At 38.5% G+C, this 115343-nt stretch carries 130 protein-coding genes (2 of these 130 running past the window's edge); 20 read left to right on the plus strand and 110 right to left on the minus strand.

The genetic code is table 11. The features are described 5' to 3' along the window. From M3610_RS05160 to M3610_RS05235, 16 genes are all read right to left on the minus strand, one after another. On the minus strand, positions 1 to 811 hold the 5' portion of the coding sequence (locus M3610_RS05160) for a hypothetical protein (protein WP_251457008.1). Its footprint begins 365 nt before the window's first position; the window shows 811 of its 1176 coding nt (coding positions 1-811); it begins with the start codon at positions 809 to 811; its stop codon lies off the left edge, out of view. Continuing rightward, positions 786 to 1337, minus strand: a complete 552-nt coding sequence (sigX, locus tag M3610_RS05165) for an RNA polymerase sigma factor SigX (RefSeq protein ID WP_098574840.1) — start codon at positions 1335 to 1337, stop codon at positions 786 to 788. Before sigX ends, M3610_RS05160 begins: the two co-directional genes overlap by 26 nt. Before the next feature lie 232 nt (positions 1338 to 1569). Next, a complete protein-coding gene (locus M3610_RS05170; protein WP_251457011.1) occupies positions 1570 to 3357 on the minus strand; it encodes an ATP-binding protein in 1788 nt (595 codons plus the stop codon). Further along, on the minus strand, positions 3354 to 4070 hold the full coding sequence (locus tag M3610_RS05175) for a response regulator transcription factor (protein ID WP_098574842.1): 717 nt from the start codon (positions 4068 to 4070) through the stop codon (positions 3354 to 3356). The genes M3610_RS05170 and M3610_RS05175 overlap by 4 nt, the downstream gene beginning before the upstream one ends. 174 nt (positions 4071 to 4244) lie before the next feature. Next, a complete protein-coding gene (gene ccsB, locus M3610_RS05180; protein ID WP_251457014.1) occupies positions 4245 to 5429 on the minus strand; it encodes a c-type cytochrome biogenesis protein CcsB in 1185 nt (394 codons plus the stop codon). Continuing rightward, positions 5430 to 7052, minus strand: a complete 1623-nt coding sequence (gene resB, locus M3610_RS05185; RefSeq protein ID WP_251457017.1) for a cytochrome c biogenesis protein ResB — start codon at positions 7050 to 7052, stop codon at positions 5430 to 5432. Between the two features lie 21 nt (positions 7053 to 7073). Further along, positions 7074 to 7598 carry a thiol-disulfide oxidoreductase ResA gene (gene resA, locus M3610_RS05190; RefSeq protein WP_251457021.1) on the minus strand — a complete coding sequence of 175 codons (525 nt, stop codon included), beginning with the start codon at positions 7596 to 7598 and terminating at the stop codon, positions 7074 to 7076. Positions 7599 to 7695: 97 nt separating this feature from the next. Next, a complete protein-coding gene (rluB, locus tag M3610_RS05195) occupies positions 7696 to 8433 on the minus strand; it encodes a 23S rRNA pseudouridine(2605) synthase RluB (RefSeq protein ID WP_251457024.1) in 738 nt (245 codons plus the stop codon). A 160-nt stretch (positions 8434 to 8593) separates the two neighbouring features. Beyond that, positions 8594 to 9130 (minus strand): spore maturation protein, encoded by a 537-nt coding sequence (locus M3610_RS05200; RefSeq protein WP_098574847.1) that lies wholly within the window; start codon positions 9128 to 9130, stop codon positions 8594 to 8596. A gap of 6 nt (positions 9131 to 9136) precedes the next feature. Continuing rightward, the gene (locus M3610_RS05205; RefSeq protein WP_026563973.1) at positions 9137 to 9724 is read right to left on the minus strand and encodes a nucleoside recognition domain-containing protein; all 588 of its coding nucleotides are present in this window, start codon (positions 9722 to 9724) and stop codon (positions 9137 to 9139) included. Then, positions 9717 to 10862: a D-alanyl-D-alanine carboxypeptidase family protein gene (locus M3610_RS05210; protein WP_251457027.1), complete on the minus strand. Its 1146-nt coding sequence runs from the start codon at positions 10860 to 10862 to the stop codon at positions 9717 to 9719. The genes M3610_RS05205 and M3610_RS05210 overlap by 8 nt, the downstream gene beginning before the upstream one ends. A 169-nt stretch (positions 10863 to 11031) precedes the next feature. Beyond that, the gene (locus M3610_RS05215) at positions 11032 to 11922 is read right to left on the minus strand and encodes a superoxide dismutase (protein ID WP_251457030.1); all 891 of its coding nucleotides are present in this window, start codon (positions 11920 to 11922) and stop codon (positions 11032 to 11034) included. Between the two features lie 174 nt (positions 11923 to 12096). Further along, complete coding sequence (locus tag M3610_RS05220) at positions 12097 to 12585, minus strand: YpuI family protein (protein WP_251457033.1); 489 nt, start codon at positions 12583 to 12585, stop codon at positions 12097 to 12099. A 37-nt stretch (positions 12586 to 12622) separates the two neighbouring features. Then, positions 12623 to 13042: a hypothetical protein gene (locus tag M3610_RS05225; RefSeq protein ID WP_098574850.1), complete on the minus strand. Its 420-nt coding sequence runs from the start codon at positions 13040 to 13042 to the stop codon at positions 12623 to 12625. Positions 13043 to 13162: 120 nt separating this feature from the next. Next, the gene (gene scpB / locus M3610_RS05230; RefSeq protein ID WP_098574851.1) at positions 13163 to 13750 is read right to left on the minus strand and encodes an SMC-Scp complex subunit ScpB; all 588 of its coding nucleotides are present in this window, start codon (positions 13748 to 13750) and stop codon (positions 13163 to 13165) included. After that, positions 13737 to 14507: a segregation/condensation protein A gene (locus M3610_RS05235; RefSeq protein ID WP_251457036.1), complete on the minus strand. Its 771-nt coding sequence runs from the start codon at positions 14505 to 14507 to the stop codon at positions 13737 to 13739. The genes scpB and M3610_RS05235 overlap by 14 nt, the downstream gene beginning before the upstream one ends. Positions 14508 to 14717: 210 nt before the next feature. Between M3610_RS05235 and M3610_RS05240 the strand changes: the two genes are divergently transcribed. Next, positions 14718 to 14807, plus strand: a complete 90-nt coding sequence (locus M3610_RS05240; RefSeq protein ID WP_066363308.1) for a YjcZ family sporulation protein — start codon at positions 14718 to 14720, stop codon at positions 14805 to 14807. 155 nt (positions 14808 to 14962) lie between these two features. After that, positions 14963 to 15493 (plus strand): DUF309 domain-containing protein, encoded by a 531-nt coding sequence (locus M3610_RS05245; RefSeq protein WP_251457039.1) that lies wholly within the window; start codon positions 14963 to 14965, stop codon positions 15491 to 15493. A 31-nt stretch (positions 15494 to 15524) separates the two neighbouring features. Here the strand turns inward: M3610_RS05245 and M3610_RS05250 are convergent, their stop codons facing one another. Continuing rightward, entirely contained in the window at positions 15525 to 15875 is a 351-nt protein-coding gene (locus M3610_RS05250) for a GNAT family N-acetyltransferase (protein ID WP_098574854.1), read from the minus strand. Between the two features lie 500 nt (positions 15876 to 16375). Between M3610_RS05250 and M3610_RS05255 the strand changes: the two genes are divergently transcribed. Then, complete coding sequence (locus tag M3610_RS05255) at positions 16376 to 17239, plus strand: DUF1002 domain-containing protein (protein WP_251457042.1); 864 nt, start codon at positions 16376 to 16378, stop codon at positions 17237 to 17239. Positions 17240 to 17343: 104 nt separating this feature from the next. Here the strand turns inward: M3610_RS05255 and lysA are convergent, their stop codons facing one another. The 18 genes from lysA to M3610_RS05345 form a co-directional block, all read right to left on the minus strand. After that, a complete protein-coding gene (gene lysA / locus M3610_RS05260) occupies positions 17344 to 18648 on the minus strand; it encodes a diaminopimelate decarboxylase (RefSeq protein ID WP_251457045.1) in 1305 nt (434 codons plus the stop codon). A 158-nt stretch (positions 18649 to 18806) separates the two neighbouring features. Then, positions 18807 to 20297: a spore germination protein gene (locus tag M3610_RS05265; RefSeq protein ID WP_251457048.1), complete on the minus strand. Its 1491-nt coding sequence runs from the start codon at positions 20295 to 20297 to the stop codon at positions 18807 to 18809. After that, entirely contained in the window at positions 20284 to 20853 is a 570-nt protein-coding gene (gene spoVAEA, locus M3610_RS05270) for a stage V sporulation protein SpoVABEA (RefSeq protein WP_142333014.1), read from the minus strand. Before spoVAEA ends, M3610_RS05265 begins: the two co-directional genes overlap by 14 nt. 54 nt (positions 20854 to 20907) lie before the next feature. Continuing rightward, the gene (locus M3610_RS05275) at positions 20908 to 21330 is read right to left on the minus strand and encodes a stage V sporulation protein AB (RefSeq protein WP_098574860.1); all 423 of its coding nucleotides are present in this window, start codon (positions 21328 to 21330) and stop codon (positions 20908 to 20910) included. Beyond that, on the minus strand, positions 21320 to 21940 hold the full coding sequence (locus M3610_RS05280) for a stage V sporulation protein AA (RefSeq protein ID WP_251457051.1): 621 nt from the start codon (positions 21938 to 21940) through the stop codon (positions 21320 to 21322). Before M3610_RS05280 ends, M3610_RS05275 begins: the two co-directional genes overlap by 11 nt. 113 nt (positions 21941 to 22053) lie before the next feature. After that, entirely contained in the window at positions 22054 to 22812 is a 759-nt protein-coding gene (gene sigF / locus M3610_RS05285) for an RNA polymerase sporulation sigma factor SigF (protein WP_098574862.1), read from the minus strand. A gap of 12 nt (positions 22813 to 22824) precedes the next feature. After that, on the minus strand, positions 22825 to 23265 hold the full coding sequence (gene spoIIAB, locus M3610_RS05290; protein ID WP_098574863.1) for an anti-sigma F factor: 441 nt from the start codon (positions 23263 to 23265) through the stop codon (positions 22825 to 22827). Then, complete coding sequence (gene spoIIAA / locus M3610_RS05295; protein WP_026563990.1) at positions 23266 to 23616, minus strand: anti-sigma F factor antagonist; 351 nt, start codon at positions 23614 to 23616, stop codon at positions 23266 to 23268. It lies immediately after the preceding gene. A gap of 145 nt (positions 23617 to 23761) precedes the next feature. Continuing rightward, entirely contained in the window at positions 23762 to 24934 is a 1173-nt protein-coding gene (locus M3610_RS05300) for a D-alanyl-D-alanine carboxypeptidase family protein (protein ID WP_251457054.1), read from the minus strand. 145 nt (positions 24935 to 25079) lie between these two features. Beyond that, complete coding sequence (locus M3610_RS05305; RefSeq protein ID WP_251457059.1) at positions 25080 to 26384, minus strand: pyrimidine-nucleoside phosphorylase; 1305 nt, start codon at positions 26382 to 26384, stop codon at positions 25080 to 25082. Between the two features lie 27 nt (positions 26385 to 26411). After that, positions 26412 to 27233 (minus strand): purine-nucleoside phosphorylase, encoded by an 822-nt coding sequence (locus M3610_RS05310; RefSeq protein ID WP_251457062.1) that lies wholly within the window; start codon positions 27231 to 27233, stop codon positions 26412 to 26414. Between the two features lie 15 nt (positions 27234 to 27248). Continuing rightward, a complete protein-coding gene (gene deoB / locus M3610_RS05315) occupies positions 27249 to 28433 on the minus strand; it encodes a phosphopentomutase (RefSeq protein WP_251457065.1) in 1185 nt (394 codons plus the stop codon). A 220-nt stretch (positions 28434 to 28653) separates the two neighbouring features. Continuing rightward, positions 28654 to 29541, minus strand: a complete 888-nt coding sequence (gene xerD, locus M3610_RS05320; RefSeq protein ID WP_251457068.1) for a site-specific tyrosine recombinase XerD — start codon at positions 29539 to 29541, stop codon at positions 28654 to 28656. Between the two features lie 5 nt (positions 29542 to 29546). Continuing rightward, positions 29547 to 29774 (minus strand): YqzK family protein, encoded by a 228-nt coding sequence (locus M3610_RS05325; protein WP_098574869.1) that lies wholly within the window; start codon positions 29772 to 29774, stop codon positions 29547 to 29549. A 120-nt stretch (positions 29775 to 29894) separates the two neighbouring features. Beyond that, on the minus strand, positions 29895 to 30359 hold the full coding sequence (fur, locus tag M3610_RS05330) for a ferric iron uptake transcriptional regulator (RefSeq protein ID WP_098574870.1): 465 nt from the start codon (positions 30357 to 30359) through the stop codon (positions 29895 to 29897). Positions 30360 to 30477: 118 nt separating this feature from the next. Next, a complete protein-coding gene (gene spoIIM / locus M3610_RS05335; protein WP_251457071.1) occupies positions 30478 to 31125 on the minus strand; it encodes a stage II sporulation protein M in 648 nt (215 codons plus the stop codon). 126 nt (positions 31126 to 31251) lie between these two features. Next, complete coding sequence (locus M3610_RS05340; protein ID WP_251457074.1) at positions 31252 to 32415, minus strand: endonuclease Q family protein; 1164 nt, start codon at positions 32413 to 32415, stop codon at positions 31252 to 31254. Then, complete coding sequence (locus M3610_RS05345; RefSeq protein WP_251457076.1) at positions 32412 to 32966, minus strand: NUDIX hydrolase; 555 nt, start codon at positions 32964 to 32966, stop codon at positions 32412 to 32414. The genes M3610_RS05340 and M3610_RS05345 overlap by 4 nt, the downstream gene beginning before the upstream one ends. 70 nt (positions 32967 to 33036) lie before the next feature. Between M3610_RS05345 and mciZ the strand changes: the two genes are divergently transcribed. Together mciZ and M3610_RS05355 are read left to right on the plus strand one after the other, a co-directional pair. Beyond that, on the plus strand, positions 33037 to 33168 hold the full coding sequence (mciZ, locus tag M3610_RS05350; protein WP_251457078.1) for a Z-ring formation inhibitor MciZ: 132 nt from the start codon (positions 33037 to 33039) through the stop codon (positions 33166 to 33168). Positions 33169 to 33231: 63 nt separating this feature from the next. Then, positions 33232 to 34143, plus strand: a complete 912-nt coding sequence (locus tag M3610_RS05355; RefSeq protein WP_251457081.1) for an aldo/keto reductase — start codon at positions 33232 to 33234, stop codon at positions 34141 to 34143. Between the two features lie 131 nt (positions 34144 to 34274). Here the strand turns inward: M3610_RS05355 and M3610_RS05360 are convergent, their stop codons facing one another. The 3 genes from M3610_RS05360 to M3610_RS05370 form a co-directional block, all read right to left on the minus strand. Next, a complete protein-coding gene (locus M3610_RS05360; RefSeq protein WP_251457084.1) occupies positions 34275 to 34529 on the minus strand; it encodes a YqkE family protein in 255 nt (84 codons plus the stop codon). A 174-nt stretch (positions 34530 to 34703) separates the two neighbouring features. Continuing rightward, on the minus strand, positions 34704 to 35372 hold the full coding sequence (locus M3610_RS05365) for a 3-oxoacid CoA-transferase subunit B (RefSeq protein ID WP_098574876.1): 669 nt from the start codon (positions 35370 to 35372) through the stop codon (positions 34704 to 34706). A 23-nt stretch (positions 35373 to 35395) separates the two neighbouring features. Further along, complete coding sequence (locus M3610_RS05370; protein WP_098574877.1) at positions 35396 to 36085, minus strand: CoA transferase subunit A; 690 nt, start codon at positions 36083 to 36085, stop codon at positions 35396 to 35398. A gap of 153 nt (positions 36086 to 36238) precedes the next feature. On the opposite strand from M3610_RS05370, the gene M3610_RS05375 reads away from it, so the two are divergent. The 3 genes from M3610_RS05375 to M3610_RS05385 all read left to right on the plus strand — a co-directional run bounded on the left by M3610_RS05375 (position 36239) and on the right by M3610_RS05385 (position 38418). After that, positions 36239 to 37141, plus strand: coding sequence for a hydroxymethylglutaryl-CoA lyase (locus M3610_RS05375; RefSeq protein WP_098574878.1), 903 nt, complete (start codon positions 36239 to 36241; stop codon positions 37139 to 37141). Positions 37142 to 37219: 78 nt separating this feature from the next. After that, positions 37220 to 37360: a hypothetical protein gene (locus M3610_RS05380; protein ID WP_251457087.1), complete on the plus strand. Its 141-nt coding sequence runs from the start codon at positions 37220 to 37222 to the stop codon at positions 37358 to 37360. A 137-nt stretch (positions 37361 to 37497) separates the two neighbouring features. After that, positions 37498 to 38418 carry an alpha/beta hydrolase gene (locus tag M3610_RS05385; protein WP_251457090.1) on the plus strand — a complete coding sequence of 307 codons (921 nt, stop codon included), beginning with the start codon at positions 37498 to 37500 and terminating at the stop codon, positions 38416 to 38418. Positions 38419 to 38439: 21 nt separating this feature from the next. Here M3610_RS05385 and M3610_RS05390 read toward each other — a convergent pair whose 3' ends face one another. From M3610_RS05390 to M3610_RS05400, 3 genes are all read right to left on the minus strand, one after another. Next, entirely contained in the window at positions 38440 to 38772 is a 333-nt protein-coding gene (locus tag M3610_RS05390; RefSeq protein ID WP_098574880.1) for an iron-sulfur cluster biosynthesis family protein, read from the minus strand. A gap of 75 nt (positions 38773 to 38847) precedes the next feature. Next, entirely contained in the window at positions 38848 to 39183 is a 336-nt protein-coding gene (locus M3610_RS05395; RefSeq protein ID WP_098574881.1) for a YolD-like family protein, read from the minus strand. 17 nt (positions 39184 to 39200) lie between these two features. Beyond that, positions 39201 to 40460, minus strand: coding sequence for a Y-family DNA polymerase (locus tag M3610_RS05400; RefSeq protein WP_251457093.1), 1260 nt, complete (start codon positions 40458 to 40460; stop codon positions 39201 to 39203). A 159-nt stretch (positions 40461 to 40619) separates the two neighbouring features. Between M3610_RS05400 and M3610_RS05405 the strand changes: the two genes are divergently transcribed. Continuing rightward, positions 40620 to 40811, plus strand: coding sequence for a YqzH family protein (locus M3610_RS05405; RefSeq protein WP_098574883.1), 192 nt, complete (start codon positions 40620 to 40622; stop codon positions 40809 to 40811). Positions 40812 to 40864: 53 nt separating this feature from the next. On the opposite strand, the gene M3610_RS05410 is transcribed toward M3610_RS05405, so the two are convergent. Both M3610_RS05410 and M3610_RS05415 read right to left on the minus strand, forming a co-directional pair. Beyond that, positions 40865 to 41662: an SDR family NAD(P)-dependent oxidoreductase gene (locus tag M3610_RS05410; RefSeq protein WP_251457096.1), complete on the minus strand. Its 798-nt coding sequence runs from the start codon at positions 41660 to 41662 to the stop codon at positions 40865 to 40867. 28 nt (positions 41663 to 41690) lie between these two features. Further along, positions 41691 to 42653 (minus strand): MBL fold metallo-hydrolase, encoded by a 963-nt coding sequence (locus tag M3610_RS05415; RefSeq protein WP_251457099.1) that lies wholly within the window; start codon positions 42651 to 42653, stop codon positions 41691 to 41693. 483 nt (positions 42654 to 43136) lie between these two features. On the opposite strand from M3610_RS05415, the gene proC reads away from it, so the two are divergent. The 3 genes from proC (at position 43137) to namA (ending at position 46369) form a co-directional block, all read left to right on the plus strand. Then, a complete protein-coding gene (gene proC / locus M3610_RS05420) occupies positions 43137 to 43982 on the plus strand; it encodes a pyrroline-5-carboxylate reductase (protein ID WP_098574886.1) in 846 nt (281 codons plus the stop codon). A 146-nt stretch (positions 43983 to 44128) separates the two neighbouring features. Beyond that, a complete protein-coding gene (locus M3610_RS05425) occupies positions 44129 to 45268 on the plus strand; it encodes a glycosyltransferase family 2 protein (RefSeq protein ID WP_251457102.1) in 1140 nt (379 codons plus the stop codon). Between the two features lie 81 nt (positions 45269 to 45349). Next, complete coding sequence (gene namA / locus M3610_RS05430; RefSeq protein WP_251457105.1) at positions 45350 to 46369, plus strand: NADPH dehydrogenase NamA; 1020 nt, start codon at positions 45350 to 45352, stop codon at positions 46367 to 46369. A 52-nt stretch (positions 46370 to 46421) separates the two neighbouring features. Here the strand turns inward: namA and rnz are convergent, their stop codons facing one another. Continuing rightward, entirely contained in the window at positions 46422 to 47345 is a 924-nt protein-coding gene (rnz, locus tag M3610_RS05435) for a ribonuclease Z (RefSeq protein WP_251457110.1), read from the minus strand. A 283-nt stretch (positions 47346 to 47628) separates the two neighbouring features. Here rnz and zwf point away from each other — a divergent pair, with 283 nt between their 5' ends. Continuing rightward, positions 47629 to 49098, plus strand: a complete 1470-nt coding sequence (gene zwf, locus M3610_RS05440; RefSeq protein WP_251457626.1) for a glucose-6-phosphate dehydrogenase — start codon at positions 47629 to 47631, stop codon at positions 49096 to 49098. Between the two features lie 48 nt (positions 49099 to 49146). On the opposite strand, the gene M3610_RS05445 is transcribed toward zwf, so the two are convergent. The 4 genes from M3610_RS05445 to mce all read right to left on the minus strand — a co-directional run bounded on the left by M3610_RS05445 (position 49147) and on the right by mce (position 53733). Next, the gene (locus M3610_RS05445; RefSeq protein WP_251457113.1) at positions 49147 to 50424 is read right to left on the minus strand and encodes a DNA polymerase IV; all 1278 of its coding nucleotides are present in this window, start codon (positions 50422 to 50424) and stop codon (positions 49147 to 49149) included. Positions 50425 to 50503: 79 nt separating this feature from the next. Beyond that, a complete protein-coding gene (locus M3610_RS05450; RefSeq protein WP_098574890.1) occupies positions 50504 to 51625 on the minus strand; it encodes a tripeptidase T in 1122 nt (373 codons plus the stop codon). A gap of 142 nt (positions 51626 to 51767) precedes the next feature. Next, complete coding sequence (locus M3610_RS05455) at positions 51768 to 53318, minus strand: acyl-CoA carboxylase subunit beta (protein WP_098574891.1); 1551 nt, start codon at positions 53316 to 53318, stop codon at positions 51768 to 51770. A 1-nt stretch (position 53319) separates the two neighbouring features. After that, complete coding sequence (gene mce, locus M3610_RS05460) at positions 53320 to 53733, minus strand: methylmalonyl-CoA epimerase (RefSeq protein WP_251457116.1); 414 nt, start codon at positions 53731 to 53733, stop codon at positions 53320 to 53322. 141 nt (positions 53734 to 53874) lie between these two features. On the opposite strand from mce, the gene prli42 reads away from it, so the two are divergent. Continuing rightward, on the plus strand, positions 53875 to 53991 hold the full coding sequence (prli42, locus tag M3610_RS27955; RefSeq protein ID WP_186328571.1) for a stressosome-associated protein Prli42: 117 nt from the start codon (positions 53875 to 53877) through the stop codon (positions 53989 to 53991). Positions 53992 to 54031: 40 nt separating this feature from the next. Here prli42 and M3610_RS05470 read toward each other — a convergent pair whose 3' ends face one another. Together M3610_RS05470 and M3610_RS05475 are read right to left on the minus strand one after the other, a co-directional pair. Continuing rightward, a complete protein-coding gene (locus M3610_RS05470) occupies positions 54032 to 54544 on the minus strand; it encodes a L,D-transpeptidase (RefSeq protein WP_251457119.1) in 513 nt (170 codons plus the stop codon). 23 nt (positions 54545 to 54567) lie between these two features. Beyond that, positions 54568 to 55563 carry an aromatic acid exporter family protein gene (locus M3610_RS05475; protein ID WP_251457122.1) on the minus strand — a complete coding sequence of 332 codons (996 nt, stop codon included), beginning with the start codon at positions 55561 to 55563 and terminating at the stop codon, positions 54568 to 54570. 32 nt (positions 55564 to 55595) lie between these two features. Between M3610_RS05475 and M3610_RS05480 the strand changes: the two genes are divergently transcribed. Further along, positions 55596 to 55859 carry a hypothetical protein gene (locus M3610_RS05480; protein WP_251457124.1) on the plus strand — a complete coding sequence of 88 codons (264 nt, stop codon included), beginning with the start codon at positions 55596 to 55598 and terminating at the stop codon, positions 55857 to 55859. A 12-nt stretch (positions 55860 to 55871) separates the two neighbouring features. Here the strand turns inward: M3610_RS05480 and M3610_RS05485 are convergent, their stop codons facing one another. The 16 genes from M3610_RS05485 to M3610_RS05560 all read right to left on the minus strand — a co-directional run bounded on the left by M3610_RS05485 (position 55872) and on the right by M3610_RS05560 (position 75752). Then, a complete protein-coding gene (locus M3610_RS05485) occupies positions 55872 to 56594 on the minus strand; it encodes an amino acid ABC transporter ATP-binding protein (protein ID WP_251457127.1) in 723 nt (240 codons plus the stop codon). Further along, positions 56587 to 57246 carry an amino acid ABC transporter permease gene (locus M3610_RS05490; RefSeq protein WP_098574896.1) on the minus strand — a complete coding sequence of 220 codons (660 nt, stop codon included), beginning with the start codon at positions 57244 to 57246 and terminating at the stop codon, positions 56587 to 56589. Before M3610_RS05490 ends, M3610_RS05485 begins: the two co-directional genes overlap by 8 nt. A gap of 62 nt (positions 57247 to 57308) precedes the next feature. After that, positions 57309 to 58085 carry a transporter substrate-binding domain-containing protein gene (locus tag M3610_RS05495; RefSeq protein ID WP_098574897.1) on the minus strand — a complete coding sequence of 259 codons (777 nt, stop codon included), beginning with the start codon at positions 58083 to 58085 and terminating at the stop codon, positions 57309 to 57311. A gap of 210 nt (positions 58086 to 58295) precedes the next feature. Further along, positions 58296 to 59462, minus strand: coding sequence for a M20 family metallopeptidase (locus tag M3610_RS05500; RefSeq protein WP_098574898.1), 1167 nt, complete (start codon positions 59460 to 59462; stop codon positions 58296 to 58298). Positions 59463 to 59585: 123 nt separating this feature from the next. Next, positions 59586 to 60023 (minus strand): BrxA/BrxB family bacilliredoxin, encoded by a 438-nt coding sequence (locus tag M3610_RS05505; RefSeq protein WP_098574899.1) that lies wholly within the window; start codon positions 60021 to 60023, stop codon positions 59586 to 59588. Between the two features lie 110 nt (positions 60024 to 60133). Continuing rightward, positions 60134 to 61249, minus strand: a complete 1116-nt coding sequence (gene meaB / locus M3610_RS05510) for a methylmalonyl Co-A mutase-associated GTPase MeaB (protein WP_098574900.1) — start codon at positions 61247 to 61249, stop codon at positions 60134 to 60136. After that, positions 61249 to 63447: a methylmalonyl-CoA mutase gene (gene scpA, locus M3610_RS05515; protein WP_251457131.1), complete on the minus strand. Its 2199-nt coding sequence runs from the start codon at positions 63445 to 63447 to the stop codon at positions 61249 to 61251. Before scpA ends, meaB begins: the two co-directional genes overlap by 1 nt. Then, positions 63428 to 65326: a methylmalonyl-CoA mutase family protein gene (locus tag M3610_RS05520; RefSeq protein WP_251457134.1), complete on the minus strand. Its 1899-nt coding sequence runs from the start codon at positions 65324 to 65326 to the stop codon at positions 63428 to 63430. Before M3610_RS05520 ends, scpA begins: the two co-directional genes overlap by 20 nt. 126 nt (positions 65327 to 65452) lie before the next feature. Next, on the minus strand, positions 65453 to 66760 hold the full coding sequence (locus tag M3610_RS05525) for a dihydrolipoamide acetyltransferase family protein (RefSeq protein WP_251457138.1): 1308 nt from the start codon (positions 66758 to 66760) through the stop codon (positions 65453 to 65455). A gap of 64 nt (positions 66761 to 66824) precedes the next feature. Continuing rightward, positions 66825 to 67808, minus strand: a complete 984-nt coding sequence (locus tag M3610_RS05530) for an alpha-ketoacid dehydrogenase subunit beta (RefSeq protein ID WP_251457141.1) — start codon at positions 67806 to 67808, stop codon at positions 66825 to 66827. A 12-nt stretch (positions 67809 to 67820) separates the two neighbouring features. After that, positions 67821 to 68816 carry a thiamine pyrophosphate-dependent dehydrogenase E1 component subunit alpha gene (locus M3610_RS05535; RefSeq protein ID WP_251457144.1) on the minus strand — a complete coding sequence of 332 codons (996 nt, stop codon included), beginning with the start codon at positions 68814 to 68816 and terminating at the stop codon, positions 67821 to 67823. Between the two features lie 39 nt (positions 68817 to 68855). Continuing rightward, positions 68856 to 70277, minus strand: coding sequence for a dihydrolipoyl dehydrogenase (lpdA, locus tag M3610_RS05540; RefSeq protein WP_251457147.1), 1422 nt, complete (start codon positions 70275 to 70277; stop codon positions 68856 to 68858). A gap of 21 nt (positions 70278 to 70298) precedes the next feature. Next, on the minus strand, positions 70299 to 71402 hold the full coding sequence (gene buk / locus M3610_RS05545) for a butyrate kinase (protein WP_251457150.1): 1104 nt from the start codon (positions 71400 to 71402) through the stop codon (positions 70299 to 70301). 106 nt (positions 71403 to 71508) lie between these two features. Further along, the gene (gene bcd / locus M3610_RS05550) at positions 71509 to 72612 is read right to left on the minus strand and encodes a branched-chain amino acid dehydrogenase (RefSeq protein ID WP_098574908.1); all 1104 of its coding nucleotides are present in this window, start codon (positions 72610 to 72612) and stop codon (positions 71509 to 71511) included. A gap of 29 nt (positions 72613 to 72641) precedes the next feature. After that, entirely contained in the window at positions 72642 to 73547 is a 906-nt protein-coding gene (gene yqiS / locus M3610_RS05555) for a phosphate butyryltransferase (protein WP_251457152.1), read from the minus strand. Positions 73548 to 73676: 129 nt separating this feature from the next. Further along, the gene (locus tag M3610_RS05560; protein ID WP_251457154.1) at positions 73677 to 75752 is read right to left on the minus strand and encodes a sigma 54-interacting transcriptional regulator; all 2076 of its coding nucleotides are present in this window, start codon (positions 75750 to 75752) and stop codon (positions 73677 to 73679) included. A gap of 183 nt (positions 75753 to 75935) precedes the next feature. Here M3610_RS05560 and M3610_RS05565 point away from each other — a divergent pair, with 183 nt between their 5' ends. Continuing rightward, entirely contained in the window at positions 75936 to 76169 is a 234-nt protein-coding gene (locus M3610_RS05565; RefSeq protein ID WP_098574911.1) for a DUF2627 domain-containing protein, read from the plus strand. A 196-nt stretch (positions 76170 to 76365) separates the two neighbouring features. On the opposite strand, the gene M3610_RS05570 is transcribed toward M3610_RS05565, so the two are convergent. After that, on the minus strand, positions 76366 to 77094 hold the full coding sequence (locus M3610_RS05570) for a glycerophosphodiester phosphodiesterase (RefSeq protein WP_251457156.1): 729 nt from the start codon (positions 77092 to 77094) through the stop codon (positions 76366 to 76368). Between the two features lie 37 nt (positions 77095 to 77131). Here M3610_RS05570 and M3610_RS05575 point away from each other — a divergent pair, with 37 nt between their 5' ends. Further along, positions 77132 to 77269 (plus strand): YycC family protein, encoded by a 138-nt coding sequence (locus M3610_RS05575; protein WP_144547617.1) that lies wholly within the window; start codon positions 77132 to 77134, stop codon positions 77267 to 77269. An 83-nt stretch (positions 77270 to 77352) separates the two neighbouring features. On the opposite strand, the gene spo0A is transcribed toward M3610_RS05575, so the two are convergent. The 23 genes from spo0A to spoIIIAA form a co-directional block, all read right to left on the minus strand. Beyond that, complete coding sequence (spo0A, locus tag M3610_RS05580) at positions 77353 to 78144, minus strand: sporulation transcription factor Spo0A (protein ID WP_098574914.1); 792 nt, start codon at positions 78142 to 78144, stop codon at positions 77353 to 77355. A gap of 380 nt (positions 78145 to 78524) precedes the next feature. Further along, a complete protein-coding gene (gene spoIVB, locus M3610_RS05585; protein ID WP_098574915.1) occupies positions 78525 to 79814 on the minus strand; it encodes a SpoIVB peptidase in 1290 nt (429 codons plus the stop codon). A 180-nt stretch (positions 79815 to 79994) separates the two neighbouring features. Further along, complete coding sequence (gene recN / locus M3610_RS05590; protein ID WP_251457158.1) at positions 79995 to 81713, minus strand: DNA repair protein RecN; 1719 nt, start codon at positions 81711 to 81713, stop codon at positions 79995 to 79997. Positions 81714 to 81728: 15 nt separating this feature from the next. Next, complete coding sequence (ahrC, locus tag M3610_RS05595; RefSeq protein WP_098574917.1) at positions 81729 to 82178, minus strand: transcriptional regulator AhrC/ArgR; 450 nt, start codon at positions 82176 to 82178, stop codon at positions 81729 to 81731. Between the two features lie 147 nt (positions 82179 to 82325). After that, positions 82326 to 83165: a TlyA family RNA methyltransferase gene (locus M3610_RS05600; RefSeq protein WP_251457161.1), complete on the minus strand. Its 840-nt coding sequence runs from the start codon at positions 83163 to 83165 to the stop codon at positions 82326 to 82328. Between the two features lie 3 nt (positions 83166 to 83168). Beyond that, positions 83169 to 85064, minus strand: a complete 1896-nt coding sequence (gene dxs, locus M3610_RS05605; protein WP_251457164.1) for a 1-deoxy-D-xylulose-5-phosphate synthase — start codon at positions 85062 to 85064, stop codon at positions 83169 to 83171. Positions 85065 to 85252: 188 nt separating this feature from the next. Further along, entirely contained in the window at positions 85253 to 86146 is an 894-nt protein-coding gene (locus M3610_RS05610; RefSeq protein WP_251457167.1) for a polyprenyl synthetase family protein, read from the minus strand. A 3-nt stretch (positions 86147 to 86149) separates the two neighbouring features. Further along, positions 86150 to 86383, minus strand: coding sequence for an exodeoxyribonuclease VII small subunit (locus tag M3610_RS05615; RefSeq protein WP_311315808.1), 234 nt, complete (start codon positions 86381 to 86383; stop codon positions 86150 to 86152). Beyond that, on the minus strand, positions 86373 to 87731 hold the full coding sequence (xseA, locus tag M3610_RS05620) for an exodeoxyribonuclease VII large subunit (RefSeq protein WP_251457170.1): 1359 nt from the start codon (positions 87729 to 87731) through the stop codon (positions 86373 to 86375). Before xseA ends, M3610_RS05615 begins: the two co-directional genes overlap by 11 nt. Before the next feature lie 92 nt (positions 87732 to 87823). After that, positions 87824 to 88681 carry a bifunctional methylenetetrahydrofolate dehydrogenase/methenyltetrahydrofolate cyclohydrolase FolD gene (gene folD, locus M3610_RS05625; protein ID WP_251457173.1) on the minus strand — a complete coding sequence of 286 codons (858 nt, stop codon included), beginning with the start codon at positions 88679 to 88681 and terminating at the stop codon, positions 87824 to 87826. Between the two features lie 33 nt (positions 88682 to 88714). Then, positions 88715 to 89113: a transcription antitermination factor NusB gene (gene nusB, locus M3610_RS05630; protein ID WP_098574924.1), complete on the minus strand. Its 399-nt coding sequence runs from the start codon at positions 89111 to 89113 to the stop codon at positions 88715 to 88717. Positions 89114 to 89336: 223 nt separating this feature from the next. After that, entirely contained in the window at positions 89337 to 89747 is a 411-nt protein-coding gene (locus M3610_RS05635; protein WP_251457176.1) for an Asp23/Gls24 family envelope stress response protein, read from the minus strand. An 18-nt stretch (positions 89748 to 89765) separates the two neighbouring features. Then, complete coding sequence (gene accC, locus M3610_RS05640) at positions 89766 to 91121, minus strand: acetyl-CoA carboxylase biotin carboxylase subunit (protein WP_098574926.1); 1356 nt, start codon at positions 91119 to 91121, stop codon at positions 89766 to 89768. 18 nt (positions 91122 to 91139) lie between these two features. Then, complete coding sequence (gene accB / locus M3610_RS05645; RefSeq protein ID WP_098574927.1) at positions 91140 to 91652, minus strand: acetyl-CoA carboxylase biotin carboxyl carrier protein; 513 nt, start codon at positions 91650 to 91652, stop codon at positions 91140 to 91142. 251 nt (positions 91653 to 91903) lie between these two features. After that, positions 91904 to 92473 carry a SpoIIIAH-like family protein gene (locus tag M3610_RS05650; RefSeq protein WP_098576554.1) on the minus strand — a complete coding sequence of 190 codons (570 nt, stop codon included), beginning with the start codon at positions 92471 to 92473 and terminating at the stop codon, positions 91904 to 91906. Positions 92474 to 92488: 15 nt separating this feature from the next. Beyond that, a complete protein-coding gene (locus M3610_RS05655; protein WP_251457179.1) occupies positions 92489 to 92635 on the minus strand; it encodes a hypothetical protein in 147 nt (48 codons plus the stop codon). A gap of 3 nt (positions 92636 to 92638) precedes the next feature. Then, positions 92639 to 93292: a stage III sporulation protein AG gene (gene spoIIIAG / locus M3610_RS05660; RefSeq protein ID WP_098571172.1), complete on the minus strand. Its 654-nt coding sequence runs from the start codon at positions 93290 to 93292 to the stop codon at positions 92639 to 92641. Continuing rightward, a complete protein-coding gene (gene spoIIIAF, locus M3610_RS05665) occupies positions 93285 to 93914 on the minus strand; it encodes a stage III sporulation protein AF (protein ID WP_251457182.1) in 630 nt (209 codons plus the stop codon). Before spoIIIAF ends, spoIIIAG begins: the two co-directional genes overlap by 8 nt. Positions 93915 to 93925: 11 nt before the next feature. After that, the gene (spoIIIAE, locus tag M3610_RS05670) at positions 93926 to 95125 is read right to left on the minus strand and encodes a stage III sporulation protein AE (RefSeq protein WP_251457185.1); all 1200 of its coding nucleotides are present in this window, start codon (positions 95123 to 95125) and stop codon (positions 93926 to 93928) included. Between the two features lie 31 nt (positions 95126 to 95156). Beyond that, on the minus strand, positions 95157 to 95546 hold the full coding sequence (spoIIIAD, locus tag M3610_RS05675; RefSeq protein ID WP_373561647.1) for a stage III sporulation protein AD: 390 nt from the start codon (positions 95544 to 95546) through the stop codon (positions 95157 to 95159). 15 nt (positions 95547 to 95561) lie between these two features. Further along, positions 95562 to 95765 carry a stage III sporulation protein AC gene (spoIIIAC, locus tag M3610_RS05680; RefSeq protein WP_007084610.1) on the minus strand — a complete coding sequence of 68 codons (204 nt, stop codon included), beginning with the start codon at positions 95763 to 95765 and terminating at the stop codon, positions 95562 to 95564. 11 nt (positions 95766 to 95776) lie between these two features. Further along, entirely contained in the window at positions 95777 to 96292 is a 516-nt protein-coding gene (gene spoIIIAB, locus M3610_RS05685) for a stage III sporulation protein SpoIIIAB (protein ID WP_098571168.1), read from the minus strand. Next, positions 96293 to 97216, minus strand: coding sequence for a stage III sporulation protein AA (gene spoIIIAA / locus M3610_RS05690; RefSeq protein WP_251457188.1), 924 nt, complete (start codon positions 97214 to 97216; stop codon positions 96293 to 96295). A gap of 216 nt (positions 97217 to 97432) precedes the next feature. Here spoIIIAA and M3610_RS05695 point away from each other — a divergent pair, with 216 nt between their 5' ends. Next, positions 97433 to 98110, plus strand: coding sequence for an SIMPL domain-containing protein (locus tag M3610_RS05695; protein WP_251457191.1), 678 nt, complete (start codon positions 97433 to 97435; stop codon positions 98108 to 98110). 44 nt (positions 98111 to 98154) lie between these two features. Here M3610_RS05695 and M3610_RS05700 read toward each other — a convergent pair whose 3' ends face one another. The 17 genes from M3610_RS05700 to M3610_RS05780 all read right to left on the minus strand — a co-directional run bounded on the left by M3610_RS05700 (position 98155) and on the right by M3610_RS05780 (position 110816). Further along, a complete protein-coding gene (locus M3610_RS05700; RefSeq protein ID WP_251457194.1) occupies positions 98155 to 98664 on the minus strand; it encodes a TlpA family protein disulfide reductase in 510 nt (169 codons plus the stop codon). 77 nt (positions 98665 to 98741) lie between these two features. Then, complete coding sequence (locus tag M3610_RS05705) at positions 98742 to 98873, minus strand: CcmD family protein (RefSeq protein ID WP_081825327.1); 132 nt, start codon at positions 98871 to 98873, stop codon at positions 98742 to 98744. Between the two features lie 12 nt (positions 98874 to 98885). Beyond that, a complete protein-coding gene (locus M3610_RS05710) occupies positions 98886 to 99647 on the minus strand; it encodes a cytochrome c biogenesis protein (protein WP_251457197.1) in 762 nt (253 codons plus the stop codon). A 3-nt stretch (positions 99648 to 99650) separates the two neighbouring features. Then, a complete protein-coding gene (locus tag M3610_RS05715; protein ID WP_251457200.1) occupies positions 99651 to 100331 on the minus strand; it encodes a heme exporter protein CcmB in 681 nt (226 codons plus the stop codon). Further along, positions 100328 to 101032, minus strand: coding sequence for an ABC transporter ATP-binding protein (locus tag M3610_RS05720; RefSeq protein WP_251457203.1), 705 nt, complete (start codon positions 101030 to 101032; stop codon positions 100328 to 100330). The genes M3610_RS05715 and M3610_RS05720 overlap by 4 nt, the downstream gene beginning before the upstream one ends. A 24-nt stretch (positions 101033 to 101056) precedes the next feature. Further along, a complete protein-coding gene (locus M3610_RS05725; RefSeq protein WP_251457206.1) occupies positions 101057 to 102052 on the minus strand; it encodes a hypothetical protein in 996 nt (331 codons plus the stop codon). Beyond that, entirely contained in the window at positions 102049 to 102420 is a 372-nt protein-coding gene (locus M3610_RS05730) for a hypothetical protein (RefSeq protein WP_251457209.1), read from the minus strand. The genes M3610_RS05725 and M3610_RS05730 overlap by 4 nt, the downstream gene beginning before the upstream one ends. 12 nt (positions 102421 to 102432) lie before the next feature. Then, a complete protein-coding gene (locus tag M3610_RS05735) occupies positions 102433 to 102939 on the minus strand; it encodes a cytochrome c-type biogenesis protein CcmH (protein ID WP_251457212.1) in 507 nt (168 codons plus the stop codon). Position 102940: 1 nt separating this feature from the next. Further along, complete coding sequence (locus M3610_RS05740; RefSeq protein ID WP_251457215.1) at positions 102941 to 104923, minus strand: heme lyase CcmF/NrfE family subunit; 1983 nt, start codon at positions 104921 to 104923, stop codon at positions 102941 to 102943. Between the two features lie 25 nt (positions 104924 to 104948). Continuing rightward, a complete protein-coding gene (locus tag M3610_RS05745) occupies positions 104949 to 105401 on the minus strand; it encodes a cytochrome c maturation protein CcmE (RefSeq protein WP_098571157.1) in 453 nt (150 codons plus the stop codon). Between the two features lie 13 nt (positions 105402 to 105414). Next, complete coding sequence (locus M3610_RS05750) at positions 105415 to 106467, minus strand: hypothetical protein (protein WP_251457218.1); 1053 nt, start codon at positions 106465 to 106467, stop codon at positions 105415 to 105417. A 233-nt stretch (positions 106468 to 106700) separates the two neighbouring features. Further along, positions 106701 to 107351, minus strand: coding sequence for a c-type cytochrome (locus M3610_RS05755; RefSeq protein ID WP_251457221.1), 651 nt, complete (start codon positions 107349 to 107351; stop codon positions 106701 to 106703). A gap of 10 nt (positions 107352 to 107361) precedes the next feature. Then, positions 107362 to 107811: a PCYCGC domain-containing protein gene (locus M3610_RS05760; RefSeq protein WP_251457223.1), complete on the minus strand. Its 450-nt coding sequence runs from the start codon at positions 107809 to 107811 to the stop codon at positions 107362 to 107364. A 150-nt stretch (positions 107812 to 107961) separates the two neighbouring features. After that, a complete protein-coding gene (locus tag M3610_RS05765; protein WP_311315809.1) occupies positions 107962 to 108465 on the minus strand; it encodes a DUF6803 family protein in 504 nt (167 codons plus the stop codon). A gap of 133 nt (positions 108466 to 108598) precedes the next feature. Then, complete coding sequence (gene efp, locus M3610_RS05770) at positions 108599 to 109156, minus strand: elongation factor P (protein ID WP_098571152.1); 558 nt, start codon at positions 109154 to 109156, stop codon at positions 108599 to 108601. 21 nt (positions 109157 to 109177) lie between these two features. Next, positions 109178 to 110239, minus strand: coding sequence for a M24 family metallopeptidase (locus M3610_RS05775; RefSeq protein WP_251457225.1), 1062 nt, complete (start codon positions 110237 to 110239; stop codon positions 109178 to 109180). Between the two features lie 79 nt (positions 110240 to 110318). Continuing rightward, the gene (locus M3610_RS05780) at positions 110319 to 110816 is read right to left on the minus strand and encodes a YqhR family membrane protein (RefSeq protein WP_251457227.1); all 498 of its coding nucleotides are present in this window, start codon (positions 110814 to 110816) and stop codon (positions 110319 to 110321) included. A 289-nt stretch (positions 110817 to 111105) separates the two neighbouring features. Here M3610_RS05780 and M3610_RS05785 point away from each other — a divergent pair, with 289 nt between their 5' ends. Both M3610_RS05785 and M3610_RS05790 read left to right on the plus strand, forming a co-directional pair. Then, complete coding sequence (locus M3610_RS05785) at positions 111106 to 112050, plus strand: DUF1385 domain-containing protein (protein ID WP_251457229.1); 945 nt, start codon at positions 111106 to 111108, stop codon at positions 112048 to 112050. Between the two features lie 57 nt (positions 112051 to 112107). Beyond that, positions 112108 to 112503: an SA1362 family protein gene (locus tag M3610_RS05790; RefSeq protein ID WP_306460572.1), complete on the plus strand. Its 396-nt coding sequence runs from the start codon at positions 112108 to 112110 to the stop codon at positions 112501 to 112503. A 49-nt stretch (positions 112504 to 112552) separates the two neighbouring features. Here the strand turns inward: M3610_RS05790 and M3610_RS05795 are convergent, their stop codons facing one another. From M3610_RS05795 to M3610_RS05805, 3 genes are all read right to left on the minus strand, one after another. Then, positions 112553 to 113437 carry a patatin-like phospholipase family protein gene (locus M3610_RS05795; protein ID WP_251457231.1) on the minus strand — a complete coding sequence of 295 codons (885 nt, stop codon included), beginning with the start codon at positions 113435 to 113437 and terminating at the stop codon, positions 112553 to 112555. Between the two features lie 160 nt (positions 113438 to 113597). Further along, the gene (locus tag M3610_RS05800; RefSeq protein ID WP_251457233.1) at positions 113598 to 114050 is read right to left on the minus strand and encodes a C40 family peptidase; all 453 of its coding nucleotides are present in this window, start codon (positions 114048 to 114050) and stop codon (positions 113598 to 113600) included. A gap of 225 nt (positions 114051 to 114275) precedes the next feature. Further along, positions 114276 to 115343, minus strand: partial view of a vitamin B12-dependent ribonucleotide reductase gene (locus M3610_RS05805; protein ID WP_251457235.1) — the 3' end only. It continues 1491 nt past the right edge of the window; only the last 1068 of its 2559 coding nucleotides appear in the window; its start codon lies beyond the right edge, outside the window — the gene reads right to left on this strand; it ends in the stop codon at positions 114276 to 114278.

Here is a 115343-nt window from a genome sequence, read left to right on the forward strand (position 1 = left end):
AATAATAAAAGAAGTAGGCATGATTCTTTTGTTGCTGTACACTCACTTCGTCTTGATGACCATAATTCCCCAATTCAATACCAGGTTCTCCATTGGTTGAAAATCTTATCTTTTTAACATCACTATTGGAGGAGATATCTTTTTTCAGAACATTAATGAAATTTGTTTCTGTCGCTGATCCTTGTCCATACTGATGGTTTGATGGAACATCGACTAAGATAGCATTATTTTTTTCATCAAGTTTCAATGAAGCACTAAGAGGATAGAATTCACTTAATCCCCATTCCTGCTCCTTTAAATTCACCATATTTTCATTAAATAACTCCAGCCATGTTTTCTCATTTGAATCATTAATTATTGTTGAAACGGGTACAAGGATTTGTATTTGCGGGTCAGGAATCCAGTAGGTTAATACTTTTCCATCACCCACTTCTTCATCATAAATAGCCGTTTTCGAAGTTTGAGTTTTATCCGCTCCTGAAAATGTCCTTGCTTTTGGACTTGCATCCTCCTTTTTCAATGCAATGGTTGAATTTTCATCTGCCTTTTGTATGTCTCGCTCTACAGATGATTTTTCTTGACCAGCGTGATCCTCTGAATATTGTGGCCCGACCATTAATTTAGGAATTAAGATAAAAAAGATGAGCAAGGCAGCAACAGTAGCAAGACCAGGTACCAGCCATTGTTTTGGTTTCTTTTTTCTTATCGGAAGATTTTCGTAAATGTCACGAGGATTGCGATCATCTTGTATTTTAGGCATCTGCCTTAATAATTCTTCGAGCTGCTTATCGCTCCACTCTGACTTTTTCACTAGTTAATCCCTCCTTTTCATAAGAAAGTTCCATATGCTTCTTCAATACCTTTAACGAACGGTGTTGTGTAGTTTTCACCTTACTTTCAGTCCATCCTAGTGCCTGGGCTGTTTCAGAAATAGATAAATCTTGTATATACCGTAGAATTATTACAGCTCTTTGATCCAGTGTGCAATATTCGAGGCAATTATATACCCATCTGATTTCTTCCCTTTGTACTGCAATTTCTTCTGGAATCGGATATCCGTCTTTCAGTTGATCAGTTGACCAATCGAATTTTTCCAGTAATCTTCCTTTCCATCCTTTTTGTTTTCGGAAAAAGTCTATAGCTACATTTCTCGCAATCGAAAAAAGCCATGTTTTCTCACTGCTTTTCCCTTCAAAACGTCGATAGGATTTAAATACCCTTATATAAACCTCTTGGACAAGATCCTCTGCTTGTTCTTTGTTTCTAACCATATAAAATAGAAATTGAAAAACGTCGTGATGGTATTTTTGATAAAGTTCATCGAAAACGGAGTCCATCCATTCCCCTCCCCGTTCATAATATTAGTCGATTTATATGTATAAAAAGTTTCACCTTATAAATATAGACTTTTTTGTGACAAAATGAAAGGTATTATTTGGAATAGATTTCCTAAAGATATGACAAAAAAACTCATCCTATTTTTATGGATGAGTTTTTGATTGAACAATATTTTTTTCTTAAATGTTCCCCGTGAATCAAGAACAGTCGGCAAAAAACTTGTTCATTTTACTATTTTCGAGGTACTAAAAAGGAAAATGTCGTCCCTTGTCCGAGTTTACTTTGAACCGAGATATGACCATGATGTGCATCAATAATATTTTTTGCTATGGCTAGTCCAAGGCCTGTTCCTGCTCTTCCTCTAGTTCGTGCCTTATCAGCTTTATAAAAGCGCTCAAAAACGAACGGCAAGTCTTCTTCAGGAATACCAGAGCCAGAATCCTTTACTCCAATCATGATTCCCTTTTCTTCAGATCCGACACTTAATTTAACTGATCCACCTTTAGGTGTATGTCTGATTGCATTATCAATTAAATTTGTGAGTACCTGTTCGATTCGATCAGGATCAAAAGAAATAGAGGTGATTCCATTTTCAATCTCCACATACAATCGAATTTCATTATCTTTAGCTAAACCCTGAAACTTATGGATTATACGATTAATAAATGAAGAAATATCAATTTCTTCCATTGTTAGTTGAAGATGACCCGCTTCCATTCGCGCCAGATCCAGCAACTCATTTACAAGCCGGCCCATCCGCAATGATTCATCGTAGATAACCTTTGCCATTTCCTTTTTCTCTTCCTGGGATTCAGCAATATCATCTACAATCGCCTCACTATACCCTTGTAACATCGATATAGGTGTTCTAAGTTCATGTGAAACATTTGCAATAAAATCTTGTCTCATCTTATCTAGCTGCCGTTCCTCTGTCATATCCCTTAAAACAGCAACAGCACCGCGGATAAAACGGTTACTATATAAGGGGCTTACTAAGATGACCCAATGCCTGCCTTGAAACGAAATCTCACCAATTTGTTCAGACTCAGTATCTACTGCTTGTTGAAATAGATCCATTACCTCCGTTGGGATAGCCTCAGAATCAGCACTAAATACACCCATTTCATAATACCAATATTGTAGAAAACGGTCAGCCGGGGGATTAGTAATTAAGATTGTACCATCCCGATTAAAAGTAATAACTCCATCTGCCATACTACTTAAGATACTTGATAGCTGTTCTTTTTCTTGGCTGAGTGCACTCATATTGAATTTCAATTGTCTGCCCATTTGATTAAACGCAGTTGCTAATTCACCAATTTCATCGTGAGTGAGGATTGGAACTTTGGTATCAAACTTCCCTCTAGCCACTTCAAATGCTGCTTCCCTCATCTTTCTTAACGGAGCAGCAATTCTTGTAGATAAAAAGAATGCAAAAATCGTTGTAAGAATAATTGCAACGCCAGCCACAAGTAGAATAAATTTTGTTGTTTCATGAGTTGTTTCCTGCATGACTTCCATTGATTGATAAATAAATACAGCACTATGCTTTTCGCCAGGAAGATGCAAAGGTACACCGATAATCGTAAACTTTGTTCCCTTTCCATCATCATCATTTTCATTGAACGTAAGTGTGGAAACCTTTTCTACATTAATGTCTCTTTGAAAGACCTGTGATAAATTTGGGTCATTCTTAATATCTGTCAATGATAATCTTTTCGTCTTTTCTGTGTTTGGAGAGTAGTAGATTTCATTATCATTTTTGATGATGACAACATTATTTACTTTATCGATAATTTCCCAGGATATCTCTAATCCAAGTGATAATTCCCCATTAGTATGGCCTTCTAAAACGTTAGCAATCTTCTCGGCTGTATTGGTTAAATCCTCTTTCATCCCAAGAGTATTGTAGTTTTGGAAAAATTCGAGAAGCATGATTGTTAAGATGAAAAGCACAACTGAAACTAATAAAAGAATCGTTAACCATAGCTTTCCTACAACACTTCTTAAAAAGGTCATTCATTAATAACCTCAAATTTATAGCCTACACCCCAAACTGTAACGATCATTCTAGCAGCCGGCTCGGAAACTTTATTTAATTTTTCACGGAGACGCTTTACATGTGTATCTACTGTTCGCAGATCTCCGAAAAACTCGTAATGCCAGACTTCTTTAAGTAATTGTTCCCGGTCAAAAACCTTATCAGGCGCTTTCGATAAGAAATAAAGTAATTCATATTCTTTTGGAGTTAAACTAACATCTTTACCATTAGCTGATACTCTGTGTGCATCATTATCAATTGTTAAGTGCGGAAATACAATGACGTCTTTAGTTGTTGTTTCCGTTTGCAGGTAACTAGTTTGTGATGATCTTCTTAACAACGCTTTAACCCTTAAGACAACTTCCCGGGGACTGAATGGTTTAACAATATAATCGTCTGTTCCCACTTCGAATCCTTGAACTCGATTGATTTCTTCCCCTTTTGCTGTCAGCATGATTACTGGCGTTGCCTTTTTTTCTCTTAATTCACGACAAACTTCAATTCCATCCTTACCAGGCATCATTAGGTCGAGGAGAATGGCATCATAATCATTAGCAAATGCTTTCTCTAATGCCTCATTCCCGTCTTCCGCTTCATCAATTATATAATCTTCTCGCTCTAAGTACATTTTTAATAAGCGACGAATTCTTTCTTCATCATCTACCACTAAAATTTTCACGTCTTTATCCATTAATAATCCCCCCATGGAGTTTATTTTACAAAACACTATTGTTTTATGCTATAATTTCCTGCTAATTCACCTGAAAAGTTGTGTCAATATTTTGACAAACTATAAACATTTGAGTTTTAAAAAGGCCCTCACTTTAATAAAAGTGAAGGCTATAAAATTTAGCTTTAAAGCAATTTAACCTGCATAGGAATGGAGTCCAGCAATAACAAGATTTACTGCAACCAGGTTAAACATAATTATGACAAAACCAATAACAGCTAGCCATGCGGATTTTTCTCCATGCCAGCCTTTTGAAAGACGTAGATGTAAAAATGCTGCGTAAAACAACCAAGTAATTAATGCCCATACTTCTTTTGGATCCCAGCCCCAAAACCGCGACCAAGCCATTTGGGCCCAAATCATTGCAAAAATCAGGGCACCTAGCGTAAAAACAGGAAAACCGATTAACACAGATCGATAGCTGATTTCATCCACAAAGTCTAGTTTAATATTTTTTACAATCGGCTTAAGTGCCGCTGCAATTCGCTTTCTTAAAATTAATCTAATGACGCCATAAATAACAATCCCCGCCATCAATGACCAAATGACTGTATTTAATTTTTTTGCATTAATAAAAGCTGGAACCTCGAACAAAGGTTTAAATCCATCTTTAGTTACTAATTCTCCTTCATGTGGACCAGAAAGCGCAGGCATTGTATATTCAAGCACAGACGCGTTATCGTGTTTATCAATCCAATTAAATTTTTCATGATAACCCAAACCAGAAAAAATGGAGGAAACAGCAACAAATCCAATGACTGCAACAAGTGCAAACATCACCAAATCAAGCCAAAAGGTTTGTTTGCTTGATTTGGTTTGATCAATTGCCTTAACAAGATAAATAAGCCCAGCAGCAAAACTAATCGCTAAAATAGCTTCCCCAATTGCCGCAGTCGTAACATGAATATGTAGCCAATAACTTTGCAGCGCAGGAATTAGTGGCGAAATATCCTTCGGAAACATACTTGCATAAGCGATAACCAAAATAGCCACAGGCATGGTAAATAATCCAAGTAATGTAGTTCGATAAATAAAATATATAACAATAAATGCACCGACTAGAGCCATTCCAAAGAATGTTGTAAACTCAAACATATTACTTACTGGAGCGTGTCCTGCCGCAATCCATCTCGTAATAAAATAACCTAATTGGGAGATAAAACCAATAATCGTTAAAAAGACTGCTATTTTCCCCCACTTATTGGTTCCTTGCTTTTCTTCCCCTTGCTTTTTGGATTTAATCGACCCGCCAAAAAATAGGGTTGCAACTAAATATATAATAAAAGAAATAAATAATAAATTACTACTTATTGATACCAACTAGACTCCCCCCTTATCCGATTCTTCTAATTGAGTTTGATCAATTGGCATTTTAAGATTCGTATCTGCCAATACACCTTCAATTTCTCGTTTTAATCCATACCAATTTTTATTTGTGTGCGCAGCAATCCAGACTTCGCCGTTTTTATTTTGAAGCCAAATGCGGCGATGATTCCAATAGGCACCTTGAATGACACCAATCATAAAGATGATTCCACCTATAATAATCACCCAAAGGGTTGAATCTTTACGAACAATAAAGCCTGAAACATTTGTTGTTTCGATTCCTTTGAAGGACATCTTATATTGGTTATCACCAAATGGTTCAATTGTTTGCTTGATGGCTACAAAACTTGTTTCTCCTTTTGGCTTATCAGGAGTCACCATCCGAAAGACAAAAGCAGGGTTGTTGGGTACCCGTGATTTAGTGGTTGGCTCGCCATTGTCTGCAAATTCAAAGTCAGGAAAATAGTTTAGTATTTCAACTGAGTAGCCCTTTCCGAGGTCATATTTCATCTTCGGATCTCTTAGGTCAACTGTAAGTTCGCCCATGGATTGGTTTGTCTTTTTATTTGTCAAACCAAATGACATTTTATTTAATTCATTCCTGAATGAAGCCTGGAAAACCGAATAGCCTTCATATGTGAGTGGTAAATTTACACGTACCTTATAATCTTCAACCTTTTTAAGGGTTGGTTTCTCTCCAGGGAGATTTTCTCCAACTCGTTTATATAGAACAACGTTAGATTGATAATTTTTTACAACTTCCCCGGCCTTATCAATCGCCTTTTCAAAGGTTTTATCTTTATTTTTATCGTAATGCTCCAGAATGAACTTGTTATTTTGAAGATAGAACTTTCCATCCGTCTCTGGAACAACAGCTGTTTCACCTTCACGCACCCAAAGGTCCTCGTTAACATACATTCCTGGAATAAAGCGCAGCATACCGCCGAATAAGAAAATAATTAAACCGACATGGTTTACGTATGGACCCCAGCGAGAAAATCGACCCTTTTCCGCTAGAATATCTCCATTTTCTTCTCGAATATTGTAGCGCCGTTCTTGTAAATGTTTCTTAACGATTGAAAAATCACTTTCACTTGCTGATTCGTTCACCCCGAAAACACGCTGACGTTTTAAAAAACCTTCATGTCGAGTTACTCTTTGGGCTTTAAGAGCCTTATATAATGGCACAACACGATCAAGACTACAAATGACTAGCGATATTCCAATCATTGCAATCAAAACTAAGTACCACCAAGAACCATATAGGTTATTAAATCCCAATTGGTAATATAATTTACCAAACCAGCCATATTCTTGTTCGTAGTATACATCTGGAGGTAAATCGATATACATTTCTTGAGGCAATATGGTACCAAGTGATGAGGCAATTAAGGTGATTATAATCAGCCAAACGCCAACTTTTACTGATGAAAAAAAGTTCCATATTTTATCAATAATCGTTTTATTATATGTTTGTGAACGGCGTGCACTCCCTTCATAACGCATATCAATAAGCTGTTCTGAAGTAGATTGAACGATCAGCTCTTTTCCACATGCTTCACATAAAACGGTTCCATGGGGATTCACATGCCCACATTCACATTTAACATCCTTCATTCGAAAAAACTCCCTACAACCTTATGGTTTAATTTTCTCCATAAACTCCCTTACTTTTTCTTCCGTGAGTTCACCAGTATAATAATTTACAACTTTGCCATTCTTATCAATTAAAAATGTAGCTGGAAGCGGATCAATACCATAAGTATTCATGACTTCTTTATCAGTATCAATCATAATTGGAAAATCCAGTTTTAAACGCTCTGCAAATTGATTAACTGCGAGTTCAGATTCTTGAATATCTACTGTCAAGACTTGAACACCTTTGTCTTTATACTGATGATATTGATTATTAATATAAGGCATTTCCTTTTTACATGGCGGGCACCACGTTCCCCAGAAATTCAGGAATACCCCTTGTCCACGGTAATCTGAAAGCTGATGCTTTTTTCCTTGCATATCGACTAATGCAAAATCAGGAGCCTGTGCACCTACCGCAACTTTTTGTTTCGTATCGTTTGTAAAATTTTGATACAACGTATAAACAACGGCAGCACCTAGTAATAGTAAGATGATGGATCTTATAACTAATCGCCGTTTTTTCATAAGAAAACCCTCCCATAACCACTTGACACAGTTTGTCTAATTATAGCATTTCTCAATATATTCACAGTGTTAACGCAGAACGTAATTTGTGACGGTTTTATGAATTTTTTTTGGCAGACCCCATCCCGAGTGCTCTAAGTTGCTTTACTTCATGTGGTGTCAGTTCTCTTGCGTCACCTGTTCTTAAACCACTTAATGTTAAGAAACCGTAGCGTTCACGCTTTAATTTCACCACTTCATGGCCAATCGCTTCGAACATCCTTCTAACCTGACGATTTCTACCTTCATGGATGGTTATTTCAACGATTGCAGTTTGTTTTTTATTATCTGCCGAGAGTAATTTTACTCTTGCAGGGGCCGTTTTACCATCTTCTAGACGGATACCCCTTTCTAGTTTCCTTAAATTTTCCTTTAAGGGAATTCCTTTCACTTTTGCTACATAAACCTTATCAATTTCATTTTTAGGATGCATCAGTATATTAGCAAATTCCCCGTCATTGGTTAGCACTAATAAACCTGATGTATCATAATCAAGACGTCCAACGGGATAAATTCTTTCTTTTAGATGCGGAAAGAAATCTGTGACTACTTTTCTGCCCTTATCATCATTAACACTTGAGATAACTCCTCGTGGTTTATATAAAAGGAAATAAACAGGTTCTTCTTTCTCAATCTGAATTTCATCTACTTCTACCCTATCAGATGCAGAAACTTTCAGTCCAAGTTCCGTAACAACCTTTCCATTAACCTTTACGCGCCTTTCTTTTATTAGGTCCTCTGCTTTTCTTCTAGAAGTAATGCCCGCCCGAGCAATTACTTTTTGTAATCTTTCCATTGTTCCACCTCAAATTTATCTATATAAAACGATTTGACAGCAGCAAACTGCATCCTATCCTTATGAATTATGACACAATTCCTTCACTTTTCAAAGTAACGGATATTATTACAGAAAAATAAAAATAGCATGTCCAAAGAACATGCTACAATCGTGTTAATTATTTTGTACCAAAGATTAAACCAACAACGGCAATCGCCGCAATAATACCAACGACATCCGCGAGGAGTCCTACTTTAAGGGCATCCCCCATTTTTTTAATACCAACAGCTCCAAAATAAACGGTTAACACATAAAACGTCGTGTCAGTACTCCCTTGCAAAACAGATGCTAAACGGCCAATAAATGAATCAGGACCATATACAGCAATTAAATCACTTGTCATCCCAAGTGCTGCATTCCCAGAAATTGGCCTTATGATTAGTAATGGCACAATTTCAGCAGGTACGCCCATTGTTTTCATGAGTGGGCGAATCCAATTCATTAAAGCATCAAGTGCACCAGATGCCCGGAAGACGGAAATAGCCACAAGCATACCAACTAGAAAGGGAATAATGGATACAGCAATTTTAATGCCTTCCTTTCCTCCCTCAACAAAACTTTCATAGGTAGAGACGCGTTTCATTGTCCCATATAATAAAATAAACCCAATGAGTAATGGAATAAAAGTTAATGAAATTACCGAAATGAGTTCCATGCATCCTCATCCTTTTCTGTTTCTGCGATAATAGAAATAACGGTCAATTAGGATTGCTCCTAGTGCTGAAATAATAGTTGCAATGATTGTTGGAATGACAATCTCCGTAGGAGATGCTGAATGATAGTTCATTCTAATCGCAATGACAGTAGTAGGAATAATTGTAATACTTGCTGTATTAATTGCTAAAAAGGTGACCATGGATCTGCTGGCAGAATCCTTTCCCCCATTTAACTTTTTTAATTCTTCCATTGCCTTAATCCCTAAGGGAGTGGCAGCGTTCCCTAATCCAAACATATTAGAAATCATATTGGATAATATATAACCCATCGCTGGATGGTTAACTGGTACCTCCGGGAAAAGTCGTTTAACCAGCGGTCGAAAAAATCTAGAAAGACGCTCTAGAAGGCCCGACTCCTCCGCAATCCGCATCATTCCAAGCCAAAAGACCAGAACACTAATAAGCCCGATACACAGTGTCACCGCTTCTTTCGCCCCATCAAAGATTGCTTTGTTCACTTCAGCCATGGTTCCATTGATTAATGCGAAAATAAAACCAACAATAAACATAAACACCCAGATATAATTAACCATTGTCCTTCACACCACAAAAGATAAGAAAAATTTTCTTTACGAATTCAAACAATCCTTCTTTCTTTACAGGCACGCTTTGATAGTAAATAGGCGTTTCTTGGACAACACGCCCATCTAAGTAAACTGCAGCCTTACCTACGACTACATCATTCTTCTTATCATCATCAAATTTTTGTGTCGGTTTATTTAGTTTGTATTTTATGGAGAATAAATCCATTTCCTCGCTTGTAACCGGATAAACAATTGTTTTCTTTATATATAGGTGATTCTTATAAGCCTTATTCTTAATACCATCAATCTTACCCTCAGCTAACACTTCAGCCATATCAAACCCTTTAAAACCACTTTCATACATAGAAATATGGTCATTCCAATCATCTGGATCGTTTAAGGTGACTGCAATTAAGCTCATATCTCCCTTTGTTGCCGTTGTTACCAAGGTTCGTTTCGCCCGTTTTGTGTACCCTGTTTTTCCACCGGTGGTATATTTATATTTTGTTAGCAAGCGGTTTTTATTTTTCCAAACACGGTCCCAATCTTCCGTAGGATTTGGTGCTCGATAAACCTTTGTTCCAGAGATTTTTTTAAAGGTTTTATCCTGCATGGCATAACGCATTAACACAGCCATGTCATAGGCTGTGGAGTAATGATTTTCATGATCATCAAGGCCATGAGGATTAGAAAAATGGGTATTTAACATCCCGATTTGCTTTGCTTTTTGATTCATTAGATAGGCAAAACCCTCAACACTTCCACCCACATATTCGGCTATTGCTACCGCAGTGTCATTTCCAGACCTGAGCATCAATCCATAGACTAAATCTTTAAGTTTAATTTTTTCTCCTGGCTTTAAATAAACAGATGATCCTTCCGCACGAGTTGCTTGTTCACTTACTTTTACATATTCATTCATTTTCCCCGATTCAATCGCTAGCTTCGCAGTCATTATTTTCGTAATACTCGCGATTCTTCTTTTTGTGTGGGCATCTTTCTCAAAAAGGATGCGCCCTGATTTCTGCTCTATTAAAACAGCACTTGCTGCACTTACGGAAACAGAAGCTTCCACCTTTTGAGGAATGTTAGCAATGAATAGTGAGACCATGAGGGAATACATAACTAGCTTCCAAATCATTCTCATTAGATTTACCCCGTCTCCTTGTAAAGTTATCTTCTCTTTTAGTCAAAGCAGTTTTTGCTTTTCATTTTTCTTGTACAAGTTTATGCAGGACAAGGCTTGTTATGACAACTTGCTGAAGAAAAACGAAAGCAGACGACAACATGCCGTCTGCTCAATTTCATTTCCCTTATTACATTGCTGTCCATTTCATGTCTGCTGATTTTTCAAAACGCATTTCTACATCATGCCAATTGACTATGTTCCACCAATTGTCTACATATTCAGGTCTTTTATTCTTGTACTGAAGATAATAAGCATGCTCCCAAACATCTAATACCAAGAGTGGAATGGTATCCCATTGGGTCAAAAGCATATGTCGTTCAGATTGTAAAATCTCCAAATGTCTTGCTTGAGGTGACCAAACTAATATTGCCCAGCCTACTCCTTCAACTTGTTTGGCCGCTTCAGTAAATTGCTTCTTAAATGCCGTAAAACTGCCAAAGTATTTTTCTATTTCACTCTTCAACGGTCCATGTGGACTCCCGCCTCCATGCGGGCTCATGTTTTTCCAAAAAATCGAATGAAGATAATGCCCTGACCCGTGAAAAGCAAGCTCTCTTGACCAGTGTTTAATTAATGCGAAATCATTTATTTCCCTTGCTTCTTTAAGTTTAAGTTCTGCTTTATTTAATCCATCAACATATGCCTGGTGATGCTTATCATGATGAAGTCTCATGATTTCTTCTGATATATATGGTTCCAAAGCATTATAGGGATAGGGGAGGTTAGGCAGTGTATGCCCGCCTAGAGGAACTCTTTTCTCTCCCACCCTAATGTCACCTCTCGCTTGTTTTCTATTAAAGTAATGTTCCATTTGCTCATGGATATATTCAGCCTTAGCTTGTAATGTTAGTAGTTCTTCATTCGATAACTGCGTTCTTGTGCTTTCGATTAACTCAGTAAAACTATCCAGTTGTTCCCATAACTCTGAGCTGCTGCCCTCTTTTTCCGATTGAAGAAACTGCTTCATTTGCTCATTCCACTTAAACATTTCGTTTACATATTGACTAAATTTATCCATACCATCCCTCATTCCTGACCTGTTAAGATGTAATCTACCTAAATGGTATGAGAGATACGGTTTAATAAGAACAAAAACAAAGCTGCCCTAGTAGGGCAGCCGTAAAAAAATAAAAATATTAAGTTTTTCGACTATGGTAACAGTCCAGCTTCAGCGCTATGGCGCTGCCGCTTTTTATTTTGATTGGATCATTTTAGTTCTGTAGTCTGTTTCATAATACTCAAGTTCTTCCCTGATTCGTTGAAAGTCACCTTCTAAACTTTTAACCAACTGAGCGATATTGTCTGATACAGTGCGGTAAAACTTAATAGAATTCCTTCCAGTGTAAGCTGACCTGCTGTCCTCATACCATGCATCATTTTTCGGAGAGAAAAACTCTTCAATACATTGATGGTAAATTTTGTAAAGCGTCTTTTCCGCTGCAGCTTTTTGAAAAGGGCTGCCCTGCAAAATAACGGAACATGCATCTAACCCTTCCTCGCTATAAACAACTATTTTTCGTAAATTTGCGAAGATCAATTTATTATAGTTTGTATCTTCTTCATTTTCTAAGTTTAATTGTGAAATAGTTGCCTCATTTAAAAAATTCTCTAATGTTGAGATAGATCTTCCTAGAAAACTCTTTACATCATTTAATTGTGTTTTTACCAATGTATTCCCCATTGTGTACCCCCTAGGTTTTTTACTTCGTTTATTATACTTATTTTGGCTGCATGATGAATTCAAGCGGAGAACGAAGCTCATATTCTTTCTTTTGATTTAAAGAAAGAAAAATTTCAGGTAATTTATTATAATTGATATCTTTAAAATACGATGCAAATTCCTGCTTAGAATTAATATAAAGTCGTTTCCGGCTGCGCAGGCCTGGGTTTTTCAAGAGACAGACCAAAGCTACAATGTCTTTAAAGGCAATTTCATCATCTTGCTGAACAAAAATTGGGTCTTGCTGGTATGGTGTAAATTCATGCCGAATTTCATCAAAATACCTTACGTATAGAACATGAAGTGTTTTTTCCTCTCCATCTTCATAAAAGGTAACGATGCTCCTGTTAAAAAAATCCTCAGAAGTATTTGATTTTTCTTTTTCTAATTCAAACCCTTTACACTCTTTAATTAACAAATAAATTCCACTCCTTGGCCAATGAAAATATGGCAAATAAATCTGATCAACTCACCTGAGAATGAATTACATAATTTACTTAGCTTCATTTTATCATAAATTCAATTAAGTATTTGAAAATTAAGAATTAATCGTGTCCTGAAATCTCTCAAAAAAAAGATCTGCCTCCTCTTGAATGAATTCCTCTTCTCCCTTTTCGGGAAGCTTAGGAAGTTCTTCAATACTCTTTAGACCAAAGTAATCAAGAAACTCTTTTGTCGTCCCATATAAATAGGCTCTTCCAGTCCCTTCCGCACGACCAACTTCTTTGATCAATGCTTTGGCCATCAGGGTATGCAGCGGTCTCTCTGTTTTGACACCACGGATTTCCTCTATTTCCGCTCGAGTTATAGGCTGTTTATAGGCAATAATCGCTAATGTTTCTAATGCTGCCTGTGACAGTGTCGTCGTATGCGGGGAATCAACCAGCTTTTTTAAATAAGCTGCATTTTCTTTTTTCGTGGCAAGCTGGTATGTTCCCGCTAGCTGTACAATCATAATTCCCCTATTAGTATCACGCTCATATTGTTTTTTTAAATCTTCAATGATTTCATTCGCTTTTAATTCACTTACTTCAAGGACCTCTACTAGTTGTTTTAATGAAAGACCTTCATCTCCAGCAGCAAACAAAAGGCTCTCTAAAATGCTATTCCAATTAATGATGTCCAATCATTTCTGCCCCTTCCTTTACCGCTTCAACATAAATATCTCCAAAGTTCTCTCGTTGCTGTGCATCGATTTCTTTTCTTTTTATTAGCTCTAAAATCGCCAAAAAAGTGACTACTATGTGGTCTTTCGTTCGATAAGGAAATAAATCATTAAAGTTTTTCCGGCCCTTTACCTGCTTTAATTCAGCCATTATTTCTGTCATTCTGGTATCAATTGATATTTCTTGGCGAGCAATCTTCGTAGCCATTGGGCGCTGAAGCTTCTTCCGTCGCATTAATTTTTGAAAAGCCGCCAGCATATCATATAGTGACACATTTAACTCTGCTTTTTCAGGCTGGCTCTCTTTTGCGTACTCTGAGAGATCACTTGGCGGCTTTGTATACATAAGCCCTCGCTCTACTTCCATCGACTTTAGGTCATGAGCTGCTTCTTTAAACTTGCGGTATTCGATTAGACGCTCAACCAGTTCATCTCGTGGGTCTTCTTCATATAAGATGTCAGGATCCTCATAACCAGGAACCTCCTCATGTTTGGGTAAGAGCATCTTACTCTTAATGACAAGTAATGTTGCAGCCATTACCAAAAACTCGCTTGCAACATCTAACTTAAGTTCATTCATTGTCTTAATATACAATAAGTACTGCTCAGTTATTTGGGCAACTGGAATATCATATATGTCAATTTCAAGCCCATTAATTAAATGGAGCAACAAATCTAACGGTCCTTCAAATGCATCAATTTTCACCTGGTATGGCATTGTACTTCACCAAAATTCTTTAAAAATAAGTTGTTGATTATCCACTTCGACTAATAATAGTATAGAGGATTAAATGAGGTTATCCAATAGAAAAATCAACTCCCCGAGGGAATATTATCAAATCATGATGTTTGCCCATAACATTGGACTAGTATCCTACATATGATGACAAGGAAAAGAACAAAACATCATTTTTAGGAGGTAGTGAATATGTCTGAACATGGATTTGGATCCGGATTTGCTTTAATTGTAGTTCTATTTATCTTGTTAATTATCGTTGGTGCTTCCTGGGTATATTAATTAGACAGGAAGGCTGAAGAACTACTAAAAAACCAGTTCAATAAAGCAGCCATTACCGTTAGACAAACTGGACCCGTCTTTCATGACGGGTTTTTTTTATTTATTCGAGACAGCATATAACTGTGATACACTATACATAATTATTGTGTAAGGGGGTGAATTGCTTGTACCCTAGCGAGTATATCCATTTTTTAGCCCATTTTCATGGAGACCGTGATTATTTCGAATGCCATGAACTTCTTGAAGACTATTGGAAAAAAACAGATTCGAGAAACAAAGATTCCATCTGGGTTGGTTTCATATTATTATCCGTTTCTCTATATCATCATCGCCGAAAAAATTTTAGCGGTGCAAAGCGGACGTTAGCTAAAGCCATTAAAATTTTCGAATTACAACCAGATTCTATCACTAAACTTGGAGTAACCCCCGTCGGGCTTATCCATTTATTACATGAACAATTATCGTCTCTTCAGAAAGGTGAATCGTATCGAAGCATCTCAATCCCGATTTGTGACACTTCCTTAACTGAATTAGCGAAAAAAACATGTGAACAAAAAGGGTTTATTTGGGGTAATCAAAGTGATATGACAAATAAATTCATTATTGATCGTCATAAATTACGCGACAGAACCAGCATAGTCCAAGAAAGATTGAAGTCATTAAAGACGCGAAAAGGCAGCGAATAAATTATTATTCACTGCCTTTTTGAAGATAAGATTAGCAAAACTCACATTTTTCGATAAAAGCGGCTGTATTTTCATTAGCAGTAATTTCTTTTTCAGCATACATTTCTTTTAGAGCTTTAACCATCTTTTTACCGATTCCCTGATACCGATGTGAGGGATTAACGGAGATGTGTAAGATTTCTAAAGAATTGGTATCATTATGAAATAAGACACCTAACAGACCGATGATATCTTCCTCTTTCCAAAGAAATAGCTGTAATTGATCTTCGGTTTCATATTCCTTCATAGTTTGCTGAAGCTTTTTTAAGTCCTTTTCGGCGGGCATAAAAGACAATAACCCCATGGCTATTTTCTCGAAAGCTTTCTTATAACGAATTAACATTTAGATCCCTCATTATATTAAATAAACCGATAAACTTGATGGTTTAACAATAGTATATTTTTACCAAGTAGCTGAATATTAAACACTATTCATTATATGTATTGGAAGTTATTATGTTTCATCAATCACCATGATACATAATAAACGGTCAATCATCAATGGAAAAAATTAATATTAGTGTTTCGGTCCGATAAAAATCCAATAGATAACTCCCCATAAAATCGACACACCAATAAGAATACAAAATATAATCCAGTTGCTTCTCTTCATTAAAATGTTTCCTCCAAAAGAATATTGAAGATTTGGTACTGTCCTACATTCTACACTATTTTGCAAAAATAAGCTATTCTACTTACATATTTTACATTTTTTCGAGCAAGTTCTACTTTCTATGAAACTTAAAGCTTGTTATTTACGTTATTATTATTGAATTCGGTTATATTATAATAAACAGAGTCACTACATTTTCATGATTACCTGTAAATTCCGAGGAGGAAACTATGAAAAAAACTATCATTTACTTCATGTTGGCTTTTTTAATTTTCAATCCAATTCGCACCTTTGCTGATGTAGCAGAAGGTGACATGATTGTTACATTAGGTCAAAATTTAACTGAAGCTCAGAAGAAGGCACTTTTATTAGAAATGGGTGCTCCTGATGATGTTCAGATTGTCACCGTCACAAACGAGGAAGAACACCAGTATTTAGGGAAATATGTGTCAAAATCACTTATCGGGACAAAAGCCATTTCATCATCGGCGATAACCATCCAACCGAAAGGTGCGGGTGTCACGGTTGAAACGAAGAATATTAATTGGGTTACGGACGAAATGTACATCAATGCCCTAATAACTGCCGGTGTAAAGGATGCAAAAGTTTATATAACGGCCCCGATTACTGTTTCTGGAACCGCAGCATTAACAGGGATTATAAAAGCCTACGAGATATCTGCTGATAAGACCATTCCTGAAGAAGTGAAACAGGCAGCAAATCAAGAAATGGTTGAAACTGCGAAACTAGGTGACTCCATAGGTGAAGAGAATGCTGCCGCGTTAATTGCAAAAATAAAAGAAGAAATTGCAAAGAATAAACCAAAAAATGATCAAGAATTACAAAATATTATCGAACAAGCTGCAAAGGACTTAAATGTAAAGCTTACAGATGAAGAAATGCAGCGGTTAATAGACTTTTTTAACAAGCTAAAGGATTTAAACATTGACTGGAATCAAGTTAGCGATCAATTAAATAAAGCGAAGGATCAAATTTCTAATTTTCTTAAGTCAGAAGAAGGGCAAGGTTTTTTAGATAAGTTAAAACAATTTTTCAATTGGCTGATTGATACGATTAAGTCGATATTCTCTTAATATTGGGGATGTTGATTTCCGCTCCAATCAACATCGTGCCAATACTATTAATGAGCATTAAAATATAAAAAAACTGCCGCAAAAAAAATTTCTGCGGCAGTTTTTTATTTAAGCGGTAAATCATGTTTTATTAAATCCTCATATGTCTCTCTCTTTACCACAAGGGTTGCGATTCCGTTTTCTACGAATACCACTGCTGGACGCGGGATGCGATTATAGTTATTTGACATTGAATAGCCGTAAGCACCTGTACAAAAAACAGCAAGAATATCTTCTTCCTCTACATCTGGTAACGGTAAATCCCAAATCAACATGTCTCCTGATTCACAGCATTTCCCAGCTATTGATACCGTTTCTTTCGCTTTCGTTAATGGTTTATTCGCAAGAACAGCCTCATATTTCGCCTGATAAAGGGCTGGTCGAATATTGTCACTCATTCCACCATCCACTGCTAAATACTTTCGAACACCAGGAACTTCTTTGGATGAACCCACTTTATAAAGAGTAATTCCAGCATCCCCAACAAGCGAACGCCCTGGCTCAATCCAAATTTCCGGCATTTTTAAAGAATAGCTATCAGTTAATAATTTAACTTCCCGAATAATTTCACTCACGTATTGAGAAGGTTGAATGGGTTCATCTTCTTTTGTATAGCGGATTCCAAAGCCACCGCCCAAATTCAATACTTTTGCTTCGAAAGAAAGCTCTCTTTTCCATGCTTCCATTTTTCCGACAATCTTTTTAGCTGCTAATAAAAAGCCAGTTGTTTCAAAAATTTGTGATCCAATATGGCAATGGAGGCCAAGGACTTCAAAGTTATCATTTTTTAGTGCCATTTTTAATGCATCTTCCGCTTGTCCATTTTGAAGATCAAACCCAAATTTAGAATCTTCCTGCCCAGTTAAAATGTAATCATGCGTATGGGCTTCGATACCAGGGGTTACTCGGAGCAGGATGCTAACATGAGCATTTTTCTCTTTAGCAATGGTTTTCAAAAGCTCCAATTCTGAAAAATTATCCACAACGATGCAGCCAATTTCATGATCCAATGCCATTTCTAATTCTTCTCTGCTCTTGTTGTTCCCGTGAAAATGAATTCTCTCGACAGGGAACCCTGCAGCAATAGCAGTATACAATTCGCCGCCAGATACTACATCTAGTGACAATCCCTCTTCCTCAGCGAGCTGAATCATTGCAATGGTTGAAAAGGCTTTACTAGCATAGGCAACCTGCGCCTTGATCTCTTGTTCCTCAAATGCCCGTTTAAAAGATTGGGCCCTTTCACGCATTAATGCTACATCATATACATAAAGAGGAGTTCCATATTCTTTCGCCAACTCAATAGAATCGACCCCGCCAATTTCTAAATTTCCGTTTTTGTTTACGCCTGTTGTCCCGTAAAAATACATACCCTTCCCTCTCTCCCAATCACTCACTATAGTTTATGCGGACAATCACATAAGATAATAATAAATAGACAGAATCTACAAAAGATACTGCCTATTTTTCATTCTTTATCCCTTTATTTAATTAAAAATACTTTAGCATACCTGTTAGAAAAGTGCAATTATTTCTCGTTTGCTTTAGGCGGCTGCCGGTAACGGTTTCTAGGGTGAACAATACTTGGTCTCAAGATAGAACCTGGTATTGCTCTGCGCACAATGATTTGCAAAAATCCTTTCGGCTCAAAAGGAAGGAATGGCCACAGATATGGTGTATTAAGTGCACGTATTTTTACAAGGAAAAGGAAGAATACTGTCGCCCCAATAACAAATCCCGGCAGATGAAATAACGACACAAGAATTAACAGAGTTAATCGTCCAATTTTGTTTGCTACGCTTAATTCATAACTTGGAGTTGTAAAGGAACCAATCCCTGCAACCGCTACATACAAGATTACCTCTGGAACAAACAGTCCCACGCTAATCGCAATCTGTCCAATTAATACCGCTGCAATTAATCCCATTGCAGTCGAGAGTGGAGTAGGTGTATGTATGGCGGCCAATCGTAAAAACTCAATCCCAAAATCAGCCAAGAAAATCTGAACGATAATCGGGATATTTGTTGTTTCATTTGGTCCAATAAAAGAGAATCTTTCAGGTAATAAGGATGGTTCTAATACAAATAACATCCATAATGGGAGTAGTAAAATAGACGTAAGTACGCCTAAAAAACGCGTCCAACGCAAAAATGTTCCCATTGCAGGAGATTCACGAAATTCTTCTGCATGCTGTACATGATGGAAATATGTCGTAGGAGTGATTATGACACTTGGGGAGGTGTCAACATAAATTATAACATGCCCTTCCAGAAGATGTGTTGCAGCGATATCTGCACGCTCCGTATATCTTACGAGCGGAAAGGGATTCCAACCCTGCTTTAGAATGAATTCTTCTATGGTTTTATCAGCCATTGGAATTCCATCTGTATTAATTGCCTGAATTTCTTTCCTAATCACATTGACCATATCTGGATCTGCAACATCCTCTAAATACCCTAAAGCCACATCCGCCTTTGACCGTTCACCCACCTTTAGCATTTCAAAGCGAAGACGTTCATCTCGAATTCGCCGTCTCGTTAAGGCTGTATTCAAAATAATATTTTCAACAAACCCATCACGAGACCCTCTAACCACCTTTTCTGTATCAGGTTCTTGAGGCTGCCTTCCTGGATAGCTTCTGACATCAACGACAAAAGCTGTATTTTCCCCCTCCAATACTACAGCAACTAATCCGGACAAAACCTTATCAACAATGTAATCAAGTGTGGTAGCTTGTTCAACTGATTGATTGATTAGCCTATTTTCAATTACCTTAAAGAAATCTGATGATAATTTTTCATGGTCATTGATTTCAACTAATTCTTCAATTAATTCAATTACGAAGCGAGAATCACATAAGCCATTTACATAGTAGATATGTACGTCCTTCTTGAGGATTTTTAATTTCCTCACACCAAAATCAAAGCTTTTCCCAAGACCAACCCGTTGTTTCATATAGTTTTCAACTTCATTTACTGATTTAGGGATTGGCCATTTCTGTTCGTTACTTCTTGACATGGAAGCCACTCCTTTCAAGTATAAGCTCCACTGCTTTTTTTGTTATCGGGGAACCTTTTTTGTAGGAGTCATGTCTAGCCATCTTGCCAATATCACCAATTCCTACGATGACAGGAACCTCCAATTCATCAAGGCAGTAAACTGTATCACCATTTATTCTCCCGATTTCAAGCTCAGGTATACCAAATTTATCTACTCCATATGGAGTTAAATTTCCATCACGATCGATACTTACGTCCACCCTTGACCATTCTTCATGTCTTGATTTAGCTGCAACTGCAATAATTCCTAGAACTTCAATGTCTTCATGTCCTGCTACATATTTCAAAGCATTCTCACCAGCACCTTCTCCAACTATGCCACTATCATCAAACATCACTAATACGGGATCGTGAGGGGTCTTTTTTATCAACTGGACTATTTTCTCGCCGGTTAAAGTTGAAGGATTCCCTTGGGAACTAGAAATACATCGGCCACCTATTTCTTTGGCAACATGCTCGACTGCTTTCTTAGCATATTCATCACCGTCAGTAATTAAAATAACACGCCTCCGAATGCTCATAGTGTGCTGTCCTTTCTTGGCCCAAGTTGAAAATTCTTCCCAAAAGGGTTAATGATGTACAAAATAAACCCATTGAAAAATTGACCCCGCAATTTTTCCTAATACGATTGCCATGATTAATATAACAATCTCACCATCTAATCGGATTCTTTTAGCAAGAATTGGCAGAACGTTTAATACCTCAGTGAGGGCTGCAGCTAACATCCCATAAAAAATTCCACCTGTAATTCCGAGAAAAATTAATGAAAAAGAAGGAATATGTAAAATAGGATCCCTCAGACTTGCACCTACCCCAGCGAGTGCTCCTAACACAACTGCCCATTCATAGTGCTGAATCATTTTCATTGTCTTACTTAGTTGTGTAAGTCTCGGGATAATTCCTAATACCGTTAGAAATGCGACAAAACCAGAACCTACTGCCAGTCCACTCGCTACACCTAAAAAGAGGATGGCTATTATCTTAATCGTCACTGATTTTTTTTATACTTTCTTTATTTTCGTGGATAATTACGTAATTATCTAAATCCATTTGATAATTAAACATTTCTACCTCGAGGGGACTGGGCTCTTCATTTATACGTTTCTTAAAGACATGATTAAAAAAAAGAATCATTCCCATGCCTAATCCAATTGAATAGGGAATTTGAAACAGTAATGGTTTTGCATCTTTTTTTCCTGTAATGATCGTATATATTTTTTCGTGGACACTTTTCATACTTACATCATCATGAAAATTCATTATTGCCAAGGCTGAGCCGAAAAATAAGAGAAACCAAATTAAAAGGAAAAAAGGCAGGCGGACTCCCTTTTTTTTATTCATGACTTCAATGATGGTTTGGGCGGGTCCAATTGTTTGGACTTCCATTCTTTCAAATTCATTTTTAATTAAGTGGATAACTTTCATGACATCAATAATGACGATATTCTGATCTGTAACTGTTAATTGATGAATGGTCAAAGTTTGTAGTTGTGAAAGAACTTCGTCAGGTGCAATAACTTGCGCAATATCATTTAACAATACTTTTTCTTGGGGCGGAGCCTGAACTCGATTCCGCATACGGATATATATTGTTTCTTCCAAAACTATCACTTCCCAAACAATGATTTCCTGTATAAATAGTATGAGTAATAAGCACTTTTTTCATTAAATCCAAAAAATACCAGCAGCTTATTTACACAAAAAAACCGTATGAATCAGAGATCCATACGGCCTTTCATTTGCTGCAATATTTTTTTTTCAAGTCGTGATACTTGCACTTGGGATATTCCAAGCCTAAGAGCAACCTCAGATTGTGTTTGGTCCTTGTAATACCTTAAATAGACAATGAGTCTTTCGCGCTCATCTAATTCTCGGATAGCTTCCTTTAATGCAATTTTATCAAACCATTTTCCATCATTTCCATCATCAATCTGGTCCAGTAGAGTAATTGGATCTCCATCATTTTCATACACTGTTTCATGAATGGAAGAAGGTGTTCTGCTGGCTTCTTGAGCGAGAATGACATCTTCTGGTGAGAGGTCAAGATGGGCTGAGATCTCGTTAACCGTTGGTATTCTGCCAAGCACTTTTGATAATTCGTCTTTTGCTTTTCGGATTTTGTTTCCCATTTCCTTCAAAGATCGGCTAACCTTAACCGTTCCATCATCACGGATAAATCGCTGGATCTCACCAATAATCATCGGGACTGCATAAGTCGAAAACTTTACATCATAGGAAAGGTCAAATTTATCCACTGATTTTAATAATCCAATACACCCAATCTGAAACAGGTCATCGGGGTCATACCCCCGGTTTAGGAACCTTTGGACAACAGACCAAACAAGACGCATATTTTTTTCAACAATTAGATCCCTTGATTCTTGATCTCCATCTTGGCTCTTTTTAATGAGTTCTTTTACTTCATGATCCTTTAAATATGTTTGACCTTTATCATTCTTAACCTCCACATCCATTGGCAAGTCTCCTTAATTGCAAAGCATTTTGCGGTTTTGTAAATGCTTTCGTAATCTAACTTCGGTTCCTCGACCTGGCTGTGAATGAACCTCTACCTCATCCATGAAATTTTCCATGATAGTAAAACCCATTCCGGATCGCTCTAAATCCGGCTTTGTTGTAAATAATGGCTGACGAGCTTCTTCCACATCTACAATTCCCAATCCTGCATCTTTAATTGTTAGATCAATTAAACTATCTTCGATGATTACTTGAATATAGACAATTCCATTAGGATCATTCTCATATCCGTGAATAATCGCATTGGTCACTGCTTCGGATACAACTGTTTTAATTTCAGTCAATTCATCCATATTAGGGTCTAACTGGGCGATAAATGCCGCCACGGTTACTCGAGCAAATGACTCATTTTGACTTAGTGCACTGAATTGAAGATTCATTTCGTTCTTCATTCAGGCCACCCCCAATCTTTGCAATGCAAATTCTTCTGTCGGTTCCATTTTGATGATTTTAAATAAACCTGACATATCGAATAGCCTTTGTATCGCTGGGGAAATCGCACATACCACCATTTCACCGTGGACCTGTTTAATTTGTTTGTATCTGCCTAAGATTACGCCTAATCCAGAGCTGTCCATAAAAGCGAGATGTTCCAGATTTAAGACAATATGACGAATTTCATTTTTTTCAATCACAGTTATCGCTTTTTCGCGAAGTTCATCCGCGGTGTGATGGTCCAATTCACCGCTTAAACGAATGCATAGAACGTCATGTTTTGTTTCCATATCAATATTAAGACTCACTATCCCGTCCTCCTTAATCTGGTATAGTGAGACAATTCTCTTTCGGGCTGTTAATATCCTTCTGTAAATACAAAACTAGTCGCATTTCGCTAAAAGAAGTGATTTATTTGGAAGATTCGACACAGCCGAGGTTCTTTCGCTTTTCTTATTTACCAGCCTTTGTGAACATTCCAAATGATCGTTTATATAGCGTCCACCAACCAGCTTCTTTTACGGTTCCCTTTGCTAATAAAGGACTTTCTACAAAGACTTTTCCGTCTTTTATTAATTGAATGGTTCCAATCTTATCGCCTTTATTGATGGGAGCTTGGAGATTTTTATTTATTGTTATTTTTTGTTTGACATCCTCGGTTTTTTCACCTTTTTTTGTAAGCAGTGAAATCGGCTCGCTTGTTACAGCCTCGATCGACTTCTCCTGTCCTTTACTCAATCTAGCTTTGGCTATTATCTGGTTACGTTTGTACATTGGATGTGTTTGATATTGGTTAAAAGCATAATTAAGCATTTTTGTTACTTGGGCATTTCTTTCCTTTGATGTAGGTGCTCCGAACACAACCGCAATGACACGCATCCCATTCTTTTGAGCTGTGGCTGTTAAGCAGTATTTTGCTTCCGCAGTAAAGCCTGTTTTAAGTCCGTCTACACCTGGGTAAAATCGTACCAATTTATTCGTATTAACAAGCCAGAATTTTTTGTCTGTATTTTCACGAAGATATGCTTCATACATACCAGTAAATTTCGTAATGTCTTCATATTTTAATAGTTCTTTCGCCATTATAGCCATATCATTCGCCGTGCTGAAATGACCACTAACTGGAAGTCCCGTTGTATTTTTAAAGAAAGTATGCTTTAAACCAAGTTCTTTCACTTTGTTATTCATCATGTCAACAAATGCTTCTTCTGACCCAGCAATTCTTTCAGCCATTGCCACAGATGCATCATTTCCAGAACCAATTGCAATACCTCTTAGCATTTCCTTGGTGGTCATTTCTTCGCCAGGTTCAAGAAAAATTTGTGAACCACCCATCGATGCTGCATACTCACTAGCACGGATTTTTTCATTCCAAGATAGTTTCCCTTTATCAACAGCTTCCATGATTAACAGCATAGTCATAATTTTGGTCATACTCGCCGGCGGTAACTCTTCATTCCCGTTTTTCTCATAAAGCACTTTTCCTGTATCACGTTCAATTAAAATAGCGGATTTTACATTGTTGACGATATCAGCATTCTTTTTTTCCTCAGCAGCAAATGCTGATGTACTCCATAAACTTGTAAGTAAAAAAATTGTCACTATCAAAGAGACAAATCGTTTCATTCGCATAACCCTCCATTCTTTATAGCATCCATTTTTTCCAAAATTAATAACTTTATACAGTTATTTCCTTGTAAACAAAATAAAAATAGGGTGTCAGGCACCATGTGAATTTTTCACATGGTGCCTGACACCCTTTAGAGTTGATTTATTCGGTTATTTCCCCATGTATGAGGATTGGTGAGTCTATTTTTGTCGCGGAAATTTTTATGTTGTTGTAAAGTTTGTTTTTTACTTCCTCAACATTTTCGAAATTGCTGTAAATGGTTACTAAGGATTCACCTTTCTTCACTTGGTCACCGATTTTCTTTCTTAGGACGAGGCCCACAGCTAAATCAATGACAGATTCCTTAGTTGCTCTTCCTGCGCCAAGAATCATCGCAGCTGTTCCGACTTCATCTGCCACGATTTCAGATACATAGCCATCCTCTTTGGCTTCCAATTCAATCATATACTTTGCTTGCGGCATTTTTGAAGGGTCATCCACAACGGACGCATCCCCGCCTTGTGAACTTAAAAATACTTTTAATTTTTCAAGCGCTGAACCGTCTTTGATTACACCTTCAAGCTTGGTCCGGGCATCTGCTAATGAATCCGCCTTTTCTGCTAAGTAAACCATATGGCTGCCAAGAGTTAAACATAATTCTGTTAAATCCTCAGGGCCTTCACCTTTTAATGTATCAATCGCTTCCTTTACTTCAAGGGCATTCCCAATCGCAAAACCCAGCGGTTGGCTCATGTCAGAAATAACAGCCATTGTTCTTCTGCCGACATTATTTCCAATTCGCACCATTGCTTTTGCAAGTTCGCGAGAATCATCAAGTGTTTTCATAAATGCACCTGCACCGGTTTTAACATCAAGAACGATAGCATCAGCACCAGCAGCAATCTTTTTACTCATGATTGAACTTGCGATTAGTGGAATACTATCGACAGTGGCTGTCACATCTCTCAATGCATAAAGTTTCTTGTCTGCAGGCGTTAAATTTCCACTTTGTCCAATTACAGCAATCTTGTTTTTATTAACAAGCTCGATAAATTCTTCATTTTTAATTTCAACATGGAAGCCTTCTACCGCTTCTAATTTATCGATTGTTCCCCCAGTATGTCCTAAGCCGCGCCCTGACATCTTTGCAACAGGTACATCAAGTGCAGCAACAAGCGGACCAAGAACTAGCGTTGTTGTATCACCCACACCGCCGGTAGAGTGTTTGTCAACTTTAATTCCAGCAATTTGTGATAAATCAATTTGGTCACCTGATTCAACCATCGCCATAGTCAAATCGGCTCTTTCCTGTTCAGTCATCCCTTTAAAAAAGATAGCCATAGTTAAGGCGCTGACTTGGTAATCTGGTATTGATCCGTCGGTATATCCATTAATTATAAATTTAATTTCATCTGATGATAATTCTTGTCCATCTCTTTTTTTCTCTATTAAGTCAACCATTCTCATCTAAATCACCACTTTTTCGAAAAATATTTACCTAGCAATTGTTTTCACAATCTCTTTTATATACTGAAGGAAGTCAGCTTTTACTCTTTCTGTTGTTTCAATCACTTCATCATGGGTAAGCGGCTGGTCAAGAATACCTGCTGCCATGTTTGAAATACATGAAATACCAAGTACCTTCATGCCACTGTGACGCGCTACAATTACCTCTGGGACAGTAGACATTCCGACTGCATCTCCGCCCATGGTCCGTACCATTCTAATTTCAGCAGGAGTTTCATACACAGGTCCAGGATTACCAAAGTAAACTCCTTCTTTAACATTAATGTTTAGACGGCTAGCAATCTCTCTTGCAGCAACTCGTAATTCTTTCGTATATGCCTCTGACATATCAGGGAATCGTACCCCAAGTTTCGAATCATTTGGTCCAATTAACGGATTTGTGCCCATATTATTAATATGATCTGAAATAATCATTAAATCACCTGCAGAAAAGCTTTCATTAACTCCGCCTGCAGCATTGGTCACGATTAACATGTCCACGCCTAACTCTTTCATAACGCGAACAGGGAAGGTTACTTTTTCCATACTATATCCTTCATAGAAATGGAAACGACCTTGCATGGCACAAACTTCAACACCGCTTAATAGTCCAAACACTAGTTGACCAGCATGGCCCTCCACAGTTGAAATAGGGAAGTCAGGGATTTCATTGTAAGGAATTTTTACTGGGTTCTCAATTTCGTCCGCTAAAACACCAAGTCCTGAACCTAGAATTAATCCTACCTTAGGTGTATTTGCATATTTCTGTTTTAAAAAGCTTGAAGCATTTTGAATTTTTTCAGTGTTCATACTTAATTCCCCTTTTTATTTCAATTCATTTAAAAAGCTTTTTCCGTAGTTAGGTAATTTGACTTTAAAGTTGTCTGCAACAGTTGCACCGAGGTCAGCAAACGTCTCTCTTAATGGAAGTTCCTTACCTTCCGTCATACCCTTGGAGTAAACTAATAAAGGTACATATTCACGTGTATGGTCTGTACCTGGTGCTACTGGGTCATTACCGTGATCGGCTGTAATCATTAATAAATCGTCTTCTTTCAACTTGGCAAACACTTCCGGGAGACGTGCATCATATTCTTCCAAAGCTTTTCCATAGCCCTCAGGGTCCCGGCGATGGCCATATAAAGCATCAAAATCAACTAGATTTAAAAAACTGATTCCAGTAAAATCCATTTCCAAGGTTTCAACAAGCTTATCCATACCATCCATATTAGAAACCGTTCTTAGGGATTGAGTCACGCCTTCGCCATCATAGATATCGGATATTTTTCCAATGGCAATAACATCGAAGCCGCTATCTTTTAATTCACTCATCACCGTCCGATCAAATGGTTTTAGCGCGTAATCGTGCCGGTTCGAGGTACGTTTAAAGTTTCCTGGCTCACCTAAGAAAGGGCGTGCGATAACGCGTCCAACCATATACCTTTCATCAAGCGTTAATTCACGAGCAATTTTACAAATTTTGTATTGCTCTTCAATTGGAATAATTTCTTCATGTGCAGCAATCTGAAGAACTGAATCAGCGGATGTATAGACAATTAATGCCCCTGTCTTCATATGTTCTTCGCCCAACTCATCGAGTATTTCTGTTCCGCTTGCCGGCTTATTCCCAATAATTTTCCTTCCGGTACGCTTTTCTAATTCCGAGAGAAGCTCATCTGGAAAACCCTCTGGGAACACTTGGAAAGGTGTTTGAATATTTAAACCCATAATTTCCCAGTGTCCTGTCATGGTATCTTTACCATTGGATGCTTCCATCATTTTTGTATAAAACGCCAAGGGTTTATCTGCTTTTTCAATACCTTTTATTTCTCGAATATTGCTTAATCCTAACTTGCCCATATTTGGCATATTAAGACCGTTCATTCTTTCGGCAATATGACCAAAAGTATCAGCGCCTTTGTCACCAAACTTTTCTGCATCTGGCGCTTCTCCAATCCCCACCGAGTCCATCACGATAATAAAAATACGTTTATATGTATTTGCAGCCATTAATTCTTCCTCCTTCATCCGTCGAAAACGTTTGCAAATATTAAAATCCTACAAATAGGTTGCCCTCATTATATAGGTTTATGAAAAACTAATATAAATCTATTTGTCAGAAGTCTGACATCTATATTGTACTAAATGTTTCAGAAATTACAAGAAAAAAGCCACCAAAAATTAGGCAGCTTTTTGACAATTTTACGTTTTTTTAGATTCTCCTACTCTATTAAGCTCGTGGATGAAATTTACTATATACGTCTTTTATCTTTGTTTTCGTAACCTGTGTATATATTTGAGTGGTTGAGATATCTGCATGACCTAACATTTCCTGAACAGCTCGCAAATCAGCCCCATTTTCTAACAAATGTGTGGCAAATGAATGACGAAGGGTATGTGGGGTAAGTTCCTTATTGATACCTGCTTCTTTTGTAAGCTTTTTCAAAATTTTCCAAAACCCTTGGCGTGTCAACCTTTTCCCCTGATGGTTTAAAAACAAAGCATGATCCTGATACTTTGTGGATACAAAACGCGGTCTTCCTTCTTCTAGATAATGTTTTATTGCCTCAGAAGCTGTTCGTCCAATCGGAATGATTCTTTCTTTATTCCCATTACAGCGAACAAATCCCATCATTAACTGAACATTATCAATCTCAAGACCTATTAGTTCACTAACCCGGATCCCTGTTGCATATAACAGTTCAAGCATCGCCTTGTCCCTTATTCCAAAATGATCATGTGATTGTGGTGTTTCTAGCAGGGCTTCTACTTCCTTCAAACTCAATATAGTTGGAAGAGACCTTTCAAGCTTTGGTGTTTCAATTTGAACGGAAGGGTCTTGGTCTGTTTCCTTTGCCCTTAACAAAAATTGATGAAATGCTCTTACGGAAGCGATGTGTCTTGCCAGGGTTTTCTGTGATTTTCCTTGTTCCTTTAAAAATCTTAAAAAGTGAATGATATGGACTCGTTGTACATCATTTAAAGTCATTACCAATTCCACATTTTTTAAATAATGAAGATAACTTTTTAAATCTCGCTCATATGCCATAATTGTATTATTGGATAAACCTTTTTCAACGATTAAGTAATGCATAAAATCCTTTAATTGCTCGTCCATCGCATTTACTCCCCATTTAAATAAAACAACATCAGCCGATCGAACAAAGAAGAATTATCCTCATTTACTGCGTTCGAAACCTTGAGAGAGGCTCCTTCCGGTTCATCATAGCGATGATAATTTTGATATTCTTCATTTACCAACATGATACCATAATAGAAAAGAATCGTGCATCCTGTGAATATAATAAAAACTTTTAAGGTTTTCAGTACAGCTTTAATAAATTGGCCCATTCTACTTCCCCCAATTTTAAGGTTGTCTAGTAAAATGTATGCCAAAACGGACAATTTTTATACCTAGTCATTGGTATTAAAGGAGAAAAGAAAAAAGCCCTTTTCAAAGAGCTTCATTGGTTAATCCGTTTTTTCTTCATCTTTCACTTTATCCTGGCATCGGTAACAAATTCCATGAAAAGTTAGACGATGGTCTTTTATTTTAAAATTCCATTTTCGTTCCACGACTGCTTCGACATCTTCAAGTAAATCCTCTTGAATTTCATCAACCGCACCGCACTCAATACAAACTAGATGGTGATGAAAATGGGCTGCACCTTCCTGCCTGAGGTCATAACGAGAAACCCCATCCCCAAAATTTATTTTATCAACAATTTTTAATTCCGTTAATAATTCCAACGTTCGATAAACAGTTGCTAAACCAATTTCAGGCGACTTTTCTTTTACGAGGAGGTATACATCTTCCGCACTTAAATGATCCTCTTCATTTTCTAATAAAACACGAACGGTTGCCTCACGCTGAGGTGTTAGTTTATAACTTGCGGAATGCAACTGTTTTTTTATTCTCTCAATTCTAGTTTCCATCCTGAAGTCCCTCCCTCGCCACTGTTAATTCTCATTATAACAGATGGCAATTGAGAATCAAAATAAAATTATTATAAATAACAATAAACAATTATTAGTAATAATTATTACAAAGTAATTACTTTAAACTAGTAGTAGTTACAATGGTTTTCATTAACCATGGCGAAAGATAAGCCTCAATTCCGGATGCAGCAGATATAAATATCACGGCTATAATCAAGGCAAAAATATATCTCTTAAAAAAAGGAAGGATTGGCTGGGCATATTTTTTCATAAATTGTTTTTTTATCATTCGGAGTGAGAAAATTACTGATAATGCGGCCATAAGGATAAAGACGGGAATAATAATCAAGTTCTGCGGCAATATGGAAACAAAAGCTAGCATAAATCCCTGCCAGCCCATTTGACTGACTAGGAAACCAACAGTAAATCCCACTACCATACCTTTAATAAATAATAGAATGAGAATAACCGGCAGGCCAATGATTGAAATACCTAGAATCCACATGAGCCCAATAAATTTACTATTATGGAATAAACTCTGTAAGAATAAATCACTGTCTTCGGCATCTTTTCCACTTGAGACTTGGCCAAAAAATTGGGATAAATAGTAGAATAAATCTTCCTTCTGGGTAATGCTCATACTATTTACGACAATGGCCCCAAAGATGACTCCCATCAAAAATAAAACGACAATAAACAAAAATATTGAGGAATGCTCACGGAAATAACTAGCGGCATCGGACTGGTACAATCGTTTCTTCATTTGCGTTTCCTCCCACTATTCTCGATTCAGTTAATACATTGTATGCCAGTCTAGTATTTCTATGCTCAAAAATTAATAGATTTCAGAAATTAACCCCGATGGCTTTTGCTACCGGGGTTGCTTTACTTAATCTGAAATTTTTCCGTATTTCCCGCCGCCGCCAGCTGCTAGATTTACTTTCCCCTCTCTAGCCTTCAGGATCAGTTCAGCAATTCTTTCAGGGACGACCTCTTTCAAACCATCATATGGAACATCATGTAAAATCGCCATTTCACTCCCAAAATGATCGACCAGCTTCTCCAATAAGCGAGGTCCTAAGCCAGGGATGAATTCAAGCGGGACCTGATGAATATAGGGCGGACGATCTTCTGGCCCTTGTTCAGCTGTTTTCAGTTCAAGGATTCTGTCAGCTACACCTTTAATAATTTTGGTATTTCCACATTGGCTGCATATTTGATCGTCATCTGCTGCAGGATTGAGGCACTCTGCACAAACTGTCTTATGATATTTACCAAGCAATGGATCAAGACCATAGTTTGCGATAATTTTCCGTCCATCTTCCTTCATTAATGCTTTCTGCAATTCTAAAAATGTCGGTTCCTTCATCTCGATAACTTGATATTCTCGAGCTATTTTTGCAAGGGAATGGGCATCAGAATTCGTTACAAAAGTATAATCATGCAACTCTTTGATTTGATCTGCCATATTCGTGTCGGAACTTAATCCAAGTTCAATGGCATCAATCAAATCCGGGTCCAATACCTCAGTTAATGATTGATTGACACCTTTCCCATATAAGCTCTTAAAAGGCGTAAATACATGAGCAGGAATAAAGATTCCACCTAACTCTTTCACCTTCTTTTGCAAAGTGAGGCCAGAGGCATAGATCCTTTGAGAGCTTAGTTGAATATTTTTCAAGTGACCTGAAAGCCATGTGGAGAATTCCCTCATGACGGAAAGATTAGGAAAGTAGCACAATAGATGGATTGGACCATTGCATTGCTCATCGTAAATTTCTAATTCCGAACCAGGGATTACCGTTAGATCACCAAATACTAAGCCCCCGTCTGGATGCTCGACTACATCTCCACTTTCAATAAGACTCTCCATTTCGAGAATGACTTCAGGTGAATGACTATCGATGATTCCCACCATATTAAGCCCTTTCTCATGTCGTGCGTGTTCAATGATATTCGTAAACGTTAATGACTTGGCCCCAGTAATTTTTACCGGCTTTCCGGTCCAGGTCCGGCCAATATGAATATGTAAATCTACATAGTAGCGATTCATTTACTCTTCAAAGCCTCTTGTAACTGTAAATACTGTACAGCGAAAATCGTTTTGGCATCATAGATCTTTTTCTCATTCACATATTGAACGGCTTCTTCAAGGGTTAATTCCTCAAGATTCACAAACTCGTCTTCGTCGAGTGCGGCTGCATTTTCTTTCTTAGTCAGACCTGTTGCTACATAGACATGTACGATTTCATCGGCGAATCCTGGGGAGGTGTAAAAAGAGGTGAGCCACTCTAAACTCTTACACTCATAACCTGTCTCTTCTTCCAGTTCACGGCGCGCACAAAGGGCTGGTTCTTCGCCCTTTTCCAGCTTTCCAGCAGGAATTTCGACAATGGTCCGTTCCAGTGCTTTTCTGTATTGTTCCACCATAAGGACTTTTTTGTCATCAGTCAGCGCTAAAATAGCGACAGCACCGGGATGTTTAACAATCTCCCGCTTGGATTGTTTCCCGTTCGGAAGTTCGACATCCTGTAAGTGAACACTGATTATTTTTCCAGAGTAAATCTCTTCGCTCTGGAGCGTTTTTTCTTCAAGATTGTTCATATGGGTCACTCCTGTTCTATTCCTATTATCTGCTCATACATTTTACCATACTTTAATTGGAGGGTATGAGATGAAGGTGTACGTTCACGAAAAGGGAATCATTCTTGTTGGAAAAGGGTGGGAAATAGTTCAGAAACTAAAAGAATATAACAAAGATCATCTCTCCGTTTCCGAATGGGTTGAAAAGGTCAATCAAAAATAATGCCTTTCGATTGTAGTCTGTCCTTTTCTTTATTAAAATTGTAAAAAAAGGACAGGTGATTTTTTGAAAAAGAGAAAACTTGGAAATTCAGATTTGTATGTAACAGAATTAGGGCTTGGCTGTATGTCAATTGGTACCGAAGAGAAAACGGCACGAAATATTATTGAGACCGCACTTGAGGAAGGTGTTAATTATTTTGATACGGCTGATTTATATGATTTTGGGGAAAACGAAAGAATTGTCGGAGCAGCATTAAAGGATGTACGTGAAAATGTGATTATTGCCACCAAGGTTGGAAACCGCTGGAGTCAGGATAAGAAAGGATGGTCATGGGATCCATCGAAGTCATATATAAAGGAAGAAGTCAAACAAAGTCTTAAACGACTAGGCACGGACTATATCGATCTCTATCAGCTGCATGGTGGTACAATTGATGATCCTATTGAGGAAACGATTGAAGCATTCGAAGAATTAAAAGCAGAAGGCTTTATCCGTTATTACGGGATTTCATCGATCCGCCCCAATGTCATTAGGGAATATGTGAAAAAGTCGAGTCTCGTTTCCGTGATGATGCAATATAGTATCCTAGACCGCCGTCCTGAAGAAGAAGCACTTCCATTACTGCAAGAGTTTGGTGTAAGCGTTGTAACCCGCGGCCCGCTTGCCAAAGGCCTTTTAAGTAATAAAATGCTGGAGAAAGCAGCCGATAAGGGGTATCAAGACTATAGCTTAACCGAGCTGAATGAAGTTTTGCCAATGCTAAAGGAAAGACTAGCGGACTCACGCTCCTTTACAGAGATCGCCCTTCAGTATAATCTCGCAAATCCTGTTATTGCTTCTGTTATTGCCGGGGCAAGCAGTCCAGAGCAAATTAGATGTAATGCGAAAGCAGTTAGAAGTCAGCCACTTTCTGCTGAAGAAATTTCTCTCATTAAAGAATTAACGAAAGTAAGTATCTATAAAGAACATCGTTAAAGGAGAGCGTACAACCGCTCTCCTTTTTATCAGTTCTTATTTGGCTGTGTTAAAACTAGTCTGTTGATTTCCGTTCCAGGCACTTCAATCAACAGAGTGCCAAAATCAAAATTAACCTTTAACACAGCCTTTTATTTAAACTCTTTCCAATTCATGCCGCTTTCATTTAATAGTTCTTCAAATGATTTGTTTTTTTCTTTTAATCTTCTTTCTTCCCGTTTTCTTTGCTCTTCTTCTTCTTTTCTTTTTTCTTCTGCTGCTTTCAGCTGTTCCTGTTGATCTTTTAATTGTTTAAATAAATTTGGATTGATCATATCGCCAAGCGTGACCGCTGAATCATCCTTTTTGGGTTTCGATTGATTTTTTTGTCTGTTTTGCTTTTTCATCAAAACGCCTCCGTTGTCAAAATTCATTTATATTATATCATGTCATCAAAAATGCCCACAGAAAAAAGCAGGCTTTATTTTCTTGCAGCCTGCTATTCTATATTATTGGCTCTTTTAATTAGTCTGTTGATTTCCACTCCAGGCGGCTTCGCTCCAATCAACAGAGTGGCTATCTCAATAAGCTTCAATTTTCACATTTTCGTCCACTGATAATGCGGCTTCTGTAGAATTGACGACTTCCTCAATTGTAAATCCTTTTGCTACTTCCACCAACTTAAGACCCGCGTCCGTCACATCCATGACTGCGCGCTCGGTGATAATCCGATTGACTACCCCTTTACCTGTAAGAGGCAGCGTGCACTCTTTCAATATTTTTGATTCACCTTTTTTATTAACATGCTCCATGATTACAATTATTTTTTGAGCTCCATGGACAAGATCCATCGCCCCGCCCATGCCTTTAATCATCTTTCCTGGGATCATCCAATTCGCTAAATCACCCGTTTCGGATACTTCCATTCCACCAAGGATCGCCAAATTGACATGGCCTCCACGTATCATCGCAAACGATTCGGCACTATCGAAATAGGCGGCACCACTTATCGCCGTAACTGTCTCTTTACCAGCATTGATTAAATCAGGATCCACCTCGTCCGCACCTGGATATGGCCCGATGCCAAGAAGACCATTTTCAGACTGCAAGACCACTTGTTTATTAGCTGACATATAATTGGCAACCAGGGTTGGCATACCAATGCCTAGGTTTACATAAAAGCCATTTTCAATTTCCTTCTCTGCCCTGATTGCAATTCTCTCTCTGACAGAGACTTTTTCATCCGCCATTGTACTCTCTCCCTTCCCCAACACTATTTGCTCACTGTCAATCTCTCGATTCGTTTTTCCTGTGTTCCTTCAATGATTGTTTGCACATAGATGCTTGGAGTATGAATAAAATTAGCATCTAATTCACCAATTTTATAAAGCGCTTCCACTTCTGCAATCGTTACTTTCCCAGCCGCCGCAATCATCGGGTTAAAATTCCGTGCCGTTTTGTGGTAAACAAGGTTTCCCATTTTGTCACCCTTCCACGCCCTCACAAGACTAAAATCGGCCGTTAGTGCCTCTTCTAGCAGGTATTCTCTTCCGTTAAAAATCTTCGTTTCCTTCCCCTCTGCAACCGGAGTTCCTACTCCAGCAGGTGTATAAAATGCTGGAATCCCAGCCCCGCCTGCCCTGATTTTTTCAGCGAGTGTGCCTTGAGGCGTTAATTCTACCTCTAGTTCACCAGTTAAAACCTGTCTCTCAAACTCTTTATTTTCACCTACATAGGATCCAATCATCTTTTTGATTTGTTTATTATTTAGGAGCAACCCTAACCCCCACTCATCAATCCCACAGTTATTTGAAATGACCGTTAAATCCTTCACGCCTTTTTCTGCTAAGGCCAGAATCAGATTTTCCGGTATTCCGCACAACCCAAATCCACCAACCATCAGGGTAGCCCCATCATGAATATCGGCAACTGCCTCCTGGAAGGATGTACAAATTTTCTTCATCCAGTTTTCCCTCCTTCATCCATCCTTTTTTCCATTATTATTTCTAGTAAAATACGAAAAAATCCTTTTATTTTGTCCAAATTTCTATTATTCTTGCTTTTTTGAAATTAACACCACTACAATGAAAGTATGATTATCGGAGGTGGAAAATGAATGCTAAATTTACCTAAAAAGGTCACGATCATCGAGGTAGGTCCTCGTGACGGGCTGCAAAATGAAAAGTTATTTGTACCCACTGATATAAAAAAACAATTTATCAATGGATTAAGAACTGCTGGTCTTCAGGAATTGGAACTCACGTCGTTTGTATCACCGAAATGGGTGCCTCAAATGAGCGATGCCGCTGAAATAGCAGCGGACTGCCTTGATGCTGATTCCAGAGATATTGTTCTAGCACCGAACCGTAGAGGGATTGACAGGGTATACTCTACCAATTGTCAAGCTGTTGCTGTATTTGTGGGCGTCAGCAATAGCTTTAATCTTAAAAATATTAATAAAACAACAAAGGACAGTATGACAGAACTTGTACCGATCATTTCTGAATTAAAGGAGAAGAATTATTTTGTCCGGGCCTGCATTTCTACCTCCTTTTATTGTCCTTATGAGGGAAAAATCAATGAAAGTGATACGATAAAGCTTTGCCAAGAATTTGTTGATGCAGGTGTCGATGAATTAAGCGTCGCCGATACCATCGGGATGGCAACTCCTGATGAGTGCTTTGCTTTGTTTTCCCAATTGAAAAGTCTTTTTCCTCATACACTTTTAACTGCCCATTATCATGATACACGAAAGCTTGCCCTTGCGAACATTTATGCCTCTCTCCAGGCAGGAATTGACCGATTCGATACCTCTGCCGGCGGGCTTGGCGGTTGTCCATTTGCACCTGGTGCCTCTGGAAATGTAGCAACAGAGGACGTGGTTTATATGCTTGAACGGATGGGAATTGATACAGGGGTTGATTTGAATAAATTGATTGATGCGATTGAAGTCATTCGCCCTCATCTCTCCCGGCAAATTGAAAGCGGATACTATCGCCTGCATGCGCAAACTGTCTAAATTAACTTTCAGTGAATAATCATTCTACTACTAATGCATCTTATTAATTGAGACTAGCTTGAAGGGAGACTGATTATTTTGAGCCAAAAACGCGATAAAGGTTCCAGTCAAAAAGGAAAAAACTATGCGGAGACTGCTGGTGGAGGACAGCGAGTGATGGCTGCTGAAGAAGTCGAAAAAGCAATCCACCCTACCAAAAGACAACACGCTGAGCAATAAATTATTTTGGTCAACTCAGGAAGCCGCTCGTTAGTGCCAGCGGCTTTTTTTATGCTAAAATTAAAACTGTTAATTTATGGGCGCTTGGAGATTATTTTTTTCATACCTTATATTAAAAAACACAGGAGGTGCCATTGGTGAAGAAGACATTCCGAACCTTGATTGCCTTGTTGTTATTCTGGTTATCTCTCGGTTTGTATTTTACAAACCGCCTTATGTATATGAAAAAGAAGGATGAGGATTTAATTTTAAGACGTGAAAAAGAGGCTGGCAGATATAATCCTGAGGAATTTGAATCCTTGCCGAAGCGGGAAATAGATATCCCTTCCCCTTTTGGTTATATGATTAAAGCTCTGCTCGTTGAACCACATCAGACCAATCGTTATATCATTATCTCTCATGGTGTAACCGAAACAAAAGTTAATTCGATTAAATACGCTAATCTGTTTTTAGCGCGGGGGTTTAATACATTAATTTATGACCATCGCCGCCACGGGGAATCCGGGGGCAAAACCACTAGCTTTGGTCATTATGAAAAATTTGATTTAAAAACTGTCGTCGATTGGCTCAAAAAGGAAAAAGGCCCTCAGCTGGAACTGGGAATTCATGGCGAATCGATGGGGGCCGCTACCATGCTTCTCTATGCTGGGCTTCTTGAGGACGGTGCTGATTTTTATATTGCTGATTGTCCATTTTCGGATTTTAAGGAGCAGCTTGCCTATCTCATTAAAAAAGATTTTAAGCTCATCCCTAGCCTTTTATTGCCGCTTGGTGATGCACTTTTACGTCTGCGGGATAAATATTCGATTCGAAATGTATCACCTATTTCGGTCATCGAAAATATCAAACATCCGATTTTGTTTATTCACAGCCAAAAGGATGATTTTATTCTCCCGACCATGTCAAAGGATTTGTTCGAACATAAAAAAGGGCCTAAAATGCTCTATTTAGCAGCTAATGGCCGTCACGCTCAGTCCTTTAACGAAAACCGGGCTGATTATGAACGAGTAATTGATGAATTTTTACAAAAGTATGTTGATCATGCCTTACCAAGCTAAAAACAGACTGTCCAAAATGGATCAGTCTGTTTTTTCTTTGATTAGTAAGCTCATATGACCATTAAGGATCTGCTGTGGACTCTTTAGTTGAAAGCAATTGGCCGCATTAGAAAAATCAATTTTCATTTGCTCATCCAAAAAAACTATTTTTGATTTTTCCACATACACCGTTCGATCATTTGTTTCAATCGCAATATCATCTGAATCTAGATTCGGGACAAACCACAATGCCACTACCCCATTAACCGCACAACCACAGCCGTCGGTATCATATTTTAGCTTTAAGTAGCCTTCTCGACCATGAACTCTTTGATTTATTTTTTCAGCTGCCGCTGCCGTTATATTGATTTCCACGTTGATTACCCCCTCTGTTTAGCATATGGTGATTGTACCACATGTTACGTGAGGTTGACTCAACTTTGCTCATAGTTAAGTCTCCGTCATCCGAATGTCAGCAATGGCATCCATCGGAATCCGGTGCACCTCTTCAAAGCGGTCCAATACATGAAGCCTTTGGGTTAGTTCATCCCAGTAATGGATTTTGCCAATCACGATTTCATAGTTCCGATTTCGGTAATGGGTAATTGTTACGTACTGATTATACTCAATCGCTTCGGATAAAATCTCGTTCATGAGTTCCAGCTGCTGTTCATCCATCTCTCGTTTCTGTTCATACCGATCTTCCTTCACCCAATCCCTGAGCAATTTCACATGCTCTGGAAGCATCATCGACGTCCATTTGATTCTTCCGCGGTCACGAATCATACCCCTCTCCTTCTTTCCTATCTTTTATGTCCGCCGACAAGTGTGGCCCGGTGTTTAGCCGTTCCGGCTGCCGTATAAGAAACAGCGCGCAACAAAGCACCTGAGCCAAAGCGTCTGCGCACCGTATCTACCACATAGCCAAGCTCACGCCGCTTATAAGCACCCATGTCGAAAAGGTCAAGCTGAAGCTCGAGGTCGTCAACAATATTGCTGATGGCAATCGAAATTTGCCGTACCGTCTTTCCGGTATAATGCTCATGAAATAATTCAAGGCAAACACGATAAAGCTCCATCGTCACATTTGTTGGCTGTCCGATCGTTCTCGAGCGATGAAAACCGCCGCCAAATTCATCCTGGCTATAGCCGACTCCGAGACTAATCGTTCTCCCTGCCTTTCGATGCGTCCGTGCCCTCCTTGCTACCTCCTCACACATTTCTAAAATGACCGTCTTAATTTCCGCTTCCTCTTTATAGTCCCTTAACAGAATTTGACTTTTTCCAAAGCTAATCTGCCCTTGAATAAGCGGTGCACCCAATTCAGAGAGATCAACACCCCAGGCATGATAATAAAGCTGGTTTCCCATGATGCCAAATTTCTTTTCCAACGTTTCTAAATCATAGCGAGCGAGTTGACCGACAGTAAAAATGCCCATCCCATTTAATGTTTTTTCCACGCGCCTGCCGATCCCCCACATTTCTCTAAGCGGAGACAGCTTCCAAAGCTTGGTTTGGACATCTTCATATGTCCACTCGGCCACTCCCTTTTTCTTGGCATCAAGGTCGAGACATAGCTTCGACAGTAGCATGTTCGGGCCAATTCCAACGGCACATGGCAATTGAAACTCCCGTTCAATATCATTCTTTATTTTTCGGGCAATCGTGTGGGCATCCCCCCACAACTGCATCGCACCATCCACTTTAATAAAGCTTTCATCGACGCTATAGACATGAATTGCTTCTTTTGGAACATAGCGATTAAATACACGCGAAATTTCTGTCGCAATTCGCAAATAGGTTGCCATTTTCGGTTCCACAATTTGAATCCTCGGGTCATTGGGAATCTCAAACATTCGCGAACCCGTTTTGATGCCAAATTCTTTTTTCATTCGCGGTGAAGCAGCCAGGACAATGCTTCCCTGCCGCTCTTTTTGACCGACAACGGCTAAATAACATTCCATTGGGTCAAGGCCGTGCATGACAGCCGAACAACTGGCATAAAAACTCTTCATGTCCACACATAAAATTTTATTTTGTGGCAGTACGCTGTAATCCACCATGACTGATCCCTCACAACTTAAATATCGAACATTCGTTCCTTTTTATTATATTCACTATCATAAGCGAATATGCGTTCGTATTCAATGGAAATTTTTCGGCATTTATTCATTTATGGAAACTGGATAAAAAATAGTATAATGTGAGTGAGGTGCATGTTTATGGATAAAAAACTAGTCGCGAAGATGATTAAAAATTGTTTTAAACAATATTACGAAGCGGACTCCATGCCTATTGGTGAAAAGGATTTGGAGATGCTCACAAAGCGAATTATCCAATTAAAAGAGGACGAACCAACTGCAGACTTATACGAGGTCATCAATGATACAGTGTATGAATTTTTAACAGGCTAATTATGCCATCAAAACAAAAAAAGCCCCTGATGAGAGGCTTTCTACTTCATTGTTTATTTCTGATTAAAAGCCCGTCTGCCAATCCGTTCAAACAGTCGGGGGAATAGTACGTACACAACGCTCCCCATATTCATCCAACGCGGCAAATTAATCTCCCTTGTTTTCGTCAGCATACTGTCAACGACCTTCTCGGCGACATACTCGGGCTTGAGCATAAATCTCTGCACATTTTTAACATAGGTGCCTTTTTCGTCGGCAATATTAAAAAAATTGGTAGCGATTGGACCAGGATTCACAGAGGTTACAAGTACATTAACATCTGCTAATTCCATCCGCAATGAGTTGGTGTAACCAAGAACCGCATGCTTTGAGGCCGAGTAGACACTTGATTTGGGTGTGGCAATTTTCCCAGCTTGAGAGGCAATATTAATAATATGGCCAAAACGCCTTTCACGCATTTTCGGCAGCACCATGCTTGTGCAGGCCATCAGCCCAACCACATTGACATCAAACATGCCTTTAATTTCATCCAATGTCGCCAGATGGGCTTCACGGAAGACTCCAAAGCCGGCATTATTAACAAGGATATCAATATCCCCGAATGTATCGAAAATCCGTTGAAAAACCTTCTTTACCTCAGCTGTGTCCGACACATCCAACTGATAAACAGCAACTTTAACGGGATGCTTTTGCTGGAGGTCCATTCGCAATTGCTCGAGCTTACTAATACTTCGTGCTAATAGCACAAGATTGGCCCCGCTAGAAGCACAAAGTTTAGCGATTTCTGCTCCGATACCTCCTGATGCACCAGTAATCACGATATTTTTACCTTTTAATTGTTCCCTAACCATTTCTACACCTCATCTGAGTTGATTCCAACTAAATTTTAGCCTGAAAAAGAACAGGATTCGTCCCCTTACTACTAATCTCCCCAATAGATGATAAATAGTCAAGTTGTGCGACGGTTTCGGAAATGGTCAGCATCAGTTCGCGCTGGTAAACTGACGGAAACAAGCGTTTACAGATTTCAAATACGGTCATCTCTTCTTCTTTTAACCAGCTATGAACCGTCATGGCCCGCTCGTGCTGCCGCACCAATCGTTTATCAACCAACTCTGCTAACTTATAAACTTCCTCCCCATGCCCTGTGTAGACACATTGAATGGGATACGAAAGCAGCTTCTTCATTGAGTCATTATGCTGCAGCTGTGGCTTCGGTCTCTCTGTTTCCCCAGGGGCTGGCGGCTCTAGCAATGGGTTGGGTGAGATATGTGCTAAAATTAAATCTCCGCCAATTAAAATTCCATCCTTTTCCCGGTAGAGGGCAATATGGCTTTGGGCATGCCCCGGTGTTTCAATGACCTGCCATTCATTAAGCCCAGGAGGTCTCATTCCCTCAACAAGATGGCCAGTCAATGAGCGGTTGCAAGAATATTCCAATGTTTTTCTTAAATCTGAAAGCAAAGGAAAGTATTCTTCAGGCAGACCGAATTCTAGAAAATACACACGAAAAAAATCTTCTTGCTCTTGAAAAAAGGCTTCAGTGGGATGAATCCATCGTTCATTCAGTTGATGACCATATACTTCTAAGGTGTCTGGAAAGTAATCAAGCATACCAACATGATCAGGGTGATGATGCGTTAGAATCACCTGCTCGATATCAGCAGGACTTAAGCCTAAATCCTCTAATTGCTCCTTAAACGACAACCAGGACTCTTCCGTTTTCACTCCCGCGTCAACAAGTGTTAAGCGCTCGCCTTTAATCAAATAAACATTGACATCCCCAACCGCAAAAGGAGTCGGCACCGTAATTTTTGCTATTCCGTCTTTCCATTTTGTCATTCCTAAAACCCCTTATCATTATTTTTGAATAAAGAATCCAATGGTATAAATACGAACATTATGTGACATTTATTATATATACTAAAGTGTAGCGACTTTTTAACCAATTGTCATTATTTCTGCATAATTTTTTAGAAAAAATAAAAAATTCGCTAAATTTATCTATTGACAGATAGGTTGTTTATCTTGCATAATCTAGTAAAAATTTGATTCGCTAAAGCGATGAATAAGGCCAGTAAATGAGAAATGGCGAAAGAGAGTGAAGTTCGATGGCTGAAAGACTTCACCGCCCTCTTAATCATTGAACCTACCTTAGGAGCACTTAGGAAAACCTAACGCACATCCGGCGTTATCGGAGTCGAGTGAACCCTTCTTGAAATTTAAGCAAGGGTAAATGAAGGTGGTACCACGGAAGCGAAACCTTTCGTCCTTTATGGATGAAGGGTTTTTTTATGTTTTCGGTAAAATAAAGGAGGAATAAACATGAAAAAAATCGCAATTATTGGCGCAGGATCGATGGCTGAAGCATTCATTTCTGGAATTCTTGAAAATGGTTTTATTGATAAAAAAAATATTTGGATCACAAACAATTCTAATCAAGAAAGATTAGCAACATTAGAAACACGTTATGGAATTCGAACGACTTATAATTTGAATGAACTGTTTGATCAAACAGACATTGTGATGTTAGCCATGAAACCAAAAGACGTCGCGACTGCTATTCAATCGATTCGTGAACACTTAACTGAGGAGATGCTTGTCGTCTCTGTCTTAGCAGGTGTATCCATGGATACCATTGAAACATTGGCAAGAATCCCACTTGCGATTGTAAGGTCCATGCCAAATACCTCGGCAGCGGTTGGAAAATCAGCCACTGCTGTTGCCGTGAATCATCGTGTTACCGATTCTCAGTTAGAAACAACTAAAACCTTATTTGGAACCGTCGGCATGGCTTCCGTTGTGGAAGAAGAACAATTAGATGCCGTAACTGGACTTTCCGGCAGCGGCCCTGCCTATATTTATTATCTAATTGAAGCAATGGAGAAAAGTGCCGTTGAAGTTGGTCTTGAAAAAGATATGGCCAGTGAATTGATTGTACAAACACTGCTTGGTGCAGCAGAAATGGTCAAAAACTCAAGTAAATCTTCTACCCAGTTGCGTAAAGATGTAACAAGCCCTGGAGGAACAACAGAAGCTGGGATTCGAGTGCTTGAGGAACACGGGGTACAAGAGGCATTCATTTCATGTATCAAAGCAGCAACGGCCCAATCTAAAAAAATGGGAACTGAATTAAGTTCTAAGCTTCAAACTGCCGACCAACCTTCCTAAATTGGATTTTTGCCTTTATTACATTAAACTAATAAGAAAAGCGCAAGCGCCCTGGTCAGCGGCGTATGGCCTGGAGCTAGACAGTAATCTAAGTTCAAAACTTATACTTTCTTATTAGAAAAGAAAAGGCTAGGGAAGTGTCATGCATGCTAACGATTTTATTTTCATTAGGAATTCTAGTCTGGATTATCTTTCTTATAGACGGAATGATTGGGCTGCGAAAAATAGATCCATTAGAAAAAGAGGAAGACTTAGCGCAAGGAGCATTGTTGACTGTAGTAGTTGCTGCCCGTAATGAGGAAAAGCAGATTGCTGCAAGCATCCTCAGCCAGTTAGAGCAAACCTACAAAAATGTGGAATGGATTCTCGTCAATGATCGGTCCACTGATGCCACAGGTACTATTATGGAAGAATTAACAACAAGAGACCCACGCATAAGGGTTATCCATATTGAGAAATTACCTAAGGGCTGGCTTGGGAAGAATAACGCCTTGTACACTGGTGCATGTCATGCTTCAGGTAGATGGCTATTGTTTACAGATGCCGACATACATTTTGAAAAACAAGCATTCGCAAAAGCGCTCCATTATTTTGAAAGAAATAAATTGGATCACCTAACTGCAGCGCCAAACTTAAGCGCTAAACGGTTTTGGTTAAAATCATTTGTTGCCTTTTTCCTGTTTGGCTTTTCATATTTCAAACGCCCGTGGTTAGCCAACAACCCCAAATCAAAGATTGGAACAGGAATCGGCGCATTTAATCTTGTTTTAAAAGAATCTTATGAGTCATTCGGAACACATGAAAGAATAAAAATGCGCCCGGATGATGACTTACAGCTTGGGATGAAGATGAAAAAGGCTGGTTATCGACAAAGAATCATAACTGCATTACATTTAATCGAAGTAGAATGGTATGGAAGTTTAAAGGAGGCCTTCATCGGGCTAGAAAAGAATACATTTGCCGGATTACACTACCGAATCAGTATGGTAATTTTTGCAATCCTCGGTGTATTTATCACCAACGTTCTGCCCTTTTTGATGATTTTTTCCGGGAACAAGACTGTTGCCCTATTATCCATCGGAAATATAATAATAAGTGGAATACTTTATGTAATGGTCATAAAAAAACTAACCTTATTCTCTCCGCTCATGTTTTTGGTTTTGCCAATCACAGCCTTACTATTTATTTATTCAATTATCCGGGCAAGCCTTCTAACCTTTAAGCGCGGCGGGATTGTTTGGAGGGGAACCACCTATCGGTTAAGCGAACTCCGAGAGAAAGAATAGAAACTGTTTTTTTCAATAAAACATTCCTTTTGTTATACTAAAAAGGAATGTTTATTATTTAATTTTATGGAGGCTTCTAAAATGGCAGTAAAACTATTTTCCCCCTATACCATAAAGGATGTCACATTTAAAAATCGAGTTGTCATGGCACCCATGTGCATGTATTCGAGCCATAACGAAGATGGACATATACAAAACTGGCATCGCACTCACTATACAAGCAGGGCAGTTGGCCAGGTTGGGCTGATTATTGTTGAAGCAACATCGGTAGCACCTCAAGGGAGAATTACACCTCGTGATTTAGGTATCTGGAGTGATAAGCATGTAGAGGGCTTCACTGAGCTTGTAAGTCTAATGAAAGAGCATGGAGCCAAAACAGGCATTCAACTCGCCCATGCTGGCAGAAAAGCAGTGTTAGAAGGTGAAATTCTTGCTCCATCTGCATTAGCTTTTAATGAGAAAATGAAAACGCCAAAGGAAATGTCCAAAACAGATATCGAAGAAACAATCGAAGCATTTAAAAAAGGCGCAGAGCGTGCTGCAAAAGCTGGTTTCGATGTAATCGAAATCCATGGTGCTCATGGGTATCTTATCAACGAATTCCTTTCGCCGCTATCCAATAAAAGAACTGACGAATACGGGGGATCAGCACAGAACCGCTACAGATTCCTCCGCGATGTGATTGATGCCGTAAAAACCGTTTGGGATGGTCCATTATTTGTGAGAGTTTCCGCACATGATTACCACGAAGAAGGATTGTCTCCAAATGATTACATACATTATAGTCAATGGATGAAAGAACAAGGTGTCGATTTAATCGATGTAAGTTCTGGTGCGCTTGTCCCTGCCCATATTGACGTATATCCCGGATACCAAGTAAAATACTCGGAAACCATTAAGAATGGTGCCAGCATTCCCACCGGTGCGGTAGGATTAATCACTACGGGGATTCAAGCGGAGGAAATCTTACAAAATGAAAGAGCCGATTTAGTCTTTTTAGCTCGTGAATTGCTTCGTGATCCGTATTGGCCGAGGACTGCAGCGAAGGAGCTTGGTGTAAATATTGAAGGACCAAAACAATACGAACGCGGCTGGATTTGAACCATTTAAATCCAACGCACTTACCTATAACTTAGGTAAGTGCGTTTTTAAATTATTTAAGTGGCAGCTTTATTTCTTTAAAATCCTCAGCAATATCCGTATTCGGAAATACTTCTTTCGCCTCATCTACTAACTCTTGCCAAGCATTGCGGTCATAACGAGAGCTTATGTGTGTAAGACACAACAATTTACTATGGGCCTTCTTTGCAACATCTGCAGCCTGATGTGTGGTTGAATGAAAATAGTCATGGGCCAGCTTTTCTTCATGAGCAGAAAAAGTCGCTTCATGTACCAAAAGATCGGCATTCATAGCCAATGAAATTGCATTTTCACAGTAGCGGGTATCCCCTAAAATCGTAACAACTCTCCCCTTCTGTTCAGGACCAAGAAACTCAGTTGGATCAATCGTTCTGCCATCATCAAGAGTTACAGCTTCACCATTTTTAATTTTTCTAAAGATTGGCCCCGGCTGGACCCCTGCTTCTTTCAATTTATCAGCAAGTAATGTTCCAGGCCTGTCCTTTTCTACTATCCGATACCCATAGGAAGGTATACCGTGGTCTAGCCGGCGGGATTCCACTAAAAACTGCTCATCCTCAAAAATAATTCCCTCTTCAATTTCAATGACAACTAAAGGATATTTCAAATAAGTCTGGCTTATTGATAGACTGACATGAATATAGTCTTTTATCCCTTTGGGGCCATAAACGGTTACCTCTGATTCCCCTCCTTGAAAAGAGCGGCTCGATAATAATCCTGGCAGCCCGTAGATATGATCACCATGAAGATGTGTAATAAAGATTTTTTCGATTCGCCGTGGTTTTATGGGAGTATGCAAAATTTGATGCTGGGTAGCCTCACCGGCATCGAATAACCAAACCGCCCCCCGCTCCTCAAGCAATTTCAGTGCAATGGACGTTACATTGCGGAGTTTTGCCGGCATTCCAGCCCCTGTTCCTAGGAAAAAAATATCCACAATCATAAACTCCTCTCAAATTCCGTTCCTTGGTTTCCAATATTGATAATATAGCACAAAAAAATATTATTTTCTCCTCCATTGGCAGCTAGTAATTAGTGAATATCAGGGATTATTTTGTGAAAAATAAAAAAAATTGTCAAATTGCGTTGTATTATTTTTGCGAAGTCTAGTCGAATGAGATAAAATCAAACAATATAAACATAAGAGCAATATACATTTTTACATAAACAGAAAAGAGGTATTTACTTTGGAGCAAACTGGAAACATGACTTCATTAATTATGATTTTTGGTGCGACTGGTGATTTAGCAAAAAGGAAGTTGTTTCCTTCCCTTTACCGGTTATATGAGAAAGGAAAATTAACTAAATTTGCGGTGATTGGGGTTGCAAGAAGATCGCTATCCAATGATGAATTTCAGCATTCAGTCAAAGACTCGGTCATCTCAGCCTTAGGAAATAAAGATAAGATTGATGATTTTATCTCGCATTTTTACTATCAATCGCATGATGTTAGTGATTCCAACTCTTACGCTTTGTTAAAAAATTTAGCGGATGAGATTGATGAAAACTATCAATTAGAAGGCAATCGTATCTTTTACCTTGCAATGGCTCCTGAATTTTTCGGAACGATTGCTTTACACTTAAAATCAGACAAACTTACAGAGGTAAAGGGCTATAAACGCCTTGTCATTGAGAAACCATTTGGACATGACTTAGAATCTGCCATCGAGTTAAATAGACAAATTAGAAGTGCATTTAAAGAAAAAGAAGTCTATCGTATCGATCATTATTTAGGAAAAGAAATGGTGAGGAATATAGAAGTAATACGATTCGCCAATGCTATATTTGAACCGCTTTGGAATAACCGTTATATTTCAAACATCCAAATTACCTCAAGTGAGATACTCGGGGTTGAAGAACGGGGACGCTATTATGAAACAAGCGGAGCCCTTAGAGATATGCTTCAAAACCACATGATGCAAATGGTAGCCTTACTTGCGATGGAACCTCCGATCAAACTCTCTACCGATGAAATTCGTTCCGAAAAAGTTCGCGTATTTCGTGCACTGCGTTCAGTTGAGGGAGAAAAGGTTAATGATTATTTTGTACGCGGCCAATACGGTGAGGGTACGGTTGAGGATATTCCAGTTCCTGCATATCGTGATGAAACGATGGTAGATAAAGAATCAAATACAGAAACCTTTGTTGCCGGTAAAATCATGATTGATAATTTCCGCTGGGCTGGTGTTCCGTTCTACATTCGGACAGGAAAAAGAATGTCAACAAAATCAACCAAAATTGTGGTTCAATTTAAAGACATTCCAATGAATTTATATTATCAAACAGAAAAAATGTTAAATCCAAATCTCCTAGTAATTCATATTCAACCAGAAGAAGGAATTACACTGCATCTAAACGCGAAGAAAGCAGGCGGACACTTAGATGCTCAGGAGGTCAGAATGAGCTTTGCCAATACTGGCATCCATGCAATGAATACTCCTGAAGGCTATGAGAAGCTTCTTTACGATTGCATGCGAGGCGATGCCACGAATTTTACCCATTGGGATGAAGTAGCCTATTCTTGGAGTTTTGTAGATAAAATATCTGCAGTCTGGGAAAACACGAAGGCGGACAACTTTCCTAATTATCAATCTGGAACCATGGGACCAAAAAAGGCGGATGAGCTTTTAGAAAAAGACGGCTTCTTCTGGTGGCCGGTAACAGATTTAGAAGTAGATATTTGTAAATAAGAAGTTCAAAAAGCACTACTTTTGTTATGAAAGCAAAAGTGGTGCTTTTTAGTCTGAGTCATTACTTTTTTGTGGAAGTGTTTGGAGAAAGTCTTTATTAAAGCTCGTTCCAGTACCGATATTATCCAAGGAAGGGGCTTGATGTTCCCCTGCATTTTCAATGATTTTTTTTCCGTATTTTTCACGAAGACTAGATAGAGTATTTAGTAAAGGCTCTTTTTTGGCATCCTTTTCATAAGAAAATAAATCTAGCTGTTTAAAGGCTCGGGTATGCTCCACTAAATCAGTGCCTGTGATTCCTAACAGTCGAACAGCATCGCCATTCCAAGCTTTCAGGAAAATCTGCTGAGCAAATGAAGATATCTCATCTTTATGATTAATAGGGTTCGGAAGTTTTTTACTTCTAGTAATCGTTCTTCGATCCTTATATCGGATGGTGATTCCAAGCGTTCCTGCAAGGACCTTCTTTCGCTTCAGTCTAACGGAAACCGTTTCAGCTAATGATGTTAATACACGAAGTAGTTCCTGTTGATTACTAACATCCCGAGGAAGGGTTGTTGAATTTCCAATGCTCTTAAATTCCTCAATTGATTCCGGATCAACGGGGCGATGATCAATCCCATTGGCTCTTTCTTTTAATCGAATTCCATTAATCCCAAGCAGTGTTTTTAGTTGAATCTCATTTCCCTTTGCTAACTCACCAATGGTATGAATCCCAATTGTTTGTAATTTTTCCGCTGTCTTTTTTCCGACGCCATGCATTTCGTTTGTGTTCAACGGCCAAAGAACTATGGGAATATCACGTTTTCGAAGAATGGTAATCCCCATTGGCTTTTTCATATCGGATGCGGTTTTCGCTAAAAATTTATTAGGTGCTATCCCTATACTGCAAGGAATATCTAATTGTTCCAATATCCTTTTTTGAATACTTTCAGCGATTTCAATTGGACTCCCCTTTTCAAAGCTTTCTGTAATATCTAAGTATCCTTCATCAATCGAAACAGGTTCAACAATTTCCGTATAATGTCTGAGAATTTCAAACATAGCAATAGAAACTGCACGATAGCGCTCAAAATTCGGTTTCATGACGATTAACTGGGGACATAGCTTTCTCGCTTCCCAAAGCGCCATCGTTGTTTTGACACCGAATTTTCTTGCCTCGTAATTGCAGGTGACAATGATTCCTCTGCGTTCCTCGACATTACCAGCGATTGCAAGTGGTTTCCCCTTCAGATTAGGGTCATAGGCCATTTCAACGGATGCATAAAAGCTATTCATATCTACATGTAAAATAACTCTTCCGTTTTTCGGGTACATTTCCTTCATGCTCGCACTTCCTTAACTCACTTTTTCTTCTCTTAGTATATCAAAAAGGAGAACCGCGGTTAGGTTCTCCTCCATAAGATTATTGATTTGCCACTTCATCGATTATAGCAAGTGTCATTTCTGCCAGCTTATACAATTCTTCCACTGGCATGCGTTCATTGGTTGTATGAATTTCTTCATAGCCAACAGCTAGATTGACAGTTGGAATATTAAAGCCAGCAAATACGTTGGCATCACTGCCGCCCCCGCTATGCTGAAGCTCACAACTTCGGCCGATTTTTGCAGCAGCCTTACGAGCCACTTCGACAACATGATCGCCTTCGCCAAACTTAAATCCTGGATACATGACTTCCACATTAACCTCGGCTCTGCCGCCCATTTCTGCTGCCACTGTTTCAAATGCTTCCTTCATTTTGCTTACCTGCGCTTGCATCTTTTCAGGAATCAGAGAACGGGCCTCAGCTAAAATATCCACACGGTCACAAACGATATTGGTTGCTTGACCACCCTCAAAGCGTCCAATGTTAGCCGTTGTTTCGTGATCGATTCTTCCTAAGGGCATCCTCGCAATCGATTTTGCTGCAATCGTAATCGCGGAAACACCTTTTTCAGGTGCAACACCTGCATGAGCTGTTTTTCCGTAAATAATGGTTTTAACCTTTGCTTGTGTTGGAGCAGCTACAACTACATTACCAACTAGGCCATCGCTATCCAATGCGTAACCGAATTTTGCTTTCATCAGTGAGGAATCAAGTGCTTTTGCACCGACAAGACCTGACTCTTCCCCAACAGTAATCACGAATTGAATCAGACCATGCGGGATGTTTTGTTCTTTTAACTGACGGATGGTTTCAAGCATAACAGAAATTCCAGTTTTATCATCGGCACCTAAGATTGTTGTGCCATCCGTAACCACATAGCCGTCTTTTATAGAAGGCTTTACACCTTTAGCTGGTGTAACAGTATCCATATGACAAGTAAAATAAATCGGGTCAACGCCCTCTTTAGTTGCCGCTAGCGTACAAACCAGATTGCCTGCACCGTGCCCTGTCACCGCAGTCGTATCATCTTCAAACACTTCAAGACCAAGTTCTGTAAATTTTTGTTTTAACACCTTGGCAATTTCGGTCTCAAATTTTGTTTCTGAGTCAATTTGCACAAGTTCTAAAAACTCATTCAATAGACGTTCCTGATTAACCATTATATTGAACCTCCAATTATGTACTCATTGTCCAGCTCTAAGCGCCAATGTCGCTTTCGCTTTTCCTATTTTAGTATACCTTTTAATAAAAGTATCATCAAATGATAGAGAGCACATCCAAAAAGGTTAAAAGAGAGGTTAATTACAGCGGGATGTTCCCATGTTTTTTGTATGGCCTTGACTCTTTTTTGGTTCTAAGCATTTCTAAGCCTTGGACAATTTTCATTCTAGTTTCGCGTGGGTCAATCACATCATCGACCATTCCTCTGCTCGCTGCCACATAGGGATTGGCAAACTTTTCACGGTATTCATCAATTTTCTGCTGTCTTGTCAGTTCTGGATTCTCACTATTGTTAATTTCCTTCGCAAAAATAATATTAGCGGCTCCTTGAGGTCCCATAACTGCAATTTCAGCATTAGGCCAGGCAAATACCAAATCAGCACCAATTGATTTACTGTTTAACGCAACATAGGCACCGCCATAAGCTTTTCTTAAGATCACTGTTAACTTCGGAACGGTCGCCTCGGAATAAGCAAATAAGATTTTTGCCCCATGGCGAATGATTCCACCGTGTTCCTGCTTGACTCCAGGGAAGAAGCCTGTCACATCCTCAAAAGTGATGATTGGGATATTAAAAGAATCACAGGTTCTGATAAATCGCGCCGCTTTATCAGAAGAATCGATATCCAGGCCGCCAGCCATCACCTTTGGCTGATTACAAACAAGACCTACAGATTCACCTTTAATTCGCGCAAATCCAACCACGATATTTCTAGCAAAATCCTTTTGAACTTCCATGAAACTGCTCTCGTCAACCACCTGCTCGATGACATTGCGGACATCATACGGACGAACCGTATCAAATGGAATAACATCCATTAAATCCGGACGATAATCTTCGTCATCCTTTACCTCAAACCTAGGAGCCTTCTCTTCATTATTCTGCGGAAGATAGCTTAACAGCCTGCGGACGTTTTGTAACACCACTTCTTCTGAATCAGCCTGAAAATGGGCATTTCCACTAATGGAGCTATGGACATTCGCCCCACCCAATTCTTCTGCTGAAATCTTCTCACCTGTCACTGTTTCAATGACTTTAGGTCCAGTAATAAACATTTGACTCGACTTTTCCACCATAAATACAAAATCAGTAATCGCTGGTGAATAGACAGCACCTCCCGCACATGGACCCATAATTACCGATATTTGCGGAATGACACCGGAATAAATTGCATTTCGGTAAAAAATATGTCCATACCCATCTAATGAGACAACGCCTTCCTGAATGCGTGCCCCGCCGGAATCATTTAAACCGACAAAAGGGGCTCCATTTTTCGCTGCTAAATCCATGACATTAGCAATCTTCTTGGCATGCATTTCCCCTAATGCTCCGCCAAAAACAGTAAAATCTTGGGAAAAAAGATAAATAGGCCGACCATTTACTTTTCCGTAACCAGTCACCACTCCGTCCCCTGGCCCCTTTTGCTCATCTAGACCAAAATCATTTGTACGGTGCTCAATGAAAGGATTTAGTTCAAAAAATGTGCCTTTGTCTACTAAAAGATCGATTCTCTCCCTAGCAGTCAATTTGCCTTTTTGATGCTGTTTCTCAATTCTCTCATCGCCGCCGCCCAACTCAACCTCACGACGTTTATCATACAACTCATTTATTTTTTCATAGATGTCAATCATTTTACCCCTTCATCCCTTTCTTCTCACAAAGCTCGAATAAAATCCCAGATGTCGATTTTGGATGCATGAAAGCAATATTTGCCCCACCAGCCCCAGGTCTTGGCTGCTCATCAATCATACGTATCCCTTTTTCCTTCATTTCGCGAATTCTTTCTTCAATCGAATCCACCCCAAGGGCAACATGGTGGATTCCCTCACCGCGTTTTTCGATAAATTTGGCAATGGTACTTTCCTCTGAAGTGGGCTCAAGCAGTTCAAGCTTAGTACTTCCTGCCTGTAAAAAGGCAACTCTTACCTTTTGAGTATCCACCTCTTCGATCCCTACCAAAGGCAGATTTAACACATCGGTATAAAAAGAAAGCGTTTTCTCAAGAGACTTCACTGCAATCCCAATATGGTCGACTTTTTTAATCATTTTTCCCCCTCTGTTCTAAAAATTAAAATTTATTCGACAATAATCTTATTCGTTAAAAAGTTCATAAATCCTTCCTTAATTACTTAGTTGTTCCGTTGTTCATTTTTGCATTTCCTTGTACAATATAAGTAAAGTTTCAAAATGTTAAGGGAGGTACCCATATTGAATAGTAAGAAATCGAGGAAAATCATTGTTTATTTAATGTTATTTGCTATGCTTGCCTCAACTCTCCTAATAGGAATAGGTTCATTTCTATAGATAGAAATAGGAAAAGGGACTGTTCGGACAGTCCCTTTTCCTATTTTATTGCTCCATGATTTTTTGCTAGTGTCTCATATGATTTTTTTGAAGAAATAACTAATACTTTTGTTCCTAATGGAATAATCGGATAAAGTGAGGTAACCACTTCATTTTGGGTGCGGATACAGCCTTGAGAGACATATTTGCCGATTGAATCAGGCTGATTTGTTCCATGGATGCCATAGATTCTTCCATCTGTTCCCTTTGCATCAAAGCCAATCCACCTCGCTCCCAGTGGATTCTTAGGATCTCCTCCAGGGATATTCCCTTTCCGAAAATAAGGTTCTTTGGCCTTTACTGTAATGGTGAAAAGACCTTCAGGTGTCAGCTCTTGTGTTTTTCCCGTTCCGACACTTACAACCGTTTGTACTTTGTTTTCATTAATAAAAGCCATTTCATTTTTACTTTTATTCACAATAAGAAATGGATCACCTGGCATAGGGTTTGGCCCCAAAGGCCAAAGTGGTGACATGAAAAAAGCAATCAGGATTGGCGATAAAATTTTTATCAAAGCAGCCACCTGCCTTTTTTTTCCTAGTTTGCTTCAATCTCCTTCTGTTCATTCACTTTAACCGCTGATTTTATTCCCTTAAATGAACTTTTAATAATTAGATATTCGTTCATTTCATTTACCAACTGCAGCAGAGCTGCCCTCGTTACAAATTCTTCTCTTGTCTTTGGGAGCTCCATTTCCTCAAATTCCTTTTTCATTTCTCTTAATTTTTCAAGATATATATAAGCTGTATTTCCAGGATGGACATTTTCAGAAAGTTCTTCCAGAAACTCCGCTACCATATGCCCTTGCTTTACCGTCCGGGTAAGGGAAGTGACAATTGGTAAGACACGTTCGATAATTTCAAATTGCTTTTGTCTCATTTTAAAATAATGAAAATATATATTCTCATCTCGTAAAAAATGATTTTCAACATCCTGAAGGGCTATGGCTATCGCTTCATCAAGTAGACGCGCACCAACCGTAATCTCTTTACCATCCCAATTACTATCCCCAGTCCGTAAATAACGTACCATTTCAACGAAGATGATTCTAAAATTCTCCTCAATCTCACTTTGATAATCCTTTAGTTTTTTCTCAACGCTCGGCATATAAAGATTAATAAGTAATGCGACCCCAATACCAATCGTGATTACCCCAAGCTCATTTAGAAAAATGGCCAAGGTTATTTTTTTTGCCATATAAATATGTAGAATAATAACACTACTTGTCACAATTCCGTCAGGAGCCTTCAACATGACAATCGTTGGGATAAAGAAAAATAACATAATCCCAATTACAATTGGATGATAAGCGATTAGCTCAAAAAAAACGGCAGAAAAAGGCATTGCTAATACACAGGCTAAAAAGCGAGCCCATGCTGTTCTGAACGACCTCCGCTTTGTCACCTGGATACATAATATGGTCAGTATTCCTGCAGAAGCAAAGTTCTGCAGTCCTATTTGCTGAGCAAGTAAAATTGAAATGGCTGTCCCAATAGCTGTTTTAATTGTCCGATATCCAATCCGAAATTTCATAGGTACCTCTCCAAATTATTAAAAAATAGGCTGTGTTAAAGATTAATGTTGATTTTGACACACGGTTGATTGAAGTGGAAGGCACGAAGACTCCTGCGGGAGTACGGGGCAGGGGAGACCCCACAGGCGCTAAAAGCGCCGAGGAGGCTCCCCGGCACGCCCGCGGAAAGCGAAGTGCCTGGAACGGAAATCAACAGACTAGTTTAACACAGCATAAAAATAAAAAGATGATCGTTAAGACCATCTTTAGCATATCCTTATTAAAGCATTCTTTTGCAAGAATGTCTTATATTTAAGATTGTGATTTTCTACAATACTTTTTCTAAAAAGTCCTTCGCTCTGCTAGTCCGAGGGTTATTAAAGAATTCCTCTGGAGATCCTTCTTCTAGTAGTACCCCATCATCTAGGAAGATTATTCTATCAGAAACTTCGCGCGCAAAGCCCATCTCATGGGTAACAATGGCCATGGTCATTCCTGATTGTGCAAGATCCTTCATAACATTAAGTACTTCTTTTACCATTTCAGGGTCAAGTGCGGATGTTGGCTCATCAAATAACATTAACTTCGGTTCCATCGCAAGTGCTCGAGCGATCGCTACGCGCTGCTTCTGCCCACCTGATAAATTATTCGGAAAGGCTTTCTCTTTATCAGTAAGACCAACGCGCGCAAGCAATTCCCGGGCTTTTTTCTCAGCAAGTTCCCGCGATTCACCTTTTACTTTCATCGGTGCATAAGTTAAGTTATCCAAAACCGACAGATGTGGAAATAAATAAAAGTGTTGAAAAACCATACCGATTTGTTCACGGGCTTTCATGATATTCGTTTTGCTATCGGTAAGCTCTTGATTATTAATCCAAACTTTCCCTTTGGTTGGTGTCTCTAATAAATTTAAGCAGCGAAGAAAGGTAGATTTACCAGAACCCGACGGCCCAATAATCGAGACAACTTCTCCACTATCAATATTTGTTGAAATATTTTTTAATACTTCGTGATTGCCGAACTGCTTATAGAGGTTTTCCACTTTAATCACTGTACTTCAGCCTCCGTTCAAACCGTTTACCTGCCAAAGTCAGCACCATTACTAAAATCCAATAGATGAAACCGACAAAAATTAGTGGTTCAAAATTCCGATACGTATCCGCTCCAACAACCTGCGCACGGCGCATCAAGTCTAAATAACCAATCGTCGAGACGATGGCTGATTCTTTGGTTAAGGTTATAAATTCATTCATAAGTGCAGGTAAAATATTTTTTAGTGCTTGTGGTAATATCAAGTCCTTCATCATGAGACGATAAGGAACTCCTAATGCTTGGGCTGCTTCGGTCTGACCTTTATCAACCGCTTGAATTCCGGCTCTGATAATCTCTGAAACATATGCTGATGAATTTAAGCCAAACGCAAGGATGGATGATAAAAATGGTGAAATGTCATAACCCGTTAATTGCGGAATGGCAAAGTAGATTAACATCAATTGTAAAATTAATGGTGTCCCGCGAAAAATAGATGTATATAGGTCCCCAAACCAATTTAATCCTTTAATTCGTGATATTTTACATAGAGCTAAAATTGTTCCAAGAATAAAACCTAATATAATAGAAATAATAACAAATTTTAATGTAACCCATATTCCCTCTAAAATAAAAGGAATATAAGGCACAATTTGGCTAAAATCCAAATTCATGCCTTACACCTCACTTTATAATTTTCTTTGCAGCACTAGTCTTGTTGAAATTAAGTTTATGCTTATTGCTGGTCTTTTAACCACTTGTCCTTTAATTCTTGAAGTTTTCCATTTTCTTCTAAGTCTTTAAGAACTTTATTTACTTTTTCAGTTAAGTCACTGCCTTTAGGAAAAGCAACGGCCATTCCTGGAGAGCTTGTTGTCGGATCATCAAATCCGGCTAAACCTTGTTCCTTGATATATCCTGTTGCAACAGATTTATCCATATAAGCAACCTGGATTCGATTTGATAATAGTTCTTGAATTAAAGTTGTTGCATTATCTAATGGCTTCAGTGTAAAATCAACCTTTTTTTGAAGAGTTTTTGCACCCTCTTCTTGAATGGTTCCCAACTGTACTCCAACTGTTTTTCCTTTAAGATCATCGATTGTTTTAATTTTAGAATCTTTTAGCGTGATAAACATCTCACCTGAATGGTTATATGCTGTTGAGAAATCAACATTTTGCTTACGCTTTTCAGTTGCAGACATACCAGCAAGTACCATGTCCACACGTTTTGCCTGTAATGCACCGATTAACCCATCAAACTTCATGTCTTTTATGTCTAGTGTGTAACCTAATTCTTTAGCAATGGCATTAGCTAAATCAATATCAAAGCCCTCGACCTTACCTGATGGGTCTCTTGATTCAAATGGAGCAAAATCTGCTGAAGTAGCCATCGTTAGTACTTTCTTATCAGCTGTTTTTTCTCCATTTGCCCCGTCTTTATTGCTCTGACCGCAAGCAGCCAAAGCCACTAATGTTAAAATCATCGTAAAAAATAATATTGTTTTTTTCATGATTTATCCTCCTATGATATGTAATATCTGCTTTCTTTGATTTGAATTTTTATTCAACAAAACGAATATTAACACATAGAATTTATTTTGAAAAGATATTTTCCTAATATAAAAATATTCTAAAGATTCTGTACATAATTATATTAAAATAATATTAATATACATATAAAAAAGCACCTCAATGAGAAAGAGATGCTTTTAAAAATACAGTTAACTTAATACTGTTTGACTAAATTCATTTTTCATTTTTTCCAATGCTTCTTTGTTAGTTATTAAATCATATCCAGTTAAAGCGAGGGCCAAAGCTCCTCTTGAAAGAATCTCGTGGGTGTTATCGGTGATGGTTAAGTCAGCAAACTCCCTTGTGTGAGCAATTAATCCAGGTGAATCAAGACCAATATAAGGATGAATGGCTGGCACAACATGACTGACATTTCCCATATCTATGGAACCGTATGAGTCTTTCGCTTTCTTTACTTGCTTCACACCGGTAGTTAACAGATTGGCAGTAAATAGCTGGGAAAGTGTTTGATTGGTCACCATATTATCATAGCTAAGTTCATAATTTTCGATGTGAACCTCTGCCCCTGTCATCGAAGATGCCCCTTTTGCAATACCAATTACCTTTTGAACCACTTCATTTAGATAGCTGCGATCTTTGGCACGAACATAAAACTGTGCTACGGCTTTATCTGGGACAATATTCGCTGCTACTCCGCCTTCTTTAATAATTCCATGGATTCTAACATCTGAAGTCACATGTTGACGGAGCGCGTTGATCCCATTAAATAATTGAATGACTGCATCAAGTGCATTAATTCCCATCTCTGGGGAAGCCGCCGCATGACTGGTCCTGCCTCGGAAATCGAACTGAATCGCATCCATTGCTAGAGATTCACCACTTTCATAGGATTCATCAGCAGGATGTAAAATCATTGCAGCATCGATATCATTAAAAATGCCCTGTTCAGCCATCGGCACTTTGGCACCATTTGTTTCTTCAGCGGGTGTTCCTAAGACAACCACACGTCCGCCAATTTCATCTACCACTTTACTTAAAGTCACTCCAGCCCCAGCACTCATGGTTCCTATCAAATTATGGCCGCACCCATGCCCAACCTCAGGTAACGCGTCATATTCAGATAAATATGCAATTGTTGGTCCATCCTTTTTGCTATCATAAACGGCTTTAAACGATGTCGGCCTGCCAACAATTCCCTTTTCAACGACAAAATTATGTTCTTCTAGGAACTCTATTAACCGTTTACTAGATTCAAATTCTTGATCACCTAATTCAGGATGATAGTATAGTGTATCACTTATCTCCCATAATCTATTTTGAATTTTTTCTAAATAATTTTTTAATACATCCTTCATGATGAAATACTCCTCTTTATTATGATTAAAATTGCGAAATAATTAATAAATATACATTAAAAAAATCATTTCGACAAGAAAAAAAGCCAAATCTTATGATATGGCTCTTTTCGTATTCATTTATTATACCTCTTCACAATGTTGATCAAATTCATTTTGAAGTTTAGATACAACGGTTGCAGGGTCATAGCCCTCTATTTGATGTCTTTCCACCATTGATATAATCTTACCGTCCTTTAAAAGGGCAAATGAGGGTGAGGATGGTGGATAACCAGTGAAATAGCTTCTAGCTTTTTCAGTTGCTTCCTTATCCTGTCCTGCAAAAACAGTGACAAGATGATCAGGGCGCTTATCATAATGCAGGGCATGTGCTGCTGCTGGACGCGCCACGCCTCCAGCGCAACCACATACGGAATTAATCATGACTAAAGTAGTCCCTTTTTGATCAAGTGCTGCTTCCACTTCCTCAGGTGTTGTCAATTCTTTATATCCGGCAGACACGATTTCTTGTCGTGCCTGTTTCACAACATCATTCATAAAGAAATTAAAATCCATGCTCATTAAGTTCACTCCTTAGATTTATGCCTATACTTACATATTAACAGTAAAAATATGTTTTTTTCAAATGAAGCATCTTAATACTTTAGAAGAATTTAATGACCGCTTCACTTTTATTTCCAATAAATAGTCAATAACTCATCTACAGCTGTAGCCACTGTCTTTTCTCCAGCAATTACTTCATTTTCTAAAGTAGATAGAGCACTTTTCACTCCAATATGATGAAAGAAATGAAATTGAAGTTGGTCAGTAATCATCGAATAGAGCCATTCCTTCGCCTGAATTCTTCTTCTTTCAACTAGCACACCTGATGTTTTACCTTTTTGCTCAAAAGACTGTATGACATTCCATACCTCACTTATCCCCTCTTGAGTCAACGAAGAACACGTATAAGCTTTAGTAGCCCAGCCCTTTGTGGCTGGATGAAGAAAATGAAGGATACGGTTATACTCTTTTCTCGTCTGCTCAGCGATTGGTTTGTTCTCCCCATCTGCTTTATGAACTAGGACGGCATCAGCCAATTCCATAATCCCTTTCTTCATCCCTTGCAATTCGTCGCCCGCACCGGTAAGAACTAACAGCATGAAAAAGTCTACCATACCTCTAATAATTACTTCACTTTGCCCAACCCCGACAGTTTCGATTAAGATGACATCAAAACCGGCTGCCTCACAAATTAACATCGCCTCTCTCGTCTTCCGATGAACCCCGCCTAGTTTTCCTGCAGTTGGAGAAGGACGAATAAAGGCGCGAGGGTTCCTTGCTAAATGCTCCATCCTTGTCTTGTCACCAAGAATACTGCCACCGCTTATGCTTGAGCTTGGGTCAATGGCTAATACGGCTACTCGATGTCCTAAGCTGCAAAGGTACGTACCAAAGGTCTCAATAAAAGTACTTTTCCCTGCACCGGGGACACCAGTTATTCCAATTCGAATAGCTTGACCACTTTTAGGCAGGAGTTTCTGCAGGAGTTGCTGTGCTTTTTGAAAATGCTGTTCTGCATTGCTCTCAACAAGCGTAATCGCCCTAGCTAAAAGACTCCTATCGCCCCTTATTACTCCTTCATAAAGCTCCTCTACCGTCGGTTCAGAATTTCTCCGCTTTTGAAAACGGATATTTGGTTGGATGGATACCGTTTGTTCTTCAAGCTCCTGACCTTTTCTTATCACACTTGAACAATTATCTGGTTGGTTTGGATCGCTCCATTCTGGCTTTTGGTCAAGAGTCATTATTGTGACACTTCCTCATAACCGAGTTTGTGATAAATCTCTTTGATGACTTTTTGTGCGGCAACTGGAATAATCGTCCCCGGTCCAAAAATAGCTGAAGCACCGTGATCATATAAAAATTGATAATCCTGTGCCGGAATGACCCCGCCAATCACGACCAAAATATCATCTCTGCCGAGTTTATTTAATTCCTCGACTAATTGCGGGAGAAGCGTCTTATGACCTGCGGCAAGTGAACTTATCCCAATCACATGAACATCGTTTTCAACTGCTTGCAGCGCTGTTTCTGCTGGAGTTTGAAATAAAGGCCCAATATCGACATCAAAGCCAAGGTCAGCGAAGGCCGTAGCAATAACTTTGGCACCTCTGTCATGGCCATCCTGACCCATTTTGGCAATCAGTATTCTTGGTCTTCTGCCTTCATTTTCTAAGAATTCATCCGTCATTTTTTTCACTGCATCGATTTCTTCTTCATTGCTAAAAGCTGTGCTATAAACGCCGCTGATCGAACGAATTACTGCCTTATGTCTGCCAGCCACTTGTTCAATTGCATCGGAAATTTCTCCAAGTGTGGCTCTCGCCCTTGCTGCTTGGACAGCCAATTCTAATAAATTCTGTACACCCGTTTCCGCCGCATTCGTTAATGCAGTAAGCGATTCTTTTACTTTCTTCTCATCTCGATCAGCTTTTAATGTATTTAATTTTTCAATTTGTTTTAACCGAACTGCTGTATTATCGATATCCAAAATATCAATCGCTTCTTCCTTTTCTAGTTGATAGCGATTGACACCGATAATTGTTTCCTTCCCAGAATCGATTTGTGCCTGCCTTCTGGCTGCAGCTTCTTCAATTCTCATCTTTGGAAGGCCAGTTTCAATGGCCTTGGCCATACCACCTAGATTTTCAATTTCTTCAATGTGTGACCAAGCTCTATTAACCAATTCATCGGTTAATTTTTCAACATAGTAAGAACCTGCCCAAGGATCAATGACATTAGTAATCCCCGTCTCCTCTTGCAAAAATAATTGTGTGTTACGGGCAATCCGTGCAGAAAAATCGGTTGGCAGTGCGATTGCTTCATCCAAGGCATTCGTATGCAATGATTGGGTATGTCCCATTGCTGCAGCATGTGCTTCTATCAAGGTACGAGTGACATTATTAAATGGATCTTGCTCAGTCAAACTCCAGCCGGATGTTTGCGAATGTGTCCGTAACGCTAATGATTTTTCGTTTTTTGGAGTAAATGATTTCATCATTTTTGCCCAAATCAATCGAGCAGCGCGCATTTTAGCTACTTCCATGAAGTAATTCATCCCAATTGCCCAGAAAAAGGACAATCTTGGTGCAAATGAGTCGATATCAATACCTGCCTTAAGACCTGTACGTACATATTCCAAACCATCTGCAAGAGTGTATGCCAGCTCTAAATCAGCTGGTGCTCCCGCCTCCTGCATATGGTAACCGGAAATACTAATACTATTAAACTTTGGCATGTTTTTGGACGTATATTCAAAGATATCTGCTATTATTTTCATAGACATTTCAGGTGGATATATATAAGTATTTCGAACCATATATTCTTTTAAAATATCATTTTGAATGGTACCAGCCAGTTTCTCCTGACTTACACCTTGTTCTTCAGCAGTCACGATGAAAAAGGCAAGGATCGGCAGAACTGCCCCGTTCATGGTCATTGATACAGACATCTGGTCTAATGGTATTCCCTCAAACAATGTCTTCATATCAAGAATGGAATCGATCGCAACACCTGCTTTACCGACATCACCAACTACTCGTGGATGATCGGAGTCATAGCCGCGATGTGTGGCTAAATCAAAAGCAACTGATAATCCCTTTTGTCCCATGGCTAGGTTTCTGCGATAGAATGCATTGCTTTCCTCAGCTGTTGAAAAACCAGCATATTGTCTAACTGTCCAGGGTCGGTTGACATACATGGTTGGATACGGACCTCTTGTATAAGGAGGGAGCCCGGGAAGATCATCAATATGCGGAAGATCATTACGATCCTCTTTTGTATAAAGCGGTTTTAGACTGATTTGTTCATTCGTCTCAAACAGTAAATCATCGATCGCACCATTTATTTCTTGATCGACTTTTTGCTGCCACTCTTCTTTGGTGATAAATTTCTGTTCGTCAAATAAGGATATATTTTGAAAATCAGGCTTTTGTTTCTTCAACCTTACCCACCTCCAACTCACTTAGAATGGACAACAGCGTTTCATAGCAATTGCTTTTCACATGGATAAACTGCTTAATACCTTCGTCCATCCACAGATCCTGTTTTTCTTTTTCTGGCAGTCCAGCTAAGTAAAAAGACCGCTCAGGATATTCAGTTTTAAGAATCTTTAGAATGTCATGTCCCATTATTTCATATTGATCATTCGTTCCGCATAAGCAATAATGGCTTGCAGGATGTTCTAATACGAATTGTCTGGCATCCTCAACAGTTATAACGGAATTACTTATAATTGCTTCCAAACCTCCGGCTGCGAGAAACCCCTTCATAAAATCAAGTCTTGCTTTATGCTGTTTTAGTCCCCCGAGACAAATCATACCTACAGTGGGCTTAGATCCTACTTTTCCTTCGAGATTTGCTGACTTTTTTCGTAATTCTTCGAATGGTTCTGCCAATCTACGATTTGGAATAGCCTCTATATTAATTAATGAGTTTTCATCATTTGCAAAATATGAATTTTTCTCTGGCAGGTTTTTATATGTAACCACTTCATCAAGATTGGCGTAGACATTTGTTCCCACAATACTTTTCCTTCTTGTTTGGATATCACGGATCTTTTTTTCAGAGACCGCTTCAATTTCTTGTTGCAGCCATTTGGATTTTAGTACTTCTAACATGCCTCCATGTCCGTCAATATGTTTAAAAAATCCCCAAGCTTTTTCGGCAAGTTCATTGGTTAGATGCTCCACATACCAAGAACCTCCTGCAGGATCAATAACCTTTTGCAGATGTGCTTCTTCTTTCAAAAGCAATTGAGTATTTCTAGCAATTCTATCCGAAATCGACGTGACACATGTGAGTTCATCGAAAGGACTCACATGCAGGTATTGAATGCCCCCAACCACGGCCGCAAAAGCTTCATTTCCAGCCCTTAGGAGGTTAACATATGGGTCATGTATAGTTTTTGTGTAAGTGGAAGTTTCAACAGAAATATTCATCCTGGAACTATCTTCATTCGCTCCATAAACACTGCTCACACGGCTCCATAGGACTCGGGCAGCTCGAAGCTTAGCGATTTCCATGAAAAAATTGCTGCCAATGGAGAATTGGAAAATTATTTTTGTAAAAATTGTATCTAAATCCATGCCTGCATCCTGAAGATGTTCGAGATAGAATATCCCCTCAGCTATTGCAATTCCCAGTTCTTGAGCTGCACTTGCACCACCATTATGATAGGCACTAGTATCAATTAGAATTGTACGTAAATTAGGAAACTTTACAGCCGATTTACTAATGTTTTTACCCCAGTCTTTTAGAAATGCTTCTGAAATAACTCCTTCTTTAGCAAAAATGGCAACTGGATCTGAACCAATGTATCCACTGATTTTTTCCCCAGCATCTTCTTGTTCTACTATTCCTTCTAATTCAGATAGAAAAGTGGATTGTAATTCTTTAGCGTCGATTGAAAATGGATATCTCTTATATGAATCTCCTAAAACTTTTCCTAGGTTTTGCTTCCCACTTAGGAGACTTTTCGAGACATGAAATGAAATGGCTGTTTGTCCTTTTATAAATGCTTGTTTGAGTTTCGCCTGCAGATCTTCCACCGATTGAAAGGATAGTCTTTGGGCAACCTTCCAATCATTTGTCAGATAACCTAATGGATAGATCCCTCTTCTAAAATCCGAACCTCCTGGGTATTCCGGTACCTGACACTCATCTTGACGGGTATAAAGCGGTTTCAAAATAATGTTTTCATATGTAGTAGTTTGTAAAGATTCAACCGATTTTCCTTTTAAGGATTGCTCTGCCTTTTCTGTCCATGCTTGTTCTGATATTGAAGGAAAAGACTGGTTCTTTAAATTATTCAAACTTCTCATCCCCCTCTCGACTCAATTGAATTAAAATTCAAATAATTCTACCTACAACTATTTTATGGCACAAACACATTTCAAGCAATCTAAAAACAAACAACCGCTGCCATGCCTGGTAGCGGTTGTTTTGTTTTAATAAATCGAAGTCGTTGATTTTGAAGTATTTTCTAGTATTTCCTTCACTCGCTGTAAGAAACGTCCGCAAACGAGGCCATCTAATACTCTATGATCGAGAGACATACATAAATTTACGATATCACGAACAGCAATCATTCCATTATTCATGACGACTGGCCGTTTGACGATAGACTCCACTTGAAGAATAGCTGCTTGAGGATAATTGATGATACCCATTGATTGAACAGATCCAAAAGAACCCGTATTGTTCACCGTGAAGGTTCCGCCTTGCATGTCTTCAGATCTTAGTTTCCCGGTTCTCACTTTGACTGCAAGCTCAGATATTTCACGTGCAATCCCTTTAATCGTTTTTTCATCGGCCTGTTTAATGACAGGAACATATAGGGCGTCATCTGTTGCAACTGCAATGGAAATATTGATATCTTTCTTTTGAATGATTTTATCCCCTGCCCACATAGAATTGATTTGTGGGAATTCTTTTAACGCTTGTGCAACAGCCTTCACAAAGAATGCAAAGAAAGTTAAATTAAAGCCCTCATTTTTCTTAAACTCAGCTTTTATTGAGTTACGGTACTCCACCAAATTCGTGGCGTCCACTTCAATCATTGTCCAAGCATGCGGTGCTTCGTGTTTGCTCCTAAGCATATTTGCGGCAATTGCTTTACGAATACCTGTGACTGGTATCTCAATGTCGCCAACAGCTACTGGAATATTCACAGCTTGAGCAGGTGCCGTTGACTGGGCAACTGGCTGAACCATTGCTTGTTTTGATACCTTGGTAACTTCAGGCTCAGCTTTTGGTTTAACATCTTGTCCTGCCTCAGGAATATTACCTGATTCAATTAGTTTTAAGAGATCTTTCCGCGTAATTCGCCCGCCTGCACCGGTGCCTGACACCCTAGTTAAATCAATGCCATGTTCTTGAGAAATTTTAAGGACAGCAGGCGAATAACGTGCTTTGTTGCCTTGATCAGCTTTTTCCACATTTTCTGGAGTACTTGATGGTGTGCTTGTGCCAGCTGCAGCAGGTGCCTCTTCGGGAACTTCTTCAGTTGTTCCACCTTCCAACGCTATCGTGCAAATTTGCTCCCCAACGGCTAAGGTATCCCCTTCTTCAGCAATTAGTTCCTTTATTACACCTGTAAAGGAGGATGGAATTTCCGCATTTACCTTATCTGTCATCACTTCTGCAAGGGGGTCGTATTTATTTACTTTATCTCCTACAGATACAAGCCATTTGCTGATCGTACCCTCGGTTACGCTCTCCCCTAACTGAGGCATTTTAATTTGTTCAATTACCACTATTTACACACTCCTATTGTCAAGCACTGGCGCCTAACCCCTTTCAGTTGCCAGGGCTTTCGTTTTAATACTCAGCTAGTTCACGCATCGCTTTTTCGACTTTATCAGGATTTACCATAAAGAATTTTTCCATTGTTGGCGAGTATGGCATAGCCGGTACATCTGGTCCAGCTAATCTCATAATTGGCGCATCTAATTCGAATAAACAATTTTCTGCAATAATTGCAGCAACCTCACTAATAATACTGCCTTCTTTTGTGTCCTCTGTAACAAGGAGAACTTTACCGGTTTTCGATGCCGCCTCAATGATGGCTTCTTTATCCAGAGGATAGACAGTTCTCAAATCAAGAATATGAGCGGAGATACCATCTTTCGCTAATTTTTCCGCTGCTTGAAGGGCAAAATGAACACATAGCCCATACGTAATGACGGTAATATCTTCTCCCTCGCGCTTTACATCTGCTTTTCCTATTGGCAGGGTATAATCATCTGAAGGTACCTCACCTTTAATTAATCGATACGCCCGCTTATGCTCGAAAAATAATACTGGGTCATTGTCACGGACAGCGGCCTTTAACAGTCCTTTTGCATCGTAAGGTGTGGATGGCATAACAATTTTTAATCCAGGCTGATTTGCAAATACTGCCTCAACGGATTGGGAATGATAAAGTGCACCATGAACACCACCGCCATAAGGAGCACGAATAACCATCGGACAACTCCAGTCGTTATTGGAACGATAGCGGATTTTCGCTGCTTCTGAAATAATTTGATTCACTGCAGGCATGATAAAGTCGGCAAATTGCATTTCGGCAATCGGACGCATGCCATACATCGCTGCACCAATTCCTACGCCAGCAATAGCTGATTCAGCAAGTGGTGTATCAATGACTCGTTCTTCCCCAAATTGGTCATATAATCCTTGGGTTGCCTTAAACACCCCGCCTTTTAATCCAACATCTTCCCCAAGGACAAAAACTTTTGAATCTCTTTCCATTTCTTCTCGCATTGCCATTGTAATAGCATCAATATATGAAATTATCGCCATGTTTCATCCCCCTTACAAGTCCGCATAAACAAATTTCAGCGCATCTTCAGGTGCAGAGTACGGTGCATTTTCTGCATAGTCTGTCGCCTCATTAACAAGCTTCATTACGCGGTCATTAATTTCTTTTTCTAACGCATCATCCATGACACCTGTTTCCTTTAAATATGCCCCAAAGGTAATAATTGGATCTTGGGTTTTTGCTTTGGCAACCTCATCTGGCGCACGGTAGGAACGGTCATCATCATCAGAAGAGTGAGGCGTTAGACGATAAGAAATGGTTTCAATTAACGTTGGTCCTTCACCGCGTCGACCACGCTCTGCTGCTTCCTTCACTGCTTTATAAACCTCTAATGGATCGTTTCCATCAACAGTGAACCCTGGCATACCATAACCTATCGCACGGTCGGAAACTTTTTCACACCCCAATTGTTTTTCGATTGGAACGGAAATTGCGTATTTGTTATTTTCACACATAAAAATAACAGGAAGTTTATGTACACCTGCAAAATTGGCGCCCTCATGAAAGTCCCCTTGGTTAGAAGAGCCCTCTCCGAAAGTTACAAAAGTTACGAGATCTTTTCTTTCCATTTTCCCGGCAAGGGCAATTCCAACAGCGTGTGGAACTTGAGTTGTTACCGGAGAAGAACCTGTGACAATCCGATTTTTCTTTTGGCCAAAGTGACCTGGCATTTGCCTGCTGCCTGAGTTAGGGTCTTCCGCTTTGGCAAAACCTGAAAGCATCAATTCCCTCGGAGTCATACCAAAAGTTAAGACCACACCCATATCACGATAATACGGAAGAACATAATCTTTTTCACGATCAAGCGCAAATGCAGCCCCTACTTGTGCTGCCTCCTGCCCTTGACAGGATATAACGAAGGGAATTTTCCCGGCACGGTTTAATAACCACATCCGCTCATCAATACGGCGGGCCAATAGCATAGTTTCGTACATTTCCAATACTTTTCCGTCATTTAAACCTAAAGCATCATGACGCTTTTCTGTCATCTATTTCTTACCTCCTAATGTTCGAATGAAAAAAATCACTTAAGAATGAATCGCTTTCCCATCAACGGCAAGTGCTGCCTCACCAATGGCTTCTGAAAGAGTTGGGTGTGGATGAATTGTATGTGCAATTTCCCAAGGGGTCGCATCTAATACCATCGCAAGTCCTGCTTCCGTAATCATATCAGTTACATGTGGTCCAATCATATGCACCCCTAGAATATCATTGGTCTCTTCATCCGCAACAATTTTCACAAATCCGTCCGATTCTCCAAACACAAGCGCTTTCCCAATCGCTCGGAAAGAAAACTTCCCTGTTTTGACTTTATGACCGTTTTCTATCGCTTGGTCTTCTGTTATTCCCACACTAGAAACCTCAGGGTTGCTATAGATACATCTAGAAACTAAATGATACTGCATTGGCGAAGGATCTTTTCCGGCAATATGTTCGACAGCAATGATTCCTTCATGCGATGCCACATGGGCAAGTTGTAATCCCCCAATTACATCGCCAATCGCATAAATATGTGATTCTTTTGTTTGGAAGAATTCATTTGTTGCAATAAAACCATTCTCTACTTGTATTTCTGTATTCTCTAAGCCAATTCCTTCTGTATTTGCCCGACGACCTACAGAAACAAGAATTTTTTCAGCTTTAAATTCTTTCACTGTACCCTTTACTTCTGCAGAAATCGTAACACCATTGTCCTTTACCATTGTTTCAGGGAGGACTTTTGCACTTGTTACCAGTTTAATTCCTTTTTTCTTCATTAAACGCTGCATTTCTTTTGAAATTTCTTTATCTTCTGTCGGAATAATACGGTCAGCAAACTCAATAACTGTTACATCAACACCGAAATCATGAAGCATGGACGCCCATTCTATTCCAATTACGCCACCACCAACTATAATAATAGAATTAGGTAGTGTTTCTAAATGCAATGCTTCATCAGATGTCATGACATATTCACCATCAATCTCAAGACCTGGAAGGGTCCTTGGTCTTGAACCTGTTGCAATGATCACATTTTTAGGAAGAAGCATTTCATTTTCTTCCCCGTTATTCATTTCAACTGAAATAGTTCCTGGCATAGGAGAAAAAATGGACGGTCCTAAGATTCTGCCTATTCCTTCATAGACATCGATTTTACCCTGTTTCATTAAATGTTGTACACCTTTATGAAGTTGGTCAATAATTTTATTTTTTCTTTCTTGTACTTTACCAAAATTTATTGATACATCACTAGTAATAACCCCGAAATCCTCACTATTCTTTGCAGTTGCAAAAACCTCAGCACTCCTAAGCAGTGCTTTACTTGGTATACACCCTTGATGCAGACATGTCCCGCCAAGTTTCCCTTTTTCAACAATCGCTGTTTTTAAACCAAGCTGTGAGGCCCTAATAGCGGCGACATAGCCGCCAGTTCCCCCGCCAAGAACTACCAAATCATATTCTTGTGCCACTCTTTTTTCCTCCCCATAACCTTAAATTTTAACTGTTTTAAAATTCCCAGGATAAATTTTTCCCTCTTCTTCGCCTCTTAAGACCCGAAGCGCACCCTCAGCAAGTGCTTGTAGTTCATTTTCACCCGGTTGAACCATTACATCAGCAATCCAATTGATTCTATCGGTAATAGATTTCACAAATCCTTTCCCGTATGCGAGGCCCCCAGTTAGAACAATGGCATCCACTTTTCCAGAGAGAACAGCACTAGCAGCCCCAATTTCTTTAGCCACTTGATAAGCCATTGCGTCATAAATAAACATTGCCTCTTTGTCGCCTGCTGCTATTCGCTGCTCTACCTTTACAGCATCATTGGTGCCGAGATAACCTACAAGGCCGCCTTGACCAACCAGCATCTTCATAATTTCTTCCCGATAATATTCTCCAGAATAACAAAGGGCCACTAAATCCCCAACAGGAACGGTACCGGATCGTTCTGGACTGAAGGGGCCATCTCCATGAAGACCATTGTTTACATCAATGACCTTCCCTTGCTTATGGACACCCACTGTAATACCGCCACCCATATGGGTTACAATTAAGTTTAAGTCGATGTATCTTTTTCCTAACTCCTTGGCAACTCTTCTTGCAACGGCCTTCTGATTCAATGCATGAAAAATACTTTTCCGTTCAATTAAGGAAAATCCAGATATTCTTGCAATTGGTTCAAGCTCATCAACAACAACTGGATCAACGATATACGAAGGAATATTTAAACCAGAAGCAATTTCATAAGCAATGATCCCGCCAAGATTGGATGCGTGCTGCCCTGCATAACCAGATCGTAAATCTGCTAACATCACATCATTAACTGCATAGGTACCCCCTTCGATCGGACGCAGCAATCCCCCACGTGCACATACAGCCGATAGTTTGGAAAAATTGATCCCTTCATTATCCATTGTTTCCAAAATTGTTGTTTTTCTAAATTCATATTGATCAATAATATTTGCAAAAGAGTTGATTGTCTCAGAATCATGACGAATTGTTTTTTCAAAAATAGAAATATCATTATCGAAAACCCCAATTTTCGTGGATGTCGAGCCTGGGTTGATGACGAGTATCCGATATTCATTATCGTGCAACGTATTTGACCTCCAATTTTATTTTTCAACCTAATTGCCCCATGAAAGGCAAAGACGCTGAATTCCCATTCAGCGCTTTCCAAATACTATTTTTGTCAAAGGTTGATTATCTTGATATTCTATGACTTAAAATATGATGACCGTTTTGGAGAAATTGGCTTCTTGAATTACGAATTCTTGCAATTCTTTCTTCTGCCATCCTGTCTGCCGCTACGTATGTTGGAATGCCGTCACGTTTAGAAATTTCAATTACTTTTTCAATGGTAGAATAAAGCTGTTCAACCTTTTTCATTGCGCGCTCTTGGTTATAACCATACAATTCATCTGCCACATTGATTACGCCTCCAGCATTAATTACATAATCCGGGGCGTAAACGATACCCATTTCATGAATAATATCACCGTGACGGGTATCCTTTAATTGATTGTTCGCTGAACCAGCAATCACTCTTGCTTTTAACTGTGGAATGGTTTCGTCATTAATCGTTGCTCCGAGTGCGCATGGGGCATATATATCACATTCCACACCATAAATTTCATCAGGATCAACAGCTAGAGCACCAAATGCTTCAACCGCACGGTTAACTGCCTCTTTATTAATGTCAGTTACAATCAGCTGTGCACCTTCTTCATGTAAATATTCGCAAAGTGTATAAGCAACATTTCCAACACCTTGAACAGCCACTACTTTTCCTTCAAGAGAATCCGATCCAAATGCCTCTTTCGCAGCTGCTTTCATACCGCGGTATACACCAAATGCTGTTACTGGGGATGGATTACCAGATGAACCAAACGCTGGAGAAATTCCAGTTACAAAATCTGTCTCTTCATGAATTAAATCCATATCAGCCACTGTTGTACCGACATCTTCTGCAGTAATATATCTACCGTTTAATCCTTGAATGTAACGGCCAAATGCACGGAACATTTCTTCATTTTTATCTTTTCTTGGATCGCCGATGATAACAGTTTTACCACCGCCAAGATTTAGCCCAGCCGCTGCATTCTTATAAGTCATTCCTTTAGCAAGTCTGAGAGCATCTTCAATGGCAGCCTCTTCAGATGCATACGTCCACATCCGTGTTCCACCTAAAGCCGGCCCTAGGGTTGTATCATGAATAGCAATAATTGCTTTTAATCCTGATTGTTTATCCTGACAGAATACCACTTGCTCATAATCGTATTGTTCTAGGTATTTGAAAATTTCCATGTAAAATTCCTCCTCAAATGATTGACTATCTATTTTGATGTAGCACAGCATACCGCTAGTGCAATTGAATAAAGCTTACTTTCAGCAGAATCTGATCTGGATGTTAACACAATTGGTACTTTTGCTCCGGCAATAACGGCGCCCACTTTTGCATTTGCAAAATAAATTAATGATTTATATAATACATTGCCAACTTCAATGGTTGGTACTAATAAAATATCTGCATTTCCAGCTACATCACTATGAATCCCTTTATGTTCTGCAGCAAGCATTGACACAGCATTATCTAATCCTAATGGACCATCCACAATACAGTCCAAAATCTGTCCTCGTCTATTCATTACCGTTAATGCAGCAGCATCTAATGTAGCTTGCATAGCCGGATTTACTACCTCCACCGCAGCTAGAGGTGCCACTTTCGGTATTTCAATACCAATTGACCTTGCAACGGAAACTGCATTTTTAATAATTTGTGCTTTCATTTCTAAATCTGGGGCAATATTCATTGCAGCATCTGTAATGATTGTAAAACGATTGAAACCAGGAACTTCAAATGCAGCAATATGTGATAAAACATTTCCTGTCCTCAGTCCATGCTCTTTATTCAGGACTGCCTTTAAAAAAATATTTGTGGGAATATTCCCTTTCATCAGGACATTTGCTTCTTTATTAAAAACTGCCTTTACAGCTAATTCTGCCGCTGCAGCAATTGAATCAGCATTGACAACTATTAAATTAAGATCGCTAATGTTTGGGTGTTTTTCTTTTATAATGGATTTGATTTTTTCTTCGTCACCGAAAAGAATAAATTTTGCAAGATTTTGTTCTAAAGCAGCGATAACTGCTTCAATGACTTCTATATCTTCTGCCGCAGCAACTGCAACGGTGTTTATACGTTCTTGGGCTGCTTTGTCAATTAGTGAATCAAGCAACAAGTTGTCATCAACCCTTTCTCCTTTACTGCAACTCCCATTCTATAATATGCAATTTCCATGCCAAATCACAGTTTATGAAAACGCTTTACCAATCACATTAAAGTGTGCATTTTTTTTCAAACATGAAATTTATTGCATGCTATTTTTTTCAATCTTGTATTTTTCAATCTTATAATATAAATTCCTTACAGACAATCCAAGCGTTTTTGCTGTTAATGTTTTATTCTCATTTAAACGAAGAAGTGTCTGCTTAATAATTTTAGCCTCAAATTCTTCCATCATATCTGATAATGTACGATCCATAACTACGGAATCCGTATGATTGCTTACAGATGATTCCGTTAGGTTTTGTTGATTTTTTAATTCCGGTAAGTGCTGCACATCTATAAACTGATCATTAAATTTCATAAAAATGATTGCTCTTCCAAGAATATTTTCTAATTCTCGTACGTTTCCCGGCCAGTCATATTCCATTAATTGCTTCAATGCAGACGGGGTAATTCCTTCTACATTCCTTCCATAGTCCTGACTTATTTTTTGAATTAGCCGCTCATTTAAAAGAGGGATTTCTTCGATACGTTTTCTTAATGGCGGAATATGAATTGGCATACGATTTAATCGATAATATAAGTCTTCCCGAAAGGAGCCTTTAGCAATACCTTTTTCTAAATTGACATTAGTTGCCGCAATAATCCTAACATTAATGGAAATAGGCTTTGTTCCGCCTACTCGGATGATTTCTTTTTCTTGCAGAACCCTGAGCAGCTTTGCCTGCGTATTCACTGGAAGCTCACCGATTTCATCAAGAAAAATACTCCCATTATTTGCTTCTTCAAAAAAGCCTCTTTTTCCGCCTCTCACTGCACCCGAAAAAGCACCCTCTTCATAGCCAAATAGTTCACTTTCCAACAAGGTTTCCGAAATGGCAGCACAATTGACCCTGATAAATTTGTTATATTTTCGGTCACTGGCATTATGTATGGCATGAGCAAACAGTTCCTTCCCTGTACCCGATTCACCTCGCAGGAGGACGGTTGCAGGGGTTTTTGCTCCTAATTTTGCTTGTTCTATCGCCAGCATCATTTCATCGGATTGGCCGATGATATCCTCAAAGGTGTATTTCGCTTCAAGTTTCCGAATGAGTTGGCGTGCACGATTTAATTCCCTGCTTAAAGATTTCATCTCAGACATATCGTGGATAACACCAACACTGCCTTTTAACTTTCCCTTTACAATAATTGGAGCAACATTCACAATAACTTCTCGTTTACTGGGTCCCACTCTCATTGGTACCCCGCGAACAGCTCTTCTCGTTTGCAGTACTTTCATGTGCATACTTTCGCCCTCAGAAATATCGGCTGTGGCAGGTTTGCCTATTACTTGTTCCTGTGTAAGACCTGTAATCCGTGAGTAAGCAGGATTAATAAGAATTCCCCTGCCATTCTCATCCACAACAGAAATGGCATCATCACTAGAATGAATAATGGCCTGAAGCATCGTTTGAATTTCCCGTAAATCTGTAAGTTCCTCTGCAAGATTAACCACTTCAGTGATATCTTTGAAGACAGCAAACGCTCCTATCAAGGTGCCATTTTCCTCGATAATAGGAATCCTCGTAGTAATAATTTTTCGATCATTTTCTAAAACCATTTCTTGGTTTGCTTCTGTTCTTCTTGACTCAAGGATGAAAGGGAGCCTGCTTGTTGGAATAACTTCGACTACATATTTGCCAATTGCCTGTTCCTTTGTTACACCGATAATTTCTTGTGCGCGGGTATTAAATAAAATGACCTTACCATATTTATCAATAACAACCATTCCGTCATTAGTTGCATTAAAAATAAGTTCTTGCTGGTAGGATTCATTTTTGTGCTTTTCAATGAGATCTTCTTTTTCTTCCATAATCTTTGCAACTAGAAAGGCAACACTTCCTGGAATCAAAACGGTCTGTTTACTTTTTGTATTTCTTAACTCTTGGAATACTACCTCATTTCCAGTAACTTCGATAATAATATCAATCTGGTCAGTTAAATAAGGCTGCCAATCTGTACCAGTATTTATCCCCTCTTTGCGGGCTAACAACATGCCAGGTGCATTTAAATTCCGATCAACGACAACACTTACCTTTAAAACCTCAGATTCTTTTAGGATTTTTAAGATTGCCGTACCACCTTTTCCTGCACCAACAATCATTACGTTTTGCATTTAAATACCTCTCATAAGAAATTTTTTTCATAATATTTAGGAAATCCATGCAACTTTTTTCATATTCATTTTAACTTTAATCACAATTATTGACAAATTATTTCTATGTAATAATATTTTCTTGAGATATAATCAAACTAAGGCTTTCACTTTGCAAAATTTAAGTATTGGAAGGATTTATTTATGAAGCGAATTATTGCCCTCTTGATTGTATTAATTCCAGGTATCCTAGCTGCTATTGGCATTAAATTAATGCGTGATATGTTATTCGGAATAGTACAAGCACCATTTCCTAATTTATTACTTCAATTTCTAACTGGATTAATCTTTTTTATCGGAGGACTAGGCTTCGTCGCAGGATTTATTTTCCACCGCGATCGAAAAAGAAGCAAAGTTCAAAAGAGATTTAAAAAATAGGCTGTGTTAAAGGTTAATGCTGATTTGTTGATTGGGAGTGGAAGGAGCGAAGACTCCTGCGGGAGTACGGGGCAGGGGAGACCCCACAGGCGCTGAAAGCGCCGAGGAGGCTCCACGCAACGCCCGCGGAAAGCGAAGCTCCTGGAACGGAAATCAACAAACAAGTACAACACAGCAAAAAAATAAAAAGAGGCCCCTACGGTCTCTTTTCAAATTGCTTTCGTACTGTTAACGCCTTGACTGGGTCATCAGTAATAAGTGCCGTACAATTAATATTAAACAGACGCTGCATATCTACTTCTTTATTTACTGTATAAGGTCGTACAGCAATCCCATTTTCAATGGTTTTAATGATAATTTCATTAGATATCGCAGAATGTTTGGGATGAATCCCTTTTGCTCGAATTGCTTTAGCATAGACCCATGGCATGTAGATTCCCTCAAGAAATAGAGGAGCTGTTTCTATTTCCGGTGCGATACTGTAGGTATAGACAATACTATAATGATTAAAAGAGGAAATAATAATTCTATCCACTAACTTATATTTGTAAATAAGCTGAATGACTTTTTCTTCCAACCCTCTATAGGGAATAAGTCCATTTTTGAGTTCAATATTACATAACAATTTATTTGTAGATAGCCACTCCAACACTTCCGTTAATGCTGGAATTGGTTCCATTTTGCTGTTTTTATTATTCGCATTCAACTTTCTTAAATCTTTATATAAAAAATCTTTGACAAACCCTTTACCATTCGTAGTTCGATCAACTTTTTCATCATGAATGACAACTATTTCGCCGTCCTTAGTTAATTGTACATCCAATTCTAATCCGTCAGCTCCGGCTTTTTCTGCTTCTATAAAGGCTGTTAGTGTATTTTCGGCAAAAGAAGCGGAATAACCACGGTGCGCAAAAATTTGAGTCATCTTTTCACTTCCCAACTTCAATTTAGGAGGATTACTAATGAAACCCTTACAGTTATCACCTGAAACGGCAATAAAGCTTTCCCAAAAGTTAAATGTTCCGATAGAACAGCTTATGCATATGCCTCAACATATTCTTATTCAAAAACTGATGGAACTAGAGAATGAAAAGAAATAATTCTCTAAAAAGCTTGATTCAACTTTAAAGAATGAGAAAAGCCTTCATTTTTGTGATGAAGGCTTTTCTCATTGTTATTCTGTTCAAGACGCCTTGTGCTCTAGACGAAGCTTGTCAGCAACCATTGCAATGAACTCGGAATTGGTTGGCTTTGCTTTAGACATACTGACCGTATAACCGAACAGCGAGGAAATAGAATCAATATTTCCACGGCTCCAAGCTACTTCTATCGCATGACGGATGGCTCGTTCCACACGGCTTGCAGTCGTATTGTATTTTTTGGCGATATCTGGATATAACACTTTCGTAATGGAACCTAAAAGTTCGATATCATTATAAACCATGGAGATGGCTTCTCGTAAATATAAGTACCCTTTTATATGGGCTGGGACACCAATTTCATGAATAATACTTGTAATACTGGCATCTAAGTTTTTAGGTTTTTGTTCAGTTTGAGTACGGTAGGTGGAGGATGTTGATTTTCGGGTAAAAGAGTTAGTATTTCCACTAACTTGTCTAATATGACTGCCTAGATTCTCCATATCAAATGGTTTCAAAATAAAGTAGGATGCACCCAGTTCAACCGCTTTTTTCGTAACATCTTCCTGTCCAAATGCGGTTAACATGATTACATTCGGCAAAACTCCTTTTTTAATTTCACGGAGGCGCTCTAATACTGCTAAGCCATCTAGGTGGGGCATGATTATATCTAAAACTAGAACATCAGGATCCGTTTGCGATAACATTTCTAAACATTCCTGACCATTGTGGGCAATCCCTGCAACTTCCATATCATCCTGGGACGAAATAAAGTCCTCTAATAATCCTACTAGTTCCCTATTGTCATCAACGACACATACTTTGATTTTCTTCACTTCCAGTTCCTCCTCAGGGTTCAAATCATAACCTCTATTTCAACTTACATTCCTAATCAGTTGTATTCTCCTAATTATATTCTAAATTAGAAATTCGACAATGCAACAAAAATTCCTCTCATTTTTTTAATATTTCTTAAAATAGTGATAAAATCTTATCTTTTCTTTGTTTTTCTCACCTTTTCGACGCAAAACGCGTTTTTTCCAATGTTTGGGTTATTTTTGTCGAAAAACTTTTATGTAATGGCTGTGTTAAACTTGGCTGTTGATTTCCGTTCCAGGCACTTCAATCAACAAAGTGTAAAAATTCAACATTAACCTGGAACACAGTCAATGTAAAAAAAGCAAAATAGGGATTTTTCCTATTTTGCTCCCAATTGTTAACTTGCTTTATTTTTTGGCATTTCATATATGTTAATTCCAGCCTCATCTAACATCCATTCGATGTGTACTCCGTATCCGGAGGTTGGATCATTAACAAAAACATGTGTAACAGCGCCAATTAGTTTTCCATCTTGAATAATTGGGCTACCGCTCATCCCTTGAACAATTCCTCCTGTTTTTTTAAGGAGTTTAGGGTCGGTTACTTTGATTACCATGCCTTTGGTTGCTGGAAACTTTTGCGGAATTGTGCTTACGATTTCAATATCAAATTCTTCTACTCGGTCATTATTTACAACCGTTAAAATTTTAGCAGGTCCTTCTTTTACCTGATGCGATAAGGCAATCGGCAGTGGTTTATCCATAACACCATTTTTTAAATCTTTGACCATCTCTCCAAAAATTCCAAATGGACTATTTTTTTGGATATTCCCAACTATCTCACGGTCCGACGAAAAGCGTGCAAGCTTTTCACCCGGGTCTCCGTTACTCCCTTTTTCAATAGAAGTAACCGTGGAACGGACAATTTGGCCGTCCTCTACAACGATCGGTTGTTTTGTATCCATATCAGATATTACATGCCCTAGGGCACCATATTTTTTTGATTGTGGGTGAATAAATGTCATTGTTCCAATTCCTGCTGCAGAATCCCTAATATACAAACCAAGCTTATAATTGTTTTCCCCTTTTTCTTTTAATGGGGTAAGTTTTGTAGTAAATTTTCCACTTTCTCGACTAATAACCATATTGAGCGCTTTACCTTCTTGTCCAGCAGTTTGCACATATGGTGCCACATCCGTCATTTTTTCTATTTTATTACCATTTATTTCTGTAATGATATCCCCAATTTTTATCCCTGCAATTTCACCTGGAGACTTTTTTCCCGAAATGGTATTGATTAAATGGTGGCCCACTACCAATACACCTACGGTATTTAACTTCACTCCAATCGACTGTCCGCCTGGTATAACCCTAAAATCTTTTAATACACGTACATCTACCTTCTTGATCGGTATCCCCGCATATTCTAACAGCATTTCATTTTTACCATTTTTAGATGCCGCCATTGAAACCGTGTGTTTTCCTTCATCCAAAGTGATATTTGAATTTTGAGAAACCAAAGAGGCTGATACCGGTACAGCCTTTTGAAAAGTATAGTCTTGTCCTTCGAAAACCGTAATAGTCTTGGGTATCGCGAGATATTGCTGTATAGGCTGAAAAAAAATAAGGCTAATTAATGAAACAAGGAGAATTCCACCAATAATCTTTCTAATTAGTTCTAACTTCAAATTTTTTCACTCTCCTCGCTTCTTTTCATTAAACTTAAATGGCTACATCTTTAATTTTGCCTCCTTGACAATCATTTATAACTTGGTTCAACATAAAAAAGCTACCCGAAATGGATAGCATTACAATTTTTATTAAAAATATAGTAAATATAGCTTTTCTGAATGGAAAAATGTCTAAAACTAACGATTAAGTCGGATCAGTGCTCCACTGCCGCTTTTCTTACTCTCTGCAGCTAAAAATAATAATTCTTCAGCATGTTTTTTTGTAAGGTCGGTTATTTCGGATCCAGAAATCATCCGGCCGATTTCATTAATTTTATCTTCAAGCTGCAATGGAGTAACAGAAGTCTTTGTTCTTCCGCCTTTAATAAGTTTGGAAATAAACAAGTGTATATCTGCCATCGCAGCAACCTGTGGCAAATGCGAAATACATAAAACCTGGGAAAGGCTTGCCACCTTATAGATCTTCTCGGCAATAGACTGAGCAACCCTGCCGCTCACCCCTGTATCTACTTCATCGAAAATAATTGAAGTCACGCCTTGATGCTGAGAGAAAATACTTTTTAATGCCAGCATAATTCGTGATAATTCCCCTCCTGAAGCAACTTTTGATAAAGGCTTTAGTGGCTCACCAGGATTAGTTGATATGTAAAATTCGACATGGTCCACCCCATTTTTGGTAAACTGCATTGGGTTAGACTCAAAGCGAATTTCAAAAACAGTCTTCGCCATATACAACTCTTTTAACTCTTTATGAATTAACTTTGTAAGTTTGTCAGCCCATTTTAGACGAATTTCCGTCAATTGTTTTGCTTCAAGCATTAAGTCTTTTTTTATCGAGGCTAATTCTTTTTCTAATTCGCTTATATGCGTTTCTTTATTTTGTAATGTTTCAATTTCTTCTTCAATTTTTCTGGCGTATTCTAATATTTCATCAATGGTTTTACCATATTTCCGTTTTAGGCGATTAATTTCATTTAGGCGATCTTCAATTTCGTGCAACCGCTGAGGATCAAACTCTAATGCATCTAATTCAGTTCTTAAGGACCGTGCAGCATCCTCCAATTGGTAGTAGCTGTTTGAAACCGCTTCATACATGTCCTTATATGCGCTATCAATGGCAGCAGCATCCTCGAGATGCCCCATTACCATACTAATCCAATCAAGCCCCTTTTGTTCCCCTTGTAAGGCGTTATGACTCGATTGAAGAGCTTCGAACACTCGTTCAAAATTATTCAGTTTTCTTTTTTCTTCAAAAAGTTCTTCATCTTCATTTATCTTTAAATTTGCATTTTGGATCTCATCCAATTGAAACGAAATAAGATCGAGCCGATGGGCAGTCTTTTGGTCATTTTCACTTAATGCTTTTAACCTTTGCAATGTTTGCTCATAACGCCGAAAAACCTGCTGATATTCCCCTTGAGATGGATAAATATCATCCGCACCAAATTGATCTAACAAGGTTAAGTGTCTCGACTCATCCATTAATTCCTGATGCTCATGCTGACCATGAATGTCAACAAGTGTTGACCCAATTTCCCTAAGAGTAGCAATCGTCACTAACTTCCCATTCACCCGGCAAATACTTTTACCCGACTGGGAAATATCCCGTCGTAATATAACCATTCCTTCATCAATATCGATGCCAAATTCAAGAGCTTTAGCAATGACAGGATGTTTACTATCATCCAGCTGGAAAAGTCCTTCAATTTCGGCACGCTCCTCGCCATGCCGAACAAACTCTGCAGACCCTCTGCCTCCAACTAATAAATGAATAGCATCAATAATGATTGATTTTCCTGCTCCAGTCTCTCCCGTTAAAACCGTTAATCCCTTTGAAAAAGTTACAGACAAGGATTCGATAATAGCGAAATTTTTAATAGATAATTCAGCTAACAAGGAACATTCCCCCAATTAAAGCATATCTAGGAACCGATTGGTGATTACTTCAGTATCCTCTGGAGTTCGGCAAATAATTAACATCGTATCATCACCGCAAATGGTTCCTAATATTTCTTCCCAATCCAGATTATCAATTAATGCGCCTATGGCCATTGCATTACCTGGCAAGCACTTCATAACAAGCAAGTGACCTGCTGCATCGATTCGCACGAACGCATCAATTAATGATCTTTTTAATTTTTGTAATGGATTAAATCTTTGGTCGGCAGGCAGGCTGTATTTATACCTTCCATCGCTTAAGGGAACTTTAACAAGATGTAACTCCTTAATATCCCTTGAAACCGTGGCTTGGGTTATATTGTAGCCTGCATTCTTCAGTTCATCCACTAAATCATCTTGTGTCTCTATGTCATTACTTGCAATAATTTCTCTTATTTTAATATGACGTTGGCCTTTATTCATTGTCTCACCCCATAATCATTAAAAAAGTTTATCTATGTATTATGTACTAAAACGTGCTTCTACCCATATGTTAGCCGATTTTTATAAACTTGTACATTTTTTCTTTAAAAAAGGGCCTTGAATACGAAGAGAAGGATAAGCCTCTGCCTATCCTTCTGAATTTTGTTTTGTTTTAAATTCCAAATGGGAGTCCTTTACAATTTCAGCAGGTGTGACAGGTAATTGATTGTCGCCCGTTTCCCGTTCGCCTTCCCATTTTAAGTGGAGCAAGTATTCAATATTCCCATCACCACCTGTAATTGGTGAAAAGGATAAGTTTTTAATCGTGTACCCTTGTTGGACCGCAAAATTTATGATTTTATCAATTACTTGAAGATGCACTTTCTCGTCTCTGACAATTCCCTTTTTCCCAACCTGTTCACGGCCTGCTTCAAATTGTGGTTTAACCAGAGCCACTACATCACTTCCAGTAACTAAAAGTGTTTTTAAAACTGGCAAGATTAAAGTTAACGAGATAAAGGAAACATCTATTGTGGCGAAATTCGGCATTTCTCCAATTAAATCAGCTGGTGTGACATAACGGAAATTGGTCCTTTCCATCACTACAACTCGTTCATCCTGTCTAAGTTTCCAGGCAAGTTGATTATAACCTACATCCAAGGCATAGGACATCTTTGCTCCATTTTGAAGTGCACAATCTGTAAAGCCTCCTGTAGATGATCCAATGTCTAATAGTACTTTATCTGCAACACTGACATCAAAAACTTTTAAAGCCTTCTCAAGCTTTAATCCCCCGCGGCTGACATATGGAAGCACTTTTCCTTTTATAGAAAGCGGGATATCAATTTTGACTTTCTCTCCAGGTTTATCCAACCGCTCCTCATTTGAATAAACAAGCCCTGCCATAATTGACCGCTTTGCCTTTTCCCTTGTTTCGATTAAACCTCTTTCTACTAGTAATACATCTAACCGTTCTTTATTTTTCATTTCTTAAGCCCTTTGTTGTTTTTTTCTAGCTAGAATGGAAACTCTTTTGACTACCTCTTCGGTTGTTAAACCAATCTCTTCAAGAAGGGAGTTTACATCCCCATGTTCGATAAATTTGTCTGGTATTCCAATTCTGTCAATGTGTGAATGATAAAAGCCATGGTTTTGCGAAAACTCAAGAATTGCACTCCCGAAACCGCCTTGTAATGCAGCCTCCTCAATGCTGAGAATCGGCATATGTTTTGAAAGGAGATTAGTTAGCATTTTTTCATCCAATGGCTTAATAAAACGGGCATTGACAACCTTGACAGATATCCCCTTCTTATTAAGGATCTCAGCAGCTTTTAACGCCATCGGTATGGTAGTTCCAAAGGTTAAGATTGCTGCATCATCGCCATCTTTAAGAACTTCCCATGTACCAATTGGAATATTATGATATTCCTGATCCATTGGAACCCCAAGTCCATTTCCACGCGGGAATCGCATCGCAATCGGCCCGTCATTATAATTCAGTGCGGTGTATACCATATGCTGGCCTTCATTTTCATCCTTTGGCATCATTAATACCATATTGGGAATATGCCTTAAAAAAGCTATATCAAACACACCTTGATGGGTTTCTCCGTCTGCACCTACCAAACCGGCACGGTCAATTCCCATAAAGACATTTAAATTTTGCCTGCAAATATCGTGAACAACTTGGTCATAGGCTCGTTGTAAAAAGGTTGAATAAATAGCAAGAAAAGGTTTCATATTTTGTGTAGCTAAACCAGCTGCAACTGTCGCAGCATGCTGCTCAGCAATCCCGACATCATACATACGCTCAGGGAACTCACTTGCAAAGCCTTCAAGTTTGGAACCCACAGGCATCGCTGGTGTAATTGCAACAATTCGGTCATCAGTTCGAGCAAGCTTACGAACAGTTTCACTTACAAGACTGCTCCAGGCTGGCGGTGGAGTTTTTGCTGGCTTAACAAAGGCACCTGTATCCATTTTATAAGGTCCAGTTCCATGCCATGTCCCTGTTTTGTCACTTTCCGCTGGCTGGTAACCTTTTCCCTTTTTAGTAATGACGTGCAGAAGGATTGGGCCTTCTGTCTTTTTGGCATAGCTGAAGTTTTCAAATAACGCTTCAAAATTATGACCATCAATTGGACCGAGATAGGTAAAACCTAGTTCCTCAAAAAACATTCCTGAAACAAATAAATATTTAAGGCTGTCTTTCACTCGCTCAGCAGTTGCGGCTAATTTCCCACCCACTGCAGGTACTTTTTTCAGTAGTACTTCCAATTCATCTTTAACCCACTGGTACTTTCCAGCTGTGCGTAATTGGCCAAGGATATTATGAACGGCACCAACATTAGGCGCGATTGACATCTCGTTATCATTTAAGATAACAATCATGTCTTTCTTCTCGTGTCCGATATGATTTAAGGCTTCCAACGCCATTCCACCAGTTAACGCACCATCGCCGATCACAGGAATAACAAAAGATTTTTCCTTTTTTAAATCTCTAGCTATAGCCATCCCCATCGCCGCTGAAAGAGATGTGGAACTATGACCCGTTTCCCATACATCATGCTCACTCTCAGTTCGTTTCGGGAATCCGCATAAGCCTTTATACTGCCGCAATGTATCAAACTCACAAGCCCTGCCAGTTAAAATTTTATGAACATAGGATTGATGTCCCACATCCCAAATAATCTTATCCGTAGGACTGTTAAAACATTTATGTAAAGCAATAGTTAATTCAACAACACCCAAATTTGGTCCAATATGGCCTCCAGTAACAGACAGCTTTTCAATCAAAAACTTTCGGACATCTTGACTTAAAGCCTCTAATTCGGTATTCGACATGCCTTTTAAAAAGGACGGGTCTTTTATTGATAATAGATCCATTTTTGGACCACTCACTTTCATACGTTTATGCATTCTCTGTTTAGTAGCTGTGTAAAAAGGACACATTCAGAAAATTTAACTCTGATTAAAAAATAGCCGCTAACACTTGAGTGATAACGGCATTGACAACGTTTTCTACAATGAAAATAATTATAACACACTTATTTCAATGCCTCAAATTCCGTATATTAATGGTCTCTTGAAGCAACTAAATCAGTTATTTCCAAAAGTAGGTTTGTATTCAATCCTGTCAGGCTTAAATACTTCTTTGACAGATTGATTTGTTTATGCAATGCTGCAGTTGCCCCTTCTAGTGTTAACAACTGCGGATAAGTACTTTTATGATTGTTAGTATCGCTTCCAACAGGCTTCCCAATTAATTGTTGGTTCCCAACTAAATCAAGAATATCATCCTGAATTTGAAAAGCGAGACCTAAGTGATGGGCAAATGATGAAAGGTTCTCTAATTGATCTTGTGTTGCATTTGCCATAATCGCACCCGCAAGAACACTAAACTTTAGTAATTTTCCTGTTTTATGTATGTGTATATACTCAAGTTCTTCTATAGTTAAGGATTTTCCTTCACCTTCCATATCGGCCACTTGGCCGCCAACCATTCCTTCTGTGCCTGCAGCCTTTGCTAATTCAATCACTAATTTTAATTTTGTTGCATCTGATGCAATCTCAGGAGGAATGTTCCCTATTACCTCAAAACTATAAGTTAATAATGCATCTCCAGCTAAAATAGCTATTGCATCACCAAAAACTTTATGATTTGTCGGCTTTCCTCTCCTTAGATCATCATTGTCCATGCTTGGCAAGTCATCATGTATGAGAGAGTATGTATGGATCATCTCAATAGCCGAAGCAGCAAAAAGCCCTTTTTGCGGCTCAACTCCAAATGAGTCTAAAGTAGCGAATAGTAATAATGGGCGTATACGTTTGCCACCTGCTTCAAGGGAATAAATCATCGATTCCTTTATGATTGGGGGGGCATCAAGCTTATTAACTAAAGTCCGAAGCTCCGAATCAAGCAGAAGTTTATATTCTTGTGCAAATGCATCTAGTAACCCGGTTCCCAAGTCTTATACCTCCTCGTCAATGGTAAAACTCTCTGTTTGACCGTCCTCCGTAATAATCTGTGTTAATTGGTCTTCAACATTTTTCAATTTATCATGGCAAAGTTTGGACAACTCCATACCTTCTTTATAGAAGATAATCGCTTCTTCTAAAGGTACGTCACCTTCTTCAAGCTTATCCACTATTTGCTCTAATTTAGTCATCGCTTCTTCAAAGGATAGTTTATTTTCAGTCTTCACGTTTTTCACTCTCCTTAATATTCTCGACTTTGCAAAATAGACTGCCATCTGTTAATTGAATCTGAACTTGCTCATTCATCCTCACTTGATGAATACTTTTTATCAGTCTGTTCTCTTCGGAATATGCTAAACTATAGCCACGTTCCATAATTTTCAAAGGACTTAATGCCCCTAAGGTGGAAAGAATTCGTTCAAATTCAGTTTGTTTTTTTGAAAATACCTGGAGCATGGCACGTTTCATTTCTTTATTGGTATGATCTAATCGTTTACTTGCTTCGTGTAAAGATTGGCTCGGATGGTTCCTTTGTAAGCGTTTATGAAGAGTTTCGTGTTGTCCTTTTTTAATTTGAGACAACCTAGACGCACCACGGACAAGCAGTTCTGTTAGTTTATCAACCTGCTCTAGTTTTTGTTCATATAGTCGATGTGGATAACGAAAGGCATAGGATTTCTGAACACGTGTTAACCGTTCTTTTTCTAACTGATATTTCCCCTTCATTGAACGAAGAAGGCGAGTCTGCCGCTGCAAGACTCTTTCCATTAACTCATCAATATGCGGAACTGCCAGTTCAGCTGCACCAGTTGGTGTAGGTGCACGTAAATCTGCGACAAAGTCGGCAATGGTAAAATCAGTTTCATGTCCAACCGCTGAAATGATAGGAATATCTGAAGAAAAAATTGTACGTGCAACGAGTTCTTCATTAAAGGCCCACAATTCCTCAATGGAACCTCCGCCTCGTCCAACTATTAGCACATCAATTCCGGTCATACTATTTGCTTGAGAGATAGCCTTGGCAATCGATGATGCAGCATTTTCACCTTGTACAAGGGCAGGAAAGACAAGAATATTTGCAATAGGATATCGCCTTTTAATGGTAGTAATGACATCTCTAATGGCAGCCCCTGTGGGCGAAGTAATCACACCAATTGTTTTCGGATATAATGGTATCGTCTTTTTTGTTTCAAGCGCAAATAACCCTTCTAATTCAAGTTTTTGTTTAAGCTGTTCATAAGCTAAAAACAATTCCCCAATTCCATCTGGAAGCATTTCTTTGATATAGATCTGATATTGACCACTTGGTTCATATACCGAAATTTCACCTTTTACGATCACTTTCATGCCGTTTTCGGGTGTGAATTTCATAGTACGAGAGTTACTTGAAAACATAACGGCAAGAATTCGGGCCCTTTCATCCTTTAAGGTAAAATACATATGTCCGCTCGAATGCTGTTTAAAATTTGAAATTTCACCTCTTACATGCACATCTCGTAAATGCGGGTCTGCATCAAATTTTCTTTTTATGTACTTGGTTAGAGCATTCACAGTTAAATATTTTTGTTCCTGCATATGTAACTCCTTTTTTTACCCAATAATAAAGAACACTTCGATTAGCGAAAAACAGTCCTTATCTAAAATAACAGATAAGGACAATTTCCCCTCTAATTGCGGTCAAGACTCTCTGCAGCTGATTTTAGGGTATTATACATAAGCATCGTAATTGTCATCGGACCCACACCTTTAGGAACAGGTGTAATGTATCCGGCTTTTTCGGACACTTCAGCAAAATCAACATCACCACAAAGCTTTCCGGCTTCATTACGGTTAATACCTACATCAATGACGACAGCACCATCTTTTACATGCTCAGCTTTAATAAAGTTAGCTATCCCAACAGCAGCAATCAGGATATCCGCCTGATTTGTATGTAACTTTAAATCTTTTGTTTTCGAATGACAGTATGTAACAGTTGCATGCTGATTAAGGAATAATTGTCCTACCGGCTTGCCTACAATATTACTTCTCCCAACCACAACAACATGCTTCCCAGCTATTGAAATACCTGTCTCTTCTAGGAGGACCATAATTCCGTAAGGAGTACATGGGAGGAAGGCATTTTGCCCTGTCATCATTCTGCCAATATTTATTGGGTGAAATCCATCAACATCTTTAAGAGGAGAAATTGATTCAATCACTTTTTTCTCATCAATATGCTTAGGAATAGGTAACTGAACTAAGATTCCGTGAATATTAATATCATTATTTAACTCATCAATTTTAGAGAGTAACTCCTCTTCAGAAATCTCCTCTGGCAATTCAATTAAAACAGAATTCATTCCTAGTTCTTTACAGGCTTTTTCTTTATTTGTTACATATGTCCGAGAAGCGTGGTTATTTCCGACAAGGATAACCGCAAGTCCTGGTGTTACCCCAAGTCTTTTTATTCTGCTAACTTCTTCAGCTATTTCCATTCTTTTCTTTTCTGCAATTTCTTTTCCATTAATAATTATAGCGGTCATTTTCTCTTCACCCTTCACTTAATTCTCAAATCATTAATTGTTTTGCAGCTTATTTTTTACTTTTGAAAGGACACCATTAATAAACTTACTTGATTGGTCATCACCATATATTTTTGCTATTTCGATGGCTTCGTCTAAAATAACATTTTCTGGGACCTCTGTTCTAAAGAATTTCATTTCATAGGCAGCTATTCTTAATAAATTTCGATCAACTGTCGCTAAGCGGTCCATCGACCATTTTTCTAGATTTTCACTGATTAAATTGTCAATTGCGGCTTTTTGTTCGATTACCCCTAGAACGAGACTAGTAAGATATTCGTCCCCCGCCTCCCCTTCCAGTACATGTTCAATTGCGGCTGAAGGCTCAGTATTACTTATATCAATTTGAAAAAGTGCCTGCAATGCCTTTTCCCTTGCTGTTCTTCTTTTCATTATACATTTAACTCCTTTAGAGAAATTAATTAAATTTTGTCTATTTTTCATACACATCAATGGTAATAAGTTATAGAATAGGTTTCACATTAACGATAATAGCATAACTAAAAATGATTCGCACTCTAACCTTGTTATTTTTCCATTATGTAAGCACTTTTATTTAAAACTATATTCCAAAAATAGAAAAACCAAAGGAATAAACTCCTTTGGTTTCCATAATTTAGACTTCCGTGTCAATAATCTCTTGTTCATTCTTTTGGTTTTCAAATTGTATGCCCACTACATGAATGTTAACTTCCTCAGCATCGAGAGCAGTCATATTCAGCAATGCTTGCCGAATATTATCCTGAACTTTACTTGCAACAGATGGAATGGATATTCCAAACTTCATCATGCAATAAACATCAACTTTTATTCCTGACTCGGTTAGTTCCACTTTAACGCCTTTTCCGTGGTTTTTTTTCCCTAACCGTTCAACCACACCTGTTGCGAAATTCCCACGCATCGCAGCAACACCTTCCACCTCAGATGCAGCAATACCTGCAATAACTTCGATTACTTCAGGAGCAATTTCAACTTTCCCATGTCCGTTATTGCCTTGTTCCATTTCCAAGACACTAAATTCACTCATTCATAGCACCTCCAATTTTTAATGAGACTTCATCACATCATGCAATTCCAAGAATTTTGTATTAAAGCTGCCTTCTACAAATTTTTCATGATCGAGCAGTTTTAAATGGAATGGAATGGTTGTATGGATACCTTCTACAACAAATTCACTTAAAGCACGTTTCATTCTTGAAATTGCCTCTTCCCTGCTTGCGCCATATGCAATGACTTTTGCAATCATGGAATCGTAATATGGCGGAATCGTATACCCTGGATATGCTGCTGAGTCAATTCGTACACCAAATCCACCTGGTGGAAGATACATGTTGATTTTTCCAGCTGATGGAAGAAAATTCTTTTCCGGGTTTTCGGCATTTATCCGACACTCGATTGCCCATCCAGTGAAAGTTACATCCTTCTGGTTCAACTTTAGTTTCTCTCCAGAAGCCACTCGGATTTGTTCTTTAATGAGATCTATTCCGGTGACCATTTCCGTTACAGGATGCTCCACCTGAATTCGTGTGTTCATTTCCATAAAATAAAATTTCCGATTGCGGTAGTCATATATAAATTCTACCGTGCCGGCACCTGAATAATCAACTGCTTTCGCAGCTTTTACAGCCGCATTTCCCATCTCTTCTCTTATCTCTCCATCTAATGCTGGAGATGGGGTTTCTTCAAGAAGCTTTTGGAGTCTGCGTTGAATGGAACAGTCTCTTTCTCCTAAATGAATAGTGTTACCATAGGAATCAGCAAGGACTTGTATTTCAACATGACGAAAATCCTCAATATATTTCTCAATGTAGACACCAGGATTTCCAAAGGCTGTCATCGCTTCCTGCTGTGTGATACTAATGCCTTTTACTAATTCTTGTTCGTTCTTGGCAACACGAATTCCTTTGCCGCCTCCGCCAGCTGTGGCTTTAATAATTACTGGATATTGGATGTTTTTCACAAGTTCAAGCGCCTCATCGATGTCGTTAATAATCCCAGTTGACCCTGGGACAATTGGAACACCGGCTTCCCGCATGGTTTCCCTTGCAATATCCTTTGTACCCATTTTTGTAATCGCTTCAGGGCTTGGACCGACGAATGTAATATTGCATTCCCGGCAAAGCTCTGCGAAATCAGCATTTTCGGCTAAGAACCCATACCCTGGGTGAATAGCGTCACAAGCTGTTAACCTCGCTACACTAATAAGATTGGTTACATTTAAATAACTGTCTTTTGATGAAGTTGGTCCTATGCAGTAGGCCTCGTCTGCCAGCTGAACATGTAATGCTTCGCGGTCTGCTTCAGAGAATACAGCTACGGATTCAATACCCATTTCTCGACATGCACGAATAATTCTAACTGCAATTTCCCCTCTGTTTGCAATTAACAGTTTTTTTATCATCCTGTTATCGCTCCTAACTTATGGCTTTACTAAAAATAAAGGCTGGCCGTATTCTACTAATTGTCCATCTTTAACGAGGATTTCAACGATTTCTCCGTCAATCTCCGCTTCGATCTCATTGAATAATTTCATTGCTTCTACAATGCACACAATGGAATCTTTTGTGACGTTCGATCCCTGTTTAACATAAGCGTCAGCATCTGGTGTTGGTGAAGCATAGAAAGTTCCAACCATAGGTGAGACAATTTTGTGAAGATTTGTTGTATCGGCTTGCTTTACAGGTTCTTGCTTTTGATCTTCTTGGCTTACTTCCTGAACGGCAGCCGATGGTGTTGCGGTTTGAACGATTGGTGCTACTGAAGTTGGTACAGTTTCAATTACAGATGGAGCAGCACTAACTTGTGAAACATATGTAGCAGAAACATTTTTTTTCATTTTAATTTTTGAACCTTCGTTTTCATATACAAACTCATCAATACTCGATTGGTCCACCAATTTTATTAATTCGCGAATTTCTTGAACTTTTAACATTGAGTTACACCCCTCATACAACAAAATTATGACTAACTACTATAACTATACGATAATATCTAGTGAAAGTTCAATGATGTATATTTTCACCATAGAATATCCCACCCTTTGCCTTATCCCTCTATCTTAATATTTTTATGAACAAAAGGAAATTTTGGACAGTGGATGTCTCACAACATATTATTTTACCCTATATGAGGGTCCACAATCAAAAAAAAGGAAAGTCAGTGACTTTCCTTTTTGTTCGTAACTTATTTTGTTGGCTGGAATTCTACTGCTACATAATTGGTTTCACCAATTTCTTTTTTCACTTGTAAGATGATTTTATTTGCTTCAGTTGCGGAAGGCTTATTCTTAGATTTAACGGTAACTCGGACTTCCTCACCATCAGCTCTGACCAATGCATCTTCATAACCCATTGTTTTAATTAGCGTTTCAAGTATTTCTTCTTTTTGTGCAGTTTGATTTAATTTATCCATTTGGTCTTTTACTTTGCTGCGTTCGACAGCTGGAAGATCAGTTGATGCAAGCTCAGTCGTTAAATCCTCTTGCTGTTGACTTCTTAGGTCATCTAACTTCATTCGAAGTTCTTCAAACTCTTGATCACCAGCAACGGTTGATACAATTGTTTTATCATCTTTTGCTTCTGTTTTTGTTGTTGTTTTTGTTGTTGTTTTTCCTTTATTTTGTTCCTTGGCATCTTGCTGGATAGCTGCAAGATCATTACCCTTTTGCTCTGGTGATGTGATGTAATAAACAGATAATACAACAACTAAACTTAACATCGTTAATAACCAAACTGTTTGTTTTTTCAATAACATCTAAAAACACCCCTTTTATTTTTTAGGTCTTTTAAACTGGCCTGTTGATTTCTGCTCCAGGCACTTTGCTTTCCGCGGGCGGTCCGGGGAGCCTCCCGCAGGAGTCTTCGTGCCTTCCGCTCCAATCAACAGGGTGCCAATATCAACAATAAGCTTTAACACAGTCTATTTTTTAGGCATTACTGCGACCCGATGGCTTGGTACATCTAAGGCGCGTGTAACGGCTTCTACAATCCATTTTTTCACTTGAATATTATCTGCGCCTTTCGCGACTACTAGGACCCCTCGAATTTCAGGCTTTTTCGTTTCTACTACAATAGGAACCTCTTTTTCACCATTACGGATAATCACAAGTTGTTCATCTGTTGAGGCCTCCTGAACTTTACGTTCCCCGCCTTCTCGATCTGTTTCTTCTGTCGTTTGTGATTTGGAAACTCTATTTTTTTCTAGGACCTTCTTATCAGTTGAGTCGATGTTGACGACCACTGTCACATCGTTTACTCCTAGCATTTGCTGGAGGGCCTTCTTAAGTTGACTTTCGTATTTTTCCTCATATGCAGACACTGTCTTATTGCCGGAACCTTGGTTTAGACCAAATGCAGGTACATCTTCGGCTTCGACCTTATTATTGGCCGTAACCGGGATATCTGCTGAACTCGGGTTTTTTTTGAAAACAATATTGCCAACAAGCATAAAGGCTGCACCAATGCATAAAACAACGATCATATATTGGTATTTACCTGGCTTCTTTTCAGAACTTCCTTCGATTTTCAGTACCTTTTTAAGCCATGAAAATGGCCCCTGGTTTTTATTATCCATTTTTGTTATTACTCCCCCCTTCAATCGAAACTTCAACTGTTTTTTCGGTCACATTCCATTTTTGCGAAAGAAAAGCGGCTATTTTTTTAGTTTCTTCTGTTGAGCTTTTAGATGGAAGAGGTGTTTCTGTGTTAATTTCAATTTGTTTAATTGCTTCGACTGTCTTCACTTCATTTTCTGGTTGTTTCAGAAGAACCATAACCTTTTGGAGGTTTTCAGGGAATGCTTGGTCGCTTTCTTCATTTGTAGCTACATCAATTTTTGCGATCTCCAATCCGTATTGTTCCATCAACTCCTCTTTCACGTCCTTTTCCAGTTGGACAGCCATTTCTTCTAAAATATATGCATGTTGCAAGGCTTGTATTTCTTTTTTCTTCAAATCTATTGAATTTTTCATATTTTTTTCTCCAGGGGCTTGATATGAAGGGATAGATCCAAGTGCAGTTTCAAAATCCTTGGAGATCAATTTAAAGATTGGGGTTAGAATAATGGCAATTAAGAGGAGCCCCGTAACCATTTTCGTATATTTTTGCATACTTGAATTGGGGAGGAGCATATCAATTACCGTTGCTAATAAGATAAAAAGAATAATATTCGTTACCCACTCTATTAAAAAATCCATTTTTATCCCCCCTATCTGATCATCATCGTCAGATTTCCAGCTGCAACAATAACTGTTACACATAAAAAGAACATAAGTGACACGATACCCAGTGCTGCGAAAACATATATAACACTTTTACTAATAATATCTAGACAGGTAATGATTGGGCCGCCGCCTAACGGCTGTAAAATCGCAGCGGCAAATTTATATATGAAGGCAATCATTAATATTTTAATAGCCGGAAAGGCCACGATAATAAGTAAAATTCCTACCCCAGCAATACCTACCGTATTTTTTAATAGGACTGATGCACTAACGATCGTATCTGTAGCATCTGTAAACATCCTCCCGATTACAGGAATAAAATTTCCTGTCACAAACTTCGCTGTCCTCATCGTTATTCCATCAGAAACAGCCGCCGAAGCCCCTTGTACTGAGATTACACCAAGGAACACAGTTAAAAAGAGTCCCATAAGTCCAATACTCCAATTTCTTAGCAAGGCTGCTAGTTGTGACACTTTATATTGCTCGGACATCGTACTCACAATACTCAAAAGTGTAGCAAGAAAAAGGAGAGGCAGAATGATATACTGCATAAACAATCCGCTCATATTCATAAGAAATAAAATCACCGGATGAAAGAAGGCTGCTGAAATCAGGCCTCCTGATGCTGCAATTAATGCAAGTAAAAGTGGGACAAGAGCAAGCACAAACGAGATCATCGAACCGATTGCCTCATTTGTATAACTGATTGCGATATGGAAGCTGTTTAGGGCAATAATGACTAACACCATATAAACAATCGAATAGGCAACTTTGCTAATGGCGCTTTTCTCGAAAGCATTTTGCATTGACTGAAGGAACATACTAAAAATGGTTAACATAATCAATGAACCTAGTAATTTACCGTTTGCAACAAATTCTTGAAAGGCAAATTTAACGATTCCCAATCCCCATTGTTTTAAAGAAAATTTTTTCTCACCACTAATGAAATCATACAAACTGCCTTTCTGACTTTCTGGAAGGAATCCCCCATATTTATACTTGATGTCCTCCCAAAATTGTTTAAGTTCTGTGATATCGAGCGATTTGAGCTGTTCATCAACCAACTCCTGGGGGGAAAGCGGATTGGTTTGATCTTTTCCCTCTTCAGCAGCTTGTACATTTGGAATCAATAAAAAAAAGAATACGAGAATGGTAATAGGAATAAACTGCCATCGCTGCTTCAATTTCCTTAACACCTCTTTTTCAGGTATGTCATTAACTTGGAATAAGCTTTATGATTGTTTCTATTAAAACAGTTAAAATCGGAATAGCCATTGCAAGAATAATAATTTTTCCGGCTATTTCAATTTTAGAAGAGAGTGCTCCCTGACCTGCATCCTTGGTAATCTGGGCCGCAAATTCAGCTATATACGCAATTCCAATAATTTTAAGGATCGTTTCAATATAAACCATATTCACATTTGCATTCACTGCAAGTTTTTCAAGCATATGAATAATTTCATATATTTTATCGACTAAAAATAGGAAAATGACACAACCTACAAAGACGACTAGGAGAAAAGCAAAATTAGGTTTTTGTTCCTTTACAATTAATGCGAGAAAGGTTGCTACGAGTGATATGCCGACGATTTTTATGATTTCAATCTTAGGGCCCCTCCTTTATTGAAATAAAAATACGGATTTAATTTTTTGAAAGAGATCATCCACAATGGAAGCTACCTGAAATAAAATATAAATAAACCCAAACAGCGTGACCCACTGAGCGTATTCTTTTTTTCCCACTTGGTCCAAAACGGTATGCAAAAAGGCAACCACGATTCCCACACCGGCAATTTTAAATATGATATCCACTTCTAACCCCATTGCTTTTCCCCCTAAAATAATAAAATAATCAGTAATAACCCTGACAAAAATCCCAGGCTCTTTACCATTTTTTCGTATGTTGCTTGTGCTTGAACCGCTTCTGCCTCTTCTCTTTCTAGATGTGTCAGTGTCAGCATAATGTGTTTTTGCTGGGAGATCCGATCATGCCGGCCTAGGGTTTCCCCGAATTGCTTCATAATTTCAAATTCTCCCTGCTTTAATGCTGTGGAACTCCATATATCTCTTAAACTCGTTTCCCAGGCTTCTTTAACCGTTGTCTCTGTGTCTGTTAATTTCTTGGAAAAGGCTTCAAAAAAGGGCGAAAGTGGTTTTGATAATTGGTCGGCTAACCTTCGGGCCGCTTCGTGTAACGGTGTATGACCATACATGATTTCTGCTTCAAGTGATTGAAGTGCAGACCTTAATGCTCTGAGCTGTCTTGGCCGTTCACTAAAGCGTCTGGAAATCTCAAACCCAATCCAGGTTGTTGCGACAATTATGAAAACAGCACCTATTAGCTTAATCATTTATGTCACTCTCACTTTTTGATTCATTTCATTTCCATTCACATCTAAAATGTGTGTAATTGTACCTGGTCCTGATGATCTATCAAGGACAATAAACCGTTGAAAGATTCTTTGTTCGAGAATATATCGTAGAGATGGTCTGTTCTTTACTTCTTCAATGCTCGTCCCATGTGTGGTCATCATCAAAGTAATTCCTGCATGAACAGCCTCTTGGATCGCCTCACTATCTTCTTTCCGTCCGATTTCATCAACTACCAATATATCTGGACTCATAGAGCGGATCATCATCATCATTCCTTCAGCTTTCGGACAGGCATCTAATACATCTAAGCGGTCACCAAAAGTCAATTGTGGGATTCCATGAACACAACCGGCAATTTCACTTCGTTCATCTACAATTCCGACCTTACTTGACTCTATTCCGCTTACTCCGAATCCCGAGGAGGCAATTCTTGCAATATCACGAAGTAATGTTGTTTTACCGGTTTGGGGCGGTCCAATCACCATGGTATGCATCCATCTGCCTTGATAGATGTATGGTATAAGAGGTTCTGCAATTCCCACCTTCTCTCTGGCAATCCGGATATTAAAAGAGGAAATATCTCTAATCGCCTTCACCTTGCCACCCTCTAGGATTACCTTGCCTGCGAGTCCAATCCGATGTCCTCCAGAAACAGTGATAAACCCCTGCTTAAGCTCCTCTTCAAGTGTATAGATGGAGAAATGACTTATTTTATTCATTAGATGAATAGCATCTTCTGGTTGGATAATATAGGATAAAAATCTAGGTTTCCCTCTCATTGTTATTTCAATAGGGCGATTGATGCGAATACGAATTTCTTCTAATTCTTCTTTTAGATTAGGAGGGATTTTGCTGATTAGGTCTGCTATTTTTTTAGGTAAAAAGTTTAAGATTTTTTCCACGTGTGCAACCTCCTCTTATTTGCATTTATCATTATTTAAAATGTATGCCTGCTTGGTCACATTATGACTTTCAAATCTGTCAATTCTTTTTCAATATCCTAGATTATTGCTAGAACAAAGTTTGATAAGTTAACAGGAATGAATTAAATCTCAGAACGTATCATAAGGTAAACCGTGTTTTATAGGAAAGAATATCCATCAAGGAGGCGTTAAAAAGTGTACAATTTCAATTCCCCTCCCCTTGACCGCAATAGACACCCTCACAGGAGCAACTTAATTAAAGTATCAGGTGAGGGAGAAATAGACGTACAACCTGACTCAGCTTCAGTAAACTTAGGGATTATTACTGAAAGTAAGCAATTAATCACGGCGCAACAACAAAACTCCGCTGAAGCAACTAAAGTAATCGACTCACTTATTGAACTAGGTATTACAAAAAATCATATTCAAACCTTCGATTATCGTATTGAATCCGATTATGATTATGATCAAGGGAAACAAATATTTCGCGGCTATAAAATTACTCATATTTTAAAAGTAATAATTGATGATTTATCAATCATTGGAAAGGTTGTAGACACCGCTGTTCAGAATGGGGTAAACTACGTCTCTAATGTTCAATTTACTGCAAAAAACAAAGAATTATTTTATCAGCAGGCCTTAGTTCTTGCTGTAAATAATGCCTCTGAAAAAGCTAAAACCATTGCAAGCACCATAAAGGTTTCGTTAAGACCAACTCCAATTCAAATCATCGAAGGAGGAAGTACCGTCCAGCCTGTCTTTAATCAGTCTGCCACTTTCGTGAAAGGAATGACTTCCACACCATTAGAACCGGGACAAATAAAAGTCAAAGCAGAAGTAATCGCGGAATTTAAATTTACTTCCTCACATTAAAAAAGGATTGAACCAATTTTTATGGTTCAATCCTTTTTTGTGGTTTAATTATCATATTTCTTTGCCCAATTATATAATTGCATTTCTGTAACTGGACCATTAAAATGCTCTCTTATTACCCCTTGTTTATCAATTACAAAGGTTTCAGGCTGCCCTGTCACATTATACATTTTCGAAACTTTAGCATTATAATCGAATAAATAATTCATTCCAGCTTTATTTTTCTCTGTTACTTTATTAATCTTATCCATGGTCTCTCCGCGATTAATCATCAGAAAATTATACTTATCCCCATATTCTTTTTGGAACGATTCTAGTTCCGGTAACTCTTCCTTACACGGAGCACACCATGAGGCAAAATAATTCAAAATGACAACCTCTCCCTTAAAATCACTGAGTTTGGTTGTACTTCCATCTAAATTTGGCAGTGAAAAATTATACGCTTTATCCCCTACATCTGTATGTTTGCCTTTTGTTACTAAACTATAACCAAAGAAACCGAACATACTTACAATAAGAATCAATACGAGTAATTTAATAACCCGCTTGTTCATCGTACTTCCTCCTGACACCTCTAAAGTTCTATGCAAAAGGCCTGTAAATTCTACACAGGCCCTAAATTACATACTAATTATTTTTCTAGTTGTTTTAAGAATTCAATTTCTTTCTTCAGTTTTGTATGTCTCTTCCCAAGTATTAGCATATATGAGAATATAACAACCCACGCCACTGAATACGCACCATACATAAATTCAAATCCCATGATAAATTCCTCCTATTTTTCCAAGTCTTCTCGTAATTTTTCTTTATACTGCTCAACTTTAAGTTTCATTTTTTCAAAGGAAACACCTTTATGAAGAAGGTAAGAATAAAGAATGGTAAATGCTGCAAGTGAAACAAACAGGGCTACTAACATGGTACCTTCAATACCTCCACCTTTTTGAGAAGGTCCCTCACCAAATACAATTGGGTGAAACTTTGTTTGCCACCAGCGAATCGCGAAGAATACAATCGGAACATCAGCAAACCCGATAATTCCAAATACAGCAGCCAGCCTGGCTTTTTTATCCCAAACTCCATCCATTTGTCGGATCATTATGTAGGCAATATAGATGAAAAATAGAATCAACGTGGTAATTAACCGCGGTTCCCATACCCACCAAGTATTCCATGAAGATTTTGCCCAAATCGGACCTGTCGTTAAAACGATGATTGTAAACACCACTCCAATTTCCGCAGAAATATAGGCATAGGTGTCAAAAATTCTTTTCCGTTTGATTAAAAATAATATACTAAATACAAATGTTACAAAGAATGCCATGAATGCAAGCCATGCAGAGCTTACATGGAAATAAAAGATTTTCTGGGCTGCTCCCATCGTTACTTCCTCAGCAGCAAAGATAAAGATAAAATACAAGGCAGCCAGCATCGAAATAACTGTCGCACCAAATAAAATTTTTGACAGATCCAGGTTATTTTTAACAGTTAATTGAGTTCCAGGAAGCACTGCTTTCTCCCGTTCGAGATTCATACTCATCACTTAAACCTCCAGCACATAATCTATTAATAAGAGACACACAACAAAGAAGATAACATCGTAAGCTGTAACCAACTGAATCCACGCCACGGCACTTGAAAATTTCTCCATGTTGGTTAGGATGATTCTTGTCGCTTGGACAACACCGATTAAGATGGGTGTTGTTATCGGAAACAGCAAGAGCGGAAGCAGCATTTCACTGCTTTTAGAATTGGCTGCTAATGCGGCAAGGAATGTACCAATCGCAATAAATCCAAAACTTCCCAAGAATACAACTAAGATAAAATATGGAAGACTTCCATAGAATTTGAAATCAAATAATAGGAACAAAAACGGGATCGAAACAAGTTCCACAATCAGCATCATGGTAAAATTGGCTAAGAACTTTCCTAAATAAATACTGGCTGCCTCCATTGGTGCCACCAATAATCCTTGCATCGTATCATTCCGCTTCTCTGAAATAAACGACCTGTTCAGACCTAAAATTCCTGCAAAAACGATGATGACCCAAATCACCCCCGGAATAACTGCTTTGGTTGTATTATTAGCAGGGTCAAAGGCAAAGCTGAAAACCACAATCACTAGACCAGCAAATATAATTTGTGTGACCATTATTTGCTTCGTTTTTAGCTCAGAATATAGATCCTTTTTAGCTAGTAAGAGGGCTGTTCGAAAAATGTTCATGATACTCCCTCCACTAATTGTTCATATTTCTCAGAAACATATCCTAAGTTTTGATTTTCAATCCTAAAATCATCGACAATCTTTCCATTTTTAACAATAATAATCCTGTCGCAGATTTCAGCTGCTTGTTTAAAATCATGTGTTACCATCAAAGTAGTCGTCCCTTTTGCTTTCATAGAAAGGATCACATTATTCAATATCCCAATAGCCCCTTGGTCCAACCCGGTGTGCGGCTCGTCCAATAAGAGGATTTCTGGTTCATGAACGATGGCCCTTGCAATAGCAATCCTTTGAATCATCCCGCGTGAGAAGTTCTTTACAGGTTCATTCAAAAAGAATGATAAGCCTACCTCTTTAACAAGCTCCGTTGCTCGTTGTTCAACATTCTTAACACCATATATATTTCCGAAGAAGACAATATTTTCTAATGGTGTGTAATGATCATAAAGCAAGCTGGAATGGGGTAAATAACCCATTATTTTTTTTATTTTTATATGGTTTTTTTTCAAATCCATACCATTAACCTGTATCAGTCCTGATGTAGGTTTTATTAAGGTTGCCAGCACTTTAAGAAGTGTACTTTTCCCTGCTCCATTGGGTCCGAGTATGGCAACTGTTTCGCCTTTACTGATTAAGAGGTCTACACCACGCAAGATAAGTTTATTATCGGCTTGCTTTGTTAGCTTTTTTATTTCTATCATATGAAGTCTCTCCCATCCCAGCTGCTACTCTACAAAATTACGCAGATTTAATTTTACTTGGACAAGATGTTGTTTATATGCCTCAAGCTTTGCGTGGTATTCATCCTCTGAAAGCTTCCCATCACCGAAGGATTCTTCCAATTCTATGATCTTATCCATAATTGCTTTTTGCTTGGTCATTAATAGTTTAAATGCTTTCTCTTCCTTATCTGCCCCAAGGCGTTCATCTAGTATTCTTGCTTTCCTCCTAAAATAGATATAATAAGAGATTCCTGCAATGACAATCGCCACTAAAATAATCAAGAACACATGCGGGTTAAAGCGATGTAATGGGGATTGTGCCCAAATTCTTAGATGACCAGGATTATGGAAAGCAGGCGCTGTGTGTGTGACTGAACTATTATTTCCACTTTCACTAGTTGTTTCCGCTTCTTTGGTTTCATCTGCCGGTGGCTGAACGTCTTTGTTATAAACCAGAGTAAACGCCTGATTAGCCTTAAGTCCTTCAATACTATAGCCAAAGTAATTTTGATCATCAAATTTGAAGCTGCCTTGACTTGTCGCTTCAGCGCCTTTTACTTCAATACTTCCTCTTCCTTCTGGAACGAGAATCTGCATCATTTGTACGAAATAGTCAGATCTTAAACTTATTACTTTCCCTTTTGCCATTCTATAACTGTATGGCAATACCATCGTTTGATTGGCTGGAATTGGTGTGGTTGTAATGAACCCCTTATTCTTCTCTTTAAAGGCAATTTGATTATCTAAAACGTTAAGATCTTCTGCTCCTTCAGGAAGGGTTACATTTAAGACAGCTTCGCTTTTTCCGTCCCCTTTATATACATGGTCTGCGGTATTTGTATAGTTAACCATATTCATCATATTCGTCCCGCCGTCATCTGTAGGACTAATCACAATATAATGCATATCAATTGAAACCTTTGAATCTGATGCCGCTAATCCATGTAAAGGGATTAACAGCATCAGCCCGAGGAAGAAAACGGTGATTTTATTGATCACTTTCCTTCCCCCTTTTTGTTCTTATAGGTCTTCATCTGAGCTTCAATTTCTTTTTCCACTTCATCCATTAATTCTCTGTCGATATTCGTTATCATTAATTCTTCTTCCTTCATAATACTAGCCACTTCTGTCTCATATTGTTTCTTTAAATGCTTATAATCAGCGTGTGAGATTTTATCCATCTTGAACTCAAATTCTATTTCATTAAGAGTGGTCAAAAGTGCTTCTTTGGTAGGATTGATATCTTTTCCTTTAGAAGAAACCTGTATATACGTATCCCACTTAAATAAAGGTGATAAGATTAGAAATAGACAAGCAAGCGCTAAAATGGTAGTAAAAATCATCGAAATGACGGTGATATCTTGCATATTGTTCACATCCTAAAGATACTTTTTGCGTTCTTCATCAATGATAGAGGAAAGGATTTCTCCTTCTACTTCATCCCCGGGACTCTCATATTCCGCCACATCTTCTTCTGTTCCTTTTTTCTTCACCCATTTACGGATGATGAAAAACACGGCAATTCCTGCTGCTCCTATTACAACAAACGGCAGTACCCAAGCGGTTAGGCTAAAACCACTTTTCTCTGGTGAAGTTAATATCTCTTCCCCATAAATATTGACATAATATTCACGAATTTTATCCTTATCCCAGCCCTTGTTCATCATATCAACTAAGTCTGCTTTAAACTCAGTTGTTAGATTACATGTATTCGGATCACATTCATAATGATCCTGACCGCAGCCACATGTGCAGGCGAATTGCTGAGCAACAGCTTTGAATCCGGCAGATTTATAGTCAATCTGTTTTGCAGCTTCCGCACGAAGGAATGATCCGTGAAAGATGGCTAAGATAATGAGGAGCCCCATATATATTTTACTTTTCATATTAAGACACCTCTTTACGAACTCCTGTGTATCTCGGAGTTACATTTCCATATTTTCCGTTCCAGACGGCGAACAGTGCGCCAATAACAATCATGAATGATCCAATCCACAACCAATTCATCATGGGATTAACTTTTACAACAAAGGTAGCTTTTCCATCGTCTTCCCATGCGCTTAATACGATGTATAAGTCTTCCTTAAGTGAGGATATAATGGCCACTTCAGAAGACGGCTGTTCCCAGTTTCCATAAAAAACCTTTTCCGGCTGATATGTGCCCAGCTCTTTACCATTTCTAAACACAGTTACATCGGCATAAACGATGTCGTTAATTCCTTCTTTTTTCTGATCTAGCCGTTCATAGTTGATTCGATAATCTTGTAATTCAATTGACTTTCCTAAATCGACCGTTTTCATTGTTTGTAAATCATAGTTCTGTGAACCAATAATCCCCATCGTAATAAAAGCAATTCCAAGGTGAACGATATATCCGCCATATCTGCGTCGATTTCGGATCATTAAGCGATAGAGGGCAACTAGTGGAGATTCCTTGGTCATCTTTCTTCTGGCTTTCACACCTCTATAAAACTCTAAGAAATGAGTTATTAATAATAGACTGATAACACCGTAACCAATGACTGCCCAGGCCTTTTGAATTCCTAGTACTACCATTAAAATCATCGCTAGAATTGCTAGGATTGCTGGAATCATAAAGTTTTTCCTAAGATTTTTTACGGTAGATTTCTGCCAAGCAAGCAATGGACAAACCGCCATGATAAACATCATTGATAATAAAATCGGTGCTTCAACCTTATTAAAGAATGGGAGTCCCACCGTCACTTTTGTACCCCGGACTGCTTCCGATACTAATGGGAAAATGGTTCCCCAAAATACTGCAAAGGCGGCCCCAACAAGTAATAAATTATTAATTAAGAAGCTGCTTTCTTTAGACACAAAGGAGTTAAATTCACCTGCACTCCTTTTTAGCAGATTGTATCGGCTCATCAATACATATAGCGCTCCAATCACCGCCACGCCCATAAAGATTAAGAAGTATAATCCTAGATTTGAATTGGCGAAGGCATGGACAGAAGTCAATACCCCGCTTCGTACAAGGAACGTGCCAAATAAAGTAAGTGCATAGGATACAATGATTAAGCTTATATTCCATACCTTTAACATGTTTTTTCGTTCTTGAATCATAACAGAGTGCAAGAATGCAGTAGCCGTTAGCCACGGCATAAAGGAAGCATTTTCAACTGGATCCCATGCCCAGTATCCGCCCCACCCAAGTTCAACATAAGCCCATTGCCCACCAAAGATATTACCCAGACTTAAAAATAACCAAGCAATAATCGTCCAGCGTCTTGTCATTTTAATCCAGAAATCATCAACATTTTTCAAAATCAGTGCGGCCATCGCAAAGGCAAATGGTATGGCAAGTCCAACATATCCTAAGTAAAGTGTGACTGGATGTATAATCATACCAGGGTTTTGAAGCATTGGATTTAAGCCTTTACCTTCGATTGGAATCTCATCTAATAGAATGAAAGGTTTCGCTACAAAGCCTAGAATAAAGAAGAAGAAAACAGCATTAGCTAGTAAAATGGCAGATATGTATGGGACCATTGGGTTCCCCTTTAACTTCCGTGAGAAAGCAATCATACAGGTATATAAAGTTAAGAAAAACGTCCACAATAACAACGATCCGGCATTACCAGCCCAGAGTGCCGTCAGTTTATAGATAATAGGGAGCTCACTGCTTGTGTAATCATGAACATATTCATATTGAAATTGAGAGGTTGCTAAAAGGTAGAACAATGATAGCATGGCAAGTGAGGAACAAACTAATAATGCTATTAATCCACCTTTACCACTGTTAACGTATTTTTGATTTTTCTTGCTAATCCCCAACGTGATAATAAGAAGAGAATAAATCGCAATGGCTAAGCCTATATAAATCGTTGCATTGGAAAATAAATACATTTCGTCACCTTCTTAAGTTAGCCTGTTATTTTTCATTCGGTGTTTTATTTAACTTATCTTTATGAGTCTCGGGGTCGTAATCCTTGATATCTTTTCCTTCATATTTGGACGGACATCTTGTTTTAACTGTTTCTGCAACAAATGTGTTCTTTTTGGTTGGTGCTCCTTGGAGAATCGTGATAACACCTTCTGAAAAATTATCCGGCTTAGTTCCGTTGTGAATGACGTGCATAACATTGCCGTCGTTATCTTTCACATCAAATTTCAATTCAATTTTGTTAGCATCCCATTTAATCGAGTCTTCAATTAATAAACCCTCAACCGTAACGAAATCATCTTTATGTTGTTCTTGAGTAGCCAATAGTTCTTTCATTGTTAGTTCAACTCCACTTGACCCAGGAGTTGCTGCCATCAAAAGGAAAACAATGGCGCCCGCAATAATAAATCCACCAAGCATGACAATCGTATTTTTTTTCATCCTGCTCACCTCATTAGATTAGTTTTTTCATTTCCTCTTCGTACATTTCTTGATCAATCTTTCCTGTTAACAGCTTTTTTCGTAATTCTTTCTTTTCCTCAGAATTTTTGATCTTATTGTCCTTTTTTGCCGTTTGAGTTTGTTTCTTTGGTTGTGTTTTAGGTTGTTTGGTAACCTTAGACGCTGATTGAGAATTTCCTTTTAAGCCTAGGAATATAAAGAGCCCTGCTATAACAATCGCTATACCAATGATTGCTGCACCACCAAGTCCGATAATTGGACGTTTGGAAGTACCGGTAGTTCCACCATTTTTAACAACTTGATCAGTTGCAGTTACACCACTATGGTTTTCATCGTTTGGCGGCTGCTGTTTGTTTATAGCTTCCATCGTAGATTCCGTACCATCTTTTTTATATGAAAAGGAGTATTTTAAGCCTGCATCAGCTTTTACATTTTTATATTGGTAGTAATAAAGCTCTTCTCCATATTCATTTTTCGAATTGTTCTCGGCCTTTGGCTCAATTTTTATATCCTTAGCATCCATCGGAGCATAAAAAATTACATCTAAAAGATCGATAGTAGCTTTATTTTTAAGCTCATATGTAAAAGTCTTGTTATCCTTCACTTTGATTGACTTTGTATAGTACTCAATTACAAATTCGTAAGTCTCATTATTCTTAATCGCCTTAGCTGGCTTCCAAGTAATAAGTCCTTTTTCTTTATCAACATCATACGGACGCTGTACTTCAGGCTTATCTTTCTCAGGGAATTCTGCTACTAAGAAGGCTTCAAATCCTTTTTCCATTGCTGGAACGGCAATCTCTAACTTGCCATCATAATCTTGACCACTTTTATTGGTAATGGTTCCGTACTGACCAACTAATAATGACGGAATATCACGTGACCAACCTTCGGGATAATCAAACTCTGGCATTACTTGAATCTGCATTTCCTTAAAAGGAAATTTTTCTGCATGAAAGGCTGTTTCAGCACTAGCATGCGGGATGATGAAATTCGTTAAAAATGATGCGATTACGAATAATGCCAACCACTTTTTCTTTAGCATCTTAATCCTCCTTGACTTTAAGAAAATACTATTTTTTACTATAGTCCTCTTTGGAATAAATATAATCTTTATCCAATCTTATTTGTTGAATCACTCTTGAACATTTTGTTAAAGGATATAAATCGTTGCGTTTTCGTCAAAAATCCACAACAAATTGTTCACATTTGGTCCCTATTCAAAAAAAAACCTGAATCCACTTGATAGATTCAGGTCTTACAACAATAGTATAGTTTTTACTTCTCCAACGAACGGATATAAGTAACAATATCGGTAATATCCTTTTCCTTCAGTTGACGTGCACCTTCTAAACCTTTTAATGAAGGTCCCATCCGTGTTTCTTCACGCCCATAAGCTGCATCAATCCAAATTTGTTTATCAGTAGTGTATTTCAAATATTGTGGATTAGAAAGCGCTGTTCCCATTTTCTCCTTACCAATACCAGCTTCACCATGGCAGTTAAGGCAATACAAGTTAAATTGCGCCATCCCACGCTCAGGATCACCAGCAATTGTTTTTGGAGTATCAAATGTTATTTCCTTCGTTTGCCAGTCTCTAATAAAAGCAACAAGATTCTTTAAGTCCTTGTCTGATAGTCTGGGACCGTAGGCAGGCATAACCGTGCCATCTCTTCCATACTTCATATAATTATACAAATCTTTATCGGATACATTGCTTAAAAAATTCTGGCTATTTAACGCCGTTCCAGTTTTTGTGCCTTCTCCTTTTCCAGTCTCACCGTGACAGGAGATACAATTTTTTTTGTAGATTTTCTCACCTGCAGCAATAGCCTCTGACTTCTTGCTATTAAAAATGCCACTATTACTAATACTGACAATAATGCCAATAATAATCAAAATATAAAATCCGATTAATATTTTCTTCATGGGTTACCCCTTACTTAGGTTCGGGCGTTGGGGTTGGCTCCCCAATATCTTCATATTTACCTGTAATTAATTGATAAATTTTATTAGGACTTTTTCCACTAAGATGCATCTCAACTGCATCTCTAGCTATATCGATACAAGTGTCGCAAGATATTCCGTGTGAATCCCACTCTGTCACTGCATTATTTTCACCAACCTGCTTTACAAAGCAATCTAAATTGCTCTTATGCCCTTCGACAACGCAACCACAATAGCAAGGAACCGAAGCTACCACTTCTGGATAAGTTGCAGCCATAACATAAGTTTCATTAACCTTTTCAGATGTATTCAGAACAAAATCTGGTAATGGCGAATGTTTTTTATCAAGTTTCCAGGTTTCATCACTTAGTTTGGAACTGCAGCCAGCTGCAACAATGGCAAACAAAATCCCAAGGAACAAGAGAGATGTAATTCGTTTCAATATCTATTGCCCCCCTTCCCTATAGTATTAAATACTCTTTAAGTTTAGCAAAAAGAGATTAGTCAAAATGTAACTAAATCTTACTATTTCGTGAAGTTTTTTAAGTAGTTTAAGTTATTAACTTTTTCCTCATTGCTTATTCATCCTTTATTACATATTCATCATATCGTGACTAGAAGGTGAACCGGTTCCAAGTGATGGGTCAATCATCCCAAATATCATTGCGATGTGAGCAACTACTAGAAAAATACTTACAAATATAGCATGAATTTTCAGTTTTTCTTCCTCAGTTTTATGTCTGAAAATAAGACCTAAATCAAGCAGCGCCATTCCAAGAAATGGGATGATTCCAAGTAAATAGAAAGTAACAGCTGTAACGTCAATCCAACCTTTCCACTCCCCATTAACAGTTAATGGTATATAAGCCGATTTCATAAGGTAAATAAATATTCCGGTAAAATAAAAGCCTGCAAAGATACCTGTTACTTTATTCAATTTTTTTAGTGCACCATCTAATTTTCTTGTAAACAATATCGCTATTTCCGAAATCGCAAGGATTTCTGCACAAATGACTGGAACCGCCATAAAAATCAATAAATTCCAAGGTTGATTGTCTGCTAATAATCCCATATAATGCGTCATATTCATATTCATATTCATCTTCTCCTTTAATTTTTCTACATCCTTAATGTAGTGAAAAAGTGTGCAGAAACTTAGGAGAAAGTATGGAGAAATTGTTAAAAAAAAGCCTTAGTCCGTAATTATCGGACTAAGGCTTTGATCATGATTATGCACGAGAAACGTATGAACCATCAGAAGTGTTAATAATTAATTTATCACCTTGATTGATAAAGAAAGGCACTTGAACATTAAGTCCAGTTTCAAGAGTAGCATTTTTAGTACCGCCGGAAGATGTATCACCTTTAATCCCTGGCTCTGTTTCAGTCACTTCTAAAGTAACGTTGTTTGGTAATTCAATCCCTAGGGTTTCATAGTTAAACATCATAATGTGTACTTCCATGTTTTCTTTTAAGAACTTTAATTCATACTCAATGTTTGCTGCTGGTAATTCTACCTGCTCATAAGATTCCATATCCATAAACACATGATTATCGCCGCTTGCATATAAATATTGCATTTTACGATTATCAATTTGAGCTTTCTCTACTTTTTCACCTGCACGAAACGTTTTTTCTTGAATGGCACCATTACGTAGGTTACGAAGTTTGGAACGAACAAACGCTGCACCCTTACCTGGCTTTACGTGTTGGAAATCCAGAACACGCCATAGGCCTCCATCAACTTCAATTGTTAATCCTGTTTTAAAATCATTTACAGATATCATGTTAAAATCCTCCTAAAATCGTTACAGTATAATTAGTTCTTTTGTAGAATGTGTAAGTGCTTCGTTATGGTCTTTTGTAATCAACGTATCATCTTCAATTCGAACACCGCCAAGACCTGGGATATAAATGCCCGGTTCACATGTTACCACCATGCCAGGTTCTAAAACGACATCTGATTTCATCGACAATCCTGGACCCTCATGAATCTCCAGTCCTATTCCATGTCCAGTTGAATGTCCAAAGTATTCACCATAACCTTTTTCTGTTATGTAATCTCGTGTGATTGCATCTGCTTCTTTACCGGTCAATCCTGGTTTGATTCCCGCCATCCCACGTAATTGGGCTTCAAGAACAATTTCATAAATCTCTTTAAGCTTGGCATCCGGCTCACCAACTGCCACGGTTCTTGTAATATCAGATACATAACCATTGTAATAACATCCATAATCCATTGTTACAATATCTCCAGCCTCAATAACTTTGTCACTTGCCACACCATGAGGAAGTGCAGAGCGATGACCTGAAGCAACAATCGTATCAAATGAAGAAGATGTAGCACCAGCTCTTCTCATAAAAAACTCTAACTCATTCGATACTTCTAATTCCGTTTTTCCTGGACGAATGAAGTCTAAAATATGTTTAAATGCAGCATCCGCGATATCAGCTGCCACCTTTAATATCTTAAGCTCTGAATCCGTCTTTATCAAGCGTAACTTTTCAATTACTCCGGAAATTGGTACTAGTTCAGCTTCCAATTCCTTATCATATAATTTAAAAGAAGAAAACGTTAGAAAATCCGCTTCAAATCCAAGCTTTTGAATACCAAGTTTCTTTGCTTGGACCGCTACCTCCTCAGGGATAGATCCTGTAGTCTTTATAATCTCAAATCCCTGACATTGTTTAGCTGCTTGTTCAATATAGCGGAAATCTGTAAGAAACTGCGCTTTATCTGCACTAATTAATACAACACCTGCGGTACCAGTAAAGTTAGATATATACCTTCGATTAAATGGACTTGTGATCAAGATCCCATCTATTCCATGTGTTGAAAAATTAGATCTCAATTTTTCTATTTTTTCCATGATATTCTCCACTCTCCTTTTCAAATCAATGAGGACAAAAATATTTTATCATAACCTACCAAATCCGACTAATCGAAACTTAGGCTGATTCCTCTTTCTCTTGAACTTTATTATTTTGATACTCATAATTTATGGAATATCCAATAAAAATTCCATATACGATATATAAACAAACGGAAGTTATGATTGTATCCCTGTTTAAATCAAAGAAGGGCTTAATTCCCGGAAAGAGTGGATTAAGTAAGAAAAATACCACTGCAAACAATACAAGACCATACGCCAGACCAAACCAAAAACCTTTGAACTTTTTCAAGGCTGCATAGTAAATAAATGCAGCAACCACTGAACAAATTCCAATTAAAATGATGGAAATGAGTGTACCAAGCCATTCATGCTTCCAATCGCCTAGCGCCCAGGGCTCCAGTAGGACAGTAGGACGAATTTCTGTAAAACTAAAATAGGAAGCAATCCAGCCAATTGTTCCCCAAAACAAGCCTCCAAATAACCCTGTCCAAAAGACCATTACCGGAAAGGACATGGGTTTAGGATAATTACTTAGTTTTTGCTCATTTGACATAATAACAACCTCCATTAACATTCTGCTTCTTTGCTGCCTTATTTGCCGTCCATCATTCATGTAATACTGTCCCTAAAACAATACAGGGTCAACAAAAAGCCATAATAAACTCCATTTTTTATTATGTCCTTAGGTATTCAATCCCTTGCATAAAAAAAAACTTTTTAATTGGAAATATTATGTCATTCCTAGAGGTTTTTTTGTTTTTCTAGTAGAATAGAATTAAGTACATACAGATTTTTTCTACTTCTGCTGTTGTGCAACTTTTGATTAGGTTGGTGTTATGTATATGTCTAGTTCGCAAAAACCTGTTTATGGCGGCCAAGCGGTTGTCGAAGGTGTTATGTTTGGCGGTAAGCATCATTATGTTACTGCGGTTCGCAGAAAGGATCAATCTGTAGAATATTTTCATTTGCCACGCAAAGCAAATCCTTATTTTACAATGTTAAAAAAAATCCCTTTTCTACGTGGGATTATTGCCATTATTGAGTCGAGTGCAAATGGATCAAAACATTTAAACTTTTCAACGGAAAGATTTGATGTTGACCCAAAAGAAGATGAAATCATAAAAGAAAAAGAAGTATCTAAATTAACCATGTATCTTGGTGTAGCAGCAATTGGTGTCATCTCATTTTTATTTGGTAAATTCGCTTTTACATTAATTCCAGTTTTTCTTGCCGTTTTAACAAAACCAATTTTCCCTTCAGATTTTGCTCAAGTGCTAGTGGAAGGCTTTTTTAAACTAATCTTACTAATAGCTTATATTTATTTTGTCTCCCTTACTCCATTGATAAAAAGAGTGTTTCAATATCACGGAGCTGAACATAAAGTAATTAATACGTTTGAAGCAGGTGTAGAGTTAACTGTAGAAAATGTGCAGGCTCATTCTCGACTCCATTACCGCTGTGGGAGCAGTTTCATTTTATTTACTGTAATTGTAGGTGTTTTTGTTTACATGTTTGTACCTACTACTCCGCTTTGGTTACGGGTTGTCGACCGACTCCTTTTAATCCCGGTTGTTCTAGGAATCGCCTTTGAAATTCTTCAAGTGACAAACAAACTCAGAGATGTTCCTGTCTTGAAATATCTTGGGATACCTGGTCTTTGGCTTCAATTAATAACAACGAAGGAACCTCAAGATGACCAAGTGGAAGTGGCGATCCTTTCTTTTAACCGATTATTGAAAATGGAGAAAGAAACTGAGTTCTCCATAGAAAGTGAAGAAATTGTCTAAATCTTTGTTTTATCGTGTTTAAAAGATTATAAAAATGCTTAAGATGCTCTTAGGGAGGTGGCTTTCTTGAAAAATCGGACATTTGTTAATGTGGTTATTGGGGGACTTATCATTCTAGCATTACTTGGTGTTATTGGTACATTTACAGCTAATCCAGCCGGTTTCATTCAAAGTATAGCTGTCATGGCACTGGTTGTTTTAGTCGTTTATTTCCTAGTTCGAAAGTTTACCGGCTCAAGCCCTCAGAAAAAAGAGCAGCGGGCATTTCTAAAAGCAGCAAAAAAATCAAAAAAACGATTACAACAAAAGAGCGGGGAAGGAACTGTTAAGACTTCTTCTCTCGGAACTTTAGCCTCATTAAAGAAAAGCAACAAGACAAAAAAGAAATCTCCTGCACATTTGACCGTTATCGACGGCAAAAAGGGGAAAAAGAAAAATCGAGCGTCACTATAGGCGCTCGATTTTTTATATTTTTATGAAGAAGCATAAAAATATATCCTAATTAATACCCCCATGTTTTCAAAAATTGTTTCGCTTTTTCTTTTCCTAAATTAAATAATTCGTGTTTCTTTTCTTCTGTTAATGAAAATTCCGTAAATAAAACACCTTCAGTTGGGATAAAGATTATATTCTTTACATGTTTTTTGGAAATATACCTGGAATCGTGGGCATCTTTCATCGTTTCAAATAAGGCAGCAAATAATTGTACCGCATTTTTGATTTTATGTTTTTCATGCTCATATTCACTAGCGTTTAATTTAATTCCGAGCACTGGTCTTACTTTTTGTACATTCTCTTGATCAAAAAGCCACATTGGAAAATTGCTCAAAACTCCTCCGTCAACTAATACATTCATACCGTCCATTGAACGCATTTTTACTGGCTCAAAAAAATATGGGATACTGCAGCTAATTCTTATCGCTTTAGCAATGGAAAAGGAGCCTGGTGAGATGCCATACTTCTGTAAGTCGTCTGGTAAAACAATCATTCGCCCATTTGAAAGGTCTGAAGCGATGACCCTAAGGGCCTGAGGGGGTAAATCTGCAAATGTTTTTAACCCTTTAGCCTCAAGTTTTTCACAAAGCCATTTTTCAAGCTCGTTTCCCTTATAAAGACCCAGCCTCCAATAGACAAACAGCCATTTAGCAAATGGGAATGGAATGATTGTTTTTCGGGTATCCAGTAGTTTTGAAAGATCTAATTCGTCGACCAGTTGGAAAATTTCTTTACTGGTATAACCGGCGGCGATTAATGCAGCAACGATGGATCCTGCACTTGTTCCTGCCAACCTTACAAATCGCAAACCTTTATCTTCTATTTCTGCACAGGCTCCAATTAAGGCAAACCCTTTTATTCCTCCTCCGGAAAAAACGCCGTCTATAAACATGGCAGTCACTCCTAAAGATGAAGTTATTTTTACATCTTTAAGCAGTTGCATTCATAAATAGTACGGTAGACAAGTAAAAAAAATTTGTAAATAAAAAAGAACATCGACTCTGCACGATGTTCTTGGTTTATTAATGAGGTTGAAACCGCTTAACTATTCATTAAAATCTTTTTGCTCCAATAAATCTTGGCTTCCAATAACTGTTGCTTGTAGATGCAATTGAAACGCCCTTTGAAGATGATGATTGAATCATTTTTCCGCCACCTATGTAAATCGCTACATGACTAGGTTTGCTTGCCTTATTTTGAGAGAAGAACATTAAGTCCCCGACCTTTAAAGATTTCACACGGTATCCTTTTTTGTAGTACATGTCTGCTGCCGTTCTAGGCAATACTTTGCCAGCCTTACCATAAGAATATTTAACCAAACCTGAACAGTCAAATCCTCTTGGAGATAACCCACCCCACCTATATGGGACGCCAAGATTTGCTTTTGCAACTGAGATTGCTTTTGTATGATAATAGGCCGCTTCTGCTTTTTCACCCATGGTGGTAAACAATGAACTTAGAATTATTGTCATAGCCATCATGGCTGTTATGATCTTTTTCAACATCTTGTTTAATCCCCCTGTGTGCTTCGATACTATTAATATACAAAAAAAGATTAACACCGAAGTAACAGCTAGATTACAGTTATATTACAAATTTCGACTTTATTCTAAAAATTCTAGTAAATATTTATTTGAATTGTAGTAAATTTCATATTAATTATCAGATTTATCGACATTTATCACGCAAAAAAAATGGGGGAAACTCTTCCCCCATTAATTACTCACAAATTATAAACCACATTTCAATTGGGCTCCGCAGTTAGTACACGTGTTGCAGCCGCCCATTTCTTTTACCTTACCGGTACGGCACACCGGGCATGTGTTTCCTACTTCTGATCCGATGGTCACACTTGTTGAACGAAGTTCACTGATTGTATCAACAAGGACCACATGCTGTTTTGGTTGTTCATTAAAAATGGATAATTGTTCATTAGTGTTTTCTTCTGCTTTCAGTGTTAGTACCTGTGAATCACGTGAGCCATCAACATAAACAGTTCCACCTTTTGCTCCGCCACGATATAAACGCTGGTATACTTTTTCAACCTGTTCTACGCTATACCCTTTTGGTGCGTTGACTGTTTTACTAATGGAACTGTCGATCCAGCGCTGGATGACACATTGAACATCTGCATGTGCTTCTGTCGTAAGTTCCATCGCAGTAACAAACCAATGTGGAAGATTATTTTCATCCGCTTCAGGGTGCTTATCAAGGTATTCTTTCACGATATCCGCTTTGACTTCAATAAATTTACCAAGACGTCCGCTGCGGAAGTAAGAGAATGAGAAATAAGGCTCTAAGCCGGTGGAGACTCCAACCATTGTTCCAGTAGATCCCGTGGGAGCAACCGTTAGTAAATGAGAGTTCCTAATTCCACTTTCTAAAATAGATTGGCGGATATCTTCAGGCATTTTCTTCATATACCCTGTATCGATGAAAGCTTGACGTAATCGGTTAGTTTCACCTGTTGTTTTCCCAGTTAAGAATGGGAAACTTCCTTTTTCTTTCGCCAATTCAATTGAAGTTCTGTATGCAGTAGTTGCAATTACTTCAAAAACTTGATCGACTAGTTCGTTTCCTTCTGGTGATCCATACTTTGTTTCACAATAAATCAGCATGTCATGCAAGCCCATTACTCCAAGCCCTACACGTCGCTCACCAAGTGCCTGCTTTTTATTTTCTTCAAGAAAGTATGGTGTTGCATTGATGACATTATCCTGCATCCGAACTCCTACGGCTACTGTTCGCTTAAGCTTTTCAAAATCGACCGTCTTTGTTTCTTTATCAGCCATTTCCGC

The sequence above is a fragment of the Neobacillus sp. MER 74 genome (assembly GCF_023714155.1).

Bases quoted from the DNA above. Each gene is read 5' to 3' on its own strand.
- sigX (WP_098574840.1), bottom strand. From the start codon at position 1,337: ATGGACTCCGTTTTCGATGAACTTTATCAAAAATACCATCACGACGTT.
- M3610_RS05170 (WP_251457011.1), bottom strand. From the start codon at position 3,357: ATGACCTTTTTAAGAAGTGTTGTAGGAAAGCTATGGTTAACGATTCTT.
- M3610_RS05175 (WP_098574842.1), bottom strand. From the start codon at position 4,070: ATGGATAAAGACGTGAAAATTTTAGTGGTAGATGATGAAGAAAGAATT.
- resB (WP_251457017.1), bottom strand. From the start codon at position 7,052: ATGAAGGATGTTAAATGTGAATGTGGGCATGTGAATCCCCATGGAACC.
- resA (WP_251457021.1), bottom strand. From the start codon at position 7,598: ATGAAAAAACGGCGATTAGTTATAAGATCCATCATCTTACTATTACTA.
- rluB (WP_251457024.1), bottom strand. From the start codon at position 8,433: ATGGAAAGATTACAAAAAGTAATTGCTCGGGCGGGCATTACTTCTAGA.
- M3610_RS05200 (WP_098574847.1), bottom strand. From the start codon at position 9,130: ATGGAACTCATTTCGGTAATTTCATTAACTTTTATTCCATTACTCATT.
- M3610_RS05205 (WP_026563973.1), bottom strand. From the start codon at position 9,724: ATGGTTAATTATATCTGGGTGTTTATGTTTATTGTTGGTTTTATTTTC.
- M3610_RS05210 (WP_251457027.1), bottom strand. From the start codon at position 10,862: ATGAGAATGATTTGGAAGCTAGTTATGTATTCCCTCATGGTCTCACTA.
- M3610_RS05215 (WP_251457030.1), bottom strand. From the start codon at position 11,922: ATGGATAAATTTAGTCAATATGTAAACGAAATGTTTAAGTGGAATGAG.
- M3610_RS05220 (WP_251457033.1), bottom strand. From the start codon at position 12,585: ATGGGGAATACATTGGTAAAAACACAATTAAATGATGTAAAGAGTTTT.
- M3610_RS05235 (WP_251457036.1), bottom strand. From the start codon at position 14,507: ATGCCATACCAGGTGAAAATTGATGCATTTGAAGGACCGTTAGATTTG.
- M3610_RS05240 (WP_066363308.1), top strand. From the start codon at position 14,718: ATGTCTGAACATGGATTTGGATCCGGATTTGCTTTAATTGTAGTTCTA.
- M3610_RS05250 (WP_098574854.1), bottom strand. From the start codon at position 15,875: ATGTTAATTCGTTATAAGAAAGCTTTCGAGAAAATAGCCATGGGGTTA.
- M3610_RS05255 (WP_251457042.1), top strand. From the start codon at position 16,376: ATGAAAAAAACTATCATTTACTTCATGTTGGCTTTTTTAATTTTCAAT.
- lysA (WP_251457045.1), bottom strand. From the start codon at position 18,648: ATGTATTTTTACGGGACAACAGGCGTAAACAAAAACGGAAATTTAGAA.
- M3610_RS05265 (WP_251457048.1), bottom strand. From the start codon at position 20,297: ATGTCAAGAAGTAACGAACAGAAATGGCCAATCCCTAAATCAGTAAAT.
- sigF (WP_098574862.1), bottom strand. From the start codon at position 22,812: ATGGATGTGGAGGTTAAGAATGATAAAGGTCAAACATATTTAAAGGAT.
- spoIIAB (WP_098574863.1), bottom strand. From the start codon at position 23,265: ATGAAGAACGAAATGAATCTTCAATTCAGTGCACTAAGTCAAAATGAG.
- M3610_RS05300 (WP_251457054.1), bottom strand. From the start codon at position 24,934: ATGAAACGATTTGTCTCTTTGATAGTGACAATTTTTTTACTTACAAGT.
- M3610_RS05305 (WP_251457059.1), bottom strand. From the start codon at position 26,384: ATGAGAATGGTTGACTTAATAGAGAAAAAAAGAGATGGACAAGAATTA.
- M3610_RS05310 (WP_251457062.1), bottom strand. From the start codon at position 27,233: ATGAACACTGAAAAAATTCAAAATGCTTCAAGCTTTTTAAAACAGAAA.
- deoB (WP_251457065.1), bottom strand. From the start codon at position 28,433: ATGGCTGCAAATACATATAAACGTATTTTTATTATCGTGATGGACTCG.
- xerD (WP_251457068.1), bottom strand. From the start codon at position 29,541: ATGGACGAGCAATTAAAGGATTTTATGCATTACTTAATCGTTGAAAAA.
- M3610_RS05325 (WP_098574869.1), bottom strand. From the start codon at position 29,774: ATGGGCCAATTTATTAAAGCTGTACTGAAAACCTTAAAAGTTTTTATT.
- fur (WP_098574870.1), bottom strand. From the start codon at position 30,359: ATGGAAACTAGAATTGAGAGAATAAAAAAACAGTTGCATTCCGCAAGT.
- spoIIM (WP_251457071.1), bottom strand. From the start codon at position 31,125: ATGAAGAAACGATTGTACCAGTCCGATGCCGCTAGTTATTTCCGTGAG.
- M3610_RS05340 (WP_251457074.1), bottom strand. From the start codon at position 32,415: ATGAATCGCTACTATGTAGATTTACATATTCATATTGGCCGGACCTGG.
- M3610_RS05345 (WP_251457076.1), bottom strand. From the start codon at position 32,966: ATGAACAATCTTGAAGAAAAAACGCTCCAGAGCGAAGAGATTTACTCT.
- mciZ (WP_251457078.1), top strand. From the start codon at position 33,037: ATGAAGGTGTACGTTCACGAAAAGGGAATCATTCTTGTTGGAAAAGGG.
- M3610_RS05360 (WP_251457084.1), bottom strand. From the start codon at position 34,529: ATGAAAAAGCAAAACAGACAAAAAAATCAATCGAAACCCAAAAAGGAT.
- M3610_RS05365 (WP_098574876.1), bottom strand. From the start codon at position 35,372: ATGGCGGATGAAAAAGTCTCTGTCAGAGAGAGAATTGCAATCAGGGCA.
- M3610_RS05370 (WP_098574877.1), bottom strand. From the start codon at position 36,085: ATGAAGAAAATTTGTACATCCTTCCAGGAGGCAGTTGCCGATATTCAT.
- M3610_RS05375 (WP_098574878.1), top strand. From the start codon at position 36,239: ATGCTAAATTTACCTAAAAAGGTCACGATCATCGAGGTAGGTCCTCGT.
- M3610_RS05395 (WP_098574881.1), bottom strand. From the start codon at position 39,183: ATGATTCGTGACCGCGGAAGAATCAAATGGACGTCGATGATGCTTCCA.
- M3610_RS05400 (WP_251457093.1), bottom strand. From the start codon at position 40,460: ATGGTGGATTACAGCGTACTGCCACAAAATAAAATTTTATGTGTGGAC.
- M3610_RS05405 (WP_098574883.1), top strand. From the start codon at position 40,620: ATGGATAAAAAACTAGTCGCGAAGATGATTAAAAATTGTTTTAAACAA.
- M3610_RS05410 (WP_251457096.1), bottom strand. From the start codon at position 41,662: ATGGTTAGGGAACAATTAAAAGGTAAAAATATCGTGATTACTGGTGCA.
- M3610_RS05415 (WP_251457099.1), bottom strand. From the start codon at position 42,653: ATGACAAAATGGAAAGACGGAATAGCAAAAATTACGGTGCCGACTCCT.
- proC (WP_098574886.1), top strand. From the start codon at position 43,137: ATGAAAAAAATCGCAATTATTGGCGCAGGATCGATGGCTGAAGCATTC.
- M3610_RS05425 (WP_251457102.1), top strand. From the start codon at position 44,129: ATGCTAACGATTTTATTTTCATTAGGAATTCTAGTCTGGATTATCTTT.
- namA (WP_251457105.1), top strand. From the start codon at position 45,350: ATGGCAGTAAAACTATTTTCCCCCTATACCATAAAGGATGTCACATTT.
- zwf (WP_251457626.1), top strand. From the start codon at position 47,629: ATGATTTTTGGTGCGACTGGTGATTTAGCAAAAAGGAAGTTGTTTCCT.
- M3610_RS05445 (WP_251457113.1), bottom strand. From the start codon at position 50,424: ATGAAGGAAATGTACCCGAAAAACGGAAGAGTTATTTTACATGTAGAT.
- M3610_RS05450 (WP_098574890.1), bottom strand. From the start codon at position 51,625: ATGGTTAATCAGGAACGTCTATTGAATGAGTTTTTAGAACTTGTGCAA.
- M3610_RS05455 (WP_098574891.1), bottom strand. From the start codon at position 53,318: ATGATTGACATCTATGAAAAAATAAATGAGTTGTATGATAAACGTCGT.
- mce (WP_251457116.1), bottom strand. From the start codon at position 53,733: ATGATTAAAAAAGTCGACCATATTGGGATTGCAGTGAAGTCTCTTGAG.
- prli42 (WP_186328571.1), top strand. From the start codon at position 53,875: ATGTTAAGGGAGGTACCCATATTGAATAGTAAGAAATCGAGGAAAATC.
- M3610_RS05475 (WP_251457122.1), bottom strand. From the start codon at position 55,563: ATGAAATTTCGGATTGGATATCGGACAATTAAAACAGCTATTGGGACA.
- M3610_RS05490 (WP_098574896.1), bottom strand. From the start codon at position 57,246: ATGAATTTGGATTTTAGCCAAATTGTGCCTTATATTCCTTTTATTTTA.
- M3610_RS05495 (WP_098574897.1), bottom strand. From the start codon at position 58,085: ATGAAAAAAACAATATTATTTTTTACGATGATTTTAACATTAGTGGCT.
- M3610_RS05500 (WP_098574898.1), bottom strand. From the start codon at position 59,462: ATGAAGGATGTATTAAAAAATTATTTAGAAAAAATTCAAAATAGATTA.
- M3610_RS05505 (WP_098574899.1), bottom strand. From the start codon at position 60,023: ATGAGCATGGATTTTAATTTCTTTATGAATGATGTTGTGAAACAGGCA.
- meaB (WP_098574900.1), bottom strand. From the start codon at position 61,249: ATGACTCTTGACCAAAAGCCAGAATGGAGCGATCCAAACCAACCAGAT.
- M3610_RS05520 (WP_251457134.1), bottom strand. From the start codon at position 65,326: ATGAGAAGTTTGAATAATTTAAAGAACCAGTCTTTTCCTTCAATATCA.
- M3610_RS05530 (WP_251457141.1), bottom strand. From the start codon at position 67,808: ATGGCGATAATTTCATATATTGATGCTATTACAATGGCAATGCGAGAA.
- M3610_RS05535 (WP_251457144.1), bottom strand. From the start codon at position 68,816: ATGACAGAAAAGCGTCATGATGCTTTAGGTTTAAATGACGGAAAAGTA.
- bcd (WP_098574908.1), bottom strand. From the start codon at position 72,612: ATGGAAATTTTCAAATACCTAGAACAATACGATTATGAGCAAGTGGTA.
- M3610_RS05560 (WP_251457154.1), bottom strand. From the start codon at position 75,752: ATGCAAAACGTAATGATTGTTGGTGCAGGAAAAGGTGGTACGGCAATC.
- M3610_RS05565 (WP_098574911.1), top strand. From the start codon at position 75,936: ATGAAGCGAATTATTGCCCTCTTGATTGTATTAATTCCAGGTATCCTA.
- M3610_RS05570 (WP_251457156.1), bottom strand. From the start codon at position 77,094: ATGACTCAAATTTTTGCGCACCGTGGTTATTCCGCTTCTTTTGCCGAA.
- M3610_RS05575 (WP_144547617.1), top strand. From the start codon at position 77,132: ATGAAACCCTTACAGTTATCACCTGAAACGGCAATAAAGCTTTCCCAA.
- ahrC (WP_098574917.1), bottom strand. From the start codon at position 82,178: ATGAATAAAGGCCAACGTCATATTAAAATAAGAGAAATTATTGCAAGT.
- M3610_RS05600 (WP_251457161.1), bottom strand. From the start codon at position 83,165: ATGAAAAATAAAGAACGGTTAGATGTATTACTAGTAGAAAGAGGTTTA.
- dxs (WP_251457164.1), bottom strand. From the start codon at position 85,064: ATGGATCTATTATCAATAAAAGACCCGTCCTTTTTAAAAGGCATGTCG.
- xseA (WP_251457170.1), bottom strand. From the start codon at position 87,731: ATGCAGGAACAAAAATATTTAACTGTGAATGCTCTAACCAAGTACATA.
- folD (WP_251457173.1), bottom strand. From the start codon at position 88,681: ATGACCGCTATAATTATTAATGGAAAAGAAATTGCAGAAAAGAAAAGA.
- nusB (WP_098574924.1), bottom strand. From the start codon at position 89,113: ATGAAAAGAAGAACAGCAAGGGAAAAGGCATTGCAGGCACTTTTTCAA.
- M3610_RS05635 (WP_251457176.1), bottom strand. From the start codon at position 89,747: ATGAGTGAATTTAGTGTCTTGGAAATGGAACAAGGCAATAACGGACAT.
- accC (WP_098574926.1), bottom strand. From the start codon at position 91,121: ATGATAAAAAAACTGTTAATTGCAAACAGAGGGGAAATTGCAGTTAGA.
- accB (WP_098574927.1), bottom strand. From the start codon at position 91,652: ATGTTAAAAGTTCAAGAAATTCGCGAATTAATAAAATTGGTGGACCAA.
- M3610_RS05650 (WP_098576554.1), bottom strand. From the start codon at position 92,473: ATGTTATTGAAAAAACAAACAGTTTGGTTATTAACGATGTTAAGTTTA.
- spoIIIAG (WP_098571172.1), bottom strand. From the start codon at position 93,292: ATGGATAATAAAAACCAGGGGCCATTTTCATGGCTTAAAAAGGTACTG.
- spoIIIAF (WP_251457182.1), bottom strand. From the start codon at position 93,914: ATGGATTTTTTAATAGAGTGGGTAACGAATATTATTCTTTTTATCTTA.
- spoIIIAC (WP_007084610.1), bottom strand. From the start codon at position 95,765: ATGGGGTTAGAAGTGGATATCATATTTAAAATTGCCGGTGTGGGAATC.
- spoIIIAB (WP_098571168.1), bottom strand. From the start codon at position 96,292: ATGATTAAGCTAATAGGTGCTGTTTTCATAATTGTCGCAACAACCTGG.
- M3610_RS05700 (WP_251457194.1), bottom strand. From the start codon at position 98,664: ATGAACAAGCGGGTTATTAAATTACTCGTATTGATTCTTATTGTAAGT.
- M3610_RS05705 (WP_081825327.1), bottom strand. From the start codon at position 98,873: ATGGGATTTGAATTTATGTATGGTGCGTATTCAGTGGCGTGGGTTGTT.
- M3610_RS05710 (WP_251457197.1), bottom strand. From the start codon at position 99,647: ATGAGTATGAATCTCGAACGGGAGAAAGCAGTGCTTCCTGGAACTCAA.
- M3610_RS05715 (WP_251457200.1), bottom strand. From the start codon at position 100,331: ATGAACATTTTTCGAACAGCCCTCTTACTAGCTAAAAAGGATCTATAT.
- M3610_RS05720 (WP_251457203.1), bottom strand. From the start codon at position 101,032: ATGATAGAAATAAAAAAGCTAACAAAGCAAGCCGATAATAAACTTATC.
- M3610_RS05730 (WP_251457209.1), bottom strand. From the start codon at position 102,420: ATGCAAGATATCACCGTCATTTCGATGATTTTTACTACCATTTTAGCG.
- M3610_RS05735 (WP_251457212.1), bottom strand. From the start codon at position 102,939: ATGAAAAGTAAAATATATATGGGGCTCCTCATTATCTTAGCCATCTTT.
- M3610_RS05740 (WP_251457215.1), bottom strand. From the start codon at position 104,923: ATGTATTTATTTTCCAATGCAACGATTTATATAGGCTTAGCCATTGCG.
- M3610_RS05745 (WP_098571157.1), bottom strand. From the start codon at position 105,401: ATGAAAAAAAATACGATTGTCATGCTTGGTGGATTTATTATTGCGGGC.
- M3610_RS05750 (WP_251457218.1), bottom strand. From the start codon at position 106,467: ATGCTAAAGAAAAAGTGGTTGGCATTATTCGTAATCGCATCATTTTTA.
- M3610_RS05755 (WP_251457221.1), bottom strand. From the start codon at position 107,351: ATGAAGAAAATATTAATCGGATTTTATATTTTGATTATTATTGGCATT.
- M3610_RS05765 (WP_311315809.1), bottom strand. From the start codon at position 108,465: ATGAATATGAATATGACGCATTATATGGGATTATTAGCAGACAATCAA.
- efp (WP_098571152.1), bottom strand. From the start codon at position 109,156: ATGATATCTGTAAATGATTTTAAAACAGGATTAACAATTGAAGTTGAT.
- M3610_RS05775 (WP_251457225.1), bottom strand. From the start codon at position 110,239: ATGGAAAAAATAGAAAAATTGAGATCTAATTTTTCAACACATGGAATA.
- M3610_RS05780 (WP_251457227.1), bottom strand. From the start codon at position 110,816: ATGTCAAATGAGCAAAAACTAAGTAATTATCCTAAACCCATGTCCTTT.
- M3610_RS05785 (WP_251457229.1), top strand. From the start codon at position 111,106: ATGTCTAGTTCGCAAAAACCTGTTTATGGCGGCCAAGCGGTTGTCGAA.
- M3610_RS05795 (WP_251457231.1), bottom strand. From the start codon at position 113,437: ATGTTTATAGACGGCGTTTTTTCCGGAGGAGGAATAAAAGGGTTTGCC.
- M3610_RS05800 (WP_251457233.1), bottom strand. From the start codon at position 114,050: ATGTTGAAAAAGATCATAACAGCCATGATGGCTATGACAATAATTCTA.